A 112,843-nucleotide genomic window follows, 5' to 3' on the forward strand; every position below is an offset into this window, starting at 1 on the left:
CACGGCGGCCCGCTCGCACGGCATCACGGTCGTCCTCGCCACGCACGACGCCGAGGTCGCCACCCTCGCCGACCGCACCGTCACCCTCCTCGACGGGCGCCGCGTGAACACGGTGCACCTGCCCGCGCCCGAGGACGGCACGGGAGGTGGCCCGGGAGCTCCGCTCCACGTAGGCGCCACCGGGAGACCGAACACGCCCGGGACGATCACCACCTCCGGCACCGCAGTCACCGGCGCCAGGGTCGGCTCCGGCGCCGCGAGGTCCACCGCCGCCAGGGTGGGCTCCGACGCCGGGCGGTCCAGTGCCGCCACGGTCGACTCCGGTGCCATGAGGTCCACCGCCGCCAGGGTCGGCTCCGACGCCGCGAGGTCCGTCGGCACGGTCGAATCCGACGCCGGGCGGTCCAGTGCCGCAGCCACCGGCGAGTCCAGTGCCGCAGCCACCGGCGCCACGGTCGACTCCGGTGCCGCACGGTCCGCCGAAGCCACGGTCAGCTCCAGTGCCGCACAGTCCGCCGAAGCCACGGGTGCCGGAGCCGTAGGTGCCGCGGCCGGATCCCGTAGCGGGCGGTCCGTCGGTGCCGGGGTCGGTGCCCGAGTGGCTCGTGCGCTCGGGGTCCCCTCCGCGGAAGGCCGGGCCGCGTGCTCGCTCTCCGTCTAGCCCGCGGGGCCCACCCGCTCGTCCAGCTGCGGCGGCTGCTCGTCGCCGCCGCGTCCGCCGGCACCGGCTTCCTCCTGCTGTGCACCCTTGCGTACGCGATGGAGCACCCCGGCGGCGGAGCCGTGCTGCGCCTGGCGTGGTGCGTCGCCCCGATCGCCGCCACCGTCTACTTCGCCGTCGCCGTGGCCCGCACCGACCCGGCGACACGACCGCGCCCGGGGCTCTCCGCGGTCGGCCTCGGCCCCGGCCGTCTGATGGTCCTCGCCGCGATCTCCACCGCAGTGGCCTGCACCCTCGGCTCGCTGCTCGCGCTGCTCTTCTTCCTGCATCTGCGGGGCGACCTGTCGGGCCTGCCCTTCGACGGGGCAGAGGCCGAACTGCTCGCCGCCGACCGGCCGTTGCCGCTCGCCGCCGCGCTGACCCTGCTCGCCCTCGTCCCGATCATCGCGTCGGTCGCGAGCGCCGTCGTGCTGCGGCCGCGGCCCGCCAAGGCCTCCGGCGCGGAGTCCGGCGCCGCGCCCGCCGGTGAACCGGACGCTCCCGCGCCGCCGCCCAGCGGACTCCCCTGGGGCGTCGCGCTGCTCGCCGCGGGCCTCGCCGTGGAGACGTACGCGAGCGGTTCCGGCGGAGGAACGCGTGGCGGCTTCCCCATGCCGGGCGGCGCCGACGGCAGCCCGGCGGGCGTCCTTGCGGGATGGGCGCTGACCGCGCTCGGCCTCGTGCTCGCGGGCCCCGGCCTCACCTACCTCTGCGGCAGGATCCTGCAGGCGGTGCGGCCCGGCGCCCTGCGGCTGCTCGCCGGGCGCGTCCTGCAGGAGGAGGCGCGCCGCATCGGCCGGCCGCTCGGCGTGCTGTGCGCGGTGGCGTCGGGCGCGTTCGCCTCCGTCGTGCTGTACGCGGGACCGCGCCCCGACGTCGGTCCGCTCACCACGCTCGGCGCGCTGCTCGTGGCGGGCTGCGCCGTGCTGACCCTGGCCACGGCCTCCGTCGAGGCCCGGCAGTCCCGCGCGCACACGACGGCCGCGCTGCTGCGGCTCGGGGCGCCCGCGACGATGCTGCGCGGCTCCGCGGCGCTCCGCACGGGTGCGCTGGCCGCCGTGTTCGGGCCGCTGACCTGGATCGTCGCGCAACTGGCGGCGCTGCCGCTGGGGCGTTGAGCGACACACGGAGAGCCCACGGCGAAACTCATGGAAAAAAAGTTCACGCCGAGCGATGAGTTCCGCGTCGAACGCGTGTCTAACCTCCCGTAAAGCACACGCACTCGCAGGGCACACGCCCTCACCCGCGCACGCACTCACCGGGAGAGACCTCATGTACCAGCAGATGATCTTCGTGAACCTGGCCGTGAACGACGTCGCCGCGTCGAAGAAGTTCTTCACCGAGGTCGGCTACACGCTCAACCCGCAGTTCTCGACCGACGACTGCGCGTGCGTCGTCATCAGCGACACCATCATCGCGATGATGCTGAGCAAGCAGCGGTACGCGGACTTCACGCAGAAGGAGATCGCGGACTCCACGAAGACCAGCGAGGCGCTGCTCTGTCTGAGCGCCGAGAGCCGCGAGAAGGTCGACGAGCTGGTCGACAAGGCGATCGCCGCGGGCGGCACGGCGGGCAAGGTCCAGGACTACGGCACCATGTACGGCCGTTCCTACGACGACCTGGACGGCCACACCTGGGAAATCATGTGGATGGACGAGTCCGAGGTGCAGGGCTGAGCGAGCCCTTCCGCGACACCGCTGCTTAGCATGGGCGGATGCAGCAGACCCCTGAACACGCATCCGCCCCACAACTCCCCGGCGAGGACCGTGAGATCGAGACCCTCGCCGAGTTCGACGAGGTCTCGGGACGCGGTGCCCTAGCGGGGTGCCGCGTCCAGGCCGTCGACCTCACGGGACGCACCGCGGCCCTCGTCGCGGCCGACGTGGCGGGCGCCGTCTTCCTCGGCTGCCCGATGGACGAGGACGCGGCGGCCAAGGTGCGGGCCTCGGGAGCGCTGGTCTTCCCGCCGGTCCCCGGTCTGCCGTTCAACCCCTACCGAGGTCTGCTGTACACCCCGGACGACCTGTTCGCGGGGCTCGCCGACGAGGGGTACGAAGCGACGCCGGACGCCCACGCGTACGACTGGTTCCAGCGGACCAAGGCCGACGGCGACGTCTTCTCCTCGATGCTGCGCGCCATCCACGACGACTCCATCTCCGACGCGCTCGACGAACTGCTCGCCGGGGCGCGGGTGGTGGGCGTCATGGGCGGCCACGCGATGGCCCGCGGCACGGACGCGTACGCGGGGGCGGCGCGGCTCGGCCGCGCGCTGGCCCGCGCGGGCTTCACGGTCGCGACGGGCGGCGGCCCCGGCGCGATGGAGGCGGCGAACCTCGGCGCGTACGCCGCCGTCTTCGCCGACGAGATGCTGGACGAGGCCCTCGAACTCCTCGCCAAGGCACCGTCGTTCACGCCGTCGGTCACCGAGTGGGCGAAGGCGGCCTTCGCGGTCCGTGAGCGCTGGCCCTCCGGCGGCCCCTCCGTGGGCATCCCCACCTGGTTCTACGGCCACGAGCCGCCGAACGCCTTCGCCTCGCACCTGGCCAAGTACTTCGCCAACGCCACCCGCGAGGACGGCCTCCTGGCACGCTCGAACGCGGGCGTCGTCTTCCTGCCGGGCGCGGCGGGCACGGTCCAGGAGGTCTTCGACAACGCCACCCCCAACTACTACGAGTCCCGCGGCGAACCCACCCCGATGGTCCTGGTCGACCGCACCCACTGGACGGACCATCTCCCGGTCTGGCCCCTGCTCAAGGCCCTGGCCCGCGACAGGCCGATGGAGGCGCGGATCGCCCTGGTGGACAACGTGGAGGAGGCCCCGGAGGCCTTGCGGAACCTCGGAGTGGGCACGCCCACGGACTGAGCCCGGTGCGGGCGGCGGCATGGCCGCCGCCCCGTTCACCTCCCCAACAACCCCGCCAGCACCTCGTACGACCGCCCCCAGTCCCACTCCTCCCGCACCCACGCCCGGCCCTTCTCGCCCATCCCCCGGGCGAGTTCGCGGTCCCGCAGCAGGCGTACGAGGCGGTCCGCGACGGCGGCCGGGGAGCGGCCGTCGACCACGTAGCCGGTCTCGCCGTCCCGTACCGCGTCCGGCGCGCCTCCCGAGTCGCCCGCCACCACCGGAAGCCCGGCCGCGGCCGCCTCCAGGAAGACGATGCCGAGCCCCTCCACCTCCATGCCTCCCCGCCGCGTACGGCACGGCATCGCGAAGGCGTCGCCGGCGGCGTAGAAGGACGGCATCGCACCGTGCGGGTGGCCGCCCGCGAAGACCACGTCGTCCGCCACCCCGTACTCGGCGGCGAGCCTGCGCAGCCGGGACTCGTCGGGCCCCGCGCCGACCAGCAGCAGCGTGGCGTCGGCGACCGCCCTGCGCACCATCGGCAGGGCCTCGATCAGGGTGTCCTGCCCCTTGCGCGGCACCAGACGGGCGGCGCACAGGATCACGGGCCTGCCGTCGCCGAGCCCGTACCGCTCCCGCACCGGCCACCCGTCGAGTCCGGGCCCGAACCCCTCCGCGTCGACACCGGGCACCAGGCGTTCGAACCGCACCCCGGGATCCATGGCCCACCGGACGGGATTGCGGGTGCTCTCCCCGAGGTACGTGACGCAGTCGGCCCCCGCCCCGATCCGCCGCAGCAACGCCCGCGCCCCCGGGGTTCGGGCCCACCACACCTCATGGCCGTGCGTGGTCGCGACGACCGTACGCACCGACGTCTCCCTCCGCAGCCGTCCCGCGAGCAGACCGAGCGGCGCCGCGGCCCCGAACCACACGCTGTCGCACCCGTACCGCCGGGCGAGCGCGACGGCCCGCTCCCCCGTGCGCCGCGTCGGCAGCAGGGTCCGCGCCCGGTCGCGTACGACGCGATGCGGGAACGCCCGGTCGTACGCCGCGTCCCCCGGCTCGGCCGAGGTGTACACAACGGCAGAGCCCGCCGGAAAGCGCCGCGTGAGCGTGTCCACGAAGGTCTCGATGCCGCCCTGCCGGGGCGGGAAGTCATTGGTGACCACCAGAGTGCGAGGCATGCTTCGACGCTAGGAATCCGCGGCGCGCACCGCGTCGCCCGAGGCTCCGCACCCCGAGGTCAACCCGTGGCATGACATCCGGCCCCGGCCTCCACCCTGGCGCCGACGCACCCGCCCCACCCGGCCCGGAAGAATCGGGGCCATGAGCGCGACCACCACCCTGCGACGACGCCTGCGCGACCTCGCCGCCACCCCGGCCTACCCGTGGATCACGGGCGCCGCCCTGACCGCGGGGGCGGCGGCCGAACTCGTGGCGTTCCCCGGTTCGGTGACCAACGCGACCGCGATCCTCGTCTCCACCGCGTCCTTGATGTGGCGCCGCGCCTTCCCGCCGGCCGCCGTGGTGACGGTGGCCGCCGGACTGCTGAGCTTCGGCGCCGACACATCGCTGTCCATCGCCGTGATGATCAGCGGCGTCATGGGCTGTTACGTACTCGGCCGCCACCGCGTCCTGCACCCGGCGCTGCTGGTGGCGGGCGGTGCGCTCGGCGCCGTGGCGACGAACCTGTGGCACATCCTGAGCTGGGCCCGCGACGACCGGCTCCCCGACGTGCCCGCCCTCGGCAACGCGGGATCGCTCGGCCTGTTCGCCGAGGCGTTCGGCCTGACCGCGGTGGTCCTCGGCGCCGTCAGCATGGGTGACGCGGTGCGCTCCCGGGAGGAGACGCGCCGCGAACGGGCCCTCGCCCAGGCCCAGTTGATCGCGATGGAGCGACGCCAGGCCGCCGAGGCCGAGCGCGCGGCCATCGCCCGCGAGCTGCACGACATCGTCTCGCACTCGGTGTCGATGATCGCGGTGCAGGCGGAGAGCGCGACGTACACGACACCGGGACTGCCCCCAGAGGCCCGCGACGGCTTCCAGCAGATCGCGGGGACGGCCCGCGACTCGATGGCCGAACTGCGCCGCCTGCTCGGCGTCCTGCGCACCCCGCAGCGCGACGAGGCCGCGGCGACCGCGCCGCAGCCCACCCTCGACCGCCTCGACGAACTCCTCGCCCAGCACCGCGCGGTGGGCGGCAGCGCGGAGCTGCGGATCACCGGCGAGCGGGTGCCGCTGGCCGCCGCGTGGGAGCTGTCGGCGTACCGCATCGTGCAGGAGTCCCTGACGAACGCCCGCAAACACGCGCCCGGTGCCAACGCCCTCGTCGAACTGGGCTACCGCGCCGACCGGTTGACACTCCGCGTCGCCGACGACGGCCCGGGGCCACCGCGGCCCGGCGGCGGCACGAGCGGCCACGGCCTGACCGGCATGCGCGAGCGCGCGGCCCTGGTCGGCGGCAGCCTCACCGCGGGCGCGGGCCGCGAGGGCGGCTTCGCGGTGGAGGCGGAACTCCCGTGGTGACGACGGCCCAGGACACCCCACGACGGAACCAGGGCACCCCACGACAGCACACGGACAGGACCGGCGTGATCAGAACCCTCGTCGCCGACGACCAGGCCGTCGTCCGCACCGGATTCGTGAACCTCCTGAACACCCAGGACGACATCGAGGTGGTCGCCGAGGCCGAGGACGGCGCCCAGGCCGTCCGGCTGGCCGCCGAGCACCGCCCCGACCTGGTGCTCCTCGACATCCGCATGCCGCACAAGAACGGCATCGACGCGGCCCGCGAGATCCTCGCCGCGTCCGACGGCGCGACCCGCGCGCTGATGCTGACGACATTCGGTCTCGACGAGTACGTGTACGACGCGCTGGCCGCCGGAGCCTCGGGGTTCCTGCTCAAGGACGCCACGTTCCCCGAACTCCTGCACGCCGTACGGGTCGTGGCGGCGGGCAACGCCCTGCTCTCGCCCGAGATCACCCAGCGCCTCGTCGCGGAGTTCGCGCGGCAGCGGGCCGCCGTGCCCCCGGCGCGCGACATCGAGGGCCTCACCGCCCGCGAGGCCGAGGTGCTCGTCCTCATCGCGCGGGGCCTCTCGAACGCGGAGATCGCCGACCGCCTCACGATCACCGACCACACCGTGAAGACGCACATCAACCGGCTCTTCACCAAGATGGAACTGCGCGACCGGGCGCAGGCGGTGATTCTCGCCTACGAACTGGGCCTGGTCAGACCCTCGGCCCCACGATAGGGACAGTCACGGTCACGGTCACCCGAACGACGCCCGCTCCAACCAGAAGTCGATCAACTCCCGCTCCCCCAGGACCTCCACGCGCCCACTGTCCAGCGGGGACCGCCGGTAGAAGGCGAGCAGTACATCCGTCAGCGGGCCGCGCAGCGCCACCGTGGCCTTCGCGTGCCCCCGCCGCCAGGTGAAGCCGTCCTCGCCGAACTCGATGAGCCACTCGGCGTTCAGGCCGGGTGCGGCATCGGTCGCGTGCAGATGGATGCTGCGCCCCGCGCCCTTGAGCTCACAGGCGTTGTCGTCCGGCTGGGTGCGCTGCACGAACGCCACGAGCTCCAGCCACTCGTCGATCGCGTCGGCGGCGACGTCCGGCGCGACCTCGTAGCCGACACCGGCGGCGACGGCCGCGTCCGCGCGGTGGATCGCCAGCTCGTGCGTCACGCGCCGCGCCCAGAATCCGGCGCTCCGGTCGTCGGACCACGACCACACCTTCGCGTCGGCGCCCGCCGTGCGGAACGTCCGCTCGGCGAGCAGGGCGGACCGCGCCAGCCAGGCGTCGAGCGCGGCCGGATCGTCGCCCTCGGGCCCCGCGGCCTCGGGGATGTCCTCCTCCGGGATGTCCTGCTCGGCGCGCGTCGCGACGAGACGCTCGATCCAGCGCACCGCACCGCCCATGTGCCGCACGAGCTGCGAAAGCGTCCAGTCCGGGCAGGTCGGCACGGTGACGGAGAGGTCGGCTCCGGCCAGCGTGGCCCTCAAGAGGTCGATCTGCGCGGTGACTTCGTCGCAGTAACGATCATGGCTCAGTGACGTCATGCCCGAACCCTAGATCGACCACCGACCGACGGCACCCGCGTTTCCCGGCGGGCACATCACCCGGAAACGTCCCCGGGCAAGGCCCTGCCCCCCCAGGCACCTCACCCGAGAACCACCACGTCCCCGGCGTCGAACCCGACCCCCACGGTCTCCCCGACCTCCGGCGCCTCGCGCAGCGCACACGCCGCCTCCAGGCGCGGCCCCTCCCGCGGCTGCAGATGCACGGCGACGTGCGTGCCGCGGAAGGTGCGCGCCGTCACCGCGCACGGCAGCCCCTCGTCGACGGGGACGAGCCGCACGCCGGCCGGACGCACCAGGATCTTGCGCCGCCCGGCCGGGGAACCCTCCGGCACGGGCACCTTGCCCCACGCCGTGTCCGCGACGGCGCCCGCCACCGTCGCCTCGACGACGTTGTCGAAGCCGAGGAACCGCGCGACGAACTCGTCCGCCGGGCGCTGCCAGACCTCAAGTGGCGTACCGGACTGGGCGATCCGCCCGTCCCGCATCACCACGACCCGGTCGGCGAGCGCGAAGGCCTCGCCCTGGTCGTGCGTGACGGCGAGCACGGTCGTGCCCAACTCGTCGAAGAGCTCACGCAGTTCGACCACGAGCCGCTCCCGCAGCGAGCGGTCGAGCTGCCCCAGCGGCTCGTCCAGCATCAGCAGGCGCGGCCGCGGAGCCAGCGCCCGCGCGAGCGCCACCCGCTGCTGCTCGCCGCCGGACAGCGAGGCCACCGCGCGCCGCTGCGCCTTCGGAAGCCCCACGAGCTCCAGCAACTCGGCGACACGGTCGGCCTGTTCGCCCCGCGAGGCGCCGCGCATGCGAAGGCCGAAGGCGACGTTGCCCGTCACGTCGCGCTGCGGGAAGAGCTGGTGATCCTGGAACATCAGGCCGACGCCCCGCTTGTGCGCGGGCACCCCGCGCTGATCGCGCCCGCCGAGCTGCACCTGGCCCGCGTCCAGGCCCTGCAGCCCGGCCACCACGCGCAGCAGCGTCGACTTGCCGCTGCCGCTCGGCCCGAGCACGCAGACGATCTCGTGCTCGGTGACGTCGAGGTCGACGGCGTCCAGCGCGGCCCGCCCCCCGAACCGCACCGTCGCGCCGCGAAGGCTCAGCAAGGCGTTCGCCGAGGTGTTCGCCGAGGAGGTCGCCATCAGAACTCCCCCGTGGTGCGGTCGGTCCGGATGCGTTCCAGGAGCAGCAGGGACACCGCGCACACCACCATGAGAATCGTCGAAAGGGCCATCGCCTGCCCGTAGTTGAGGTCACCGGCCCGCCCGAGCAGCCGCGCTACAGCGACCGGCAGCGTCGGGTTGTCGGGCCGCGCGATGAAGACCGTCGCCCCGAACTCGCCGAGCGACACGGCGAAGGCGAACCCCGCGGCGATGAGCAGCGCCCGCCGCACCATCGGCAGATCGACCTCCCGCCAGGCCCGCAGCGGCGAGGCCCCGAGCACGGCCGCCGCCTCCCGCAGCCGTCCGTCCACCGCGCGCAGGACGGGCAGCATGGTGCGTACGACGAAGGGCACGCCGACGAGCGCCTGGGCGAGCGGCACCAGGATCCAGGAGGACCGCAGATCCAGCGGGGGCTTGTCCAGCGTGATCAGGAACCCGAAGCCGACCGTCACCGCGGAGACTCCGAGCGGCAGCATGAGCAGCGCGTCGAAGCCACGTACGAGCCGGCCCGCGCGCCGGGTGAGCGCGGCGGCCGCAAGCCCCCCGATGACGACCGCGATGGCCGTGGCCACGACCGCGTACTGCAGGGAGTTCCAGACCGCCTCGATCGGCGGCACGAGGAAGGCACCGCCGTCCGCCGAGGTCAGCTCCTTGTAGTACGCGAATCCGAAGCCGTCCGACCCGGCGGCGCCTTCGAAGGATCGCCGGATCAGCACGCCGAGCGGCAGCAGGATCAGCACGGCGACGGTCGCGACGACCAGGCCGAGCAGCGTCCACTGCCCCGCCCCGCGCGGCCGCCGCGCCACGCTCGACGCGTCGACCAGCTTCAGCGCGCTCTCGCGCCGTCGCACCGTCCACGCGTGCACGGCAAGAATCAGCCCCACGGCCACGAACTGCACGATGGTCAGGACGGCCGCCGTCGGCAGGTCGAGCAGCTGCGCGGTCTGCCGGTAGATCTCCACTTCGAGCGTCGAGTACGCGGGTCCGCCGAGGATCTGGACGACGCCGAAGGAGGTGAAGGTGAAGAGGAAGACCATGAGCGCGGCGGCGGCCACCGCCGGGCCGAGCGCGGGCAGCGTCACCGTCCGCCAGGCCGTCCAGCGCGAGGCGCCGAGCATCCGCGCGGCCTCCTCCTGCCGCGGATCGAGCTGCGACCAGAGCCCGCCCACGGTCCGCACGACGACCGCGTAATTGAAGAAGACGTGCGCGAGCAGGATCGCCCACACGGTGGTGTCCAGGCGCACGCCCCACGCCTCGTCGAGCAGCCCGCCCCGCCCGAGCAGCGCGAGGAAGGCGGTCCCGACGACGACCGTCGGCAGCACGAACGGCACGGTGACGACGGCCCGCAGCACCTGCTTGCCGGGGAAGTCGAAGCGCGCGAAGACATACGCGCCGGGGAGCGCGATCAGCAGCGTGAGCGCGGTCGACGCGAGCGCCTGCCAGGTGGTGAACCACAGCACGTGCCGGATGTCGGACTGCCCGAGCACGTCCGTGATCCGCCCGAACTGCCAGACGCCGTCGACGTGCAGACCGCGCGCGACGATCGCCGTCACCGGGTAGGCGAAGAAGAGCGCGAAGAACGCGACGGGCACGACCATCAGGCCGAGCCGAGCCGCGCTCCCGCGCGAACGCCCCTTCACGGAGCGCCCCTTCACTTCGGTCACTTCAGTACGAGCGAGGTCCACGACTTGATCCACGGCTCACGGTTGTCGGCGATCTTCTTCGGGTCCAGGGTCTCGGGCTTGTCGACCGTCACGCCGTGCTCCGTGAACAGCTCGGGCAGCTTCGTGCCTTCGCGCACCGGGTTCACGAACATGTTCAGCGGCATGTCCTCCTGGAACTCCTTGCCCGCGAGGAAGTCGAGGAGCGCCTTGCCGCCCTTCTCGTTCTTGGCGTTGCTGAGCAGACCCGCGTACTCGACCTGGCGGAAGCAGGTGCCGGTCGCGACGCCGGTCGGCGCCTCCTTGGGCTGCGGCTTCGCGTAGAGGACCTCGACGGGCGGCGAGGAGGCGTACGAGACGACGAGCGGCCGGTCGCCCTTGGCCTTCTTGCCACCTGCGGACCCGGAGAACTCCTCGTTGTAGGCCTGCTCCCAGCCGTCGACGACCTTGACGCCGTTGTCCTTGAGCTTCTTCCAGTAGCTCTCCCAGCCCTTGTCGCCGTACTTGGCGGCGGTACCGAGCAGGAAGCCGAGACCGGGCGACGAGGTCGACGCGTTCTCGGTGACCAGCAGGTCCTTGTACTGCGGCTCGACGAGATCCTCGAAGGACTTCGGCGGCGCCAGCTTCTTGTCGGCGAAGTACTTCTTGTCGTAGTTGACGCAGATGTCACCGCTGTCGACGGGCGTGACCCGGTGCTTGTCCTGGTCCACCCGGAACCCAGGCTTGATCTTGTCCGAGCCCTTGGCCTCGTACGACTGGAAGAGCCCGTTGTCGAGCGCGCGCGAGAGCAGGGTGTTGTCGACGCCGAAGAAGACGTCGCCCTGCGGATTGTCCTTCGACAGGATCGCCTTGTTGACAGCGGCGCCCGCGTCGCCGTCCTTGAGGACCTTGACCTTGTAGCCGGACCGCCTCTCGAAGTCCTTCAGTACGTCCTTGGAGACGTTGAAGGAGTCGTGGCTGACGAGGGTGACGCTCTTGGAGTCGGTCGTCCCCGACCCGCCGTCGGAGCTGCCGCACGCGGAGACGGCGACAAGACCGATGCCCACCGCGACCGCGGTGAACGTGACCTTCTTGGTGGTGCTCACGGAAACTTCCTCCTGGGTGACCAGGAGAAGACGCGGCCCTGCGCGCGGACCGAGCGGTCCGCGCGCAGGGCGCAACAGCTTGAGTAATGACCGAACTTCCTACCCAGAATGACCTGGGCGAGGTTCAGAGGGTCTGCGGCCCACCTGTCCAAGGTGCCGCACTCTCAGCGCTGTGGCGCTCCCCTGTCGGAATATGCAGATGTGTGTACGAGGTCGTACGCCCGCCAGCGTACCCCTCGGCTACCGCTCGCTCGCGGCCAGCTGGCCGCACGCTCCGTCGATCTCCTGGCCCCGGGTGTCCCGAATGGTGACCGGCACGCCGTGGGCGGCGATGGCCTCCACGAACGCCTTCTCGTCCTCGGGCCGCGAGGCCGTCCACTTCGAGCCCGGCGTCGGGTTCAGCGGGATGAGGTTGACGTGCACCGGCTTGCCCTTGAGCAGCCGCCCGAGCCGGTCACCGCGCCAGGCCTGGTCGTTGATGTCCCTGATCAGCGCGTACTCGATGGAGAGCCGGCGCCCCGACTTGGCGGCGTACTCCCACCCCGCGTCCAGCACCTCGCGAACCTTCCACCGCGTGTTGACCGGGACGAGGGTGTCGCGCAGCTCGTCGTCCGGCGCGTGCAGCGAGATGGCGAGGCGGCACTTGAAGCCCTCGTCGGCGAACCGGTGGATGGCGGGCACGAGCCCGACCGTCGACACGGTGATCCCGCGCTGCGAGAGCCCGAGGCCGTCCGGCTCCGGGTCCGTCAGCGCGCGAATGGCGCCGACGACGCGCTTGTAGTTGGCGAGCGGCTCGCCCATGCCCATGAAGACGATGTTGGAGAGCCGCGCGGGCCCGCCCGGAATCTCACCGTCGCGCAGCGCGCGCATCCCGTCCACGATCTGGTGCACGATCTCGCCGGTCGAAAGATTCCGGTCGAGCCCGGCCTGCCCCGTGGCACAGAACGGACAGTTCATGCCACAGCCCGCCTGGGAGCTGATGCACATGGTGACCCGGTCCGGGTAGCGCATGAGCACGGACTCGACGAGCGTCCCGTCGAAGAGCCGCCAGAGGGTCTTGCGGGTGGTGTCGTCGTCACAGCTGATGTGCCGCACCACGGACATCAGATCGGGCAGCAGCGCCTCACGGAGCTTCTCGCGCGCACCGGCGGGGATGTCGGTCCACTCGGCCGGGTCGTGCGCGTACCGCGCGAAGTAGTGCTGCGAGAGCTGCTTGGCGCGGAACGGCTTCTCGCCGATGGCGGCGACGGCTTCCTTGCGCTCGGCGGGCGTGAGGTCGGCGAGGTGTCGCGGGGGCTTCTTGGCTCCGCGGGGCGCGACGAAAGTGAGTTCTCCGGGCTTAGGCATGGCACTACCAGTGTCGCAGATGACCGCGCATGCCTCTCGCGGCCGGAGATCGGGCGGCTCGGGACGCGCTCCGGCCCGGCCCGCTCGGGCGCTGCGACGGCCCGCCCACGGCCCCGCTCGGGCTCACCCGGCCCTCCGGCCCGGCCTCCTCGGCCCTCAGCCGAAGATCCCGGCGATCACCACTCCGACCCGGGAGCCGTATTCCTTCCAGCGGTGCGAGGTCCGGCAGTACAGCCGTGGCCTGCGCCGTCCGCCCTGGTCTATGAGTGTCTCGCACCACTTGCACGGTAAATCCCCGTGGTAGGTGCCGTCCTTCTCCAGCTTCGCCCGCCCCATGTCCGGGACCCTACGACAACGAGCCCCCTTCCGGTGCAGGAAGGGGGCTCGTACGACGATCCGCAGAAGGGAACTGCTCAGCCCGATCCGACGAAGACCACCAGCAGCAACCACACCACCGGCGCCGTCGGCAGCAGCGAGTCGAGGCGGTCCATGATGCCGCCGTGACCCGGCAGCAGCGTGCCCATGTCCTTGATCCCGAGGTCCCGCTTGATCATCGACTCGCCCAGGTCACCGAGCGTGGCGCTCGCCGCGACCGCGAGGCCGAGCAGCAGGCCCTGCCACCAGGTCCCGTCGTCGATCAGGAACTGCAGGCACAGCGCGCCCGCGGCCATCGCGAAGGTGACCGCGCCGACCAGGCCCTCGCGGGTCTTGCCGGGGCTGATGCGCGGCGCCAGCTTGTGTTTGCCGAAGCGCCAGCCGATCGCGTACGCACCGGTGTCGCTGACCACGGTCAGGAGCAGGAAGGTGAGCACCCGCTGAGGACCGTCGTCCGCGGTGAGCATCAGCGCCACGAACGTCGCGAGGAACGGCACGTAAAAGGCCGCGAAGACCCCGGCCGTGACGTCCTTGAGATAGCCCTCGGGAGGCTCGGTCATGCGCCACACGAGCACCGCGAGCGCGGTGAGCGCCATGGCGACCCAGGCGCCCTCGGCCCCTCGCACATACCCGGCGACGACCATCGCCGCGCCGCCCACCGCGAGCGGGACCAGCGGCGCCTTGATGCCCTTGCGTTCCTCGAGCCGGGAGGTGAGCTCCCAAAGACCGACCACGACGGCGACCGCTATGACGCCGACGAAGACGGCCTTCACGATGAACAGCGACGCGATGATCACCGCGCCGAGTCCCACCCCGACTCCTATGGCCGCCCCGAGGTCGCGCCCCGCGTTCTTCTTCTGCGGTGCTGCCGGAGCGGGCTGTGGTGCGCTGGGCATGGGCTCCTGCGGAGGCTCGTCACGGAACAGGGGGCCGCCCATCCGAGTGGCCCCCCGGTCGTCGTCCTGGTCTCCGCCGGTCACGGGTACGTCGGGCACGATGGGCATGGGCTGCGTCTCAGACGGAAACAGCGCGTCCTGCGCATCGTACGCGGGACCTGACGAGGGCGCCCCCTGACCAGGCCCCTGGTCGGGCGGCCCCCAATACCCGGCTCTGGGCGGCGCCCCCCAGGAAGAGTCGTTCACGGATCGGTTTCCTGATTCCTCGGACTCGAGCCTCAGACTTCGAGCAGCTCGGCTTCCTTGTGCTTGAGCAGCTCGTCCACCTGGGCGACGTACTTCGCGGTGGTGTCGTCGAGCTCCTTCTCGGCGCGACGGCCCTCGTCCTCGCCGATGTCGCCGTCCTTGATCGCCTTGTCGAAGGCGTCCTTGGCCTTGCGGCGGATCGACCGGATCGAGATCTTGGAGTCCTCGGCCTTGGTCTTGGCGACCTTGATGTACTCCCGGCGGCGCTCCTCCGTGAGCTCGGGGAAGGTCACCCGGATGATGTTGCCGTCGTTGCTCGGGTTGACGCCGAGGTCGGAGTCGCGGATCGCCTGCTCGATGTTGCGCAGTGCGCTCTTGTCGAACGGGGTCACCACGGCCATCCGCGGCTCGGGCACCGAGAACGAGGCCAGCTGGTTGATCGGCGTCAGCGCGCCGTAGTAGTCAGCCACGATCTTGTTGAACATCGCCGGGTGCGCACGGCCGGTGCGGATCGCGGCGAAGTCCTCCTTGGCGACCACGACGGCCTTCTCCATCTTCTCCTCGGCCTCGAGGAGGGTCTCTTCGATCACCACTTGCTCCTGCGTGTCTTGAGTGGCCCGGCTAGCACGGGGCGGCCGGCTGCGTCGCGTCTCTTTCCTGCACGGTGTCCGACCGGCAGGGCTTTGTCCATCCCCTCAAGGGGCGTCTCGCGTACGTCCCTTGAGACGGGCCCAGGTCCCTGGGATCAGGCCCGGCTTCCCTGGTCGCCCACGAGAGTGCCGATCTTCTCACCCTTGACGGCTCGGGCGATATTGCCCTCGGAGAGCAGCTCGAAGACCAGGATGGGCAGCTTGTTGTCCCGGCACAGCGTGATCGCGGTCATGTCGGCGACCTTGAGGTCGCGGGTGATGACCTCGCTGTATCCGAGCGCGTCGAACTTCACCGCGTCGGGGTTGGTCTTGGGGTCGGAGTCATAGACGCCGTCCACGCCGTTCTTGCCCATCAGCATGGCCTCGGCGTCGATCTCCAGGGCCCGCTGGGCGGCGGTGGTGTCGGTGGAGAAGTACGGCATGCCCATGCCGGCGCCGAAGATGACCACACGGCCCTTCTCCAGGTGGCGCACGGCGCGCAGCGGGATGTACGGCTCCGCGACCTGCCCCATGGTGATGGCGGTCTGGACGCGGGAGTCGATGCCTTCCTTCTCCAGGAAGTCCTGCAGCGCGAGACAGTTCATGACCGTGCCGAGCATGCCCATGTAGTCGGAGCGGGCCCGGTCCATGCCGCGCTGCTGGAGCTCGGCACCGCGGAAGAAGTTGCCGCCGCCGATGACGACGGCGATCTGGGCGCCGTCGCGGACGACGGCCGCGATCTCGCGCGCGATGGCGTGCACCACGTCGGGGTCGACCCCGAGGCCGCCCCCACCGGCGAACGCCTCGCCGGAGAGCTTCAGCAGGAAGCGCCCGGCAACTTTGCCGTCGTCACTCTTCGAGTCGGCCTTGGTGGTCATGTGGTTCTCGCTTCTCTTACTTGACACACATACGAAGAAGGCCATTGCCGGTGGGGTGTCGTTCGCAACCCATGCTCGGCAATGGCCTCCTCGTCAGATCCTGCGGTCCTGCGTCGCGCACGAGGTGCCGTGCGCGGGCGACCGCCTTCGACCCTAGCGGGGTCTACCGTCGATCGCGGTACGGACTCAGATGCCGACCTTGATGCGCGAGAAGCGCTTCAGGGTGACACCGGCCTCGGCGAGGACCTTCTCGACCGACTTCTTGTTGTCCAGCGCGTAGGGCTGGCCGAGGAGGGTGGCCTCCTTGAAGAAGCCGTTGACGCGACCCTCGACGATCTTCGGCAGGGCGGCCTCGGGCTTGCCCTCGGCGCGGGTGGTCTCCTCGGCGACGCGGCGCTCGGACTCGACGACCTCGGCCGGCACGTCCTCCTTGGAGAGGTACTTCGGCGCGAAGGCGGCGATGTGCTGCGCGACACCCTTGGCGAGGTCGGCGTCGGCCTTGTCCAGCTCGACGAGAACACCGATCTGCGGGGGCAGGTCGGGCATCGTGCGGTGCATGTACGCGGTGACGTAGGCGCCGGAGAACTGCGCGAAGCGGTCCAGGACGATCTTCTCGCCGAGGTTGGCGTTGGCCTCGTCGACGTACGCCTGGACGGTCTTGCCGGCCTCGATCTCGGACGCGAGCAGCGCCTCGAGGTCGGCCGGGGAGGTCTTGGCGACGTGGGCGGCGAGGTTGTTCGCCACGGCCTGGAACTTCTCACCCTTGGCGACGAAGTCCGTCTCGCACTTCAGCTCGACGATGACACCGGAGGTGTTGTCGTCGGCGATGAGGGAGACCACGGCGCCGTTCTCGGCGGAGCGGCCCTCGCGCTTGGCGACGCCCTTCTGGCCCTTGATGCGGAGCGCCTCGACGGCCTTGTCGACGTTGCCCTCGGCCTCGTCGAGCGCCTTCTTGCAGTCCATCATGCCGGCGCCCGTGAGCTCACGGAGCTTCTTGACGTCAGCGGCGGTGTAGTTCGCCATGATCGAAATTTCTCTCTCGAAGTCTGAAAGATCTACGAAGGTCTACGGGTGAACGGCGGGGGCCGATCGGGCCCCCGCCGTCAACTACCGAACCTGTGAGGGTCAGGCCTGCTCGGCGTCCGCGGCCGGCTTCTCCTCGGCAGCGGCCTCGGCCGGCTTGTCCTCGGCCTTGGCCTCGTCGGCCTTGGGGGCCTCGTCGGCCTTCTTCTCGCCCTCGAGCAGGTCGCGCTCCCACTCGGCCAGCGGCTCGCCCTGGGCCTTCTCGCCCGGCTTCGAGTCACCGGCGGCAACGCCGGAACGGGCGATGAGGCCCTCGGCGACGGCGTCGGCGATCACACGGGTGAGCAGGGTGACGGAGCGGATCGCGTCGTCGTTGCCCGGGATCTTGTAGTCGACCTCGTCGGGGTCACAGTTGGTGTCGAGGATGGCGACAACCGGAATGTTCAGCTTCCGGGCCTCACCGACAGCGATGTGCTCCTTCTTGGTGTCCACGATCCAGACGGCGCTGGGCACCTTCTGCATCTCGCGGATACCACCGAGGGTCTTCTCCAGCTTGGCCTTCTCGCGCGAGAGCACGAGAAGCTCCTTCTTGGTCAGACCGGACGCGGCGACGTCCTCGAAGTCGATCTGCTCGAGCTCCTTGAGGCGCTGCAGACGCTTGTAGACGGTCGAGAAGTTGGTGAGCATGCCGCCCAGCCAGCGCTGGTTGACGTAGGGCATGCCGACGCGGGTGGCCTGCTCGGCGATGGCCTCCTGCGCCTGCTTCTTCGTGCCGACGAACATGACCGTGCCGCCGTGGGCGACGGTCTCCTTGACGAACTCGTAGGCGCGGTCGATGTACGACAGCGACTGGAGCAGGTCGATGATGTAGATGCCGTTGCGCTCCGTGAAGATGAAGCGCTTCATCTTCGGGTTCCAACGACGGGTCTGGTGACCGAAGTGGACGCCGCTTTCCAGCAGCTCCCGCATCGTGACGACGGCCATGGCCGTTCTCCTTGAGATTCTCGGTTGTGCCGCGTGTGCCGGACGGCACTCGCGCCTGACGCCCGCTGTGCGCCTTGCCACTAGGGACCGAGGGGCGCTGACACCGGCTGTTTCATGGCCTGGTGTCGGGGCGTGCGAAGTCGACCCGGTGACCCGGATCGCCACAAGAAGTGTACGGGACCCGCGAGGTACCGGGTGACGGCGCTGTCCACAACCGCCCGGTAGTCCACAGATCCGGTCCATGATCCCCGCGGATCGGGGCGGCACGGGACCGTTCTGCCATGCGCCTGGAACTGCTGCTGCCGACGCTGGCGGCCCTGCTCGCGACCTTCCCGATCTCGGTCCCCGTCTCTGTCCCCATCTCTGTCCCGGCCTCTGCCCCGGCCCCTGCCCCGACGCCCGTCCCGCCCCCGGCCACGAGCTGGCCGGTGGGCACCCGCCCTCAGGTCGTACGCGCCTGGGACCCCCCACCGACCCCGTACGCCGCGGGCCATCGAGGCGTGGACCTGGCCGCCCCACCGGGCTCTCCGGTACGAGCGGTGGCGGCGGGCCGGATCGCTTTCGCGGGCAGGGTGGCTGGCAGAGGAGTGGTCACGCTGGAACTGACCGGGACGGGGAATCCCCCACTGCGCACGACGTACGAGCCGGTGACCCCGACGGCGAAGAGAGGCGAAAGAATCGCGGCGGGCGAACAACTGGGCACCCTGTCCCCACCAACGGACCACTGCCGGGTGAGCTGCCTCCACTGGGGCCTGCTCAGAGCAAAGACGTACTTGAACCCACTGAGCTTGCTGCCGCCGTGGCTACTGCGCAGGGGCCCGTCACGCTTGCTACCGCTGACCGGCACACCCGCGCTGCCCCCCTGCCGTGGGCAGGCGTTCCGCACGGCGAGTGGGGACTCCCCTGGTCGAGCGGAGCCGGGAGCTCGGGGAAGGGTGGGCACAGCCCACTGCCGCCGGGCACCGAGCTCCAGGGGCCTCAGCCCCGCACGCCCCGCAGAGCCATGGAAACCGCAGCCTCGGTAATAGCTCCCGGCTCCTCGGCCACACCCAGCTCAATGCGCCGAACCGCCGCGTCCACAATCCCCTGAAGCAACATCGCGGCCATCCGCGGCTGCGCATGCCCCAACGCTTCCAACGCCTCGACAATCATCGCGATGAGCCCACCGTGCGCGGCCCGAATCTTCTCCCGGGCACCGGCATCCAGCTCACTCGCGGAGATGGCGACCACGGCCCGATGCCGACGGTCCCCCACCAGCGCCAGCTGCCTGCGCACATACGCCTCGACCTTGCCTTCGGCCGAATCCGCCCCCTCCATCGCCGCGGAGACCTCCGCAGCCCAGACGGGGAAGTCGACCTCGCACAGCTCTTCCACCACGGCGGCCCGCGACCGGAAGTACTCGTACACGGACGACCGGGCGAGCCCCGTGCGCTCGGCAAGGGCGGGGAAGGTCAACGCCTCCGTACCGCCCTCGGACAACAGGGTCCTCGCGGCGTCCAGCAGGGCGCCTCGCTGCATCGACCGGTGCTCGGCCACAGAGGCCGCTCGAATCCTTGGCACAGCTCCACTTTACGGACGGGACGCCCCTCGCGGGAGTCGCTCTCCCACTCCCTCACCTGAGGCAGGGACGATTCAGCGCCCCTCAGCGCCCGAAACTGGCCAGCTTCGCCCGAAGCTGCAGCACCGACTTCGTGTGGATCTGGCTGACCCGGCTCTCGGTCACCCCGAGCACATTGCCGATCTCGGCAAGGGTGAGCCCTTCGTAGTAGTAGAGCGTCACGACGGTCTTCTCGCGCTCGGGCAACGTGTTGATCGCCCGCGCGAGCAGCCTCCGCAGCTCCCGGTCCTCCGCGACCTCGACGGGGTTGTCGGCCGCGTGGTCCTCGAGCGTGTCCATCAGGCTGAGCCGGTCGCCGCCGTCACCGCCGACGTGCAGCAGTTCCTCCAGCGCCACCACGTTCGCCAGCGACAACTGGCTGAAAACCGCGTGCAGTTCCTCCAGCGCGATCCCCATCTCGGCGGCGACCTCACCCTCGGAGGGAGTCCGCCGCAGCTGCGCCTCCAACGTGGCGTAGGCCCGCTCGACATTGCGCGCCTTCTGCCGCACGGACCGCGGGATCCAGTCGAGCGCCCGCAGCTCGTCGATCATCGCGCCACGAATACGAGTGATCGCATAGGTCTCGAACTTGATCGACCGCTCGATGTCGAACTTCTCGATCGCGTCGATCAGCCCGAACACCCCGGACGAGACGAAGTCGGCCTGCTCGACATTGGGCGGCAGCCCCACGCTCACCCGGCCCGCCACGTACTTCACCAACGGTGAGTAGTGCAGGATCAGCTGCTCCCGAAGGCGCCCGTCCCCGGTCTCCTTGTACGAGCGCCACAACTCGTCCAGCGACGAGGGCGCGGGAGGCCGCTCCCGCTCGCCGCTACGGGCAGCGGGGGGAACCGCCGCCCGGTCGGACCCTGAGGTGTGCTGGGGCATTCGTCGCCTTGAGCCGTTCTGCCGTGAACTGGTGAAGTCGCGTGGGTCGGTGAGGTCGCGTGAGTCGGTGAGGTCGCGCGAGCCGGTGGAGTCACCGGAGTCGCTCGCGCCTGTGCGGTGGGGAGCGTGCGTGGAGTGAATGAGGTCGTCCGCCTGATTGCCTGTCCGTGCCGGAATCCTTGTGAGCGTAGCGTGACTGAAGTGTCGCAGTGTGCGAAGGCTAGGGGATCGCGCATGCGCAGATACGTTCCGCTGGGTGCCCCAAGCAGTCGATTCCGTAGCGGTGCGTGACGATGCCGGCGTATCAACTGCACGATTTCCCAAGGTCGTCGGCGGTCATCCGTCCGGCGGAACACGCTCGGTCACGATTCACCTCCTTCGGCGAAGACGGACAGAATCGTTTGGCGTGTCAACTGCCAACCATCGCCGTGTCGTTCAACGAACCCCAACGACTGAAGCTCGTACAGTCGCCCTACGGCGTCGTCCTCACTCGTGCCCGCGTCGCGCGCGATGCCTCGCGCCGTCGCACGCCCCCGCGCGGGCAGCGCCGCCAGCACGCGCGCCGACCCCGGGGCGAGCAGATCGCGCGGCACGACGGGCCCCCGCCGCTCCGGGGCCACCTCCCCCATGTCACCGACCAGCTCCACGACTTCCGCGGCATCGGTGACGAGGACTCCGTCGCCCCGGAGCAGTTCATGCACACCCGCGGACAGACCGCTGGTCGCCGGCCCGGGCACCCCCATGGTGAAGCGCCCCAACTCCTGGGCACTGCGCGCCGTCGCGAGCGCCCCGCTGCGGTAGGCGGCCTCGACCACCACCGTCCCCCGGGTCAACGCGGCGATCACCCTGTTCCGCAGAATGAACCGGCTCGGCGTCGGATGATCCCCCGGCGGCAACTCCCCGACCACAAGGCCCTGTTCCGCGATCCGCCCGATCAACTCCGCATGCCCGCGCGGATAGGCCCGGTCGACCCCGCACGCGAGCACGGCCACGGTGGCACCCCCGGCCCCGAGCGCCCCGCGGTGCGCCGCACCGTCCACTCCGTACGCCCCGCCGGAGACCACGACCCAGCCGCGCTCCGCGAGCCCCGCGGCAAGACCGGCCGCCATCTGCGCGCCGTACTCCGTGCAGGCCCGCGCCCCCACGACGGCCACCGACCGCAGCGCCCATATCCGCAAGGACGGCCGCCCCCGCACCCAGAGCCCGACCGGGCGCGCGTCACCCAGGTCGTCCAGGGGCGACGGCCACTCCGGCTCCCCCGGGCACACGAACCGCCCTCCGGCATCCCGCACCCCCTCCAGGTCCCGCTCCGGGCGCACCCCGGCGGCCCGCGCCCGCAGCCCCTCCCACCGCCGCGCGGTCGCCCCCGGCAACCGCTCCTCGGCCGCCCTCAGCCGCCGCAGCACTTCGACGGCCCCGACCTCGCGCAACCACCGCCCGCCGACCGCGTCCCCGGGCTCGAGCACCCGCGTCAGAGCGGCCCGGGCGAGCCGCTCCTCGTCGGGCGGCGGGCCGAGGGTCACGTCAGCGCCCCGATCGTCATCGGCACCCCGCGTGAGATCCCCGTGCGCAGCTGCAGGGCGAGCGCGACGTCCTGTGCGGAGGGCCGGTCGCGCCCCGCCAGGTCCGCGACGGTCCAGGCCACCCGCAGCACCCGGTCGAGGCCGCGGGCGGTCAGGAAGCCCCGCTCCAGATCCACTTCGGCCGCGTCCAGAGCGCCCGGGGCGGCGGGCCAACGCGTGCGCAGCGCATGCCCGGGAACCTCGCTGTTGGTCCGCCAGCCGGTGCCCGCCAGCCTGGCGGCCGCTCTCTCACGCGCGGTGCGCACCCGGTCGGCGACGGTCTGCGTGGACTCTCCTCGCGCGCCGCACCCCGCGAGTTCGGACCGGGTGACGGCCTCCACCTCGACCTTCAGGTCGACCCGGTCGAGCAGCGGCCCCGACAGGCGGGCCTGATAGCGGCGGACGACCGACGCCGGACATTCGCAGCCGTCCCCCAGCAGCGTGTGCCGACCGCAGGGGCAGGGGTTGGCCGCGAGAACCATCAGGAACTTCGCGGGCAGCCGCACCACCCCCGCACTGCGCGCGATCACCACATGGCCCGATTCCAGGGGCTGACGCAAGGAGTCCAGGGCCCGGCCGCTGAACTCCGGAGCCTCGTCCAGAAAGAGCACGCCGCGATGAGCCAGCGAGACCGCGCCCGGCCGCGCGATGCCGTGGCCGCCGCCCACGAGCGACTGCATCGTGGCGGAGTGGTGCGGCGCGCAGTACGGCGCGAGGTCCACCAGTGGCCTGCCCGGAGGCAGCATGCCCGCCACCGAGTGGACCGCCGTCACCTCCAGCGACTCCTCCCGCGTCAGCCGGGGCAGGATCGCCGGCAGCCGCTCCGCGAGCATGGTCTTGCCCGCGCCCGGCGGTCCCTGCAGGAAGAGGTGGTGCGCCCCGGCCGCGGCCACCTCGATGGCGGTCCTTGCCGCCGCCTGGCCGACGACATCCGCCAGGTCCAGCGCGTGGGCGTCGTCCGGCGCCCCGCCGAGGCCCGTGCCCGCCCCGGTCCCCGGCACACAGAGCCCGGCGAGCAGTGGATCCGGGCGCCCCGCCTCCACCGGTTCCTCCTCAGGCACCGGCTCATCGGTGAGGACCGCGATGAGCTGCCGCAGACTGCGCACCCCGAGGACCGAGATCCCAGGCACCAGCGAAGCCTCCGCGGCCGTGCACTCCGGGACGACCACCTGTTCGTACCCCGCGTCGGCCGCCGCGAGGACCGCGGGCAGCACCCCGCGCACCGGCCGCACCCGGCCGTCGAGTCCCAGCTCACCGATCATCACGATGTCGGCGAGCACCTTCGGATCGATCCGCTCGGCCGCCCCGAGGACCGCGCAGGCGACAGCGAGATCGAATCCGCTGCCGCCCTTCGGCACCGACGCCGGGCTCAGCCCCACCGTGAGCTTCTTCTGGGGCCACTCGCCGCCCGAGTTGACCACGGCCGCCCTGACCCGCTCCCTGCTCTCGGTCAGGCTCTTGTCCGGCAGGCCCACCAGCGTGAACGCCGCCACACCGGTCTCCAGATCGGCCTGCACCTCGACGACCACGCCCTCGACGCCGACCAGGGCGACAGAACACGCACGCGCGAATGCCATCAGGCCACCCCGCGCGCATGCTCGACCACGGGAGCGCCGCGGCGCGGGATCAGGACCCCGACCAGATCGATGCGGATACCGCCCGGCGGTGGGCCGCCGCGCGCCTCGATCCAGCGCTCGGCGAGCCGCCGCAGCCGCTCCGCCTTGACCCGGCCCACGGCCGCCATCGGATGCTCGAACAGCGACGCCCCGACCGGGGCCGCCCTGCGCGTCTTGACCTCGCAGACGACGAGGGCCTCGCCGTCCAGGGCCACGATGTCGATCTCACCGCTCCGGCCCGCGCGCCAATTGCGCTCCAGAACCGTCATCCCCGACTCGATCAGCCGCCGCGCGGCCAGATCTTCGCCGTACCTGCCGAGTGCTCCCCGTGCGTTCATGTCGGCACCACCTCCGACACCCACGGTCACGGTTCAGCCCGCAGTTGTTGGATCTTGGTGCACTACTCGCCGGTTGTGGAAAACTCCGCCACCCCGGCGAGTGACAACTGCGGTGAACTCAGCTGCCCGGCAGCTCCAAGTCGCTCTTGTTGAGCTCCTCGATATTCACGTCCTTGAACGTGAGCACCCGCACCTGCTTGACGAAGCGAGCGGGCCTGTACATGTCCCACACCCAGGCGTCCGCCATGGACACCTCGAAGAAAACCTCGCCCTGGACCGAGTGCACCTGCATCTCGTAGTCATTGGTGAGGTAGAAGCGCCGTTCGGTCTCGATCACGTATTTGAACAGACCGACGACATCGCGGTACTCCCGGTAGAGCTTCAGCTCCATCTCGGTCTCGTACTTCTCGAGGTCCTCGGCGCTCATGGCATGTTCCCCTTCAGCCGTGCGTCCCCCTATTGTGCGTCAGCCCCGCGAGCCCCTACACGATTTCCGTGTCGAGGATCTCGGGCCGGTCCGGGGGCCCCTCGTCGAGCAGTCTGCGAAACAGCTCGGCGAGCCTGGTCGGATACACCGTCTCATGAGCCTCGGTCAGTTCTCGGCACGTCCACCAACGCGCTCCGGCGACGCTGCGCCGTTCCAGCTCCGTGAAGCCTTCGGCGACGGTCGCCGTCTGCGACGTACGCGCCAGGTAGTACCACTCGTCCTGGTCCCAGCGCCGCCCGTCGAACGGGAAGGAGCAGACCCGCCGCCACAGGACCGGGCCGAGCTCGACCTCCGTGATGCCCGTCTCCTCCCGCAGCTCACGCAGGGCCGCCTGCTCACGCGTCTCGTCGCCCTCCAGGCCGCCGCCCGGTGTGAACCACCAGTCGTCGGCCCGGTCACCGGGCTCGTAGCCGTGCAGCAGCAGGATGCGGTCGTCGGGGTCGAGCAGCACCACCCGCGCCACCCTGCGCAGCGGCCGTCCGGTCTCCGCAGGAGCGGATGGCACCGTGTCCTCAGCCGACACCGGTCGCCGCCTCCCTCGTACGAGTTCCGGCGCGCCCGCGGCCCATGCGCTTGGCCAGCGGACCGTACGCGGCACCACCCAGGACCAGCACCATGCCGGCCACGATCGCGATCACCACCATGCGCAGCGGCCCCGGCTCGGAGATGCCGCCCGGCATCTGTGCGAAGCCGTCGGGCCTCTCCAGCATGCCGAACTTGTCCATCGGCCAGGCCACCGCGTCCACTCGGCCCTGCACGGCGCTCCGCGGCACCGAGCCGTGGTCCCCGTCGCCCAGGTGGACGCTGGAGTCCAGGGACCCGCTGCGCTCGTCGCCGAGCAGGAACAGGCGGCCCTTGGGGACCGTCGTGGCGGGGATGCCGGTGGCCGCGGCGCCTTCGCCCTCGAGGAGATACGGTTCTGCGACTTCCTCGCCGTTGACGGTCAGCTTGCCGTCCTTGCAGCAGGCGATCCTGTCGCCGCCCACACCGACGACCCGCTTGACCATCGGCAGATCGCCCCAGGTCGCCTGCTTGAAGACGACGACGTCACCACGGCGTACGTCGTCGCCGTCGATCCGCTGCGCGAGCACCCGGTCGCCCGAGCCGATCGTCGGCGTCATCGACCCGGTGGGGACGGTGTACGGCTGGTACAGGACGGCGCCCCAGACGAATCCTCCGAGGAAGAGCACACAGCCGAGGGCCACGGCGACGCCCGACAGCACGCTGCCGAGCCGACCGCGGCCCTCGTCCGTACGTTGTGTCCTGCTCATCCCAGTGCTCCCCCGTCTCGGAGACGACCTCGCCGCCCACGCGCGCGGGCGGCGGAAGATCGGCGATCTGGGACGGCACCCTACCCGGCGGTACTGCCGCCAGAAACCCTCGCGTTCCGCGCGGCGGTCACCGTGAGCCGCCGCCTGCGCCAGAGCACGATCGGCACGGCGCCCGCGAGACCGAGCGCACCCGGCGCCGCGCTGGAGAGCGCGTTGATGCCCGGCTGATCGAAGGTGTCGGGCTTGGGCAGCGTCGCCCAGCGGGTGGGCGGCCAGGCGATCACGATGGCGCGGCCCACGACGTTGTCCACGGGCACGGCGCCGCCGCCGGGCTGGTTCTGGTGGTAGCGGGAGTCCAGCGAGTTCTGCCGGTGGTCACCCATGACCCAGATCTTGCCCTTGGGGACGGTCACCTTGAACTGGCCGCCCTGGTCGTCGACGCTGCACGGGGTGTTGCCGGGGAAGACGTACGGCTCGTTCAGCGCCTTGCCGTTGACCTTCACCGGTCCGGTGCCCTTGCACTCCACCGTGTCGCCGCCGACGCCGATGACGCGCTTGATCAGGTCCTTCTCGTCGGCGGACGGCATCAGGCCGATCCAGCCGAGGACCCGCTGGACCGCGTTCGGATCGGGAGTGGGCTCGCCGTCGAGCCAGTGCCCCGGGTCCTTGAAGACGACGACCTCGCCGCGCTCGGGCTCGGATCCGAACCACGGCGTCAGCTTGTCGACGAGGACGCGGTCGCCCTTCTGCAGCGTGTTCTGCATCGAGTCCGACGGGATCGAGAACGCCTGCACGAGGAAGGTCTTGATCAGCAGCGCCAGAACCAGCGCGATACCGATGAGGAGCGGCAGCTCCTTCCAGAAGGACCGGGGCTTCTTCGGCTGCTTGGCGTCCCGTTCGCCCTGTGTGTCGTCGCCGTCCACGGCGTCACTCCCGGGGTTCTCGCCGCCCGCGACGGACTCGACGCCCGGCTCGTCGGATCGTCCCGGCCGCTCCTCGGGCCCCTCGTGTCCGGATCGTGCGCCGACCGCCAAATCCCCCACATCCACTCCTCAGTCCGTGCCGCCGCCTGCCCCAGATGCGATGCAGGCCCACCACTCCCATAACGAGCGGGAGTTCCGCAGGGGTCGGGAGCCGGATCAATCCGTATCGATCGCCGGTGGCCACCCTATGCGACGCTCCTGTGGCCTTGTCCGATCCCGCACGCGCGTCGGGAACTGACGCATACGTGTCCGGCTCCTCCAGTTTGCGCCAGTGCCCGAAGGGCCAGGCGATGACGATCGCACGCCCCACCACCTCGTCCTCGGAGACGGTGCCGCTGTACTTCTCGGTGCGGTGGAAACGGGAGTCCGCCGAGTCACTGCGGTGGTCGCCCATCATGAAGAGGCGCCCCTCGGGGACCTTCACCTCGAACTCGAAGGCCGATGGCTTGTCCCCGGGGTGGATGTACGGCTCGTCGAGCGGTACGCCGTTGACGGTGACCTTGTCGTTCTTGTCACAGCACTTCACTGTGTCGCCTCCGACGCCGATCACGCGCTTGATCAGGTCCCGCTCGTTGTCGGACGGCAGCAGGCCGATCTGGGTGAGACCTTCCTTGACCTGCTTGACGACCACCGGGTCGTCCTTCTTCTTGCCCTGTTCCTCTTCCAGCCAGTTGCCGGGGTCCTTGAAGACGACGACGTCGCCGCGCTCCGGCTTCGACCCGAACCAGGGGGTGAGCTTGTCGACCAGGACCCGGTCCCCGACCCTGATCGTCTGCTCCATGGAGCCCGAGGGGATCACGAAGGCCTGCACCAGGAAGGTCTTCAGGACGAGGGCTATCAGCAGCGCCACACCTATGAGGAGGGGTATCTCCTTGATCGCCGAGCGCCGCCTGCGCCGCTTGACCTTCTTCGCGAGCTTGCGCCGCTCGGCCCGGCCCGGCAGAGCCGGACCGTCGGTCGGCCGGGACCCCGTCGGCAGCCGGGTGTCGGCCCGGTGTCCTGCGGCACGTGTCCGCCCGCGGTTACCCATGCGCGCCGCCTGGTGCCGGCACGCGCGCGTAGCTGTCGGGACGCTTCAGGGAGGTCCAGTGGCCGATCGGCCAGGCGATCCAGTCGGCCCTGCCGATGACCTCGTCGACGGGGATCATGCCGCCGCCCGGCTGCCCCAGGTGATCGCGGGAGTCGCTGGAAGCGCTGCGGTGATCTCCGAGGAGGAACAGGCTGTCCTCGGGGACGACGACGTCGAAGGGCACCTGTGAGGGGGTGTCCCCCTCGAACAGGTACGGCTCCTCGACGGGCTCGCCGTTCACCTTGATCCTCCCCCGCTTGTCGCAGCAGACCACCCGGTCTCCCCCCGTGCCCACGACCCGCTTGATGTAGTCGGCATCTCCGAAGTAGCCGCTGCCGTCGAAGACGACCGCGTCACCCCGCTGCGGCTCGGAACCGAAACGGTACGCCAACTTGTTGACGAGCACCCGGTCCCCGACCCGGAACGCGGGCTCCATGGAGCCGCTGGGGATCTGGAAGGGCTGCACGACGAAGGTGCTGACCACGAGCAGGGAGGCCATGCACAGCAGGAACGTCAGGGTGAGCCTGCCGCCCGGCAGCCACTCGACGATCGACGCGAAAAAGGAGCGCGACCGTTCCTCCGTCTCCTCGGATGCCTCGGCGACGTTCGGGACGTCTCCGGAATCGGAGGATGGGGAGGAGCGGTCGCGCTCCGTGTGCTGTGCTTCGGTGTCCATCGGGGCCAGATGTTATCCGGCCCCACTGTGGACCCGCGCGGGAGCTCAGCTCTCGCGCTTCTCCTTGATCTTCGCGGCCTTGCCGCGCAGGTCACGGAGGTAGTACAGCTTCGCGCGACGCACGTCACCGCGGGTGACGAGCTCGATCTTCTCGACGATCGGGGTGTGCACCGGGAAGGTGCGCTCGACGCCGACGGAGAAGGAGACCTTGCGGACCGTGAAGGTCTCGCGCACGCCGGCACCCTGGCGACGGATGACTACGCCCTTGAACTGCTGCACACGGGAGCGGTTGCCCTCGATGACGCGGACGTGGACGTTGACGGTGTCACCCGGGCGGAAGGCCGGGATGTCGCTGCGCAGCGACGCGCTGTCGACGGAGTCGAGCAGGTTAGCCATGATCGTCTGCTTTCTTCGCTGATGCCACAGGTCATCAGCGGAACGTGGTGATGAGGTTTCGGTAGCTGATCGCGTCGGGCGGGCGTCGTTCCCCCTGTGGCAGGGGCGCACGCTGGACGTACAGCAGCGGTCTATTCTTCCACGGCCTCGGGGTCTCGCCCAAATCGGCCGTCCGGCCCCGGCCGCCACCCCAGGATCGAGAGCATCTCCCGGTCCTTCTTGTCGAAGGCCTTGGGGTCGCAACGCTCAATGAGATCGGGCCTGTTGCGGGTGGTGCGCCGCAGCGCCTCGTCCCGGCGCCAGCGCGCGATCTTGCCGTGGTGGCCGCTGAGCAGGACGTCAGGAATGCCGTGCCCGCGCCACTGGGGAGGCTTGGTGTACACCGGGCCTTCCAGCAGGTTGGCCATCGCTCCGGGCGCGAAGGAGTCGTCCCGGTGGGATTCGGCGTTGCCCAGGACGCCGGGCAGGAGCCTCGCCACCGCCTCGGTGACGACCAGCACGGCGGCCTCTCCGCCGGCGAGGACGTAGTCGCCGATGGAGACCTCGTAGACCGGCATGCGGGTCGCGTACTCGTCCATGACGCGGCGGTCGATGCCTTCGTAGCGCGCGGGCGTGAAGACCAGCCAGGGGCGCTCCGAGAGCTCCACGGCTAGCTCCTGGGTGAAGGGGCGCCCGCTGGGCGTGGGGACGACCAGGACGGGCCCGTGGGCCCCGGCCTCGTACCCCTCGGCGAGCACGTCGTCGAGGGCCGCGCCCCAGGGGTCGGTCTTCATGACCATGCCGGGGCCGCCGCCGTAGGGGGTGTCGTCGACCGTGTTGTGCCGGTCGTACGTCCACTCCCTGAGGTCGTGCACATGGACGTCGAGCTGCCCACGCGCGCGTGCCTTGCCCACGAGGGAGACGTTCAGGGGCTCCAGGTACTCGGGAAAGATCGTGACGACGTCGAGCCGCATTACGCCTGGTCCTCCGGGGCCGACTCGGATGCGTCCGCCGCCTCGGCGTCACGGGCGGAGGCGACCTCCGCGCGGTCGTCGATGAGCCCGGGGGGCGGGTCGATGACGGCCTTCTGCTCCTCGAGGTCGATCTCGGTGACGATCTCCTCGACGAAGGGGACCATGACCTCGCTGCCGTCGGGGCGCTCCACGATGAACAGGTCCTGCGAGGGCAGGTGCGAGATCTCCGTGATCCGGCCGACCTCGGCCCCGTCCTTGGTGACCACGTCGAGGTCCATCAGCTGGTGGTCGTAGTACTCGTCGGGGTCCTCGGGGAGCTCCTCCGGGTCGACCTCGGCGATCAGGAGCGTGTTGCGCAGGGCCTCGGCGCCCGTGCGGTCGCGTACGCCCTCGAAGCGCAGCAGGAGGCGGCCGCTGTGCACACGGCCGGTCTCGATGGTCAGCGGACCGGTGGCGGCGGGGTCCGTGGCCAGGACGGCTCCGGGGCCGAGCCGCAGCTCCGGCTCGTCGGTGCGGACCTCGACGGTGACCTCACCCTTGATGCCGTGGGCACGGCCGATGCGGGCGACTACCAACTGCACTGCGTTCTCTCCTCGTTCACGACTACGGGCCGGGGACGGCCCGAAAGCCCTCCCCGGCCCGAGCCGGTGCTGCTGTGGTTCTGCGAACCCGGTTCAGCGAACCTGGTCCACGTCGACGAGGTCGACGCGGACACCGCGGCCGCCGATGGCGCCCACGACCGTGCGCAGAGCGCGTGCGGTGCGGCCGTTGCGGCCGATCACCTTGCCGAGGTCGTCGGGGTGGACCCGGACCTCGAGGACGCGCCCGCGGCGCAGGTTGCGCGAGGCGACCTGCACGTCGTCGGGGTTGTCGACGATGCCCTTCACGAGGTGCTCGAGAGCCTCCTCGAGCATGCTCAGGCCTCGGTCGACTCGGTGGACGCGGCCTCGGCCTCGTCCGCCTTCTTGTCCGACTTCTTGGCCTTCTGGGTGATGGCCTCACCCTTGGTGTCGTCGCCCTCGAGGCCCTTGGTGAAGGCCTCGAACGCGGCGCGCTTGTCCTTGGGCTCCGCGACGAGCAGCGGCGCCGGGGCCGGCAGGCCCTTGTGCTTCTGCCAGTCACCGGTGAGCTTCAGGATGGCCATGACCGGCTCGGTCGGCTGGGCGCCGACGGACAGCCAGTACTGGGCACGCTCCGAGTTGACCTCGATGCGCGAGGGGTTCTGCACCGGGTGGTACAGACCGATCTCCTCGATGGCCCGGCCGTCACGGCGGGTACGGGAGTCGGCGACGACGATGCGGTAGTGAGGCGAACGGATCTTGCCCAGACGCTTCAGCTTGATCTTGACTGCCACGGGAGTGGTGTCTCCTGGTCTTGACGTGGGTGGGCACAACGAAGATGCCGCGTGGGGTTGCGGTACTCGAGTGCCCGATGGACGCGTCAGCCGGAGGAGAGAGGGGTCCTGTGCGGCTGTCGAGTACAGCTAGCCATTGTGCCATACGTCGCCGGGGCACCCGAATCCGGTCCGGGCGCCCCGGTCCAGCTCAGCCCACGCCCGCGCCCACCGCTTCCGGGATCCTGAAGGGCTTGCCGCAGCCGCCGCACATGATCGGCGCCTGGGCGAGCACGGAGGGGACCACGCGGACGTTGCGCCCGCAGTCGCAGACCGCCTTCACGCGCACGCCGCCTCCGGAGGAGCCGTGCCGGGCGGCCGGGCCCCGGAAGCTGCGGGCGGTGTCCGCGGTCGTCGCCGCGGTGTGGGCCTTCAGGGCGCGCTGCAGCCGCTCGATCGTCGGGCGGTAGCGCTTCTTGGCCTCGGGGTTGAGCGTGACCAGTGAGAAGCCGCTGCTCGGGTGTGGCTCCTCCGGGTGGTCGAGGCCCAGCTCCTCGGCGATCGCGAGGAATCTGCGGTTGTGATAGCGGCCGGCGCGTGAGGTGTCTCGAACGCCGCGCGAGGCGGCGATGCCATGGACTGCCTCGTGAAGCAGTCGCTCGAAGGAGAGCTCGGCGCCGCAGGCGGACGACGACTCTCCGATCAGGGATTCGGGCGCGGCTAGGTCCGGCAGCTCGGGGTGGTGCCGCTGAATGTCGGCCCACGCCTGTGCCAGCTCTGCGGCGAGAACAGGTGGTGTCGTGCTCACGTCGTGACAACGAGCCGGGTGCCCTCGGGGTTCCATTCCGGGGCATCCCAAATAATTTGCACGTACCCGTCAGTTGCCGTTGATGCGTCCGGACGAGGGCGGGTGCGCTGATCTGCGGAGAAGCCTCACAGCTCACACCAAGCCGGTACGTAGTGGCGCGTACGCCCCGGCGCGTAGAGCGTTCCCTCGCGCCGGGGCTCGTGTTGCCTGGACAGGCGTACGGGCAAAGAACGGGCGCGTCGGTACCGGAGCCGCGCTCCTCAGTAGGAGCGGGCCACGACAGCGACGTTACCCGGGGTCTCATCGGCGTCCGGCACCGCCCCGTCCTCAGCGACCAGACACCGTACGGTCACGGCGTGCTCGGCCAGACCGGCCTCGCCTTCTTCGCCGAGCGAGGCCCACGGGATCCGTGCCCAGCCGCCGGCGGCGGTGGCCTCCACGGCCTCCTCGACCGTGGTGACGTCCGAGGTGCGGGCCTCCCTGCGCTCGCGGGCCTGCGTCAGGAGCAGCGCCTGGTCCTCTTCGAGGACGGTGGGCAGCAGCGTGGCGAGGGCGCCGATCGCGACGGGCTCCTTGCCTCCCGGGATGCGGCGGGCCAGCATCGCGGTGCCGTTCTCCAGGTCGCGCGGGCCGACCTCGATGCGGACCGGCACGCCCTTGAGCTCCCAGTCGACGGCGCGGCGCCCGAAGGGGATCTCCGTGCGGTCGTCGACCTGGACGCGGACGCCCGCCGCCTTCAGGGTCTCGCCGATCTCGCGGACCTCGGCGAGCACCGCGTCGTCGCCCTTGATGGCGAGGACGACGGCCTGGACGGGCGCGAGGCGGGGCGGCACGCGCAGGCCGTTGTCGTCGCCGTGCATCATCACCAGGGCGCCGACCATCCGCGTCGTGCTCCCCCAGGAGGTCTGCCAGACCAACTCCTGCTTGCCGTCCTTGGACAGGTACCGGGTGTGGAAGGCCTTGGCGAAGTTCTGGCCGAGCTCGTGGCTGGTGCCGAGCTGGAGGGCCTTGCCGTCGCCCATCATGCCTTCGAGGGTCAGGGTGTTGATGGCGCCGGCGAAGCGCTCCTTGGCGGTCTTGCGGCCGAGCACGAAGTCCATGGCGAGGACGTCGCGCATGAAGTCGCCGTACACGTGGCGGTGGATGCGGGCGGCGAAGTCGCGGGCCTCTTCGTAGGTCGCGTGGGCGGTGTGGCCCTCCTGCCAGAGGAACTCCGACGTACGCAGGAACAGGCGGGGGCGCATCTCCCAGCGGACCACGTTCGCCCACTGGTTGATCAGGAGCGGCAGGTCGCGGTAGCTCTGCACCCACTTGGAGAAGTACTCGTTGACGATCGTCTCGGAGGTGGGGCGGACGACGACGGGCTCCTCGAGCTCCTTGCCGCCGCCGTGTGTGACGACGGCGAGCTCCGGCGCGAAGCCCTCGACGTGCTCGGCCTCCCGGGTGAGGTACGACTGCGGGATGAGCAGCGGGAAGTACGCGTTCTGGGTGCCCGTTTCCTTGATGCGGACGTCCATGTCCTGCTGCATCCGCTCCCACAGGGCGTACCCGTACGGTCGGATCACCATGGTGCCGCGCACCGGGCCGTTGTCGGCCAGCTCGGCCTTGTTGATCAGGTCCTGGTACCAGCGGGGGAAGTCGTCCGCCTGAGGCGTGAGCACGGGTGTCTTGGCCATGGCGCGCATGGTAGGCGCGAGCCTCGGGAGAGGCGGAATTCTTTTCCCCCAGGGGGCGCACAACGGTGGCACGCAAGCATTGCCACACAACCTCTGGACGCCGCGACGGATGCGGAGTTGTCTGGCATACGGGGGGAGTGCGAGCGCACTACACGGGGGCGGACGAACCGTTGAATTCCGGCACGGCAGTAACTCTCGGCGGATTGGGGCGCTTTCGATGACACCAACACTCGTGCAGTCGCACCTCCTCCACGCGGGCGCGACACCCCGTGTGGACCTGTGCGCACGCGCGCGTGACTGGGCGGAGATCCAGGAACGGATGCTGGTCCCGCTCTATGAAGCGGTGTACGAACGGCTCGAAGTGGGCGACGGCACCCGACTCCTCGGTCTCGGCTGCGGCTCCGGACTCGCCCTGCTCATGGCGGCGTCACGGGGTGCCTCGGTCACCGGCGTCGACCCTACGGCGCCCGAACGCCTCGCCCTGGCGCGCGAGCGCCTGCTGCCGGACGGAGCGTGGGACGCACACGCGCGTGCCGACACACGTCTCGTCGAAGGCGGCCCCTCGGACGCGGCGGACCCGGCGCTGGCCCCGTACAACCTCGTCACCGCGTTCCAGCCGATCGGGTGCATGGCGGGCGACTCCGAAGGCCTCGCGTCCCTCCTGGAGGCCGCGGCCCCGCTCGCCGGACACGGCACCCCGGTGGTGCTCGCCGGCTGGGGTCCCCCGGAGCGCTGCGCGACGTCCTCCGTGCTGAGGGTGGCGACGAAGCTCGCCGATCCCCTCCGGAGCACGGGCAGTTGGCGCCCCGCGCTGCGGGACGACCTGGAGGAGGTCGCCCAGCGGGCGGGCCTCAAGCCGGACGGCTCGGGCCGCGTCGGCTGCCCCTTCGGGTACGCGGACGTGGAGAGCGCGGTCCGAGGGCTGCTCTCGACGGGCCTGTTCGACGCGGCGGTGGGCGCGACGGACCAGGCGCAGGTCGACAAGGAGCTGACGGAGGCGCTGCACCCGCACCGGCGCACGGACGGCACGGTGTGGATGCCGAACGTCTTCCGGTACTTGATCGCCCGTACCCCGTAAGTGCGTACTCCGTAGACGCGCACTCCGAAGGTGCGTACCCCGTAGGCGCGTACTCCGTAGTGACCCGGTACACGCTCCGTAGAACACCGGCACACCCCGAGAACACCGGCACACCCGCCCGGCCCCTAGCTGTCCTTGGTCATCCGCGTGATGCCCGCGATCCGGTACGCCTCCGCCTCCTCCAGCGTCTCGTTCTCAAGCAGCGCCGCGGCCAGGTCGTCCAGTTGCCCGCGGTGGTCGCGCAGTTGGCGGCAGGCGCTCTCGTAGCACTCGTCGACGATCCGCCGCATCTCGCCGTCGATCGTGTCGAGGGTCTCCGGGGCGGCCGCGAGCCCGTACGCCTGCTGTGCGTCGTTCGGCAGGGCGGAGAGGCGTCCCACGCGCTCGCTCATTCCCCAGCGGGCGACCATGCCGCGCGCGATGTTGGTGACCTGTTCCAGGTCGTTCTCGGCGCCGGTGGTGATGACTCCGTAGACGACATGTTCGGCGGCCATGCCTCCCAGGGCACCGACGATGCGGCCCCGGAGGTATTCCTCGGTGTAGGCGTACTTGTCGGAGTCCGGGGTCGAGAGCGTCACGCCCAGGGCGCGGCCGCGCGGCACGATCGTGATCTTGCGGACCGGGTCGGCGCCGGGCTGCAGCATGCCGAGCAGGGCGTGCCCGCTCTCGTGATACGCCGTACGCCTGCGCTCCTCCTCCGGCATGACCAACGGCCGCTCGGCGCCGAGCTGGACCTTCTCCATGGCTTCGGAGAGGTCGGACTGTGTGACCTGCTTCTGCTTGCGCTTGACGGCGAGCAGGGCCGCTTCGTTGGCGAGGTTGGCCAGTTCCGCGCCGGTCATGCCCGGTGTCGTACGGGCGACCTGGGCGAGGTCGACGTCGTCGGCCAGCGGGATGGCCCGCGTATGGATCTTGAGGATGGCCTCGCGTCCCCCGCGGTCGGGCGGCGAGACGTTGACGACGCGGTCGAAGCGTCCGGGCCGGGTGAGGGCGGGGTCGAGGATGTCGGCGCGGTTGGTGGCGGCGAGCACGATGACGCCCTCGGCGCCCGAGAAGCCGTCCATCTCGGTGAGGATCTGGTTCAGGGTCTGCTCGCGCTCGTCGTGCCCGCCCATCCCGCTGCCGCCCCCGCGTGCGCGCCCGATGGTGTCGATCTCGTCGATGAAGATGATCGAAGGGGCGACCTTGCGGGCCTCGGCGAACAGTTCACGCACGCGTGAAGCGCCCACCCCCACGATCATCTCGATGAACTCCGATGCGGAGGCCGAGAAGAAGGGCACGCCCGCCTCGCCCGCGACCGCGCGCGCGAGCAGCGTCTTGCCGGTGCCGGGCGGCCCCGCGAGCAGCACGCCGCGCGGCATCTTGGCACCCATCGTGCGATAGGCGTCGGGGTTCTTCAGGAAGTCGACGACGTCGTTGAGCTCGCCCTCGACCTCGTCGATGCCGGCGACGTCCTCGAACGTCGTCCGCTTCGCGCCGGGCTCCAACTCGACCGGCTTGGGCGGCGTCTTGCGGCCGAGCATGCCGCCCCCGCCGCCCATCCCCGCGCTCATGCGCCGCGCGATGAAGATCCACAGCACGACGAGCAGCAGCATCGGGGCGAGCGAGATGAGCAGGTTGGAGAGGAAGCTGCGCTCCTGCACCACGGGCTCGGCGGTGACGGTGACCTTGTGCTTGGTCAGGTCGTCCCAGAGCTTGTCGTCGGCGAAGGCGGGGCGCTGCGTCGTGAACTTGGTGTAATTCCCCTTCTCCCCGTCCGGCTTGGGCTGCTCCTTCTTGAGCTGGCCCTGGATAGCGTCGCCCTTGGCGTAGATCTTCGTGACGTTGCCGTCGTCGACCTGCTTGCTGAACTCCGTGTACGAGATGGTCGGCTCGTCGCCCTCGTTGAAGAACGACAGCACGAGGTTGGCGATGAGGTAGACGATCAGAGCCGTCAGGATCAGGCTCCCCCAGCCGCCCGGCATCTTCTTCTTCGGCGGCGGCGTGGGTGCGGGCGGGGGCGCGCCCTCGGAGCGCCACGGCTGATCGGGCGCCTGGCGCGGCGGCACAGGGTTGCTCATATTCGGACGTTACGTCACAAACAACCCTCAGGCACCCGCTCCCTCCCCCGAGAACACCCCCCGGAAAACGCTTGGGGCGCCCCTTACCAGAGGGGCGCCCCAAGCGGCGTACGACAAGGTCCGAGCTCAGCCCATGAACTTCTTGAACTCGTCGGGCAGCTCGAAGTCCTTGCCCGGCTGGCCGCCCGGGAGGCCGAAGGCCCCCCCGGCCTGACCGGCCTGCTCGCGGCGCGTGGCCGCCTCCTGCTCCTGCTGCTTGCGCTTCATCGGGTTGCCGGAGCGCTGCTTGCCCTTGGCCTGCTTCTGCTTCTTCTTCTGCTTGCCGGGGCCGCCACCCATGCCCGGCATCCCGGGCATACCCGGCATGCCGCCGCCCTGGGCCATGCGCGACATCATCTTGCGGGCCTCGAAGAACCGCTCGACCAGGTTCTTGACCGCACTGACCTCGACGCCCGAGCCCTTGGCGATACGGGCGCGGCGCGAGCCGTTGATGATCGTGGGCTCCTGGCGCTCGGCCGGAGTCATCGACTTGATGATGGCGGCCGTGCGGTCGACGTCCCGCTCGTCCAGGTTGTTGATCTGGTCCTTGATCTGGCCCATGCCGGGCATCATGCCGAGCAGCTTGCTGATGCTGCCCATCTTCCTGACCTGCTCCATCTGGGCCAGGAAGTCGTCGAGGGTGAAGTCCTGGCCCTTCTTGGAGGCCAGCTTCGAGGCCATCTTCTCGGCCTCTTGCTGCGAGAAGGTCTGCTCGGCCTTCTCGATCAGCGTGAGCATGTCGCCCATGCCGAGGATGCGGGACGCCATGCGGTCCGGGTGGAACGCGTCGAAGTCGTCCAGCTTCTCGCCGTTGGAGGCGAACATGATCTGGCGGCCGGTGACCTGCGCGATCGAGAGCGCGGCACCACCGCGGGCGTCACCGTCGAGCTTGGAGAGGACCACGCCGTCGAAGCCGACGCCGTCGCGGAAGGCCTCGGCCGTGTTGACCGCGTCCTGACCGATCATCGCGTCGACGACGAAGAGGACCTCGTCCGGGCTCACCGCGTCGCGGATGTCCGCGGCCTGCTGCATGAGCTCCTGGTCGATGCCGAGACGACCGGCGGTGTCGACGATGACGACGTCGTACTGCTTGGTCCTGGCGAACTCGATGGAGTCCTTGGCGACCTGCACCGGGTCGCCCACGCCGTTGCCCGGCTGGGGGGCGTAGACGCCGACGCCGGCGCGCTCCGCGACCACGCTCAGCTGGTTGACGGCGTTGGGGCGCTGGAGGTCGCACGCCACCAGGAGCGGGGAGTGGCCCTGCTCCTTCAGCCAGCGGCCGAGCTTTCCGGCGAGGGTCGTCTTACCGGCACCCTGCAGACCCGCGAGCATGATGACCGTCGGCGCGGTCTTGGCGAACCGCAGGCGCCGCGTCTCGCCGCCGAGGATGCCGATGAGCTCCTCATTGACGATCTTGATGACCTGCTGGGCGGGGTTGAGTGCCTGGGAGACCTCGGCGCCGGCCGCGCGCTCCTTGACCTGCTTGATGAAGGCACGGACGACGGGCAGGGCCACGTCCGCCTCGAGCAGGGCGATGCGGATCTCGCGCGCCGTGGCGTCGATGTCCGCCTCGGACAGGCGGCCCTTGCCCCGGAGGTTCTTGAATGTCGCTGCGAGGCGGTCGGAGAGAGTATCGAACACGGCGGTCGCGAATCCTCGGGTCTGGGGGCGGGCTGACAGGTCGCCTTCCAGAGTATCTGCCGCGTGCCAGTGCCCGGGGCTCCGGGCGGGACTTCCCTCCCGCGACCACGGCCCCGCCCGGCGACCGGCACAGCGCGGCTACCTCCGCAACGCCTCCTCCACCCCGCGGGCAACCTCCGCCGCACGCTCTCCCGACAACGGCGCCCCATCGGTCCCCGTCACGTAGAAGGCGTCCACCGCGTTGGCCCCCAGCGTCGACACATGCGCACTGCGCACCATCACCCCGGCCGCCTCCAACGCCCGCCCGATGCGGTGCAGCAGCCCCGGTGCGTCCTGGGCCCGCACCTCGATCACCGTCGCGAGCCGCGAGCCCGCGGGGGCCACCGTCACCCGGGCCGGCGGCGCCACGGTCCCCCGCCGTCGCGGATAGGCGGCGTCCCGCTCGGCCAGGCGCCCCGTGATGTCCAGGGACCCGTCGAGGGCACGCACCAGATCGGCGCGGAGCCGCGTGGCCTGCGGCAAGGACCCGTACTCCGCCGCGACCCGCCAGTTCAGCAGCAGCACGGAACCCTCGACGCCCTCGATCCCGGCCGGCGGCCCCGCCTCCCGCAGCTCCGCGGTCCGCACCGCGAGCCGGTGCGTCGCGAGCACCCCGGCCACCGCGGACAGCACCCCCGGCTGCTCCGGCACCGCGACCATCAGCTCCACGCCCATCAGCTCCGAACCCACCGGCTCCGAACCCAGTGCCTCCGCCGCCTCCGCCGCCTCCGCCGCCTCGGCCGGCTCCCCCTCGGCCCGCGCCCACAGGGACAGGACAGGACCGCCCGTACGGAACGCCTCCACCGCGAGCCGCTCCTGCTCGGCCGTGGGCGCCGCGTCCTCGGGATCCGCGGGCTCGTCCCCGACGAGCACCGCCCCCACCCGCTTCACCAGGTCGGCGACCAGCGCACCCCGCCAGGCCGACCACGCCGCGGGCCCGGTCGCGAGCGCGTCCGCCTCGGTCAGCGCGTGAAGGAGTTCCAGCGTCCCCACGGACCCGACCGCGTCGGCGACGCCCCGCACCGTGGCGGGATCGTCGAGGTCACGCCGCGTCGCGGTCTCCACGAGGAGCAGGTGGTGCCGCACGAGACACGCGACGACCTGCCCGTCCGCCCGGTCGAAGCCGACCCGCGCGGCCACGTCCCCGGCGATGATCTCCCCGGCCACGGAGTGGTCCCCCGGCCACCCCTTCCCGATGTCGTGGAGCAGCGCCGCCACCAGCAACAGGTCGGGCCGCCCCACCCGCCGCGTGAGCTCGGCGGCCCGCACCGCCGTCTCCACCAGATGCCGGTCGACGGTCCAGGTGTGGACGGCGTTCCGCTGCGGCCTGCACCGCACCCGCTCCCAGTCCGGCAGCATCCGCGTGATGAGCCCCTCGGCCTCCAGCGCCTCCCACACCTCGACGGTGGGGCGGCCCGCGCCGAGCAGCGTCACCAGCTGCTCGCGCGCCTCGGCGGGCCACGGCGTGGGCAGCGGCCTCGCCGCCGCGGCAAGGCGTCGCACCGCGTGCAGCGACAGCGGAAGCCCGGCCTGCGCGGCGGCCGCGGCTGCCCGCAGCGGAAGGACGGGGTCCCGTTCGGGCCTTGCCGCACGGGCGAGCACGACCTCCCCGTCCTGCTCCACGACCCCCTCGGCGAGCGGCGAACGCTCGGCGGCGGCAGCCCCCCGCCCACCGGCGACTGCCCCCCGCCCACCGACGGCAGTCCCCCGCCCACCACCCAGCAGAGCCCGCAGCCGAGGCCGTGCGGCCCGTGCCCGCAGCACGCGCCCGACCTCGCGCCAGGTGACGTCGCTGGCGTACGAGACGACGCGGGCCGCCTCGTACACCTGGCGCAGCAGGGTGTCGGCGTCGAGGAGGCCCAGGGCGGCGGCGACCTGGTCCTGCTCCTGGAGGGCGAGCCGGTCGGTGGCCCGTCCCGTGGCCAGGTGCAGCGCGTCCCGCACGTCGAGCAGCCGCCGCCGGGCGTCGGCGAGGCCTTCGCGGGGCGCGTCCGCGAGCCACGAGGCCGCGACCGCCCGCAGCGCCGTGGCGTCGCGCAGGCCGCCCCTCGCCTCCTTGAGGTCGGGCTCCAGGAGGTAGCTCAACTCGCCCTGCCTGGCGGCCCGTTCCTCGCAGAGCTCGCGCAGCTCGGGCAGTCGCTTCGGCGCCTGGTTGCGCCAGTCGGCGAGCACGGCGGTGCGCAGCCCCGTGGTCAGCCCGAGGTCTCCCGCGACATGCCGCGCGTCGAGCAGCCCGAGGTGCACCTTGAGGTCCTCGCCCGCCGTCCTGCGTGCCTCCGCCGGCGTCCGCACGGAGTGGTCGAGGGCGAGCCCGAGGTCCCAGACGGGGTACCAGAGGCGATCGGCCAGGGCGGCGACCTCCGCGGCGTCGGCGCTCCCGTCGTGCAGCAGAAGCAGGTCCAGGTCGCTGCGCGGCGACAGCTCACCGCGCCCGTATCCGCCGACCGCGACGAGCGCGGCGCCCCGCGGCACGCCCGCCCGACCGCCCGCGGCCTGGAAGAGCCCGGCCAGCCAGCCGTCCGTCAGCTCGGCGAGGGCGGAACGGCGCGGCGGCCCGGACCGCGGCTCCTCCTGGAGGAGCCGCAGCCGGGCCGCCGCGTAACCGCTGGGTCCGGAGTCTTCCGATTCCGATTCAGTACGTACGTCCACACTCGTCACCCAGCAGCTCCTGTTCCGTCCCGCTCAGTTCCGCTCAGTTCCGCTCAGTTCAGCTCAGTCCCGCGTCGTCGCCCGCGTCCGGCCCGGTCGGCTCACAGCGCGTCGGGCCCGCGCTCGCCGGTGCGCACCCGGACGGCCGTGTCGACCGGGACGCTCCAGACCTTGCCGTCCCCGATCTTGCCGGTACGGGCCGCCTTCACCACGACATCGAGGAGTTGTTCGGCGTCGTCGTCCTCGACGAGCACCTCGATGCGGATCTTCGGCACGAGGTCCACGGTGTACTCGGCGCCCCGGTAGACCTCGGTGTGGCCGCGCTGCCGTCCGTAGCCGCTGGCCTCGGTGACCGTCAGACCCTGGACGCCGAAGGCCTGCAGGGCCTCCTTGATCTCGTCGAGCCGGTGCGGCTTGACGACCGCGGTGATGAGCTTCATGCGTCCACCTTCTTGTTCTTCTGGGCCTGGGCGCCGTCCTGGACCGGCGCGGGCACCGGGGGCGTCGTCGTACGCGGGGCCGTGCCGCCGCCCGCGCCGCTGAAGTCGTAGGCGGTCTCGGCGTGTTCGACCTGGTCGATGCCCGCGACCTCGTCGTCCTCACCGACCCGCATGCCGATCGTCTTGTCGATGAGGAGGGCGAGGACCGCGGAGGCGATCAGGGAGTACGCGAGCACGGCCCCGACCCCGGCGAGCTGCTTCCACAGCTGCTCCAGGCCGCCGCCGTAGAAGAGGCCCTGCGCCTTCGACTGGCCGCCGCCGGTGGCGAAGAAGCCGACGAGGACCGAACCCGCGATGCCGCCGACCAGGTGGACGCCGACCACGTCGAGGGAGTCGTCGTACCCGAACCGGAACTTGAGGCCCACGGCCATGGCGCAGAGCAGACCGGCGATGGCACCGATGGCGATGGCACCGAGCGGCGAGCACGAGCCACCGGACGGGGTGATGGCGACGAGCCCCGCGACGGCGCCCGAAGCGGCGCCCAGCGTGGTGAACGCACCGTGCCGGATCTTCTCGTAGATGAGCCAGGCGAGCATGGCCGCGGCCGTGGCGACCTGCGTGTTGACGAACATGAGCGCGCCGACGCCGTCGTCGTTGCCGAGCCACGACCCGGCGTTGAAGCCGAACCAGCCGAACCACAGCAGGGCCGCGCCGAGCATCACGAGCGGCAGCGAGTGCGGCCGCATCGGGTCCTTCTTGAAGCCCACGCGCTTGCCGATGACGAGGATCACGCCGAGCGCCGCGGCACCGGCGTTGATGTGCACGGCCGTGCCGCCCGCGAAGTCGATGACACCGAGCTCGAAGGCCCAGCCGCCGGTGCCCCACACCCAGTGCGCGACGGGGAAGTACACGATCGTGGCCCACAGGGCGATGAACAGCGCCCAGGCCGTGAACTTCACGCGGTCCGCGAGGGCGCCGCTGATCAGCGCGGGCGTGATGATCGCGAACATCAGCTGGAAGACGGCGAAGACGTAGACCGGGATGGTGTAGCCGTCCCAGAGCTGGTTGATGCCGAGGCCGCTGAGCCCGACGTAGTCGCCCTCCCACCCGAAGAGGCTGCCGTGGTCGGTGCCGAACGCGACGGAGAAGCCGTACAGCACCCAGAGGATGGTGACGATCCCCAGGCTGATGAAGCTCATCATCAGCATGTTCAGGGTGCTCTTGACGCGGACCATGCCTCCGTAGAAGAAGGCGAGTCCCGGCGTCATGAGCATCACCAGGGCGGAACAGATGAGCATGAACCCGGTGTTGGCGGCAGACAGCTCGGGGGCGTCTGCGGCGATCGTGATGCCTGGGGGCATCGGCGTCTCCTCGTCGTCGTATGCGGCCCGTGCGGGCGAAGCCTGTGCGGTACCGAGGGGCCCTGCTCCTGGGGAGAGCGGGGCTGGGGGCCGGTTATGCGCCAGAGATTGGCGCAGCGCCGTTTCGGCGGGCGCCCCTCGGTGTTTCACCGCAGTGACGAAGAGGTCGTGCGTGTTACGCGGTCATGAACTGCCGGGTCAGGCGGGGCGCGCATTCATACCCTGCGCACACCACAGAAACCGGCCGCGGAGGCCATCCGATTGACCTGGCGTGGGGGAGCCGAGTCGGGCTGTTCGGGATGGTCCTGCCGCGGCCGGGGCCGGTCGTGCCGGTGCTCAGACCGCCTCCGCGGTTTCCGGCATCTCGATGGCGAGCCGCTCGGTGATCTGCAGGACCTCGGCGACGTCCCCGAAGTCCCGCACGGCGGTGTCGACGGTCTTGCGCAGTCGGGTGTTGACCCGCTCGGAGCGCACCTTCTTGGCGATGTCGAGCGCCTGCCCGGCGAGGACGGTGCCCTGCTCGGGCTCGCGCTGGAGCAGGTGGACGGTGGCCTTGCCGATGAGATTGAGCGCGTACGAACGCTGGTGCTCGATGTCCTTCTCGAAGAGCTCCACGGCGCGGTCCATGACGGGCTCGGCGAGCGAGGCGTACGTGGGGCTGCGGCCCGCCACGTAGGCCAGGTCGCGGTACGAGTGGGCGTTCTCGCCGTTGAGCTCGGCCTCGGAGAAGAAGCGGATCCAGTCCGGCTCGGGTTCGTTGAAGTCCTCGGCGTCGGCGAAGGTGTCCTCGGCCATCCGCACGGCCCGCTTGCACTTGCCGGGCTGGCCCATGCTGGCGTAGGCGCGGGCCTCCATCGCGTACAGCATCGCCTGGGTGCGGGGGCTGGCGCAGTCGCGGCTGCCGTACTGCGCGAGGTGGATCAGTTCGAGGGCGTCGTCCGGCCGGCCGAGGTGGATCATCTGGCGGCTCATGCTGGAGAGGATGTACGAACCGAGGGGCTTCTCGCCCGCCTCCTTGGCGGCGTGCAGGGCGAGGACGAAGTACTTCTGGGCGGTGGGCTGCAGGCCCACGTCATAGCTCATCCAGCCCGCCAGCTCGGCCAGTTCGCCCGCGACCTTGAACAGGCGCCGGGACGTGGCTTCGGGCTGGGGCTCCTGCAACAGGTCCGTCACCTCGTGCAGTTGACCGACGACGGCCTTGCGCCGGAGCCCTCCCCCGCATTGGGCGTCCCACTGACGGAACATCACCGTGGTGGACTCGAGCAGGTCCAGCTCCGGCTTGGAGAGCCGCGCCGGGCGGCGCGAGACGGCCGCGGGCTCCGGCTCGGCGGGCGGCGTGGACGGCGAGGGCACGAGCCAGCGCTGCATGGGCTCGATGAGGGCGGGGCCGGCGGAGAGCGCGAGCGAGGTGCCGAGGAAGCCTCGGCGGGCGAGCATCAGGTCGCTGCGCGAGAACTCACTGATGAGCGCGACCGTCTGCGGCCCGGTCCAGGGCAGGTCGACGCCGGAGGAGGCGGGCGTGCGGTGCGCGGCGCGCAGGCCGAGGTCCTCGACGGCGACGACACAGCCGAACCGCTCGGAGAACAGTTCGGAAAGGATGCGGGGAATCGGCTCGCGAGGATTCTCGCCGTCCAGCCAGCGGCGCACCCGGGAGGTGTCCGTGGAAATGTGATGAGCGCCCAACTGCCGCGCCCTGCGGTTCACTTGGCGCGCCAGCTCTCCCTTCGACCAGCCGCTGCGCACGAACCAGGACGTGAGCATCTCATTGGGGCGCTTCTCAGCGTTCGTACCGCCTCCGCCATTGCCGCCCACTGGAACGCCCCCATCCCTCAAGACACTTGCGCGCTGTCCACTGCGCCGTCCACGCCAAGCCCTAACAGAATGCCGCGTCTTGCGGCCGTCCGTCCGGAGAATGTCACCCATCGAACAGGAAACCGACTTGCCTCCGGCATACCCACGGGTGCCCGAACTCCCGGCGTCGTGCACTGAAAGTAATCCTACGATCACCCCTCCGGCGAGGGCGATCCCGGAAACGCCACCATTCGCCACCCCTTCGAATGAACTCCCGGGCGGCGACAAGCGATTCACTTGACATAGGACGACGGAAAGTGGGCGGAGCGGAGTGCACCGGGGCGCATCCCACCGGGCGCACCACCTGAGAGCCCGCCGGGCGCCGTCGTGAAAACAGAGGGTCACGATCCGATTCCGTCACGTAACCGCGGCACGCTCGACCCGTTGGAGGGGGCATGGGCTTCACGATCGGCGGCACCCGGGGAACCGACAAGCCCCGGACCGGATCACGACGGCGCGCTCGCGCCTCGGACTGCACCGCGGTGGCGGAGTACACCGGCCTGTGGGGCTGGGCCGCGGTGCCCGGCGCCCGCGCGCTCGACGGCGCCTGCTCGTGCGGCGCCGCCGACTGCGCGGCCCCGGGCGCCCACCCTCTGGACTTCGCCCCCGAGGTCCCCGCGGGGGCCACGCTCGACGAAGTGGCGGACGCCTGGGCCGAGTTCCCCGGCTCGGCCGTGCTGCTGCCCGTGGGGCGCGCCTTCGACGTGATCGAGGTGGCGGAGACGGCGGGGCGGCGCGCTCTGGTCCGGCTCGAGCGGATGGGTCTTCCCCTGGGGCCTGTGGCGGTGACGCCGGACGGCCGGGCGCAGTTCTTCGTCGCCCCGGGCGCCGCGACAGAACTCCCCCAGCTGCTCTACCGCATGGGCTGGGACGACGCCGCCCTCGACCTGCACGGCCTGGGCCCCGGCGACCACATCACGGCGCCGCCGTCCGACCGCGGCGGCCTCGGCCCGGTCCAGTGGCTGCGCTCCCCCGCACTCGACTCGGCGACGAACCCGCCCCAGGCGCGGCTCCTGCTCGGCACGCTGGCGTACGTGGCACATCGGTCACCGGCCTGAGCGGAGCCCGGCCCATACGGAAGGGCCCCCTCGCATCTGCACCATGCGAGAGGGCCCTTCTTCACGTACGTACGCGTACGAGGCGGCTTCACCTATGTCCGCGTACGAGGCGGTGAAACCGTACGGGCACAAGGCACCGTACGGGCACGGGGCGAAGCCCTTAGTCCCCGATCAGCGCGTCCACGAACGCCTCCGGCTCGAACGGCGCCAGGTCGTCCGCGCCCTCGCCGAGACCCACCAGCTTGACCGGCACGCCCAGCTCTCGCTGCACGGCGACGACGATGCCACCCTTGGCGGTGCCGTCGAGCTTGGTGAGGACGATGCCCGTGATGTCGACGACCTCGGCGAAGACCCGCGCCTGCACCAGGCCGTTCTGCCCGGTGGTGGCGTCGAGGACGAGGAGGACCTCGTCCAGCGGGGCATGCTTCTCGACGACGCGCTTGACCTTGCCGAGCTCGTCCATGAGGCCCGTCTTGGTGTGCAGCCGGCCCGCGGTGTCGATGAGGACGACGTCCGCGCCGTCCGCGATGCCCTCCTTGACCGCGTCGAAGGCGATCGAGGCGGGGTCGCCGCCCTCGGGGCCGCGGACCGTGCGGGCGCCGACGCGCTCGCCCCAGGTCTGCAGCTGGTCGGCGGCGGCCGCGCGGAAGGTGTCGGCGGCGCCGAGGACGACCGAGCGACCGTCGGCGACGAGGACGCGCGCGAGCTTGCCGGTGGTGGTGGTCTTGCCGGTGCCGTTGACGCCGACGACCATCACGATGCCCGGCGTCTCCAGGCCGGACTCGGTCTTCACGGCACGGTCGAAGTCGGTGCCCCCGCCCGTGCCGAGGAGCGTGAGGAGCTCCTCGCGCAGCAGGGCGCGCAGCTCCTCGGGGGTGCGGGTGCCGAGCACCTTGACGCGCTCGCGCAGCCGCTCGACGAGCTCCTGGGTGGGCGCGACGCCGACGTCCGCGGTGAGCAGCGTGTCCTCGATCTCCTCCCAGGTGTCCTCGTCGAGGTGCTCGCGGGACAGCAGCGTGAGCAGCCCCTTGCCGAGCGCGTTCTGCGAGCGGGAGAGCCGGGCGCGCAGCCGGACCAGGCGTCCGGCGGTGGGCTCGGGGGTCTCGATCTCCGGTGCGGCGGGCTCCTCGACGGCCGGCTCTTCGGCGACCGGCTCCTCGACGACGACCGGGGCCGACGCCGACGGCTCGACGAGCGGGAGTTCCACCTCCTCGATCGTGCGACGCGGTTCGTCGCGCGGCGCCTCGGCCTCTTCGCCGACCTTCGGTTCGGCGGCAGGTGCGGTGATGGTGGGCGTGCTGGACGGGGCCTGCGAAGGCAGCTGCTTCTTCTTGCGGCTGCCGATCACGAGCCCGCCGAGCGCGCCGATCACGACCACGGCGATGACTACAGCAAGGATGACGATTTCCATAACCCACCCAGTATCGGCCATGGCCCCCACAGAGGCCCAGATTGTGGTTTCCTCCAAAGAACATATGCACAAGGAGGGCACTACTCGGACTAAAGTACGATGGAGCTCGCCGCATCAACGCGCGTAGAGTCCATCGCGATCACCCCCACCGACGGATCGCGACGTTGCGAGCCGAGCGAGAGGCACGGACCCACCCCCATGACCACCACCGCCGAAACCGAAGGCGCCCTCGAGACGCGCGGCCTTGAGCCCGTCCCGGACGCCGAGCGCACCGGCAAGACCCGCGAGCTGTTCCCCACCTGGGTGGCGGCCAACATCAGCGTCCTGCTGCTCACGATGGGCGCGGGCCTGGTCGTCTCCAACCGCCTGAACTTCTGGCAGGTCCTGGTCGTCGCGCTCGTCTCGCCCCTGTTGAGCTACGGCCTGGTCGGTCTGATCTCCATCGCCGGCAAGCGCGGCGGCTCGCCGGGCATGACGCTCTCCCGCGCGGTCTTCGGCCAGCGCGGCAACCTCTTCCCGGGCGCGCTGATCTGGGTCGCCCGCTGGGGCTGGGAGACGATCAACGCGGTCACGGGCGCGTACGCGATCATCACGGTCCTGAACATCTGCTTCGGCATCGAGTCGAGCACCGCGCTGACCGTCGTCACGCTGGTCGCCTTCGTCGCCGCCACGTTCCTGATCAGTGGCCTCGGCCGCAAGATCCTGCACATCTGCAGCACCTGGTCGACGTACGCCTTCGGCGCGTTCAGCGTGCTCGTGCTGGTCTACCTCCTCGCCGAGACCGACTGGTCGGCCGTCTTCGACAAGCCCGCGGGCTCCACCGCGATGATGGTCGCGGGCGTCGGCACCATCGCCGCGGGCGGCATCAGCTGGGTCCCCACGGGCCCCGACTTCACCCGCTACCTCCCGCGCACCGCCTCCAACAAGCCGCTCGTCGGCCACGCCATCGGCGGCGCCGGCATCGTCGTCGTCCCGATGGTCCTGATGGGCGCGGTCATGGCGGTCTCCGACCCGAAGCTGTCCTCGGCTCAGGACCCGGTCTCCTTCCTCGGTGAGCTGCTCCCGATGTGGATCGCGGTGCCGTACCTGCTGATGGCCCTCATCGGCATGCTGCTGATCAACTCGATGTCGATGTACTCCGCGGGCTTCACCGCCATGACGCTCGGCATCAAGGTCCCGCGCGCGTGGGCGGTCAGCGTGAACGCGATCATCAGCCTGATCTTCGGCTACATCCTGATGAACGTGGCGACGAGCTTCATGGGCTCGTTCATCTCCTTCCTCACCCTCCTCGCGGTCGCCTTCTCCGCCTGGATCGGCGTCTTCGGCATCGACATGCTGCGCCGCAAGACGTACGACGGCGAGGCCCTGATGGACACCAAGCGCACCAGCGCCTACTGGTACAAGGCCGGCTTCGCCTGGCAGGCCATGACCGCGTGGGCGGTCGCCCTGATCGTGGGCCTGCTCTTCACCAAGGTCGACTGGTTCAGCGGCCCGCTCGCCACCTCCTGGATCGGCCGCCACGGCCTGGGCTGGCTGGCCACGATCCTCATCGCCGCCGCGCTCTACGCGATCCTGCCGAAGACCCCGCTGGTCGAGAAGGACGCGGCGACGGCCGGGAAGAGCGACGGCGAGGGCGAGACCGAGCTGGTCTCTGCCTGATCCGCACCGTCGGCCTCCGCCCGATCCGCGCCATCTTCGGTACGGAGCACTCCAACTTCCGTACGAGGCTATCCATCTGACACCACGTCAACTAACGTCCCCCTTCGCCGCCCACGCACGGTGAAGGGGGACGTTTGCATGCCCGCCACAGTCGTACGTTTCAACCTCGTCGATCCCGCGGCGACACCCGCCTCGTTGAGCGAGCGCTACAAGGCCGCCCTGGAGATGGCCGCCTACGCGGACGACCGCGGCATCTCCACCATCCAGACGGAGGAGCACCACGGCGCGGAGAACAGCTGGATCTCCTCGCCCTTCACGTTCGCGGGTGCCGTCTTCGGCGCGAGCCGGCGCATCGCGGTGACGGTGTCCGCGATCATCGGCCCGCTGCACGACCCGCTGCGGCTCGCCGAGGACATCGCCGTACTCGACCTGCTGAGCGGCGGCCGTCTGGTCACCGTGGCGGGCATCGGCTACCGGCCCGAGGAGTACGAGCAGTCGGGCGTCGACTGGAAGCTGCGCGGCAAGCTCCAGGACGAGCTCCTCGAGACGCTGCTCGCGGCCTGGACGGGCGAGCCCTTCGCCTTCCGCGGCCGCACGGTGCGCATCACCCCGCGCCCGTTCACCCAGCCGCACCCGATGCTGCTTGTCGGCGGCTCGTCGAAGGCGGCGGCGCGGCGCGCGGCCCGGCTCGGCCTGCCGTTCTTCCCGAGCGCCCACCTGCCCGACCTGGAGGCGTACTACACCGCGCAGCTCGCGGAGCACGGCACACAGGGCTGGACGATGATGCCCGCCGCCGAGACCCCGCTCCTGCACATCGCCGACGACCCTGACCGCACCTGGGCCGAGCACGGCGAGCACTTCCTGCACGAGGCCCGCACGTACGCCTCCTGGCAGAACAAGGACATCCACTCGGCGGTGAAGTCGGGGGCCACCACGGTCGACGAGCTGCGCGCCGAGGGCGTGTACCGCGTCCTGACGCCCGAGGAGTGCGTGACGTACGCCAAGGGAGACGTCGGCAGCCTCATCCTGCACCCGCTCGTCGGCGGCATGCCCGTCGACGAGGGCTGGCGCAGCCTGCACCACTTCTGCGAAAACGTACTGCCCCGGCTGAAGGACAAGTGAGCACGAGTCCTTCAGCCGGGGCAGCTTCCTGATGAGGAGGGGGCAGCGGGGTTTTAGCCCATCTCCTCCAGGGCCTTGCCCTTCGTCTCCTTGACGAACTTCATGACGAAGGGGATCGAGAGCGCCGCGAAGGCGCCGTAAATGATGTACGAGCCGGTCAGGGACCACTCGGACATGCTCGGGAAGGTCTTGGTGATCGCGAAGTTGGCGAGCCACTGGGCGGCCGCGGCCACACCGAGCGCGGCGGCACGGATGCGGTTCGGGAAGATCTCGCCGAGCAGCACCCAGACGACCACACCCCAGGACAGGGCGAAGAAGAGCACGAAGGCGTTGGCGGCGATGATCGCGGTCAGGCCCTGCGCGTTCGGCAGCGAGACGGTGTCACCGGAGCCGGTCTTGTACGAGAACGCCCACGCCATGGTGAACAGCGCCGCCGCCATGCCCGCGGAACCGATGATCGCCAGCGGCTTGCGGCCGATGCGGTCGACGAAGATCATCGCGATGACCGTACCGATGATGTTCACGATCGACGTCTCGAACGAGTACAGGAACGAGCTGGACGGGTCCTTGCCGATCGACTGCCACAGCTGGTTCGAGTAGTAGAAGATCACGTTGATGCCGACGAGCTGCTGGAAGACCGAGAGCCCGATGCCGATCCAGACGATCGGCAGGAAGCCGACCTTGCCGAGCAGGTCCTTGAACGACGGCTTGTGCTCGCTGCGCATGCCCGCCTCGATCTCGGCGACGCGCGCGTCCAGGTCGATGGCGGTGCCCTCGACCTCGCCGAGCACCTTCTTGGCCTCGACGTCCCGGCCGACCGAGATCAGGAAGCGCGGGGACTCCGGGATGATGAAGGACAGCAGGCCGTAGAGGACGGCCGGGATGACCATGACGCCGAGCATCCACTGCCAGGCCTCCAGGCCCATCAGCTTGCCGCGCTGGTCGCCGTCGGCCATGTTCAGGATGCCCCAGTTGACCAGCTGGGAGACGGCGATGCCGATGACGATCGCGGCCTGCTGGAACGAGGCGAGCCGGCCGCGGTAGGCGGGCGGCGCGACCTCGGCGATGTACGCCGGGCCGATCACCGAGGCCATGCCGATGCCGATGCCGCCGATGAGGCGCCACACCGTCAGGTCCCAGGCCGCGAAGGGCAGGGCCGAACCGATGGCACTGGCCGCGAAGAGGACGGCGGCGATCTGCATGCAGCGGATGCGGCCGATGCGGTCGGCGATGCGACCGGCGACCGCGGCACCGACGGCACAGCCGAGCAGCGCGGTGGCGATGATCCAGCCGAGCATGTTGGCGTCGACGTCGAAGCGGTGCTGGATGGCGACGGTCGCGCCGTTGATCACCGAACTGTCGTAGCCGAAGAGGAAGCCACCCATCGCGGCGGCCGCCGTAATGAAGATGACATGGCCGAGATGGTCCGGCTGGGCCTCTCTGGCTCCGGACTGAGGCGCCTGCGATGTGCTGGTCACGTGTACTCCTCGGGCCACCGGCAGCGTTGCCGGGGGTGGGGGCGAGCTCTTCAAGTGGCGCACAACTTCACGCCGCCCACCACCTGAAGGTAAAAGCAACGTTGCAGAGACTATGCCTTCAAGTTTCGAAGTCAATAGATGGACTGCTGTGAATTTAAGAGCAGCGTGAGGCTATGTACGTTCAAGTCTTGAACTCTTGAAGTGGTGCACCACGATGCGCGCGGTGCTGCGCGCCGACCCGCTAGCGGAGCCGCTGGCTGATGACCTTGGAGACGCCGTCGCCTTGCATGGAGACGCCGTACAGCGCGTCGGCGACCTCCATCGTGCGCTTCTGGTGCGTGATCACGATGAGCTGCGAGGCCTCCTGCAGCTCCTGCATGATGCGGATGAGCCGCTGCAGGTTGGTGTCGTCGAGCGCCGCCTCGACCTCGTCCATCACATAGAACGGGCTGGGCCGCGCCTTGAAGATCGAGACGAGCAGCGCCACGGCCGTCAGCGACCGCTCACCACCCGAAAGCAGCGAGAGCCGCTTGACCTTCTTGCCCGGCGGACGGGCCTCGACGTCGACGCCCGTGGTGAGCATGTTGTCGGGATCGGTCAGGATCAGCCGCCCCTCGCCGCCGGGGAAGAGCCGCGAGAAGACGCCCTCGAACTCCCGGGCCGTGTCGTAGTAGGCCTCGGTGAAGACCTGCTCGACGCGCTCGTCGACCTCCTTGACCACCTGGAGGAGATCGGCCCTCGTCTTCTTCAGGTCTTCCAGCTGCTCGCTCAGGAACTTGTGCCGTTCCTCCAGCGCCGCGAACTCCTCAAGGGCCAGCGGGTTCACTTTTCCGAGCTGCTGATACGCCCGTTCGGCTGACTTGAGCCGCTTCTCCTGCTCGCCGCGGACGAACGGCACCGGCCTGTTGCGCGGGTGCTGGGGGTCGTCGGGCAGCTCCTCGCCCTCGGCGGGGGGCGAGGGCGGCACGGGCTGATCGGGGCCGTAGTCGGCCACGAGTCCCGCCGGCTCCACACCGAGCTCCTCCAGTGCCTTGGTCTCCAGCTGCTCGATCCGCAGCCGCTTCTCGGCACCGAGTACCTCGCCGCGGTGGACCGAATCCGTCAACTTGTCGAGCTCGGTCTTGAGATCGCGGCCCTGGCCCCGCGCGACGCCCAGGTCCCGCTCCCGCACCTCCTTGGCGCGCTCGGCGGCGGCACGTTCCTCCTGGGCGCGGACCAGGGAGACCTCGACGTGGGCGAGCAGCTGGCGCCCGCCGGACGCGACGGCCTCGGCGACCGCCGCCTCGTGGCGAAGGCGCGCCTTGCGCTGCTCGGCACGCGCGCGTGCCTCACGTTCGGCGCGCGCGGCCCGGTCGAGGGAGTCGGCACGGCCCGCGAGCCCCTTCACCCGCTCCTCGTGCGTACGCGCCTGGAGCCTCGCCTCCATCTCGGTCTGCCGGGCGTTGGCACCGTCGGCGGCGAGGCGGTCGCGCACCGAGGTGTCGGGCTCCTCCTCGGTCGGCGCCTCCTCCGCCACGGCAAGGCGTTCGGCCAGTTCCTCGGCCTCCTCGACCGCCCGGTCCAGCGCCTCCTGGGCCTTGGCGGCAGCGGTGGCGGACCGTTCCGCCTCCCCGGTGGCGCCCCGCGCCTGCCCGGCGAGCCGCCCCAACTGCTGGGCGACGGACGACTTCTCCCGGTCGGCGGCCCTGCGCCGCTCCCCCAACTCCTCGACCAGCGCGGCACTTTCCTTGCGCCGCTCAGCGGCGACCCGCTGCGCCTCGGCCAACTCCTCGCACTGGGAGGCGAGTTGTTCCAGCTCGACGGCGGCCTCGTCGACGGAGGCCTGCACTTCGAGCAGGCTGGGCGCCCCCGCGGACCCGCCGTGCGCGAAGTGCGCCCCGAGCAGATCCCCTTCGGCGGTGACGGCGGTCAACTCCGGGTGCGCGTAGACGAGATCCTCGGCGTCCTCCAGCGTCCCCACGGCGACGATCCCGCGCAGCAGCCTGCGCACGGCGGGCATCAGCTCGTCGGGCCCCCGCACGAGATCGGCGACGTACGGCGGACCCTCGGCGCTCTCCGGCTGTACGTCGTCGGGGGCGCCGGCAAGGATCAGTGCCGCCCGCCCGGCGTCCTGCTTGCGCAGCAGCCGGATGGCCTCGGCGGCCGTGCCGGGACCGTTCACGGCGATGGCGTCGGCACCCGCGCCGAGCGCCGCCGCCACCTGCACCTCGTAGCCGGGCGCGACGGTGAGCAGGGCGGCGGCAGGACCGAGCAGCCCCGCGAGCTGGTCCTTGGCCGAGACCAGCGCGCCGGTGCCGTCCTTGCGCCGCAGCCCGAGCGCGAGGGCGTCGTGCCGGGCTGCGACGGCCGCCCGCTTGCGCTCGGCCGCGGTGGCCGCCTCCCGGGCGGCGGTGAGCGCGGCCTCGGCCTCGGCGAGGTCCCGCTTCGCCGCGTCGTGCCGCTCCCCGAGCTCCGCGTCGTCCGCGTCGAGCCCGTCGACCTCGGCCTTGAGCTGCTCGTACTCCTCCTGGGCCGCGACCGCGCGCTCGGCGGCCTCGTCCCGCGCGAGGGCGAGCCGGTCGATCTCGGCCTGGGCGGAGGCGGCGCGTGAACGGGCCGCGTTGACCTGCCCGCCGAGACGCGCGAGCCCTTCGCGCCGGTCGGCGATGGCCCGCGCCACGTCCTTGAGCCGCCGCTCCTCGACCGCCAACTGCCGTTCCAGATCGGCCCGGTGGGCCACCGTGTCGTCCAGGGCGTGCTCGGCCGCTTCGAGCGCGGCCGTCAGCTCGGCCTCCTGCTCCCGGATCCGGGCGGCCTCGCGCTCCATGTCCTCCGGGTCGCGCCCGCGCCGCTCCTCGGGCGGCGCGGCGGTGGCGCTCTTGACCCGGGCGTCGGCCAGCGAGACGGTGCCGCGCACCCGCTCGGCCAGCTGCGACAGCTCGTACCAGGTCTGCTGGGCCCGCTGCAGCCGCGGCGTCAGGCGCCGCACCTCGTCCTCCAGCTGCGCCTCGCGCTGCAGGGCGACCTTCAGCTCGGCCTCGGCGCTCTCCTTGCGTTCCTTGAGCGCGGCCTCGTCGGCGACCTCGGCGTTCAGCGCCTCACGCAGCCGTACGAGGTCGTCGGCGAGGAGCCGCAGCCGGGCGTCGCGCAGATCGGCCTGGATGACGGCGGCCCTGCGCGCCACGGCGGCCTGTCGGCCCAGCGGCTTGAGCTGGCGCCGCAGCTCGTCGGTCAGATCCTGTACGCGCGCGAGGTTGGCCTGCATCGCGTCGAGCTTGCGCAGCGCCTTCTCTTTGCGCTTGCGGTGCTTGAGGACGCCCGCGGCCTCCTCGATGAAGGCACGCCGCCCCATCGGGTCGGCGTGCAGCACCCCGTCCAGCTGTCCCTGTCCGACGATGACGTGCATCTCGCGTCCGATGCCGGAGTCGGAGAGCAGTTCCTGGATGTCGAGGAGGCGGCAGGTGTCGCCGTTGATCTGGTACTCGCTGCCGCCGTTGCGGAACATGATCCGCGTGATGGTGACTTCGGCGTACTCGATGGGCAGCGCGCCGTCGGAGTTGTCGATGGTGAGGGACACCTCGGCCCGGCCGAGCGGCGGCCGCCCGGTGGTGCCGGCGAAGATGACGTCCTCCATCTTGCCGCCGCGCAGCGACTTGGCGCCCTGTTCGCCCATGACCCAGCTGAGCGCGTCCACGACATTGGACTTGCCGGAGCCGTTCGGTCCGACGACGCAGGTGATGCCCGGCTCGAACTTCAGTGTCGTGGCTGACGCGAAGGACTTGAAGCCGCGCAGGGTCAGGGCCTTGAGATGCACGCCGTCGGACTCTACCTTTCACTGACCGTTTCACCCATGAAGATGCAGGGCACATCAGACGGTAAAGACAGCAGCGTACGCCGGGGCAAAGAAAGAAGGGACGCCGAAGCGTCCCTTGCAGATCTGGAGACAAGCGGCTGACACGGGCAGCCCGACCACTTGCTTACTACGAGGCGCCTTTGCTGGAAGGCCCTGGTACGTACTGGATCAAGTAGTGGTCAGGTGAGCGCAGGCTCCGCCTGGGGTACGTCGATGCTCTCCAGGAGCGATTCGTGAGAAGCGGCAGCCGCCAGCGCGTCGTTCTCGGCCTGGATCCGAACGAGCTCGGATTCGAGGTCCTGGACGCGCTGCTGGAGCCGTCGCATCTCGGCGAGGAGTCGCGGGTCGCTGCCGCCGACGTAACCGAGAAGCGCCTTTGCCATGATGGATGGTCCTCCACACTGAGTGACCGACCGAAGCGGTGTGGGTCGTGAGGGAATCGCACCCGCGGTGCTTGGCACTCTTTGTTTCGCTGGGTCTTGCTGGCCGTTCTCACATGCCAAACAGCTAAGGTGCGCGGGGCTTCCAGAGTCTCACCAAAAAGTTTGACGGTCAACACGATCACACCCCGTATTGGCGGGCGACCCGGGGGCGCGCGGCCTCGGAACGGGCGGCGCTGCTTCTCCTTCGGGGCCCTGGGGGCGTGGAGATCATCCTTACCTGCGGAGCCTGCCACGGCAAGCCGTTCTTGGCAACCACCAGGTCTTTTCTGCCTCAGACAGTTGCCCGGGACACATGTACCGGCACGCGGCGGCCCCCGTCCCGCCGCGTCCGTCCGGGTCGGAGTCAGCGAATGGCGAAGGTCTCGTATATGCCACGTGGTGTGTCCCAGATCTCGGTGACCCCGTCGACCCGTCCGGGTGTGTCGCCCTCGCGAAGCCAGTCGAGCAGTTCCTGACAGCCGGCACGGGGGCCCTCGGCGACGACCTGCACCCGGCCGTCCTCCAGATTGAGAGCAAAACCACTCAGGCTGCCGATCTCGAGGGCCTTGGCCCGCGTGAACCAGCGGAAACCCACAGCCTGCACGCGTCCTCGCACCCAGGCGGTGAGTCGTACGTCTTCGTTCATGGCTGCACGCTAACCGGCCAATTGCTCTCGGAGCACTTCGCCCCCATGCGCCATCGCGTACAGTCCGGACTCGATGAGCCTCACCCGTATGGGTGAGTCACGTTGATCGTAAGGACGAAAGGCCAGGAGATGGGACGCCACCGACGCTCCGGCGCCGGCCGCGCCGCCGCCACCCCTGAGATCCACCCGGGGACGGTGTCGCACCGCCGCAAGGGCCGCGCCTCCGCCCCGGTCCGCACGGGCCTGCTCGGTGTCTCCGCCGCCGTCGCGATGGGTGCCGTCGCGGTCGCCTCGGGCCTGGTGCCCGGCGCCGACACCTACCGGCTCGGCAGCGACGACCCGGGGCAGGTGCGCTCCGCGGGCTCCCCGACCGAGGTGGACCCGCAGGGCGGCGCCGACGGCACCGCCGACCGCGGTGAGCCGTCGCCCAGCCGTGGCACGGGCCGCTCCGAGGCGCCCGCCCCGACTCCGTCGAAGGCCGACCCGAAGCCGTCGAAGACGCCCTCGGAGAAGCCGTCCTCACCGGCTCCGAAGCCGGAGGCCGACGAGAAGAAGTCGACGCCGAGTCCCTCTCGTACGCAGAAGGAGAAGCCCAAGGCTCCCGCGGCGAGCCCGCAGTCGCCGTCCGACGAGAGCGCGGCCGAGGCCGCGGTGCTCACGCTGGTCAACCAGGAGCGCGCCAAGGCGGGCTGCCGGCCCTTGCGGGCGGACGACCGGCTCGCCGCGCTGGCCGGGCAGTTCAGCTCCGACATGGCCGAGCGGGACTTCTTCGACCACACCGACCCGGACGGCGCGACGCCGTGGGACCGCGCCGAGAAGGCGGGCATCTCGGACCTGGGCGGCGAGAACATAGCCCGCGGGCAGGCCAACGCCCAGTCCGTGATGGACGCCTGGATGAACAGTCCGGGCCACCGCGCCAACATCCTCAACTGCGACTACAAGACCCTGGGCGTCGGCGCGCACTTCGCGCAGGGCGGCCCGTGGTGGACGCAGGACTTCGGCTTCTGAGGGACCGCCCCGGGCGGCGCGGGGTCAGGCCGCGACGGCCGCCCGGCCCGCGAGGAAGACCCGCGTCGTCTCGGTGACGCGGCGGCCGAGGTGTTCGGCCGTGGCGATGTCCGCCTTGTGCACGCCCTCCGGACCCTCGTCGGAGTTGGTCTGGGCGGCGGCTCCGGAGAAGAAGCCCAGTCGGTTGAGGTCGTTCTCCGAACCCGTGGTGGAGTTCCAGCCCGGCGTCAGGCCGAGGTTCACCCAGTGCATGGCGTGCTGCGCCGCGAGCGTCTGGAAGAACTGCAGGGTGTGCAGCTTGTCGCCGCTCTTGGAACCGGAGTTGGTGAACCCGGCGGCCAGCTTGTCGTGCCAGGCCTTGGCGAACCAGCGCTTGGACGTGGCCTCGGCGAAGACATGGAAGGCGCCGGAAGCGGTGCCCATGTAGGTGGGCGAGCCGAAGACGATCGCGTCGGCGGCGTCGAGCAGCTCCCACTGGGCCTCGGTGATCTCGTCGACCTTGATCAGGTGAGCGGTGGCGCCGGCATCGGCGGCACCGGCACGGACGGCCTCGGCGACGACGGCGGTGTGGCCGTAGCCGGAGTGGTAGGCGATGGCGACAACGGGGCTGGTCATGACGGGCGTACTCCTCGTGAGGTCATGGCTGTGGGAGGTCACAGCTGTGAGAGGTCATGCCTGTGGGATCGCCGGAGGCCCGGCGGGCACGAGAAGAAGGAAAGCACTAACTTTTGGTTAGCGCAACCCGCTGGTGAGCGCTGCGCGGGAGTATGGTGTCTGCATGGATTCCACGGACATGGCGTACGACGTGTTCTCCCGGCAGTGCCCGTCGCGGAGCACGCTGGAGCACGTCACAGGACGCTGGGGGGCGCTCACCCTCGGCGCGCTGCACGACGGCACGTTCCGCTTCAACGAACTGCGCCGCCGCGTCGACGGCGTGAGCGAGAAGATGCTGTCCCAGACCCTGCACGCGCTGGAGCGCGACGGCCTGGTGCACCGCGACGCGCAGCCGACCAACCCGCCGCGCGTGGATTACCGCCTCACCCCGCTGGGACACGAGATCGCCGAGCGCCTGCTGACGCTGATCCGCTTCGTGGAGGCCCGGCAGGACGAGGTCCTCACGGCCCAGGAGCGCTACGACGAGGCGCGCGGCGCCCTCTGACAGCGCGGGCAGAAATAGCTGGACCGGTTCATCCAGGGGCGCCGGCGGATCGGGGTTCCGCAGCGGTGGCACGGCTCGTTCTCACGGCCGTAGGCGTCCAACGACCGGTCGAAGTAGCCCGATTCGCCGTTCACATTGACGTAGAGGCTGTCGAAGGTGGTGCCGCCGACGGCCAGGGCCGCGTTCATCACATCCCGTACGTGGCCCAGGAGTTCGGCCGTGCGCGGGCGCGTGAAGGCGCCGGTGGGCCGTTCGTAGTGCAGCTTCGAGCGCCAAAGGGCCTCGTCCGCATAGATGTTGCCGACGCCGCTGATCAGCGACTGGTCGAGCAGCGCCCGCTTGATCGTCGTACGACGGGCGCGCAGCGCGAGATGGAAGGCCGCGTCGTCGAACGCGTCGTCGAGGGGGTCGCGCGCGATGTGCGCGATGACGTCGGGGAGTCCGTCGGCGGTGGTGTCGTGCAGCGAGAGCCCGCCGAAGGTGCGCTGGTCGACGAAGCGCAGCTCGGTGCCCTGCGCGTCCGCGAACCGCACGCGGATCCTCAAGTGCCGCTCGTCCGGCGCCTCTTGGGGCTGCACGAGAAGCTGACCGCTCATGCCCAGATGGGCGAGGACGGACTGCGCGGAGTCGGCGAGCGGCAGCCACAGATACTTGCCGCGCCGCTGGGCGAGCCCGATCCGGTGCCCCTTGAGCCGGGCGCCGAAGTCCTCGCCGCCCGCGACGTGCCGCCGCACCGCACGCGGATGCAGCACCTGCACATCGGTGACGACGCGACCGCTGACCCAGCGCTCCAGGCCACGGCGGACGACTTCGACTTCGGGCAACTCGGGCATGGTCTCCTCCAGCACAGATGCCGGCCGCCCCCGAAGGGGCGACCGGCATCAAAGGATATGCGGCGTCAGGCCGAGGGGGTGTCGGCGGTCCCCTCGGACTGCGCGGCAGCGGCGGCCTCCGCCGCCTTCGCCCGCTCGTCCGCGGCGGCACGGATCGCGCGCCACGCGGACTCGGCGGCCTGCTGCTCCGCTTCCTTCTTGCTGCGGCCGGTGCCGGTGCCGTACGAGACGCCTCCGACGCGGGCGGCAGCAGTAAAGGTCTTCTCGTGGTCGGGTCCGCTCTCCGAGACGAGGTACTCGGGCACGCCGAGGCTCTCCGTCGCGGTGAGCTCCTGGAGACTGGTCTTCCAGTCCAGGCCCGCACCCAGGTTCGAGGACTTCTCGATCAGCGGGTCGAAGAGCCGGTGCACCAGCTCGCCCGCCGCGTCCAGACCCTGGTCCAGATAGACCGCGCCGATCACCGCTTCGAGGGTGTCGGCGAGGATGGATGCCTTGTCCCGGCCTCCGGTGCCCTCTTCGCCCCGGCCGAGCCGGATGAAGGAGCCCAGTTCGAGGCCACGGCTGACCTCCGCAAGCGCACGCGAATTGACCACCGCGGCCCGCAACTTGGCCAGCTGGCCTTCGGGCAGGTCGGGGTGGGTGCGGTACAGCGTGTCCGTGACGACGAGGCCGAGCACGGAGTCCCCGAGGAACTCCAGGCGCTCGTTCGTCGGCAGGCCGCCGTTCTCGTACGCGTACGAACGGTGGGTCAGCGCGCGCACCAGAAGGGCGGACTCGAGCTTGTACCCGAGCCGCCCTTCCAGAAGCGTGTGGGACGAGGCCGTTGTCTCCGCCAGTTTCTTGGCGTCTTCCGCCTTCTTGGGGCTAGACACGGTGCCTCTCACCAGCCGCTCAGACCTCGAGGACCTGGCGCTTGTTGTAGGTGCCGCAGCTCGGGCACGCGATGTGCTGCTGCTTGGGCTCCTGGCAACGCTCACACGAAACCAGGGTGGGGACCGCAGCCTTCCACTGCGACCGGCGGTGGCGCGTGTTGCTGCGCGACATCTTCCGCTTCGGAACAGCCACGGCTACTTCTCCTGCTTCTCGTCGACGCCCGCTTCCGCTTCGGCGCCGCTCATCTCGTCCTTCTCGCCGTCCTGGATGGTGCCAGCGAGTCCCTGCAAAGCCGCCCAACGGATGTCGACGGCGTCATGGTGGTGGTCCGGGTCGTCCGCGAGCCGCACCCCGCACTGGGAGCACAGGCCCGGACAGTCGTCCTGGCACACCGGCTGCATCGGCAGTGCGAGCACCACCGCATCACGCAGCACAGGCTCGAGGTCGAACATGCCGTCCTCGAGAAAGAGCCTGTCCTCGTCTTCCTCGGCGTCGTCGGCCGGTTCCGCGGTGCGGCCCCGGTCGTCGGCGTCAGGGTACGAGAACATCTCCTGGAAGTCCGCGTCGAGCTCCAGCTCGAGCGGCTCCAGACACCTTACGCACTCCCCCTCGGCCGATGCACGGGCGGTGCCTGTGACAAGCACCCCTTCCATGACCGACTCAAGGCGGATCTCCAGCTCGACCGGGGCGCCCTGCGGCACCCCGATGACGCCTTCGATGCCGAAGGACGCCGGCGAAGCCGGTGCCTCGATCTCGCGGGTCAGCCGCTGCATGGCACCGGGACGCCGACCCAGCTCGTGTGTGTCGAACACGAGGGGGTTGCGGTGGTCGAGGCGCGTGCTCAGGGCTTTTCCTGCTTTCGAATCCTGGAGGTCCATAGGAGGGCCGCCGCACTGATGCCGCAGAAATGAGGCTTGGGTGGGCAGCCGAAGTCGCGGACGTATGCGCGACCGAAGAGCCAGGATACTTGACCATTCGCTCTCGGCCCAATCCGGCCCCGATGCGCCCCTAGCGCCCCTGCTCGTACTGGCGCAGCTGCTCGGCGCTGATCATGGTCGTGTCGAAGAGGCTGGTCTCCTCGAGCGCCGCGGGCGCGGGGGCCTGGTACTGCGGCTGCTGCTCGTAGCCCTGCTGGTACCCGTACTGATCCTGCTGCTGGTACGCGGCGTACGGGTCCTGCTGGCCATAGGCCTGCTGCTGGTACGCGTACTGGTCCTGCTGCTGGTACCCGTACGGGTCGGGCTGCTGCTGCGGCGGCGCGTACGGCTGCTGGGCCGGGATCGGCGGGGCCTGGGCCGGCTGCTGCGGGGCGGCGGGCTCCGCGGCGGGCGTGGGGCCCGCGAGGTCCGCGAGGTACTCGGCGTCGGTGGTGTGCCCCTGGGTGGCGGCGCCCTCCGAGAGGCTGCCGAGCTCGTCGGCGGGGGCGCGGCCGTGCAGGGTCTGGCGGCCCTTGCCGACCGCCTCCAGGGTCTTGGCGAGGACCGCCTCGAAGGCGCCGAGCTTGGCGTCGACGTACGCGTCGGCGTTGCGGCGCAGGGTCTCGGGGTCGTGGCTGCGCTCGGGGGCGTCCTCGTCCTCGTAGCCCTGTTCGTCGAGGCCGGGTCCGGTGCCGAGGAGCTTCTCGCGGCCGCGTCCGACGGAGCCGAGGGTCTTGGTGAGGACGACCTCGAAGTTGGCGAGCTTGCTGTCCACGTAGTCGTCGGCCTCGACGCGGACCTCTTCGGCGGCCTGGCGGGCCTCGGCGAGGATGCGTTCGGCCTCGCCCTGGGAGCGGCGGGCGACCTCCGTGTCGGAGATCAGGGAGCCGCGCTCGGCGTGCGCGGTCTCGATGATCCGCTCCGCCTCCTGGCGGGCCTGCTCGACCATCTGCTCACGGCCGCCGATGAGCTCCTGGGCCTGGGCCAGGGAGCCGGGCAGGGCCTGCCTGACCTCTTCGAGCATCGAGAGCAGATCGGCGCGGTTGACCACGCACGAGGCCGACATGGGCATGGACCGGGCGCTGCCGATCGCCTCGACGATGTCGTCGAGCTTCTTCTGCACGTCCACCGATGGCTCGCCACTCTCTACAGCTGGTTGGGAGACGGACGGGACGACTGTAAGGCCACCGGCCGCCCGCCCGACACCGGGTGACGCACTGTCAGGAGGTACGCACAGGGGTCACTTCTTGCCCAGGCGTTCGACCAGGGCCTCGTGGACCAGCGGCGGCAGCAGGTGGGCGACGTCACCGCCCCAGGCCGCGACCTCCTTGACCAGCGAGGAGGAGAGGAAGCTGTACGTGGGATTCGTCGGCACGAACAGGGTCTCGACGCCCGAGAGGCCGTTGTTCATCTGGGCCATCTGGAGTTCGTAGTCGAAGTCGCTGACGGCGCGCAGGCCCTTGACGATGGCCGGGATGTCGCGCTGCTTGCAGAAGTCGACGAGGAGGCCGTGGAAGGACTCCACCTCGACGTTGCCGAAGTCGGCGGTGACCTGGCGGATCAGCTCGATCCGCTCCTCGATCTCGAAGAGGCCCTTCTTCGACTGGTTGATCATCACCGCGACGTGCACCACGTCGTACAGCTTGGAGGCGCGGGCGATGATGTCGAGGTGTCCATTGGTGATGGGGTCGAAAGACCCCGGACAGACGGCGCGGCGCAACGTGAGTCCCTCGCTCTCCGGTCCGGTCATGGCGCGATCACTGAGTCGTCGCACGTAGAGGCGGCGCGACCGTACCAAAACGTCCCTTCGCCGTAGCGACGGGACCTGAGGGGTTCAAATCCCTCCGGCCAGCCGAATTCTCCGCCTCTTGTACTGCGTTCAACGGTGACGAGCGCGTCGTCCGTGAGCCAGCGTTCCGAGCGGAGTGTGAGGAGGATCTCTCGAAGATCGTCATCTTCGACGGCGTACGGAGGGTCGAGAAAGACCAGGTCGTACGGGGTGGTGGGAGCCCCCGCCTGGACGATCTGGGCGGCTTTGCCCGCTCTGACCTCGGCGCCGGGCAGGCCCACCGCCTTCACGTTCTCCCTGATGGTGCGTGCCGCCCTGGCGTCCGCCTCGACGAGCAGGGTGTGGGCGGCGCCGCGGGACAGCGCCTCCAGGCCCACGGCGCCGGATCCCGCGTACAGATCGAGTACGCGTGCCCCGTCGAGCGTGCCCTGCAGTGCCTGCCAGGTGGAGAACAGGCCCTCCCGCGCGCGGTCGGACGTGGGGCGGGTGCCGTTCCCTGGCGGGACGGCGAGGCGGCGTCCGCCGGCCTCGCCGGCGATCACGCGGGTCATCTGAGTCCTTCTTGCTGGGGATGCGCCACGTTGGTGGGCTCACCCCACGATATGGCGTGCACGGTCGTCAGCCCTTGTCGAGGTACTGCTCGCGCTCGGCGTCGAGCAGGGCGTCCAGGGCGGTGCGCAGCGCGGGCAGGTGCTCCAGGTCGGGGTCCTCGGTGACGACCGCGACGGCCTCCTCACGGGCGGCCGCGATGACCTCCTCGTCGTCGATGACGGCGAGCATGCGCAGGCTGGAGCGGACACCGGACTGGGCCTGGCCGAGTACGTCGCCCTCGCGGCGCTGCTCCAGGTCGATGCGGGAGAGCTCGAAGCCGTCGAGCGTCGAGGCGACGGCGCCGAGGCGGCCTCGGGCCGGGCTGGCCTCGGGCATGTCCGTGACCAGGAGGCACAGGCCCGGGGCGGAGCCGCGGCCGACGCGGCCGCGGAGCTGGTGGAGCTGGGAGACGCCGAAGCGGTCCGCGTCCATGATCACCATGGCGGTGGCGTTCGGGACGTTGACCCCGACCTCGATGACGGTCGTGGCGACCAGGACCTGAGTCTCGCCCGCGGCGAAGCGGCGCATCACCGCGTCCTTGTCGTCGGGCTGCATGCGGCCGTGCAGGACCTCGACCTTCAGGCCCTGCAGAGGGCCGCGCGCGAGCTGCTCGGCGACCTCGATGACGGCGAGCGGCGGCCGCTTCTCGGCGGTGGCCGCCTCCTCCGCCTTCTCCTCTGCGGACTTCTTCCTGCCCTTCTTGGGCGCCCCTTCGTCGTCCCCTTCGTCGCCGATGCGGGGGCAGACCACGTACGCCTGGTGGCCGTTCTCCACCTCCTCGCGCACGCGCTCCCACGCACGGGCGAGGAAGTGGGGCTTGTCCTGGGCGGGGACGACATGGCTGGCGATCGGCGAGCGCCCCGCGGGGAGCTGGTCGAGGACGGAGGTCTCCAGGTCGCCGAAGACCGTCATCGCGACCGTGCGCGGAATGGGGGTGGCCGTCATGACCAGGAGGTGCGGGGGCTGCTTGCCCTTGCCGCGCAGGGCGTCGCGCTGCTCGACACCGAAGCGGTGCTGCTCGTCGACGACGACCAGGCCGAGGTCGTGGAACTGGACCTTGTCCTCGATCAGCGCGTGCGTGCCGATGGCGATGCCGGCCTCGCCGGTGACCAGGTCGAGCAGGGCCTGGCGGCGGGCCGCCGCGCCCATGGAGCCGGTGAGCAGCGTGACCTTGGTGGCCTGCTCGGCGCCGCCGAGCATCCCGCCCTCGGCGAGCTCGCCCATCATCTCCACGATCGAGCGGTGGTGCTGCTGGGCGAGGACTTCGGTGGGCGCGAGCATCGCGGCCTGCCCGCCCGCGTCCACGACGGCGAGCATGGCGCGCAGGGCCACCATCGTCTTGCCGGAGCCGACCTCGCCCTGGAGGAGGCGGTGCATCGGGTGCTCGGTGGCGAGGTCGTCGAAGATCTCCTTGGAGACCTTCTGCTGCCCCTCGGTGAGCGTGAAGGGCAGCTTGGCGTCGAAGGCGTCGAGGAGGCCGCCCTCCTTGGGCCTGCGGGCGACGGCGGGCAGCTGTGCGTCGGCATACCGGCGCCGGGCCAGGGCGACCTGGAGGACGAAGGCCTCGTCCCACTTGAGGCGGTCGCGGGCGGAGGCGATGTCCGCCTTCGAGTGCGGCCGGTGGATCTTCAGGAGCGCCTCGGTGAGCGGGACGAGCCCGCGCCCGTCGCGCAGGGCGGGCGGCAGCGGGTCCACGGCCTCCTGGGCGCTGGGCAGGACCATGTCGACCGACTTCGCGATCTTCCAGGACTCCAGCTTGGCGGTGGCCGGATAGATCGGCAGGAGGGCACCGGCCCAGGAACCCACGGCCTCGCCCACCTGGTCGCCGTCGCCCTTGAGCAGTTCGTACGCCGGGTGGGCCAGCTGCATCTTGCGGTTGAAGACCGAGACCTTGCCGGCGAACATCGCGCGGGTGCCGGGCAGCAGGTCCTTGTGCGGCTTGTGGATGCCACGACCGAAGAAGACGAGCTGGACCTGGCCGCTGCCGTCCGTGATCGTGACCTCCAGGCGCTGGCCCCTGCCGCCGTTGAACTTCAGGATGCGTGCGCTCGCGACCTGGGCGACCACCGTGACGTGCTCGTCCAGCGGGAGCTCGGCGAGGCGGGTGAGCTCGCCCCGCTCCGCGTACTTCCGGGGGTAATGGTGCAGGAGGTCGCCGACCGTGTGCAGGTCGAGGTGCTCGGCCATCACCTTCGCGGTGGCGGGGCCGACCACTTTCTTCAGGGGTTCTTCGAGCGCAGGCACGAGATCCATTGCACACCACGCCACTGACAATCCGGCGTACGTGTCCCGGATCCGCCGCTCACCGCGGCTCTACTCCACCCCGATCAGCATCAGCGCCGACTGGCGGCCACCGCGGTAGACCACGGTGTCGACCGCCAGATACGCCTCGCGCACATGCTTCTCCAGGTGCTCCGCGACGGTCTCGGGCACGTCGTCGCCGAGCACGAGCGTGACCATCTCGCCGCCCGCCGACAGCATGCGGTCGAGCACCGAGACGGCGGTGGGCGCCACTTCGGATCCGATCACCGCGACGTCGCCGTCGATCAGGCCGAGGACGTCCCCGGCCTGGCAGATGCCCGCCATGGTCCACGACTGCCGCTCGGCGACGGCCAGTTCGCCGTACCGGGTCGCGCCGGCCGCCGACGTCATGGCGACGACGTCCTCGTCGAAGCGGCGCTCCGGCTCGTGCACGGCGAGCGCAGCGATGCCCTGGACCGCCGAGCGGGTGGGGATCAGCGCGACGCGCACGCCCTCCGTCCTCGCCTGTTCCGCCGCGGCGGCCGCGGTGTGGCGCAGCTCGCCGTCGTTCGGCAGGAGCACCACCTCGTGGGCGTGCGCCCGCCGGATCGCGTCGACGAGCTCGCCGCTCGCGGGCGGCTCCCCCGCGCGCGCGGGCACGATGGTCGCCCCCGCCTCGCCGTAGAGCCCGGCGAGGCCCTCGCCCGGCACGACGGCGACGATGGCTCGTTGCGTACGTTCCCGGGGCGGCTGCGCGGTGGCGTGCGCGTCGCCCGCTCCGAAGTGCGTGATGCGGATGCGGTGCGGGCGGCCCGCCTCCACGCCCGCCTCGACGGCCGCGCCCGCGTCGTCGACATGGACGTGGACGTTCCAGAGCCCGTCGCCGCCGACCACGACGAGTGAGTCGCCGAGCCGGTCGAGCCGGTTCCGCAGCCGGGCGACGGCGGTGTCGTCCGCCTCCAGGAGGTAGATCACCTCGAAGGCGGGGCCGCCTGTGTCCGCCTGCAGGTCCTCGCACTCGACGGCCTCCACGCGTGCGTGGCCGCCCTCGGCGCCCTTGAGGACCACTGTCGCGCCCGACAGGACGCCCACCAGCGCCCCGAGCACCGCGACGAGTCCACGCCCGCCGGCGTCCACCACTCCCGCGCGGCCCAGGACCGCGAGCTGTCCGGGCGTCGCCTCCAGGGCCGCGCAGGCTCCTTCGTACGCGGCCCGCGCGACCGCCCCGCAGTCGCCGTCGGCGTCAGCGGCGGCCCGCGCCGCCGCTGACGCCACCGTCAGGACGGTGCCCTCGACCGGGTGCGCGACGGCTTGGTAGGCCAGGTCCGCCGCCCGTCGGAGCGCGAGGGCCAGGGTCCGCCCGTCGACGTGATCCGCCTCACGCCCGGGTTCGCCTTCGGGGCCGCCTTCCGGTCCCCCCATGACCTGGGCCATCCCCCGCAGCAGCTGCGACAGGATCGTGCCCGAGTTCCCACGGGCGCCGATGAGCGCTCCGTGCGCCATCGCGCGCACGGTCTCGGCCAGGGAGGGCAGGGCGGGCTCATGGCCCGTGAACGCCGCGTCGACGGCCTGTGAGGCGGATTCCACGGTCAGATAGAGATTCGTCCCCGTGTCCCCGTCCGCGACCGGATAGACGTTGATGGAGTCGATCTCCTCGCGGGCCCTGCCGAGCGCGTCCAGAGTCAGTCGGCACCAGGCGCGCACCGCGACCGCGTCGAGGTTCTGCGGCACCTGTTCGCCTCCTTGACCATCCGGAATGGACGCAGCGTAGACCCAGGGTGAACAGAGGCCCCGGGGCGGGGGCCGGGCGAGCCATGGTAGTTTCGTTGTACCGAAGCAGTCGTTGTATGCTGCTCCGGTTGCCCGATACGCATCGGGCCATTCCTCCTGGCAACGCCACTCCGATCATTGCACTGATCCCGGCATGCCGGGTTTAACCGTAAGTGCATCTGAAGTCTTTGGAGTGACCCGTGGCTGCCAACTGCGACGTCTGCGGCAAGGGGCCGGGCTTCGGCAACAACATCTCGCACTCGCACCGCCGTACGCCCCGTCGCTGGAACCCGAACATCCAGCGTGTGCGTGCCGTGGTCGGCGGGACGCCGAAGCGCCTCAACGCCTGCACCTCGTGCATCAAGGCCGGCAAGGTCTCGCGCTGACGCCAGCGCGGCCACCTAGCTGGTTGCTGAATCAGCCGGTTCCCTTCGGGGAGCCGGCTTTTTCGTATGCCCTTTCCGTATGCCCTTCTTCGCATGCCCGCTCGCCCGCCCCACGCGCGCGTGGAGCCTGCCAGAATCTTGGGGATGCGCTTCGGCATCCTCGGCCCCCTCGACGTACGCTCCCCCGACGGCACCCCCCTGGACCCCGGCGGGCCCCGCCCCCGCGCGCTGCTCACGCTGCTGCTCCTGGACGCGGGCCGCGCCGTCTCCGTGGAGCGGCTGACCGAGGGGCTCTACGGGGACGAGCCGCCCGCGGGTGCCGCGAACGCCCTGCAGTCCCAGGTCTCCCGGCTGCGCAAGCGCCTGGGCCCAGGCCCGGCGATCGAGGCGGTCCCCACCGGCTATCGCATCGCCGTCTCCCCCGAGGACGTCGACCTGCATCGCTTCGAACGCCTGGCCCGCGAGGGGCGCCGGGCGCTCGGCTCCGGAGACCAGCCGCGGGCCGCCGCACTCCTGAGGGAAGCGCTCGGCCTGTGGCGCGGCCCTGCCCTCGCCGACCTGCCGGACGCGGGGCCTCTCGTCGCCCGCCTCGAAGAGCAGCGCCTGGCCGCCACGCAGGACCGCGTCGACGCGGATCTCGCGCTGGGCGGCGGCCCCGAGCTCGTACCGGAGCTGCGGGAGCTGATCGCCGGGCACCCGCTGAGCGAGCGGCTCCACGGGCAGCTGATGCGGGCGCTGCACGCGGGCGGGCGCCCGGCCGAGGCCCTCACCGTCTACGAGGAGGCGCGGCGCACCCTCGCGGACGAACTCGGCGCCGATCCCTCCGCCGAGCTGTCCGCACTCCACCTGGAGCTGCTCCAGGGCCAGGAGCCGGCCCGGCAGCGGGGCGTGCCCGCGCAGCTGACACGGTTCATCGGGCGCTCCGACGAGCTCGCGAGGATCGGCGCCCTGCTGGCCGGGGCCCGTCTTGTCACGCTCACCGGTCCGGGCGGCGCGGGCAAGACGCGGCTCGCGGTCGAGGCCGCCCGTGCGCTGCCGGACGTCTGTTACGTGGAGCTGGCGCCGCTCGCCGACGGGGCCGGGGTCACGTACGCGATCCTCACCGCCCTCGGCGTACGGGACGGTTTCCACACCCAGGGCGGTGACACCACCGAGCGGCTGCTGTCCGCGCTGCGCGGCCGTGAGCTGCTGCTCGTCCTGGACAACTGCGAGCACCTCGTCGACGACGCGGCACGGGTCGCCGGGCTGCTGCTCGGGGCCTGCCCCGGCGTGCGGGTGCTGGCCACCAGCCGTGAGGGGCTCGGCATCACGGGCGAGGTCCTGTGGCCGGTGCCGCCGCTCGCCGCAGGGCCCGCGGCCCGGCTCTTCGCCGACCGGGCTGCCGCCGTACGTCCGGACCTGGCCGACCACTACGCGCGCGTGGACGTGGACCGGGACATGCGAACGGGGGTGGACCGGGACGCACACACGGGCATGGACCGCGACCGGGACCAGGGCATGGACAAGGACCGGGACCGGGACGGGGACATGGACCGGGACCGGGACCGGGACAAGAGTCGTGACGTCGAGCACCGGGACCGGCTCGTCGCCGAGATCTGCGCCGCCCTCGACGGCCTCCCGCTCGCCATCGAGCTGGCCGCCGCCCGGCTGCGCACCCTCACCCTGGACGAGCTCGCCGCCCGCCTCGGCGACCGCTTCCGGCTCCTGTCGCGGGGCGACCGCACGAAGGCGCCCCGGCACCGCACCCTGCACGCGGTCGTGGAGTGGAGCTGGGAGCTGCTCGACGACGAGGAGCGGGAGCTGGCCCGCCGTCTGACGGTGTTCTCCTCGGGGGCCACGCTCGACGCCGTGGAGGCCGTCTGCGGGATCCCGTACCCGGAGGACCTGCTCGCCTCCCTCGCGGAGAAGTCGTTCCTCGAAGTGACCGACGGGCGCTACGGCATGCTGCAGACCATTCGCGCGTTCTGCGCCCGGCAGCTGGCCGACGCGGGCGAGGAGGACCGCCTGCGGGCCGCGCACGCCGCGCACTTCCTGCTCCTCGCCGAGCGCGCAGAGCCACGGCTGCGCGGGCGCGAGCAACTGCCCTGGCTCGCCCTGCTCGGCGCCGAGCAGGGCAACCTGGACGCCGCACTGCGCCACCTGATCCGCACCGAACCGCTCGGCGGGCTCCGGCTGATGGCCGCGCTCTCCTGGTTCTGGCGGCTGCGCGGCCTCTACGGAGAGCGGACCTCGCTCGCCCTCGAACTCCTCGACGCGGTGGGCACCGAACCGCCGGAGGGCCTCGCCGAGGAGTACGTCCTCTGCCTGATCAACACGATCGCGGGGACCGGCGACGACCCCGCCGAACCGGAGCGCCTCACGCGCGCGGACAGCCTGCTCGCCGCTCTCGAAGGGCCCCTGCGGCTGCCGTACCTGGTGGTGCTCTGGTCGATCGCGGGCGGGCCGGCGCGTGCCATGGAGGACCGGGTGCGGGATCAGGTCGGCGACCACCCCTGGGGTGTGGCCCTGCTCGACATCGGCCAGGGCTTCCAGGAGTTGTTCACGGGCCGCCCCGACGCGTCCGAGGCGGCCTTCGCCCGCGCCCTGGAGGGCTTCCGTACGACCGGCGACCGCTGGGGCATGGCCAACTGCCTGGATCCGCTGGGAATGTTCGCCGACTGGCGTGGCGACCGGGAGCGCGCCCTGCGGCTGCTGGACGAAGGTCTCGTACACGTACGGGAGTTGAGTGCCCCCGAGGAGACCGCCGATCTGCTGCATCAGCGCGGAACGGTCCTGCTGCACCAGGGCGACCTCGATCAGGCCGCCGCCCACTTCACGCACGCCGCCGCTCTCGCCCGCACCACGGGCGTCCCCGACAAGGTGGCGACCGCGCGGCGCGGACTCGGGGACGTGGCCCGTCTGTCGGGCGACACGGCACGCGCGCGTGAGCACTACGAAGCGGCTCTGGAGGCGTGCGCCGCCAACTGGTTCAGCCTCGCGGAGAGCGTGCGGATCCTGGTCGGCCTGGGCAGGACCGCGCTCGCCGAGTCCCGCGCGCGGGAAGCCGCCGACTGGTTCGAGCAGGCCCGCGTGCTGGCTTCGGGCACCGACATGCAGGCCTCGGGCACCGGCGTCCTCACCGCGGGGATCGGTGAACTGGCCGAGGTCGCCGAGGCGTTGGCGGCCACCGCCACCGACCCGGAGGAGACCGCCCTGCTCCTGGGCGCCGCCCATGGCCTGCGCGGCACCTTGATCGCCGACGACCCCGATGTCGTACCCCTCCAGGAGGCGGCCCGCGCGCGGCTCTCCCCCCAGGCGTACGAGAAGGCCTTCGAGCGGGGTCGGAGCCTGCGGTCAGCGGCGGTAAGGGAACGGTAGGCGTACGGTCAGCGGCCGCCCCGAGGCTTCCTGACATGACGAAGCAGACGCGCGCTCCTCAGACAGGCACCCGTCGGACAAGCACTCCTCAGACAGGTACCCATCAGGCAAGTACTCCTCAGGCAAGCACTCCTCAGGCAAGCACTCCTCAGGCAAGTACCCGTCGGACAAGTACTTCTCAGACGAGCGCCCGTCGGACAAGCAGCCCTCGGACAAGCACCCCACAACCCCCCACCCACAACCTCACCCACCTGAACGTCCTGATCTCCGGCGCCAGCGTCGCGGGCCCCGCCCTCGCCCTGTGGCTGGCCCGCTACGGAGCCCGCGTCACCGTCCTGGAGAAGGCGCCCGCCCTGCGCGAGGGCGGCTTCGCCGTCGACTTCCGGGGCGAGGTGCACCGCACCGTGCTCCAGCGCATGGGGATCTGGGACGAGGTCCACCGCAGGCAGACGCACATGGGCCGCCAGACCATCGTCGAGGCCGACGACACGGAGCGGGTGGATCTGCCCGCGTTCCTGATGAGCGGTGACGTGGAGATCTTCCGCGGCGACCTCTCCAAGATCCTGTACGAGCGCACCAAGGACCGCGTGGAGTACGTCTTCGGAGACTCCATCGCCTCGCTGACCGAGGACTCCGAAGGCGTCGACGTGACCTTCGACCGCGGCGTTCCCCGCCGCTTCGACCTCGTCGTCGGCGCCGACGGGCTGCACTCCAACACACGCCGCCTGGCCTTCGGCGACGAGTCGCGGTACCTGCGGTTCCTGGGCTACTACGTGGCGGGCTTCGACGTCCCCAACCACCTGGGCCTGGACCGCACCGCCCGCCTCTACAGCGAGCCCGGCCGTACCGTCATGTTCAGCAACTACGACGGCGACCCGAAGAGGGCGGGCGTCGGCCTGGTCTTCCGGTCCGAGCGGCTCGACTTCGACCGGCACGACACCGCGCGGCAGAAGAAGATCCTCGCGGAGCGGTTCGCGGGCATGGGCTGGAAGCACGCCTCGAAGGCGCTGGACGGCCTGGAGGGCGCCGAGGACCTGTACTTCGACGCCATCGCCCAGATCCACGTGGACCGGCTCTCAAAGGGCCGCGTGGTCCTTCTCGGGGACGCCGGGTACGGCGCCACGATGGGCGGCATCGGAACGGGCACGGCGCTGGTGTGCGCGTACGTCCTCGCCGGGGAGCTCGCGGCCGCGCGGGGCGACCACCGGGTCGCCTTCGCCGCGTACGAGGCGGAGATCCACGACTATGCCAAGGGCTGCCAGAAGATCTCGGACAACACGGGCCCCTTCCTCGCGCCACCGACCGAGAAGAAGATCCGCAGCCGCGACCGGGCGTACCGCGTGCTCAGCTCCCGCTTCCTGGCCGGCTTCTTCAAGAGGCTGACGGAGAAGGCCGCGAGCGACCTCGCGCTCAAGGACTACGCGCCGGGGCAGCGGCAGCCCGCGCGGGACTACGCCTCCCTGAACCGCCAGCCGTGATCCACCGGGCCGATCCCGCCGCCGAGCGCGAATCCGGCGGCGATCGCCCCGGTGACGTACTCCTTGGCGGCCGCGACGGCCTCCGGCACGCTCTGCCCCTTCGCCAGCTGCGAGGCGATCGCGCCGGCGAGCGTGCAGCCCGTGCCGTGCGTGTGGCGGTTGTCGTGGCGCGGCGCGCGCAGCACGTGCTCCTCGGAGCCGTCGGTGAGCAAGTCCACGGCGTCACCGCGGAGATGGCCGCCCTTGATGAGCACCCACTTCGGTCCGTACGCGAGGACGGCTGCCGCCGCGCGCCGCAGACCGTCCTCGGACTCGACCTCGACACCGGTCAGTTGGGCCACCTCGTCGAGGTTGGGCGTCGCGACCGTGGCGACCGGCAGCAGCTTCGTACGGACGGAGTCCAGCGCGGAGGCGGCGAGCAGCGAGTCGCCGTGCTTGGAGACACCGACCGGGTCGACGACGGCCGGCGCGTCCGTGCCCGCGATCAACTCGGCGACCGCCTCGACCAGTTCGGCCGAAGCGAGCATGCCGGTCTTCACGGCCTGTACGCCGATGTCGTCGACGACGCTGCGGTACTGGGCCCGCACCGCCTCCACCGGAAGTTCCCAGAAGCCCTGTACGCCCAGGGAGTTCTGCGCCGTGACGGCGGTGATGACGCTCATGCCGTGCGTGCCGAGGGCCAGCATCGTCTTCAGGTCGGCCTGGATGCCCGCGCCGCCCCCGGAGTCGGACCCCGCGACGGTGAGCACCCGCGGCGGCGCGGTCACTCGGCGTCTCCGTTGTCCCCGAAGTGGTCCCAGCCCTTGCTGGTCCACGGGGCGCCGTCCACGGTCACCTGGGGCAGCGCCGAGGGGTTGAGGACCTCGCCGATGACCTTCCAGCGGGCGGGCAGCTTCACGTCCGCGGGGAACGTCGCCACGATCGCGTGGTCCTCGCCGCCGTTGAGCACCCACTGCAGCGGGTCGACGCCGACGGCCTGGCCGATGTCGTTCATCTGCGAGGGCACGTCGACGTCTCCGGAGCGGATGTCGATGCGCACCTTGCTGGACTCGGCGATGTGCCCGAGGTCGGCGATGAGCCCGTCGCTCACGTCCGTCATGGAGGTCGCGCCGAGCCCGGCGGCCGCGGGGCCCGCGTGGTACGGCGGTTCGGGCCTGCGGTGGGCCTCCACGAAGGCGCGCGGCGAGCGGAAGCCGCGGGAGAGCACCGCGTGCCCTGCGGCGGACCAGCCCAACCAGCCCGTGACGGCGACGACATCGCCGGGCTGCGCACCCGCGCGCGTGACCGGCTCGTGGTTGCGCAGATCACCGAGCGCGGTGATCGAGACGGTGATCGTGTCGCCGCGGACGACGTCGCCGCCGACGACAGCCGCGCCCGCGACCTGGCACTCGTCCCTGAGACCGTCCATCAGCTCGGTCGGCCAGCTGGCGGGCAGTTCGGCGGGAACGACCAGGCCGAGCAGGATCGCGGTCGGCACGGCGCCCATGGCCGCGATGTCGGCGAGGTTCTGCGCGGCGGCCTTGCGGCCCACGTCGTAAGCCGTGGACCAGTCCCTGCGGAAGTGCCGCCCCTCCAGGAGGATGTCGGTGCTCGCCACGACCCTGCGGTCCGGAGCGGACACGACCGCGGCGTCATCGCCAGGGCCGAGCCGTACGGCCGGAGTGGAGGTGAGCCGGGAGGTGAGCTCTCTGATGAGCCCGAACTCCCCCAACTCGCCCACGGTTCCCTTCACCGAGTCTCACCATGCCCTTTCACGCTGCCCGGCCCCCGGTCGCGAGCCGTCTCTGTCGTCGGTACGGTCTACGTGACCGTCAACTTGTGTTGTCCGTCCACCACGATGTGCGCGCCACAGGTCGCCCGGGTCTCCCCGCGGCGAGCGGCGACGCGGTACCGTGGCGTCCCTTCTCCCCCACATGATCCTCGTGGCCGCCCTGGAGGTTCCGTGGTACAGGCGTACATCCTGATCCAAACAGAGGTCGGCAAGGCGTCGACCGTCGCCGAGCTGATCGGCAAGATCCCAGGAGTGATCCAGGCCGAGGACGTGACCGGTCCCTACGATGTCATCGTGCGCGCCCAGGCGGACACGGTGGACGAGCTCGGCCGCATGGTGGTCGCCAAGGTCCAGCAGGTGGATGGCATCACCAGAACTCTGACCTGCCCGGTCGTGCACTTGTAGCCCCCGTCTACCCTGGCCCGGTGAACATCCCCCGCCTCCGGCGCCGCTGCCTCATAGGAACGTCCGCTCTCGCCCTGTTGATCACGACAGCGGCCTGCTCATCTACGGACGACGAGGCGTCGGTGGTGGTTCCGTCCCCGGACGCGAAGGCGGCGGGACTCTGCCGGGACCTGCACAAGCAGCTCCCGAAGAAGCTCGACGGTCTTGAGCGCACGGACCCCGGTCCCACGTCCGAGCTGACCGCAGGGTGGGGAGACCCGGCGATCATACTGCGCTGCGGTGTGGAGCGGCCCCCGGAGATGATCGATCCCGCTTACGCCGAGAAGAACGGCGTGAAGGTCAACGGCGTGGCCTGGCTCCTGCAGAAGAACGACGACGGCTCGTACACGTTCACCACGGGGGCGCGCCTCGCCTACGTCGAGGTGAAGCTGCCCGAGGAGCGGACGGGGGACGGCCTCGGCCCGCTCACGGACTTCGCCGCCCCCATCAAGAAGACCATCCCCAAGGGGATCGCCTGACCGCGCCGGAGGATCGCCTGACGGCTGCGACGCGGCCGGGCCGGTCGGCCGCTAACGCAGTCCCGTGGAGCGGTTGAGCGCCGCCTGGATGAGGCGGTCCACCAGCTCCTCGTAGCCGACGCCGCTCTTCTCCCACATCTGCGGGTACATCGAGATGGGCGTGAAGCCCGGCATCGTGTTGATCTCGTTGATCACGAACTGCCCGTCCTCGGTGAGGAAGAAGTCCGCGCGCACCAGGCCCTCGCAGGACGCCGCATCGAACGCGTCGACCGCGAGCCGCTGGATCTCGGCGGTCTCCTCGGGCGTCAGCGGGGCGGGCACGATGCCGGGCGTCGAGTCGATGTACTTCGCCTCGAAGTCGTAGTAATCGTGCGCCTGCACGGGCGGGATCTCGGCCGGGACGCTCGCGCGCGGGCCGTCCTCGAACTCCAGGACACCGCACTCGATCTCGCGGCCGCGCAGCAGCGCCTCGACGAGGATCTTGGGGTCGTGGCGCTGCGCCTCGGCGATCGCCTCGTCGAGCCCCTCGAAGGAGTCGACCTTCGTGATGCCGATCGACGAGCCCGCGCGCGCGGGCTTGATGAACAGCGGCCAGCCGTGCTCACCGGCGAAGTCCGCGATGCGCTGCCGGGCGCCCGCCTCGTCCTGGCGCCACTCGCGGGGGCGGATCACCAGGTAGGGGCCGACGTTCAGGCCGAAGGACGTGAACACCCGCTTCATGTAGTCCTTGTCCTGGCCGACGGCCGAGGCGAGGACACCGGAGCCGACGTAGGGCACTCCGGAGAGTTCGAGCAGCCCCTGGAGGGTGCCGTCCTCTCCGTAGGGACCGTGCAGCATCGGGAAGACGACGTCGACCTCGCCGAGCGCCTTGGGCACGGAGCCGGGCTCGCTGTAGACGACCTCGCGGTTGCCGGGGGCCAGGGGCAGCACGACGCCGCCCTCGACGGAGTCGGAGAGGTCGGCCACGTTCGGCATCCGGCGGTCGGCGATCGCCATCCGGTCGGGCTCGTCGGCGGTCAGCGCCCAACGGCCGTCCGTGGTGATGCCGATCGGCAGGACGTCGTACTTGGTCCGGTCGATCGCACGCAGCACGGCGCCGGCCGTGACGACGGAGATGCCGTGCTCCGAGCTGCGGCCGCCGAACACGACGGCCACGCGCGGCTTGCGGAGCGGCTGCTCAGAGCTCGGCTCGGGGCGGGGCTCAGGGCTCTGGGGGAGGTTCTCGCTGCTCATATCGCGTCGAGAGTACCCGCTGTCCCAAAAACAGTCAGCGGCGCTCGGGCTTGGCGCTGCGCGACATGAGCTCCTTCAGGGCGACCATCGGGGGCGTTCCCTCGTGCACGATCCCGACGACGGTCTCCGTGATCGGCATGTCGACGCCGTGCCTGCGCGCCAGATCCAGCACGGACTCACAGGACTTGACGCCCTCGGCGGTCTGCTTGGTGACCGCGATGGTCTCCTCCAGGGTCATGCCCTTGCCGAGGTTGGTGCCGAAGGTGTGGTTGCGCGAGAGCGGCGATGAGCAGGTGGCCACCAGGTCGCCCAGGCCCGCGAGTCCGGAGAACGTCAGCGGGTCGGCACCCATGGCGAGGCCGAGGCGCGTGGTCTCCGCGAGGCCTCGCGTGATGAGGGAGCCCTTGGCGTTGTCGCCGAGGCCCATGCCGTCCGCGATGCCGACGGCGAGACCGATGACGTTCTTCACGGCGCCGCCGAGCTCGCAGCCGACCACGTCGGTGTTCGTGTACGGGCGGAAGTACGCCGTGTGGCAGGCCGTCTGGAGGCGCTGCGCGACCGCCTCGTCCCGGCAGGCGACCACGGCGGCGGCGGGCTGCCGCGCGGCGATCTCACGGGCGAGATTGGGGCCGGTGACGACGGCGATCCGGTCCGCAGGGACCTTCGTGACGTCCTCGACGACCTCGCTCATCCGCATCGCGGAGCCGAGTTCGACGCCCTTCATGAGGGAGACGAGCACGGTGTCTGAGGCGAGCAGCGGAGCCCACTCGGCGAGGTTGCCGCGCAGGGTCTGCGAGGGCACGGCGAGCACGGTGAAGTCGGCGTCCGCGGCGGCCTCGGCCGGGTCGGTGGTCGCCCTGAGGTTCGCGGGGAGTTCGACGCCGGGGAGGTAGTCCGGGTTGGTCCGCGTGGAGTTGACGGCGTCGGCGAGTTCGGCGCGACGGCCCCACAGGGTGACGTCGCACCCCGCGTCGGCGAGCACCATGCCGAAGGCCGTACCCCAGGAGCCCGTTCCGAAGACGGCGGCCTTAACGGGGCCTGCCGAGTTCACGGGGTTCGTCACTTGCTGTCCTCCGAGGTGCTCTCTGCGGTGCTCTGCGCGGCGCTGCCGCCCGCGGCCTTGCGTCGTTGCTCGAGCCGGGCCCTGCGCGGGTCGTACGGCGTCTCGGGGGCCTTCTCGCCCCGGATCTCCTCCAGGAGTTCGGTGATCGCGGCCATGATGGTCTCGGTCACCTCGCGCAGCACCTCGGGCGTCGGCTCCTTGTCGTAGAAGCGCGACAGGTCGACGGGCGCCCCGGCCTTCACCTGGAGGGTCTTGCGCGGGAAGAAGGCGGGCTTCTTGCTGTACGGCGGCAGGGCGAGGTTGGCGCCCCACTGTGCGACGGGAATCACCGGGCACTTGGTCTTCAGAGCGACCCGCGCGGCACCGGACTTGGCCGTCATCGGCCACATGTCGGGGTCCCTGGTGAGAGTGCCTTCCGGGTAGAAGGCGACGCACTCGCCGCGCTCGATGGCGTCGACCGCGGCACGGAAGGCGTCGAGCGCGTTCGTGGTCTCGCGGTAGACCGGGATCTGACCCGTGCCCTTCATCACTTTGGCGACAAAGCCGCCTTTGAAAAGGCCGTCCTTTGCCAGGAATCGCGGCACCCGTCCGGTGTTGTACTGGAAGTGCGCGTACGAGAACGGGTCGATATGGGAGTTGTGATTCACCGCCGTGATGAATCCGCCGTCGTCCGGAATGTGTTCCATTCCACGCCAGTCCCGCTTGAACAGAACCACGAGCGGCGGTTTTGCGATGACCGCCGCAAGGCGGTACCAGAAGCCGATTCTGCGGCGGGACACGCGGACACCTTCCTCCATGAACCTGGTCGGCCGCACAAGTGTCGCCCCAGGCTGTCTGTCTGTCGAGAACACCGTACGCCCACCCGTCTCCCGCCACCGCCCCTGCGTGGAGGCACCGTGCGCCGCACCGTTCGGACCCCCCGCTGCCCCGACCCTTCAGCAGGTCACAATGGGCGCGACGAGAAGGACGGAGCGCCCGTGCAGTGGACCCTGGTCATACCCCTGAAACCGCTGGCGCGCGCCAAGAGCAGGCTCGCCGCCGCCTCCGGGGACGGCCTGCGCCCCGGCCTCGCCCTGGCGTTCGCGCAGGACACCGTGGCCGCCGCGACGGCGTGCCCGGCGGTGCGGGATGTGGCGGTAGTCACGGACGACGCCCTGGCGGGTCGTGAGCTCGCGGCCCTGGGCGCCCGCGTCGTCCCGGACGTGCCGGGAGGGGGTCTCAACGCCGCTCTCGCACACGGGGCGGCCCTCGTGCGCGCCGAACGCCCCGAGGCGCCCGTCGCGGCCCTGAACGCCGATCTGCCGGCCCTGCGCCCCGCGGAATTGGCCCGCGCCCTCGACGACGCCGCCCAATTCCCCCGCGCATTCATGCCGGATGCCGCGGGAATCGGGACGACACTGCTGTCCGCCGCGGCCGGCACGGAATTGCGCCCCGCGTTCGGCACGGCCTCCCGGGCCCGCCACGCGGCGTCCGGCGCCGTGGAACTCGCGCTCGACGGCGTCGATTCCGTGCGCCAGGACGTGGACACCGGAGAGGACCTGCGGGCCGCTCTCCTGCTCGGCGTCGGCCCGCGCACCACCGCGGCCGCCGCCCGGCTGCTCATCTCCGACTGAGTACGCTGCTCTCCATGCAGGCGACCGCGTACACGTACGACTCCGAGACCCGCAGCGGCAGCGTGCTGCTCGACGACGGGACTCCCGTGCCCTTCGAGGCCCCCGCGTTCGACGCGGGAGGGCTGCGCCTGCTGCGGCCGGGACAGCGCGTGCGCATCGAGGTCGACGGCGAGGGCGAGGCCCGCCGCATCACCCTGGTGACCTTGCAGACCTTCTGAGCGTCCCGCCTTCTGACGCGTCCCGCGCGCGAACGACGTCCTGGGACACACACCTGGACACACACTCCTGGACACACGACGCGGGCCGGGCTCCCCCGTGGGAGTCCGGCCCGGCGCGTGAGTGCCCCTGTGCCCTTACTTCTTGCGGGCAGTGGCCTTCTTGGCGGTCGTCTTGCGCGCCGTCGACTTCTTGGCGGGCGCCTTCTTCGCCGTGGCCTTCTTCGCCGGCGCGGTCTTCTTGGCCGTCGCCTTCTTGGCCGGAGCGGCCTTCTTGGCGGTGGTCTTCTTCGCCGTGGCCTTCTTCGCCGTCGCCGTCGCCTTCTTGGCGGCGGTCTTCTTGGCGGTGGTCTTCTTCGCCGTGGCCTTCTTCGCCGTCGCCGTCGCCTTCTTGGCGGCGGTCTTCTTGGCCGTGGTCTTCTTCGCCGTGGCCTTCTTGGCGGTGGCCTTCTTGGCCGCGGCCTTCTTGACCGTCGCCGAAGCACCGCCGGTCAGGCTGCCCTTGGGCGCCTTCTTGACCGCGACGTCGTTCTTCGGGAGCTTCTTCGAGCCGCTGACCAGGTCCTTGAAGCCCTGACCCGCACGGAAGCGCGGAACGGAGGTCTTCTTGACCCGCACGCGCTCCCCGGTCTGCGGGTTGCGGGCGTAACGGGCCGGTCGGTCGACCTTCTCGAACGAGCCGAAGCCGGTGACCGAAACACGGTCCCCGCTGACGACGGCACGGACGATGGCGTCCAGGACCGCGTCCACGGCGTCGGCGGCCTGCTGACGGCCACCGACCTTGTCGGCAATCGCTTCTACGAGCTGCGCCTTGTTCACGTCTTCCCCTTCGGAGACATTGCCGGGAGCGAAATACTCCGGCTTTTTCGCACGTTAGGCAGATATATACCGCAAATCAAACACGAAACGGGCTAATCACCCTTGTGCCGCAACGAACTGGCCCATCTCGGAGTTCCTCGAAGGCCCGTTGAGGCTTGACACTCAGGTGTCTTCGGGGAATCGACCCTCGTCAGCTTCGTCGAGGGAGGCCATCAATCGCTCCAGACGCCTTGCCGCATCGGCGAGATCGTGTTTGGCCGCGGCCGTAATGACCAGCAGCTTCCGGGTCAGCGCCATCCGTACGCCCTCCGGGACTTGCAGTGCACGCACCCGTGAGTGCGCTTCCTTCAGTTGGTCCGCGACGAGCCCGTAGAGCTCGAGTTGGCTGTCACGTCCCATGCACCGATTGTGCCATCTGGGGCGAGTTGTCGCCTCCGCAGGGGGTAACTACCGCCATCCACGGCCCTCCTGAGGGTACCCCGACAGGCCAAGTACAAGGGGATTTCCGGCCTCTTCTTCCTTCGGGAGCAAGGGAGTTGAGACCACCCGTTCAGGTCATCGAGGGCCCCGGCCGGGCGCACACAGATGTACCCCCAACCGTCCACGATTGGGGGTACATCAGGGGGTTGCGAGGTGTTGCGGGACGTCAGACCTGAACGGTCCGCGGCTTGTACGAGGGACGCTTGGTCTCGTACGCGGCGATGTCCGCCTCGTTCTGCAGCGTGATGCTGATGTCGTCCAGGCCGTTCAGGAGCCGCCAGCGGGCGTTCTCGTCGAGTTCGAAGTCGGCGGTGATGCCCTCCGCGCGGACCTGGCGGTCCTGCAGATCCACCGTGATCTCGGCCTGCGGGTCGTTCTCCGTCAGCTCCCAGAGCGCGTCCACGACCTTCTGGTCGAGCACGACGGTGAGCAGGCCGTTCTTCAGCGAGTTGCCGCGGAAGATGTCGGCGAAGCGGGACGAGATGACGGTCTTGAAGCCGTAGTTCTGCAGCGCCCACACGGCGTGCTCACGGGAGGACCCGGTTCCGAAGTCCGGTCCGGCCACCAGAACCGTGGCGCCCTGGCGCTCGGGGCGGTTGAGGACGAACTCGGAGTCCTTGCGCCAGGCCTCGAAGAGCCCGTCCTCGAAGCCGTCCCTGGTGACCTTCTTCAGCCAGTGGGCGGGGATGATCTGGTCGGTGTCGACGTTGCTGCGGCGCAGCGGAACGGCCCGGCCGGTGTGCGTGGTGAAAGCTTCCATGGTTCTCAGACTCCGGCGGTCACGGGGGCGTCGGACAGGTCGGCGGGCGAGGCGAGGTGGCCGGTGACCGCAGTGGCGGCGGCGACCTGCGGGGAGACCAGATGGGTGCGGCCGCCCTTGCCCTGCCTGCCCTCGAAGTTGCGGTTCGACGTGGACGCCGAGCGCTCGCCGGGGGCCAGTTGGTCGGGGTTCATGCCCAGGCACATCGAGCAGCCCGCGTGCCGCCACTCGGCGCCGGCGGCGGTGAAGACCTTGTCCAGGCCCTCCTCGACGGCCTGCAGGGCGACCCGGACCGAGCCGGGAACGACCAGCATCCGTACGCCGTCGGCGACTTTGCGGCCCTCGACGACGGAGGCGGCCGCACGCAGGTCCTCGATGCGGCCGTTGGTGCAGGAGCCTACGAAGACGGTGTCGACCTTGATGTCGCGCAGCGCCTGCCCGGCGGTCAACCCCATGTATTCCAGGGCCTTTTCGGCGGCGTTGCGCTCCGAAGCGTCTTCGTACGAAGCCGGGTCGGGGACGTGTCCCGAAAGCGGCGCTCCCTGGCCGGGGTTGGTGCCCCAGGTGACGAACGGCGCCAGCGAGGCGGCGTCGATGTAGACCTCGGCGTCGAAGACCGCGTCGTCATCGGTCTTCAGGGTCTTCCAGTACGCGACCGCGGCGTCCCAGTCCTCGCCCTGCGGGGCGTGGGCGCGGCCCTTGATGTACGCGAAGGTGGTCTCGTCCGGGGCGATCATCCCGGCGCGGGCGCCCGCCTCGATGGACATGTTGCAGATGGTCATGCGGGCCTCCATCGAGAGCTTCTCGATGGCCGGGCCGCGGTACTCCAGGACGTACCCCTGACCGCCGCCGGTGCCGATCTTCGCGATGATCGCGAGGATCAGGTCCTTGGCCGTGACGCCGTCGGGCAGTTCGCCGTCGATGGTGATGGCCATGGTCTTCGGGCGGGCCATCGGCAGCGTCTGGGTGGCGAGCACGTGCTCGACCTGGGAGGTGCCGATGCCGAACGCCAGCGCGCCGAAGGCGCCGTGGGTGGAGGTGTGCGAGTCGCCGCAGACGACCGTGGTGCCGGGCTGGGTCAGTCCCAGCTGCGGTCCCACCACGTGGACGACGCCCTGCTCCACGTCGCCCAGCGGGTGCAGCCGCACGCCGAACTCGGCACAGTTCTTGCGGAGCGTCTCCAGCTGCGCCCGCGAGACCGGGTCGGCGATGGGCTTGTCGATGTCGAGGGTCGGGGTGTTGTGATCCTCGGTCGCGATGGTGAGGTCGAGCCGCCGCACCTGGCGGCCGGCCTGACGGAGGCCGTCGAAGGCCTGGGGACTGGTCACCTCGTGCAGCAGGTGCAGATCGATGAAGAGGAGGTCGGGCTCGCCCTCGGCGCGCCGGACGACGTGGTCGTCCCAGACCTTCTCCGCGAGTGTCCTACCCATCGCTTTCCCTCCGACCGGCCGCTTCGCCGGCCCAACTAGAGAATCCGTTCGCCGACGCGCGTACCCCTCGTGCCACACGTCGACAGCCGATCCGTTGGTCCGCGGATCGCTCGTACAGCGTGGCGCGTTCCACGGAAATTTGAACTTGCGTTTCACAGAGTGAGACGGGAGTATCGACGCATGGACAACTCTAGCGGCGTCGGCGTTCTCGACAAGGCGGCCCTTGTCTTGAGCGCTCTGGAGTCCGGTCCGGCCACCCTCGCGGGCTTGGTCGCGGCCACCGGGCTCGCACGACCCACGGCCCACCGACTCGCCGTGGCACTGGAACACCACCGGATGGTGGCGCGCGACATGCAGGGCCGTTTCATCCTCGGCCCGCGCCTCGCGGAGCTCGCGGCGGCGGCGGGCGAGGACCGCCTGCTCGCCACGGCGGGCCCGGTCCTCACGCACCTGCGCGACGTCACGGGCGAGAGCGCGCAGCTCTACCGCCGCCAGGGCGACATGCGCATCTGCGTGGCCGCGGCGGAGCGCCTCTCGGGCCTCAGGGACACCGTCCCGGTGGGTTCGACGCTCACGATGAAGGCGGGCTCATCGGCCCAGATCCTGATGGCTTGGGAGGAGCCGGAGCGCCTGCACCGCGGTCTCCAGGGCGCCCGCTTCACGGCCACGGCCCTCTCGGGCGTACGCCGCAGGGGCTGGGCCCAGTCGATCGGCGAGCGCGAGCCGGGCGTCGCGTCCGTCTCCGCGCCGGTGCGGGGCCCCTCGAACCGGGTGGTGGCCGCCGTCTCGGTCTCCGGGCCGATCGAGCGCCTGACCCGCCACCCCGGCCGTATGCACGCGCAGGCGGTCATCGACGCGGCGGGACGCCTCTCCGAGGCCCTGCGCCGCGCCGGCTGACGGCACCTGGCGCCGAAAGCGCCACAGAGCACGCACAGAGCGCTGGAAGGGACCGCCTCAACGCCGCGGCGGCCCCTTCCGGCGCTTTCCTTTGTGCCGCCCCCCCTTCCGGGGCCCCCTCGGAACCCTCAGGCCACCTTGAGGCGGTCGGCGGCCCGGTCCCCGCGGCGGCCCACCGGAATCACGCCGGTGGCCTCCCCCAGGCCGAACGCGGGCATGTTGACGTACACCGCCTCATGGGCGCCGGCCGGCACGACGAACGTCTCGTGCCAGAAGCCGACCTTCCCCTTGCCTTCCCTGATACGGCGGTTGAAGGCCGCCCACGCGGGCCGGTGCTGCTTGCCCTGCGCCGCCGAGTAGGCGAGCAGCTTCTCCTGCGACTCCCAGTACTGGACGACGTAGAACAGGCGCGGCCCGCCGAGCAGGAGCCGGTACCCCAGCATCCCGCTCCCCCGGTCCCGCGACAGCTCCTTGAGCATGCGCGGCATCGCCAGGAAGACAGGCCACCAGCTGCGTACGGCACGGAAGTTGTTGATGCGCATCCCGATGTGGAAGACGACCACGCCGCCCTGCGCGTCGGCGGTCATGCGCCCTTCGATCGGCTTGTCGCTCATGGCGTTTCCCCCTTGGTAGAGCCTTGGCCGAGCGTTGGATAGTTCCGCTATCCATGCTTGGATAGTGCCACTCTCCAAAGAGGGACGCAAGAGGAGGCACCAACCGATGAAACTGGCGGAGCTGGCTCGGGCCAGCGGCCTCTCCAGGGCGACGATCAAGTACTACTTGCGCGAGGACCTGCTCCCGCCCGGCGAGTACGTGACGGCGACACAGGCCGAGTACGACGAATCCCATCTGCAGCGGCTCCGGCTCGTGCGCGCGCTGATCCAGGTGGGCCGGGTTCCGGTCGCGTCGGCGCGCGAGGTCCTGCGCGCCCTGGAGGACGAGTCGCTGGACCACAACTCCCGTCTGGGCACGGCGGTGTGGGCCCTGCCGCACGGCCCGGAGTCCGCCGAGGACGGCTCGACACTGGAGGCACGCCGCACGGTCGGCGCGCTCCTGGAGCGCCTCGGCTGGGAGCACACACAGGGGTACGGGGAGGAGTCGCCCGCGTACCGGATGCTGGTGACCGCGGTCACCACCCTGCACCGGCTCGGATACCCGTGCGCCGTCGAGGACTTGGCGCCCTACGCGCGCGCGGGGCACCAACTGGCCGTCTCCGACCTGGACTTGATCGAGCGGTACGAGTCGCCGGACCGGCAGCTGGAGGCAGCCGTCGCGCTCACGGTGCTGTACGAGCCGGTACTGCTGAGCCTGCGCCGCATCGCACAGGCCGAGGAGTCCAACCGCCGCTTCGGGCAAGGATCCGCGCGGGAATGACGAAGGGGCCCTCCCACTGGGAAGGCCCCTTGCCGTTCTGTACCCCCGACCGGATTCGAACCGGCGCTACCGCCTTGAGAGGGCGGCGTGCTAGGCCGCTACACAACGGGGGCGTGGATCTTGCGTTTCCGCAGATCCGAGCTGGTCTACCAGGACTCGAACCTAGACTAACTGAACCAGAATCAGTCGTGCTGCCAATTACACCATAGACCAATGTGGTTTAGACCAACTCAGTACCCCCGACCGGATTCGAACCGGCGCTACCGCCTTGAGAGGGCGGCGTGCTAGGCCGCTACACAACGGGGGCCCTAGCGATCCTGCATCAGAAACAGTGGGTGCGACCCGATCTGTTCCCGCGGGAAGGATCTGTACCCCCGACCGGATTCGAACCGGCGCTACTGCCTTGAGAGGGCAGCGTGCTAGGCCGCTACACAACGGGGGCTTCGTGGATGAGATCCACATTTGCAGATGAGCTCTGCGAGCTGGCCTACCAGGACTCGAACCTAGACTAACTGAACCAGAATCAGTCGTGCTGCCAATTACACCATAGGCCACCGAAACGCAACCCCCTGGGGGATTTTGCTTGGCTTGCGCTTCCGGTTCCGGGCTTTTCGTCCCGCTCCCCTCGGCGCAGGAAGAACATTACCCGAAGGTGGACGGCGCTCCAAAACGGGTATCCCCGCGCAGCAGCGCGGGGAGCTCGGAGAGGCGCGTGATGCGGTGTACGCCCGACGGGCCTTCCTGCGCGCCGGCGTTGCGGTCGAGCCAGATCCCGACGAGGCCCGCGTCCCTCGCGCCTCGCGCGTCGATCTCCGGCTGGTCGCCGACGTAGGCGATCTCGGCGGGGTCCAGGCCCAGCGTCGTACAGACCGCGTGGAAGGCCTCGGCGGCGGGCTTGGAGACGCCGAGGTCGGCGGCGCACAGGACGGCCTCGAAGCGGTCGCGGATGCCGAGGACGCTCAGCTTGCGGTCCTGTACGGCCAGGGCGGAGTTGGAGAGGACCGCCTGGCGGTAGTCGCCGGCGAGGGCGTCCAGGGTGGGGACGGTGTCGGGGAAGAGGGACCAGGCCGATTCGTAGTGACCGATGTAACGCGCGAACCAGGCGTCGGCGTCGGGGTCGGCCAGGGTGGGGGCGTCCAGGAAGTCGCGTACGCGGTCGCGGCGCTGTTCCTCGAAGGCGACCTCGCCGGCGCCGAAGCGGGCCCAGTGGCGCTCGGTGAGCTGCCGCCACAGCGCCAGGGCGCGCTCGGCGGTCTCGTACCTCTCCAGGAGGCCCTCGGCGACGAGGTGCGCGTTCATGCCGGTGGTGTCGGCGCGCGCGTAATCGAAGATCGTGTCGTCGATGTCCCAGACCACGGCTTTGATCGGCATGTCTTCGACCGTATGCGAAGGACCCGGGAGCCGTGGCGGCTTCCGGGTCCTTCGTGGTGCGGGGTGCTGTTACGCGGTGAGTTTCGTCAGGGCCGCGTCGATGCGGGACAGGGTCTTGTCCTTGCCCAGGATCTCCAGGGACTCGAAGAGGGGCAGGCCGACCGTGCGGCCGGTGACGGCTACGCGGACCGGGGCCTGGGCCTTGCCGAGCTTGAGGCCGTGCTCCTCGCCGGCGGCCAGGACGGCCTCCTTGAGGGACTCCGGGGAGGTCCAGTCGGCCGCCTCCAGCTTGGCGCGGGCCGTGCGCAGGAGGGCGTCCGAGCCTTCCTTCATGGCCTTCGTCCAGCTCGGCTCGTCGAAGACCGGCTCCGGCAGGAACAGGAAGTCGACGTTGGCCGTGATCTCCGAGAGGACCTTCAGGCGGGACTGCGCGTGCGGCGCGATGGCCTGCCAAGCGGCCTCGTCGAAGTCCTCGGGGGCCCAGTTGGCGTGCGGGGCCTTCAGCCAGGGCGCGCAGGCCTCGGCGAAGGTCTTCACGTCCAGCATGCGGATGTGGTCGGCGTTGATCGCCTCGGCCTTCTTCAGGTCGAAGCGGGCCGGGTTGGAGTTCACGTCCGCGAGGTCGAACTTGGCGACCATCTCGGGGATCGTGAAGACGTCCTGGTCCGCCGAGAACGACCAGCCCAGGAGGGAGAGGTAGTTGAGCAGGCCCTCCGGGAGGAAACCGCGCTCGCGGTAGAGGTTGAGCGACGCCTGGGGGTCGCGCTTGCTCAGCTTCTTGTTGCCCTCGCCCATGACGTACGGGAGGTGGCCGAACTCGGGGATCGTCTTCGCGATGCCGAGCTCGATCAGCGCCTTGTAGAGGGCGATCTGGCGCGGCGTCGAGGAGAGCAGGTCCTCGCCGCGCAGGACGTGGGTGATCTCCATCAGGGCGTCGTCGACCGGGTTGACCAGGGTGTACAGCGGGGCGCCGTTGGCACGCACGATGCCGTAGTCGGTGACGTTCTCCGCCTGGACCGTGATCTCGCCGCGGACCAGGTCCGTGAAGGTCGTGGCCTCGTCGGGCATCCGGAAGCGGATGATGTGCCCCCGGCCCTCGGCCTCGTACGCCTCGATCTGCTCGGCGGTGAGGTCGCGGCAGTGGCCGTCGTAGCCGGACGGCTTGCCGGCGGCGCGGGCGGCCTCGCGGCGGGTGTCCAGCTCCTCTGCGGTGCAGTAGCAGGGGTAGGCGTGGCCGCCGTCGATGAGCTTGGCGGCGACGTCCTTGTAGATGTCCATGCGCTGCGACTGGCGGTACGGCGCGTGCGGGCCGCCGACCTCGGGGCCCTCGTCCCAGTCGAAGCCCAGCCAGCGCATCGAGTCGAGCAGCTGCTCGTACGACTCCTCGGAGTCGCGAGCCGCGTCGGTGTCCTCGATGCGGAAGACCAGGGTGCCCTCGTTGTGCCGGGCGTAGGCCCAGTTGAAGAGGGCGGTGCGGACCAGACCCACGTGGGGGTTGCCGGTCGGGGAGGGACAGAAACGTACGCGGACGTTCGTCGCGTTAGCCACGCTTGATCACCTTGTTGGTGAGAGTGCCGATGCCTTCGATGGTGACGGCGACCTCGTCGCCGACGTTGAGGGGGCCGACCCCTGCCGGGGTGCCCGTGAGGATGACGTCGCCGGGGAGCAGCGTCATGGCCTCGGAGATGTTCACGATCAGATCCTCGATGGGGTGGATCATCTCGCTGGTGCTGCCGAGCTGGCGCTGCTGGCCGTTGACCGTGCACTGGACGGTGAGGTCGTTCGCGGCCGCCAGGTCGATGCCGGTCTCCACCCAGGGGCCGAGCGGGCAGGCGCTGTCGAAGCCCTTGGCGCGGGCCCACTGCTTCTCGCGGCGCTGGACGTCCCGTGCGGTGACGTCGTTGGCGCAGGTGTAGCCGAAGATCACGTCCTTGACCCGCTCGCGCGGGACCTCGCGGCACATGCGGCCGATGACCACGGCCAGCTCGGCCTCGTGGTGCAGCTCTTCGGAGAACGAGGGGTACGTGATGTCGTCGCCGGTGCCGACCAGCGACGTGGACGGCTTGAGGAACGCGAAGGGGGCGTCGGGGACCTCGTTGCCGAGCTCCGCCGCGTGCTCCTTGTAGTTGCGGCCGAAGGCCACGATCTTGTTCGGGAGCACCGGCGGCAGCAGGCGGACCTTGCTCAGCGGGACCTTGGTGCCGGACAGCTCGAAGTCGGCGTACGGGATGCCCTTGATGATGTCGAGGACGAGCCCGTCGGGGCCCTCCCCCTCGACTACGCCGTAGCCGACATTGCCGTCGATGGAGAACCTGGCGATGCGCACGAGAGCCTTAGCCTCTTGATGGGATGGAAGAAGTCTGACACCCCAGGCTAACGCGGCGCCCCGTCCCGACCTCCCGCTTATTAGCCCGCGACGGGGGTCTGCGCCTCCGGCGCGTCCATGAGGATCGTGCGCTTGGGGTTGGCCGTCTGGGTGGGGAGTTCGACGGCGTGCTCCGGCAGCTCGGGGGCGGCCTGCATCTCGTCGGCGTCCTTGAGGTGCGCGAGAGTGGTGCGGCGCGGGTTGGCTATGTTGCGGAACATCGTCGACTTCACAGTCTTCATCTGTTGTTCGGGCCCTGTCGGTCGAGGCGTCGTCTGACGGACGCAGCTTGTCGGATTCGCCATCCCTGTAAAGCGTCAGGCTAAACATCCAATTCCCGGCCAAAGTCCAGAAGAGGCCATGATCTTCGTGTGAGTTTGCTCACGAGTTGGCGGACAAATAGGGCAAGTTGCCACAGGGTTCAGCCAGTTGGAAACGGACATTGCGCCACTGAAGGCACCATTCCGCTCCTGATCATGAAGACTGGGACACCCCTCGCCAGCAGGAGCTTTGCGGTGATCGGTCCGTTTTCTCCTAGATCACTTTCTACGTCTCGTGACTCCGCACTCACACGGCGTCACGTACGTCGCGACGCGACACACGGGCCTTGTTGGAGATCCGGCACTGTGCTGGAATTCCCGGGACCGCCGCGGGATCGAACCGGCGCGCAGGGGCGCAACGCAGCGCCGAGTGGCGGCGGGAAGGGGGAGCAGCGCCGGCTCACTCACGACCATCCATGGGGCGCTCGCCGCCCCACGACGCCGACACCGTCCGGCCGCTGTGCGGCAGGACGCCTGGTCCAGAGGTTGCGACGCTAGTGCAGGGACGTTTCAAGAGGGATGGCGCGGGGTCTCCCCAGGCCCGCCAGGGCCGAGGGGAAGCCGCTGCGGAGCCGGAGCGCGGCGGGACCGACCGCGGCGCCTCTCCCCAGCACGCCCAGAACCCCGGACCGGGCACGCCCGGCGAGAGCGGCGCGAAGGCCGCCCCGGCCAAGGGCAAGGGCTCGGCCGGTGCCAAGTCGCCCACGGGTCCCGGCTCCCGAATAGCCCTGCGCAACTGGCGCATCTCCACGCGTCTGGTCTCGCTGCTCGCGCTCCCCGTGATCACCGCGACCTCGCTCGGCGCGCTCCGCATCAACTCGTCCATGGACGAGATCCAGCAGCTCGACAACATGAAGCTGCTGACCGACATGACCAAGCAGGCCACCGAGCTGGCCGCGGCGCTCCAGGAGGAGCGCGACAAGTCGGCGGGCCCCCTGGCCCACGGCGCGAAGGCCACGGACTACACGGTCAAGGGCGCGCGCGACAAGACCGACCGGGTGTACCGCAACTTCCTGCAGGGCACCCAGGACCTGAACGACACCGACGGCGAGAAGGGCCTGCTCGGCGTCCGGCACAGCGCGGTCCAGATCACCCAGCAGCTCCAGGGCATCAACAAGGTCCGCAAGGACGCCTTCAAGGACAACAAGTCCACCTCGCAGACCGTCGAGGCCTACAGCCAGCTCGTCGAGCAGCTGCTCGCGCTGTCGCAGGACATGGCGCAGGCGACCAGCAACCCGGACATGATCCAGCGCACCCGCGCCCTGGCCGCCTTCTCCTCGGCCAAGGAGTACGCGTCCGTCCAGCGCGCGATCATCGCCGCGGCCCTGCCGGCCAACGACGACGAGTACGGCAAGATCTCCGAGACCGACCGCACCTTCGGTCTCAGCGCGAACGAGAAGGAGCGCTCGGAGCTCCAGACGTTCAGCAAGATCTACGCGGGCAACGCCGAGGAGCTCACCAAGCCCATCGACGGCGGCAACTCCCAGATCAAGGCCTCCAACGAGTACGCCAAGCGCGTCCTCGAGCAGGAGGGCGGCATCAAGCTCCAGGACAAGCGGTCCTACAAGGACTGGGTCGACAACGACACGACCAAGATCGACGCGATGTCGAAGATCGAGCTGACGCTGCTCGGCGAGATGGAGCAGAAGGCCCGCGAGCTGCGCAACGAGTCGGAGCAGTCGGCCATCCTCAACGGTGCGCTGATCCTGCTCGTGCTCGGCGTCTCGCTCGTCGGCGCCTTCGTCGTGGCCCGGTCCATGATCCGCTCGCTGCGCCGGCTCCAGGACACCGCGACCAAGGTCGCCCAGGACCGCCTGCCCGAGCTGGTCAAGCAGCTCTCGGAGTCGGACCCGCAGGACGTCGACACCTCCGTCGAGTCCGTCGGTGTGCACTCCCGGGACGAGATCGGCCAGGTGGCCGCGGCCTTCGACGACGTGCACCGCGAGGCCGTCCGCCTCGCCGCCGAGCAGGCCCTTCTGCGGGGCAACGTCAACGCGATGTTCACCAACCTCTCGCGCCGCTCCCAGGGCCTCATCCAGCGCCAGCTCTCGCTCATCTCCGAGCTGGAGTCCCGCGAGGCCGACCCGGACCAGCTGTCCTCGCTGTTCAAGCTCGACCACCTCGCCACGCGTATGCGTCGTAACGGTGAGAACCTCCTCGTCCTCGCCGGTGAAGAGCCCGGTCGCCGCTGGACCCGGCCCGTCCCGCTCGTCGACGTGCTGCGCGCCGCCGCGTCCGAGGTGGAGCAGTACGAGCGCATCGAGCTCGCCTCTGTGCCCGCGACCGAGGTCGCCGGACGCGTCGTCAACGACCTCGTGCACCTCCTCGCCGAGCTCCTGGAGAACGCGACCTCGTTCTCCTCGCCGCAGACCAAGGTCAAGGTCACCGGTCACGCGCTGCCCGACGGGCGCGTCCTGATCGAGATCCACGACACCGGCATCGGCCTCTCGCCCGAGGACCTCGCGGCGATCAACGAGCGGCTCGCCTCGCCGCCCACCGTGGACGTCTCGGTCTCGCGCCGCATGGGTCTGTTCGTGGTCGGTCGCCTCTCGCAGCGCCACGGCATCCGCATCCAGCTCCGCCCGTCCGACTCCGGTGGCACGACCGCGCTGGTCATGCTGCCCGTCGACGTGGCCCAGGGCGGCAAGAAGGCTCCGGGCAAGCCCGGGGGGCCCGCCCCGACCGGCGGCCCCGCCGCCGCTCAGGCCGCCGCGGGTGCCGCGGCCGCGCGCCGCGGTGTCGGCGCGGGCAACAACGGTCCCGCGCTCGGCAGTGGTCCCGGCCTCGCCGGTGGGCCCGGCCGTGGCGGCCCCGCCCTCGGCAGCGGCCCGGGTGCCGGTGCTCCGGGTGGTCCGGGCCGGCTCGGTGCCGGTGCGCCGCGCCAGCAGGTCGCGGGCTCGGGTCCGCGGGCCGCGCTGCCCGCCCGGGAGACCGGACAGCAGCGTCCGCCTGCCGTCCCGCAGGCGGGACAGCCGGGACAGGCCGGACAGCAGCAGGGCCAGCAGGGACCGGGCCAGGGCCGTCAGCCGCAGGCGCCGCAGGGCGGCCGTGGCAGCAACGCGCCGCAGCCTCCGGTTCCCCAGCAGCGTACGAATGCCATGAATCCGCCGGCGGACACCGGCTCGGGCGACCAGGGCCGCAGGCCGCAGCTGCCGCCGCGCGGAGGTCCGCGTGCCGAGCTGCCCGGGGGCAACCCCCAGCCGCGCGTGCCCAGTTGGAGCGACGAGAACGCGCAGCCGCAGGTGTCGCGCGAGCCGTTCGACGCCCCGCGCGGTCACGAGGAGCCCGAGTCCACGGGCCAGTTCCCGCAGCCCACGGCCGGCGCCGGCACAGGCCTGGACGACCGGCAGGGTCCCGGCTCCACCGCCGAGTTCGCCCGCCCGGACTTCGACGGGCCGCCGCCCGGCACGCCCGCCGCGCAGGACAACGGCTCCACCGGTCAGTTCGTCCGCTCGGACGTCTTCGGCAGCCAGGGCGGCCAGGGCCCGAGCGACGCCCAGCGCCACCAGCAGCAGGGCCAGGAGCCCGCGCAGCAGGGCCGCCAGGAGAACCAGCAGCCCCGGCAGCAGGATCCGCTGACCGACCCGCTGACGGGCCCCCTGCAGGGCCAGGCCGACAACGGCCTCGCGCAGCGCGGCAGTCGGGAGATGCCCGACTACACCGTGCCGCGACCGCCGGCCCCGCGCCGCGGTCAGGTCGACCCCGGCCAGGGCATCCCCCAGCAGCCGCAGGCCTCCTCGCAGCAGAACCAGCAGCAGTCGCCTCAGCCGCAGTCCGCCCAGCCCGAGGATCTGCTCCCCGCGGCCGGTCCCGGCGACGGCCGTACGCCGCTGTACGACACGCTGGAGACCAACTGGTTCCAGCAGCAGAACCAGCAGCAGGCCGCGCCGCAGAACCAGCAGCCCGCGCCGCAGGACCCGCAGAACCGGCACGCCGCCCAGCAGCAGGAGCCGCAGAGCCGTCAGGCCCCCGAGGCCGCGCCGCGCCGCGCCCCCGAGCCGCCGCAGCGTCCGCTTCCCTCGCGCCCCCAGCGCCAGGACCCGGCGGCCGCTCCCACGGGCGGCGGTGGCACCAACGGCAGTGGCACGCCCACCGGTTGGCGCTCCTCCCCCAACGACGAGCTGGGCCGCCAGGCCGAGCGCGTCCGGCAGCCCTCCGCGGGCGGCGTCACCACATCCGGACTGCCGCGTCGCGTCCCGCGGGCCAACCTGGTCGCGGGCACGGCCCAGCAGCAGCAGGACAGCACAGGTCCGCAGGTCTCGCGTGCGCCCGAAGAGGTACGCGGCCGGCTGACGAATCTCCGTCGGGGCATCCAGCAGGGTCGCCAGGCCGGTACCGGCCAGACCGGCAGTTTCCCCACTCACCAGCAGGAGCGTTAGTTGAGTCCGATGAGCCAGGCGGCACAGAATCTGAACTGGTTGATCACCAACTTCGTGGACAACACCCCCGGGGTGTCCCACACGGTCGTGGTCTCCGCCGACGGCCTCCTGTTGGCCATGTCCGAAGGCTTCCCACGCGACCGCGCCGACCAGCTCGCCGCGGTCGCCTCCGGGCTGACCTCGCTGACCGCGGGCGCCTCCCGGATCTTCGAGGGCGGCACCGTCACGCAGACCGTGGTGGAGATGGAGCGGGGGTTCCTCTTCATCATGTCGGTCTCCGACGGCTCGTCCCTGGCCGTGCTCGCGCACCCCGAGTGCGACATCGGCCTCGTCGGGTACGAGATGGCGCTCCTCGTCGACCGCGCGGGCGCCGTCCTGACCCCGGACCTCCGCGCCGAGCTCCAGGGCAGCCTGCTCCACTAGGCCCGCCGGCCCCGAAGCTTTTGCCCCTTCGGCCGCCCCACCGACCGAACGTACTGACCAACCGTCCGGCCGCCACACTGCCCCCACCGGCTCTGTCAGACGGCACACGCAGATGACCTGCTGTCCCGCCCGGAGGATCCATGACCCCGCCCACCGCCTCTCACAACCCGTACGGCTCCGACGCGTCGTACGGAATGGAGGGCGACCAGCCGCTGGTGCGTCCCTACGCGATGACCGGCGGCCGGACCCGGCCCCGCTACCAGCTCGCGATCGAGGCGCTGGTGAGCACCACGGCCGACCCGGCCCAGCTGATGGGGCTGCTCCCCGAGCACCAGCGGATCTGCCACCTGTGCCGTGAGGTCAAGTCGGTGGCCGAGGTCTCGGCACTCCTTTCGATGCCGCTCGGCGTCGCCCGGATCCTCGTGGCCGACCTGGCCGAGGCCGGGCTCGTCGCCATCCACCAGCCCGGCGGCGACGAGTCCGCCGGCGGCCAGCCTGACGTGACACTGCTCGAAAGGGTGCTCAGTGGACTTCGCAAGCTCTAGCGGTTCGGGCGCGGGCCGTTCCACCACCTCCGCCAAGATCGTGGTGGCGGGTGGCTTCGGCGTGGGCAAGACCACGTTCGTCGGGGCGGTCTCCGAGATCAACCCGCTGCGCACCGAGGCCGTGATGACGTCCGCGTCCGCGGGCATCGACGATCTGACCCACACCGGGGACAAGACGACGACCACGGTGGCGATGGATTTCGGCCGAATCACGCTCGACCAGGACCTGATCCTGTACCTCTTCGGTACGCCGGGTCAGGACCGCTTCTGGTTCATGTGGGACGACCTGGTGCGCGGTGCCATCGGCGCCGTCGTCCTCGTGGACACCCGCCGTCTCGCCGACTGCTTCCCGGCGGTCGACTACTTCGAGAACAGCGGTCTGCCCTTCGTCATCGCCCTCAACGGCTTCGACGGCCACCAGCCGTACACGCCCGACGAGGTGCGCGAGGCGCTGCAGATCGGGGACGGTACGCCGATCATCACGACCGACGCGCGACACCGTGCGGACGCAAAGAGTGGCTTGATCACTCTGGTCGAGCACGCACTTATGGCACGTCTCAAGTAGCCGAGGCCATACGGCAGTTGCCGTAGATCGCATGGAGCGGCCTGTGTCCTTTGACACGGCCGCACGCCGTGTTCATAACGTTTCGACAGAGAATTGCCCGGTGACCGCCACACATCGCGGTCATCTGGTGTCGCTGTGCTCACAAGAGCCCCGCCTTTTGGCGGGGCTCGCTCTTTATGACCGATTTATCTGAGGCTTACACCACTCGGAAGTTCCGCTTCCCACTGTTTGGAGCAGCGGCCCCTGACGTGCTGGAATGCGCTGAACTGCCCAGTAGCACGGGCCTTGGAGACGACAGCGGCACGACGTGAGTGCCGCCGCCGAGAGGTTGTTGGTCGAGTGAGGCGAAGCAAGCCGAGCCCCGCATCACCCCCCACCAGCGGGGACGCGCGGGGCAACTTCACCCCGCCGCCGCGCGCAGCGGCGTCCCCCGTTGACGTGGCCGCCACACCCGGCAATGAGCCCCAGGCTCCCTCCGGCGGACGGATGTCTCCCCGCAACTGGCGTGTGCCGACCCGGCTGAACGCGATCCTGCTCATACCCGTGCTCGTCGGCCTGGTCATGGGCGGTTTCCAGGTCAAGAGCTCCATCGACACCTGGAGCGAGGCCCAGGACGCCGAGAGCACCGCCCGTCTGGTGCGTGCCTCCCTCGACTACGGCAACCGCCTCATCGAGGAGCGCGACATCTCCGCCGCTCCGCTCCTGAACGGCGACCGGAACAACGCGGCCGTCGTCAAGGCCCGCAAGGCCACGGACGAGGCCGCCGCCGAGTTCAAGGCGGCTTCCGAGAAGATGCCGGACAAGGAAGGCCTCCAGCGCCGTCTCGACGCCTTCCACAAGGTGGAGCCGCACCTGGCGCCGCTGCGTCAGAACGCGTACACCACCAAGCTCAGCGGCGTGAAGACCGAAGAGGGCTACGTCGCCATCCAGCACCCCCTGATGGAGTTCGCCAACGAGCTCGGTCTGGGCACCGGCAACATCACCAGCTACGGCCGCACCGTCTACGCGATCTCGCTCTCCAAGGCCGCGCTCTCGCTGGAGCGCTCCATCGGTACGCACCTGCTGGTCAAGCCGGGCCCCGGCACCGGTTCGCTCACGCTGCAGCGCACCTCCTTCGCCTCGTACGCCTACCTCGAGCGCATCGCCATCGAGGAGTACACCGGCGGCGGCACCCCCGAGGACGTCGCCAAGCTGGAGGAGGCGAAGAAGGAGCTGACGGCCGCCGGCGAGAAGCAGGCCAAGGAGGCCGCGGCCGCCGCGAAGGCGCAGGGCAAGACCTTCGTCCCGCCGCCCGCGCAGGACAAGATGATCACGGCCATCGCCACCCTGGAGAGCACCCAGCCGAGCGCCCGCGTGGAGCTCGCAGGCAAGGGCATCACGCGCGAGGCCTGGTGGGCGACCACCACCGCCAAGTTCGACGCCTACCGCACCATCGAGTCGGACCTCGCCGACAAGGCCGTGGACGAGGCGTCCGACATCGCCGCCGACGCCCAGCGCAACGCCTACATCACCGGCGCCATCGTGGTCCTGGCGCTCCTTGCCGCCTTCATCCTGGCCGGGCTCATGGCCCGCCAGATGTCCAAGTCGATGCGCCGGCTGCGCACCGCCGCCTTCGGCATCGCCGAGCAGCGCCTGCCGATGCTGGTCGACCAGCTCTCGCGCACCGACCCGGGCCGCGTCGACACCCGCGTACAGCCCATCCCGATCACGTCCACGGACGAGATCGGCGAGGTCGCCCGCGCCTTCGACCAGGTGCACCGCGAGGCCGTGCGGCTCGCCGCCGAGCAGGCGCTGCTCCGCGGCAACATCAACGCGATCTTCACCAACCTCTCGCGCCGCAACCAGTCGCTGATCGAGGGCCAGTTGACCCTGATCACCGACCTGGAGAACAACGAGGCCGACCCGGACCAGCTGGAGAACCTCTTCCGCCTGGACCACCTGGCGACCCGTATGCGCCGCAACGGCGAGAACCTCCTCGTCCTCTCCGGCGAGGAGCCGGGCCGCCGCTGGGACCAGCCGGTGCCGCTGGTGGACGTCCTGCGCGCCGCCTCCTCCGAGGTGGAGCAGTACGAGCGCATCGAACTGGCGGGCGTGCCGGAGGCCGAGATCCACGGCCTGGCCGTGACCGACCTCGTGCACCTGCTCGCCGAGCTCCTGGAGAACGCCACCACGTTCTCCTCGCCGCAGACCAAGGTCCGCGTCACCGCGACCCGCCTGCCCGACGGCCGCGTCATGGTCGAGATCCACGACAAGGGCATCGGCCTCACCGCCGAGGACTTCGCGGACATCAACCACAAGCTGGCCAACCCGCCGACCGTGGACGCCGCGATCTCGCAGCGCATGGGCCTCTTCGTGGTCGGCCGGCTCTCCGACCGGCACGGCATCCGCGTCCAGCTGCGCCCCTCGGGCGAGCAGGCGGGCACGACCTCGCTGGTCATGCTGCCGGACGGGATCACGCACGGTGGCGGTGGCGACCAGGCCCCGCACGACCCCGAGTTCACCGTCTCCTCGATCATCCCGGAGCAGCAGGTCCACGAGGCCGAGCCGCTGCGCACGGCCGCGGAGCTCGGATTCGACGACAGCCGCTACCACGGCGACGGCACCGAGGCGCAGCCCGAACTCGACCCCGTGGGCCGTTCGTTGATGCGCGAGGGACGCCGCGCGGCGCTCGAGGCGCAGGCCCATCAGCCCGGCGGCCACCGCCCGCTCTTCCGCGACGAGGTCGAGCCGCAGCAGGCCCAGCAGGGCGCGTACGAGCAGCAGGCGCCCGCGTACGACGAGCAGCAGGTCGCCTACGACGAGCAGCACGCGGCGTACGACCAGGGTCAGCAGGCGTACGACGACCAGTACACCACCGGGAGTTACGCCAACGCGCAGTACACCGAGGACGGTTACGGCAACGAGCAGGGCTACGCGGCCGACCCGTACTACCCCGCCCAGGACGGCTACCAGGACCAGCAGATCTCCTATCCGGAGCGGTCCCACCAGGACGACTGGCCCAGCGGTGACGGTTACCAGCAGGAGTACGGCCAGGAAGCGGAATCTGCCCCGGCGGCCCCCGCGCCCGACGCCGAGCGCGTAGGCTTCGACCGTCCGGGTCCGACTCCGTCCGTCGTCCACGAGATGACCGACGCGGGCCTCCCCCGCAGGGGCTCCTCCGCCGCGAACGGGAACGGTAACGCCCCCGCCGCGAACGAGGGCGACGGCGACGGCGATTGGCGTTCGTCCAACGACGAGCGCTGGCAGCGCGCCGAGCGCCTCAAGGAGCCGAAGGCGGGCGGGGTCACCTCGTCCGGGCTCCCGCGGCGGGTGCCCAAGGCCAATCTGGTCGAGGGCACGGCGGAACAGACCCCGCAGGGCGGCCCCCAGGTCTCCCGCGACCCCGAGGACGTACGGGGCAGGCTGAGCAACCTGCGCCGCGGCGTCCAGCGGGGACGCACTGCAGGCAGTGACACGAATGGCCAGGGCTTCAGCCCTGATAGCACCTACAACCAGGAGCGTTAGTGTGAGCCCGATGAGCCAGGCGGCGCAGAACCTGAACTGGTTGATCACCAACTTCGTGGACAACACCCCCGGGGTGTCCCACACGGTGGTGGTCTCCGCCGACGGACTCCTTCTGGCGATGTCCGAAGGCTTCCCCCGCGACCGTGCCGACCAGCTCGCGGCCGTCGCCTCGGGTCTGACCTCGCTGACCGCCGGGGCCTCCCGGATCTTCGAGGGCGGCTCCGTGACCCAGACCGTTGTGGAGATGGAGCGAGGATTTCTCTTCATCATGTCCATCTCCGACGGCTCCTCGCTCGCCGTTCTCGCCCACCCGGATGCGGACATCGGTCTCATTGGGTACGAGATGGCACTTCTTGTCGACCGCGCGGGCACAGTTCTCACTCCGGACCTGCGCGCGGAACTCCAGGGGAGCCTTCTCAACTAACAGACAGACGGTGCGTTTTCGCGTCCCGGGGCCGTAAGGTTTCGGGACGCGGCTCCACAGTGATGGTGCCCGGCACAGTTGGAGGAGGAAGCAACGTGGCAACACCCCCAGACGGTTCGTCATCGGCGAACTGGTCCCCTGGTCACGGCCAGGGTGGCCAGCACGACGGCGGCCCGAACAGGTACAACTTCCCCTCCGCGCCGAGCCACCGCCGTCAGCCGTACGCGCAGCCCCAGCAGCCCGGGCCGCGTCCGTACGACCAGGGTGCCCCGGCGCAGGCGCCCCGTATCCAGCCCGTGCAACCCCAGCGGCGCGCCCCCGAGCCGGCGCCCGCGGGGTCGGCGAACAACCCCCTGGTGCGCCCGTACGCCATGACGGGCGGCCGCACCAGGCCCCGCTACCAGCTCGCCATCGAGGCGCTGGTGCACACCACCGCACAACCGCACCAGCTGCAGGGCCAGTTGCCCGAGCACCAGCGGATCTGCAATCTGTGCCGCGAGATCAAGTCAGTGGCTGAGATCTCGGCACTGCTCTCCATTCCCCTCGGCGTCGCCCGAATCCTCGTAGCCGACCTGGCGGAGGCCGGACTTGTCGCCATCCATCAGCCCGGCGGCGACGAGTCCGCCGGCGGCCAGCCAGACGTGACACTGCTCGAAAGGGTGCTCAGTGGACTTCGCAAGCTCTAGCGGCGGAGCAACAGCCCGCTCCACCACCAGCGCGAAAATCGTGGTGGCGGGCGGCTTCGGCGTGGGCAAGACCACGTTCGTCGGGGCGGTCTCTGAGATCAACCCGCTGCGCACCGAGGCCGTGATGACGTCCGCGTCCGCGGGCATCGACGACCTCACCCACACCGGAGACAAGACCACCACGACGGTGGCCATGGACTTCGGTCGCATCACCCTGGACCAGGACCTGATCCTGTACCTCTTCGGTACGCCGGGGCAGGACCGATTCTGGTTCATGTGGGACGACTTGGTCCGTGGCGCCATCGGCGCGGTCGTCCTGGTCGACACGAGGCGGCTCGCCGACTGCTTCCCCGCCGTCGACTATTTCGAGAACTCCGGACTTCCCTTCGTGATCGCCCTCAACGGCTTCGACGGCCACCAGCCGTACACGCCGGACGAGGTCCGCGAGGCGCTGCAGATCGGCCCGGACACCCCGATCATCACGACGGACGCGCGCCACCGCGCGGACGCGAAGAGCGCGCTGATCACCCTGGTCGAGCACGCCCTGATGGCGCGCCTGCGGTAGTTCTTCGCGCATTCCTTTTACCCGTACGCGGATGAGGGCCCGCACGCTTCGGCGTGCGGGCCCCTGTCAGTTGTGGCGATCGTGGTTGTCGCGGTAGTGGTTCTCGCGGTAGTGGTCGAACTGGGTCACGCCCTGGTAGCCGTAGCTCTCGGGGTGCAGTTCGTGCAGGGCGACGCCGCCGCGGGCGAGCGGGCCGAGGAGGTCGGTCAGGAACGCGGTGGCCTCGGCGATGAAAGCCTCCTTCTCCCCCGCACTGTTGGTGCCCGCGGTGATGCTGACCTCCAGGTGCGCGTCGCGGCCGCCGGTCAGGGGCTTGCCGCCCACGTAGTACCGATCGGCGGGGACCAGGTCGAGATGGACGATGGTGCGCGCGGCGGACTTGCCGAGCGCCGAGACCGCCAGGCCGGTCAGGCCCTCGGCGAGGGTGCGCCGGACGTCGGCGGGCAGGTCGGGGTCGGTGACGGTGGCCCTGATGTGGGGCATGGCTCTCCTCGGTGCTTCGGGGGGGGCCGCCGGTCCGGTGGCCCGGGGCAACTCTCGCCCCGCCTGGCACCATTGATCCAACGCATCACCGTCATAGACCTATGAGGCCGCCTCATGCCCGTGAACCTCCCCCAGCTCAGGGCCTTTCTCGCCGTCGTCGACGCGGGCGGCTTCAGCGCGGCCGCGGCCGAGCTCGGCCTCAGCCAGTCCGCCGTGTCGCACGCCGTGGCCTCCCTGGAGCGGGAGTTGGCCGCGCCGCTGCTCGTCCGGTCGGGACCGGTGCGGACGACGGCGCTCGGGGAGCGCGTCCTGCCGTACGCCCGCGGCGCGCTCGCGGCGGTCAGGTCGGTGGAGGAGCTGGCGGCCGACGCCGAGCGGACCATGAGCGGCACCGTGCGGCTCGCCTCGACGCCCACGGTCTGCCAGGGCCTGGTGCCGGGCCTGCTGCGGCACTGGCGCGAGGACCAGCCGCGTATCACCGTGCGGGTCTTCGAGGGCGACAGCGCGGAGGTCGCGGACTGGCTGGAGAACGGCACGGCCGACGCCGCCGTCCTGATCGACCCGCCGCCGGGCCCCGGCATCCAGCTCGCCGAGGACGGCTACCGCGCCCTGCTCCCCCGCGATCACCCGCTGGCGGGCGAGGAGACCGTCGACATCCGCGATCTGGAGGACGACGAGTTCCTGATCTCGCCGAACGGCTGCGAGGACCGCGTCCGCGCGATCCACGGCCTCGCGGGGCTGCGCTTCACGCCCGCGCACCGCGTGCGGGACCTGGCCACCCTGATCAGCATGGTGCAGGCGGGCCTCGGCGTGACCGTCCTGTCCGAGGTCTCCCGCTCGCTGATCCCGCCCGATCTGGTGCTGCTGCCGGTGGCGCCGCGGACCTCGCGGCGCCTGGTCCTGACCGGGCCCCGGTCCCGTTCCTGGCATCCCGCGGTCCGTGCCTTGGCGGAGTCGGCCGCGGCCCGTCTGGCGCCCTGAAGGGGCGCGGGGAACTGCGCGACCAGCCACATCCGGCCCGCAGGGACAAGCAAGGCCCCGCCCTCCCGGAGGAAGGCGGGGCCTGTGCGAAGCGGCGGGCGTCAGCCCTGCCAGCTGTGCGGCGCCCGGAAGCCCGGGGTGCGCTCCAGGCGGCGCCAGCCGGCCTTGTCGCGGCCGCGGCGGGCCGGGGCGGCGGGCTGTGCGGCGGCGCGGGCCAGCAGGATCGCGGTGATGGCCGCGACTTCCTCGGGCTCGGCGTGGCCCTTTTCGACGCGAATGTCAGGGGTAGTCATCTGCAGCGTTCTCCTTGTGGGCTACTGCGGCGCAGGGGCAGGTGCGTGTGCGGTCCCGCTACTGCGGAGGGTTGCCGTGCTTGCGCGAGGGCAGGTCGGCGTGCTTGTTGCGGAGCATCGCGAGGGAGCTGATGAGGACCTCGCGGGTCTCGGCCGGGTCGATGACGTCGTCGACCAGACCGCGCTCTGCGGCGTAGTAGGGGTGCATCAGCTCGGCCTTGTACTCCTTGACCATGCGCGCGCGCATCGCCTCGGGGTCCTCGGCGGCCGCGATCTGCCGGCGGAAGATCACGTTGGCGGCGCCCTCGGCACCCATCACCGCGATCTCGTTCGTCGGCCAGGCATACGTCAGGTCCGCACCGATGGACTGGCTGTCCATCACGATGTACGCACCTCCGTAGGCCTTGCGCAGGATCAGCGAGATCCGCGGCACGGTGGCGTTGCAGTACGCGTACAGCAGCTTGGCGCCGTGCCGGATGATCCCACCGTGCTCCTGGTCGACGCCGGGCAGGAACCCGGGGACGTCCAGCAGGGTGACGATGGGGATGTTGAAGGCGTCGCACATCTGCACGAAGCGGGCGGCCTTCTCGGAGGCCTCGATGTCCAGGACACCGGCCAGGGACTGCGGCTGGTTGGCGACGATGCCGACGACCTTGCCGTCGAGACGGGCCAGCGCGCAGATGATGTTGCGCGCCCAGCGCTCGTGGACCTCGAGATAGTCGCCGTCGTCGACGATCTCCTCGATGACCTTGGCCATGTCGTACGGGCGGTTGCCGTCGGCGGGGACCAGGTCGAGGAGCACGTCCGAGCGGCGCTCGGCCGGGTCCTCCGACTCGTGGGCCGGCGGGTTCTCCCGGTTGTTGGAGGGGAGCATCGAGATCAGGTAGCGGACCTCGGCCAGGCAGGTCTCTTCGTCGTCGTACGCGAAGTGGCACACGCCCGACGTCTCGGCGTGCACGTCGGCGCCGCCCAGGCCGTTCTGCGTGATCTCCTCGCCCGTCACCGCGCGGACCACGTCGGGCCCCGTGATGAACATCTGCGAGGTCTCACGGACCATGAACACGAAGTCCGTCAGGGCCGGGCTGTAGGCCGCGCCACCGGCGCACGGGCCCAGCATCACCGAGATCTGCGGGATGACGCCCGAGGCCTTGGTGTTGCGCTGGAAGATGCCGCCGTAGCCGGCGAGGGCCGAGACGCCCTCCTGGATACGGGCGCCCGCGCCGTCGTTCAGCGAGACCAGCGGGGCACCGGCCGCGATGGCCATGTCCATGATCTTGTGGATCTTCGTGGCGTGCGCCTCGCCGAGCGCGCCGCCGAAGATGCGGAAGTCGTGCGCGTAGACGAAGACCGTCCGGCCCTCGACCGTGCCCCAGCCGGTGATGACACCGTCCGTGTACGGCTTCTTGGCCTCCAGGCCGAAGCCCGTGGCGCGGTGCCGGCGCAGCTGCTCGACCTCTTGGAACGACCCCGGGTCGAGAAGGAGCTCGATCCGCTCGCGTGCGGTCAGCTTGCCCTTGGCGTGCTGCGCCTCGGTCGCCTTCTCACTGGGCCCGCGCAGCGCCTCCGCACGGATCTCGTGCAGTTCGGCCACGCGCCCACGCGAGTCGGTGGGCTCGCTCCCGGTTGAAGCGGTCTCGTCCAAAACGGTCATGTAGCGACCTTACGGAGCGCCCCCAGGGAAACGGACCGTCGACTCTGTACAGTCTCCGGGCCGTTTTCCTGGCACCCCCTGACAGAAGAGGGAAGGGGCACTGAAGAAGTGACGGTTCAGACCCCTGAGCGTTGTAGGGGTTCCACAAAGGAGTGGCAGAAAGGCAACCCCTAGGGCACCCCTTGTCAGCCGTCCGTCAGCGCGCTGACAGCCGGATGTCAGCCGAGAGACACGTCACACCGGTGGCTCGCGCAGGCCGTGCCGGGAGTGATCCGCAGCCGCAGCGACCTGCCCGTGCCGACGACCTCCACCGAGGGGTCCTTGGACACGATCCGGGACACCGGTCGGTTCCAGGTGAATTCGAGAGGTTCTCCCGTGCGCGGGGGCTCGCTCACATGCACCGTAGCGCTCCTCCCCCGCCGCCGGACCAGGACGCTCGCGGGTGCGGAGACGGCGAGCGGTCCCGCATCGCCCGCCCGCCAGAAGTTGGCCGCGATCAGGCCGAGCGAGTCGACGGCCACGGCCTGGACCACCGCCGAATTGGCGAGGACCGACAACCAGCGACGGTCGGCCGCACGGGCCCTCAGGGCGCGGCGCGAGGCCCCGGGCATCAGGAGATAGGCGTACGTGGCGTCCTGGGGGTCGCTCCCGTGGTCGAGCCAGAGCGTCTGCCAGCGCCGGGTGCGCCGCTCCGTGGAGCTGGTGGTGTTGATGTCGGACCAGGCTCCGGTGCGGTCCTCGCGAAGGGTCCGCAAGCCGGACGTACCGCCGGGGAAGACCCAGCCGCCGTACCCTTCGAGGTGGGCCCAGCGGGGGCGCGGGCGGTCGTCGAGGGAGAAGGCGGCGGTGCCTGCCTCGCCCAGGTTGCGGTTGTCGACGACCGTCTCGACGGGGACGCCGTCGGATGCGGTGATCCCCGCGCCGAGGCAGATCACGGCGTCGGCGGCGCAGAACCACGACGCGCGGGCGTCGAGCGTGGAGCCGAGGCCCTTCAGGTGCTGGCCGACGGCCGCGAACTCGCCGTCCGTCGCACCGCCCACCCACGTCGCCGCGGGCCTGGCCGCGCCCCACTCGCCGCCCGCCTTGTCGGGCAGCCGCTTGGTGGACACGGTGGTCCCGGGCAGCCGGTAGGGATCGACGGTCGGCCAGAACCAGTCGGTGTACTGATCGGCCCGATCGGCTCCATCGGCCCCATCGGCCCGATCGCCGTGCTTCCCGGCGGCCCACCAGTAGAGCATTCCGGCGCCCGTGTGCCAGCCGCGCGGGTTCTCGCCGTTGCCGCACTCGTAGTACGAGATCCGGTCCGAGGCCATCGAGAGGGCCACAGCGAATCCGGGGCGCCGGTGCACGGCGCGGTCCATGGCGGGGAACAGCCGGTGCCCCACCGGTTCGGGCGCCGCCCGCACGTCGGAGTCCGCCACCGCGTGCAGCCGCGACAGGTCGGCGACCCCGAACTGCCGGGCGGTGAGGATCGGCGTGACGGTGTCGCGCTCGATCCAGCCCTTGATGCGGCCGTACCAGCGCTCCCGCTCGGCCGCGCTCGCGCCGACCGCGAGCATCGCCACGGCGGCGATCAGGCCCTGCCCGTGGAAGTGGTCGCTGCGCATGACCTTGCGGTCGTCGCTCTTGAGGTAACCCCGGCTGATGGCACGCCCGTTGACGCCGTCCATCATGAGGCCGTCCAGGATCAGGGGTGCGTACGCGTGCTCGACGCTGTCGAGGACGATCTGCTTCTTGGGGTCGGTGACCTCCCAGGTGGACCCGGCGAGCAGCGCGAAGAGCCGGCCGAGTCCGTCGAGCATGACCTGGCCGTACGTTCCCGAGTACGCGACCGAGGTGTGCTGGATGAACGAGCCGTCCTCGTACAGCCCGTCGCCCTTGGTGACGTACGGGAAGACCGGGGAAAGGGCGTCACGGGCGAGGGCGACCTTGGCCGGGGCCCGGCCGAGAATGCCGCGCAGGGCGACGGAGCGGCACAGGTCGACGCGGTTGGCACCGGTCGACGTGCCGGTGTAGTCGCCGAGCGCGGAGTCGGGGACGAAGCGGTCGACGGCGGCGAAGGCCTTGTCCCTGCGGGCCGCGCCGAGGGGATCGTGGAGCGCCGCGACGATATCCATGAGCAGTCGGGGACTGCCTATCTGCCACTCCCACCAGTTGCCGTAGCGGGTGGTGGAGGCGTTGTACACGGTGGCCTCGACGTGGTCGAGGCCGCGCAGGATGTCGGCGAGGAGCCCCGCGTCACCCGTCGAGCCCGTGCCCTCGCAGACGTACGCCTGGGTCATCGTCCACAGCCTGCTGTAGCTCAAGGTGATGCCGGCCGGAGGGTCGAACGGGGCGGTGGGCCACAGGGATTCGGTGGCCGGCGCCATGGTCGAGCGGAAGGTGCGGGCGAAGTCGCCGGTCTCCTTGAGGCGGGAGGCGTACGGCTCGGCGGCGGGGTCGTAGCCGGTGCCGAGGGAGATCTCCAGCCAGCGCCGCCGGAGCGAGTCGAACTCGTCGTCGCCCTGCGCGGCGTACGCCTGGGACGGGAAGGTCGACATGGCGGCTCCGGCTGCTCCGGCTGCTCCGAAAGCGGTTGTGGCGAGGAAGGTGCGGCGGGTGGGTGTCATGCGACAGGGGTGTACCAAGACTTAGAAAGCGCTGTCTATACCTCTGCCGGACATCGGCGTGCGGCTCACGACAACAGAGCGGACGGCACACGACGACAGAAATGGGCGCCGCGCGACGTGCGTCGCGCGGCGCCCTCTGCGAAGTACCCCTGTAACTCCGCAGGTTCAGCGGGTGACGCCTCGCTTGAAGAGCGAGCGCGCCCATACGAAGCCGAGCAGGGCGATGGCGATGCCCCAACCCACGGCCAGCGGACCGAACTTGCCGATCTCGCCGCCGGTGAGCAGCCCGCGCAGGGTCTCGGTAAAGGCGGTGTAGGGCTGCCACTCGGCGAAGTGGCGCAGCCAGTCCGGCATCGAGTCGAGCGGCACGAACACGCTGCTGAGGAAGGGCAGCAGGAAGGAGAAGGGCAGGGCGACGCTGCTGGCCGCCTCCGGGGCCTTGACCAGCTGGCCGAGCGCGACCGCGAGCCAGGTGAGCGCGGTGCTCATGAGGGTCAGGAGCCCGGCCGCCGCGACCCACTCGATGGGCTCGGCACCGGAGCGGAAGCCCACGAGGAAGGCGACGCCGACGACGAGGACGAGGGTGAGCAGCGTCTGGATGACGGCGCCGACGGCGCGGCCCGTGAGGATCGAGGAGCCGTTGATCGGCATGGTCCTGAAGCGGGCCACGATGCCCTCGGTCATGTCGGTGCAGACGCCGACCGTGGTCGGCAGGACGCCCGAGCCGACCGCCATCAACAGGATGCCGGGGACGAGGTAGTTGATGTAGTCGCCGGAGTCCTGCGCCCCCATGCCTGCCGACATCGTGCCGCCGAAGACGTAGTTGAAGAGCAGCAGCATGGCGATGGGCATGCTCACCAGGCTGATCGTCATGGCCGGATAGCGGCGCGCGTGCCGGAGGTTGCGGCGCAGCATGGTCAGGGAGTTGCTCAGCGCCGAGGTCGGGACGGGCTGGTGCGAGCGGATGACGGCCGGGGCCGCTGCGGTCGTGGCGGTGGTGGCGGTGGCGCTCATCGGGTCGTCGCTTTCTCGTTGTCGGGGCGGCCGGTGACGGCGAAGAAGACGTCGTCCAGGTCGGGGGTGTCGATGGTGAGGCCTTCGACCTCGGCCTCCGTGGCCTCGACCCAGTCGAGCAGGGCCTTGACGGACTTGACGCTGCCGTCGCTGGGGACCTGCAGGGTGAGGGAGTCGTCGTCGCGGCTGCCGATGCCGAGGGTGCGGGAGGCGCGCTCCAGGGCGGGCATGTCACCGAACCGCAGCACGACATGGCCGCCGGGGACGAGGCGCTTGAGCTCGGCGGGGGTTCCCTCGGCGACGAGCTTGCCGCCGCTCAACACCGCGATGCGGTCGGCGAGTTGGTCCGCCTCCTCCAGGTACTGCGTGGTGAGCAGGACGGTGACGCCGTCGGACACGAGGTCTCGCACGATCTCCCACATGCCGTGGCGGCTGCGCGGGTCGAGGCCGGTCGTCGGCTCGTCCAGGAAGATGATGCTCGGGTTGCCCACCAGGGTCATCGCGATGTCGAGCCGGCGCCGCATACCGCCGGAGTACGTGGCAGCGGGCTTCCTCGCCGCCTCGACGAGGTCGAACCGGTCCAGGAGGTCGGCGGTGAGCCGCCGGGCCTGGCGGCGGCCGAAGCCGTAGAGGTCGGCCATGAGGAGCAGGTTCTCCTCGCCGGACAGGAGGTTGTCGACGGCGGAGAACTGTCCGGTGACGCCGATCGCGGCGCGCACCTTCTCGGGCTCGCGGTTCAGGTCGTGGCCCGCGATCCGCACCTCCCCCGCGTCGGCCCTGACGAGCGTCGACAGGATCTGTACGGCGGTGGTCTTGCCCGCGCCGTTGGGGCCGAGCAGGGAGAAGATCGTCCCCTCGGGGATGGTGAGGTCGATGCCGTCCAGGACGGTCTTCTCGCCGAAGGACTTGCGCAGTCCGGTGGCGGTGATCGCCGCCGGGCGCGCCTGGTGGGGCGTTGCCATGTCCGTTCCTTTTCGGGTGCGGGCAGCCTCGGTACCGGACACCAGTTCGAAACTGATTCCGGACGGCTGCCTGGGTGGCAGCAGGGGGAAGTGGGGTGGGGGTGAAGGTCTGGGTGGGGTGAAGGTCTGGGTGGGGTGAAGCTCTGGGCCAGGTGAAGCTCTGGGCGGGGCAGGGGCGAGGGGCGGGAGCAGCGGCCCGGAGGCCCGCGGATCAGGACCGGTGGATCACGATGTCGCCCATGCCCGTGCGGGCCCGCACCTTGAGGGTGTCCGTGGGCTCGCCCGGCACGTCCGAGGACTCCAGCGCCTGCTTCACGGAGCCGAACCGCGTGTGGACGTCGAGCCAGGTGGCCGTGCCCTCGCGGATGCCGATGTCGATGCTGCCCGCGGCCGTCTCCACGACGGCGGTGCCGCGCACCAGCTCGCCGATGCTGATGGTGCCGGTGGCGGTCTTGATGCCGACGTCGGCGGCCGCGCGGTCGACGGAGACGGCGCCGTTGGCCGCCTTCACCGTGATGTCGCCCTCGATGTCGCCGAGGTGGGTGGCGCCGTTGGAGTTCTTGACCCCGACGGAGCCCGTGACCTCGCCGAGGCGGACCTCGCCGGTGCCGGTACGGACCTCGGCCCCGCCGTTCGCGCGGCCGACGGTCACCTCTCCATAGCCGGTGGTGAGCTTGACCGAGGCGGCGCGCTCGACCTGCACGTCACCGGCGGACGTCTTGAACTCGCAGTCGCCGAGCCTGCCTTCGGCGGTGAAGTGCACCGCGGCGCTGGTGGCATGCACCTCCGAGCCGGCGGGCAGGGCGATCTCCACCTCGACCGACGGGTGGTGCCTGCTGAACGGGGAGCGGTCCTTGGGCCCCTTGACCACCAGCTTGCCGTTGGCGAACTCCACGCGGGTGCGCTCGGCCGCCTTGACGTCCAGGTCCCTGGTCTCACTGCTGGGACGCACGTCGACGACGGTGTCGGCGCGGTCACCGGCCACGACCCTGAGGGTCCCGATGTCGAACGCGATCGTGGCGGTGATGGGCTTCGGGGTGTCGAAAGAAGGCATGGCAGTCCCGTCCTACTGGCTCGGTGTGAAGTGAAGTCCCGTGTGTGGGCCGGGGGTTGCGGCGGCTACCGCACCCAGCCGGTGAAGCCGTTGCCCGGCCGCCCGAACTCCCGGCGGACCGCGGGCCGACCTGCGGGCTGGTCCAGGGCGCCCGAGACGGCACGCACGAGCCAGGCATTGACCGACAGACCGTCTCGGCTCGCCGCCTCCTCGACACGGGCCTTGACGTTGGCCGGCAGGCGGAGGTTGATCCGGGCGGTGGCACCGTCGTCCGCCGCGTCGGAGGCGGCCGCGGGCGGCGGGGGCGCGGGGGCCGGCTGTGCGGCCATGAGGGCTTCGTACTCCGCCTGGGCGTCGAACGCCTCGGCCGCGGGCGGCAGCGTCACCACGAACTCGGGGTCGAGTCCACGCAGTCGCAGGTCGACCGAGCCCGGCGCGAGATCGCTGGTGATCTCGTCCGCGGCGGCGGAGAGCGCGTTCAGCAGAGTGAGCCGGGCGGCCGACTCGAGCGGGGCGGTGAGGCGCTCGGCAAGGGCGCGGGCCTCGTCGCCACCGGCTTCGGCGGCTACCGCGAGCTCCTGCCGGAGCTGGTCGACGTACTGCGTGAGGTTCATGACGCCATAGTGGCATCACAATGGCGCCAAGGCAAGCGCAGGAGCGACCGAAAACCGGCAACGAGGGGTGACCGTTGAGCCTTTCCGCAGGTCAGACGGGTCGAAATTGACATGGGGCAATTTTGGCGCCGCGATGGCATCACATGGCGCCACCTGGTGCCGAAGTGGCATCGAAACCCTCACGTCGCGCGGAAATGGCGAGGGGAACAGAGACTGATCGTGACGAGTGGGACACGCACCGCCGTAGGTTGAACATTGAACTGAATCGCGCTACATTCAATCTCGTTGAACATTCAACAGAAACTCTCCTCATCGGAGCTCGTCCCCAAGGAGCACGCCATGGGTCTCTTCGGCCGCAAGAACGACACCGCCACCGCCACCGCCGCCCCGGCAGCCGCGCCCCCCGCGGTCGCCCCGGAGCTCGCCGCGCTGACCGGCGACTACACGATCGACCCGTCGCACACGACGATCGGCTTCGTCGCCCGGCACGCCATGGTCACGAACGTCAAGGGCTCGTTCCTCGACTTCGCGGGCACGCTGCACCTGGACGGCTCGGACCCGTCCCGCTCGACGGCCTCCATCGACGTGAAGATGGAGAGCATCGACACGGGCAACGCCGACCGCGACGGGCACCTGAAGAGCGCGGACTTCTTCAAGACCGAGGAGTTCCCCGAGATGACCTTCCGCTCCACCGAGGCGGAGGCCCTGGGCGGCGACGACTACCGCATCACCGGCGACCTGACGATCCTCGGCACCACGAAGCCGCTCTCCATCGACCTGGAGTTCAACGGCTCGGCCAAGGACCCGTTCGGCAACGAGCGCGTCGGCTTCGAGGGCAAGGCGGAGATCCTGCGCTCGGAGTGGGGCCTGACGTGGAACGCCGCGCTGGAGACCGGTGGCGTGCTCGTCTCCGACAAGATCAAGCTGAACTTCGACATCTCGGCCATCAAGAACGCCGCCTGACCGGCCACGGCGACACGGGGGCACGCTAACGTTTCGCCGTGCCCGAGTTCATACAGCAACTGCCCGCGCTCCTGGGCGTGATCATCGGCGCCCTCGGCTCGTATGTGGCGATCATGCGGGGCGACCGGATCCGGTTCCGACGGGAGCAGGCGGCGCGTTGGGAGGAGCGGCGGCTCGCGGTCTACACCGAGTACGCCCGGGTCCTGAAGCAGACTGTCACGCTGACCTACCGGATCGCCGCCCACCTCGGCAACGACCCCCATCCGCACCCCCTCTCCCCGCGCGACGCGGAGACGTACCTGACCGAGGCCGCCGACGCGCGGGATCCCGCGGGGGAGGCGCTGCTCATGCTGGGGGCGCCGGACGTGGTGGACAAGGCGCGGGTGTGGGTGGTGACGGTGATCGAGATGGAGCAGTTCCTGCGCGACGAGACGCGGGATCCGCAGGCGTGGAGCGGCATGCTGCAGCGGCAGCGGGCCGCGCGGCAGGAGTACTACGCGGCGGTGCGGCGGGACTTGGCGCTGCCGCCGGGGCATTCGGGCCAGTGGTCGGTGACGGCTCCGGCAGCCGTTCCCCGGGGCGACTGATCCAAGTACCGTGATCCCCATGGCAATCGAGGACTTCGAGGCGTTGGTGGCGCGGGCGGAGGCGGACCCCGCGGTCGTCGGTCTGATCCTCAGCGGATCACGGGCGCGGGAGGGCATGGCGACGGAGCACTCCGACCACGATGTGTACGTCGTCACGGCGGACGGCGCGAAGCCGAAGTCCCTGGCGGGGCGGCGATCAACGGCTCTGGACGTGGTGGTGCTGTCCCTCGGGGAGTTCCGTACGCGCGGGTTGCCGGGTGATGCGTACGCGTGGGACAGGTATGCCTTCGTGCACTGCGAGATCGTGCTCGACTGCCTGGACGGCGAAATCAAGGAACTGGTCGCCCGCAAGGCGACGTTGGATCCGGACGAGGCGCGTCGCCTCACCGACGAGAGCCTGGACGCGTACATCAACTCGCTCTACCGCTCGGTGAAGAGTCATCGCGACGGCCGCGCCGGGGCCGCGCATCTGGATGCCGCCGAGAGTGTGGGGTGGTTCCTGACGGCGCTGTTCGCTCTGCACGGCAGGGTGCGCCCGTACAACAAATACCTGGAGTGGGAGCTGGCCAAGTCCCCATTGGGCGCCCCGCATTGGTCCCTCCCCCAGCTGCTCCCCACGCTGCGCCGCATCCTCGCGGACGGCGACCTTCCCACGCAGCGTGAACTGTTCGCCCGGCTGGAAAGCTCGGCACGTGAGGCGGGCCACGGGGAGGTCATCGACTCCTGGGGCGATGACGTGCTGCTGTTGCGCCCCTGAACGCCGGGGTGAGCGCCTGGCCGATCGGTTGCCCGGCGGCTTCGGGCTGTGCTCCCCCCGCCCGCCTAGAACCCTCCCCCACCCCCGAAGTCCCCGCCGCCTCCGAAGTCGCCACCCCCGAAGTCGCCGCCGCCCCCGAAGTCGCCCGGGTCGAAGTCCGCGCCCGAGTAGTCGCCGCCCCCGTAACCGCCGCCGAAGTCGCCGTACCCCGAGCCGTAGTCCGCCGCGTACGCGGGGCTCGACATCATGCCGCCCAGCATCGTGCCGATCAGCAGTGCCGGCAGCACTCCCCCGCCGAAGTACCCGCCGGCCCACGGCCCGTACGCAGGACCGGCCTCCCAGTAGGGGCGGCGCTCACCCGACTCCGTGGCGACTGTCCGCACCATCGGGTCCTGGCCGTCCG

General features: G+C 70.7%; 107 protein-coding genes, 5 tRNA genes, 1 pseudogene and 1 riboswitch (2 of these 114 only partly in view). Of the genes and pseudogenes, 34 read left to right on the plus strand and 79 right to left on the minus strand.

Features of this window, described 5'->3' with window-relative positions:
• The 4 genes and pseudogenes from AB0B50_RS35575 to AB0B50_RS35590 form a co-directional block, all read left to right on the plus strand.
• Positions 1-124 (plus strand): annotated as a pseudogene (locus AB0B50_RS35575) (ATP-binding cassette domain-containing protein); its annotated part reaches 566 nt to the left of the window's first position; the annotation flags it as partial.
• 518 nt (positions 125-642) lie between these two features.
• Positions 643-1,818 (plus strand): hypothetical protein, encoded by a 1,176-nt coding sequence (locus tag AB0B50_RS35580; RefSeq protein WP_362339969.1) that lies wholly within the window; start codon positions 643-645, stop codon positions 1,816-1,818.
• A gap of 154 nt (positions 1,819-1,972) precedes the next feature.
• A complete protein-coding gene (locus tag AB0B50_RS35585; RefSeq protein WP_362339970.1) occupies positions 1,973-2,377 on the plus strand; it encodes a VOC family protein in 405 nt (134 codons plus the stop codon).
• 38 nt (positions 2,378-2,415) lie between these two features.
• Entirely contained in the window at positions 2,416-3,564 is a 1,149-nt protein-coding gene (locus AB0B50_RS35590; protein WP_362339971.1) for a Rossmann fold nucleotide-binding protein, read from the plus strand.
• A 35-nt stretch (positions 3,565-3,599) separates the two neighbouring features.
• Here the strand turns inward: AB0B50_RS35590 and AB0B50_RS35595 are convergent, their stop codons facing one another.
• A complete protein-coding gene (locus AB0B50_RS35595) occupies positions 3,600-4,727 on the minus strand; it encodes a glycosyltransferase family 4 protein (protein ID WP_362339972.1) in 1,128 nt (375 codons plus the stop codon).
• Positions 4,728-4,869: 142 nt separating this feature from the next.
• Here AB0B50_RS35595 and AB0B50_RS35600 point away from each other — a divergent pair, with 142 nt between their 5' ends.
• Together AB0B50_RS35600 and AB0B50_RS35605 are read left to right on the plus strand one after the other, a co-directional pair.
• Positions 4,870-6,069 (plus strand): histidine kinase, encoded by a 1,200-nt coding sequence (locus tag AB0B50_RS35600; RefSeq protein ID WP_362339973.1) that lies wholly within the window; start codon positions 4,870-4,872, stop codon positions 6,067-6,069.
• Between the two features lie 65 nt (positions 6,070-6,134).
• Positions 6,135-6,797: a response regulator transcription factor gene (locus AB0B50_RS35605; RefSeq protein WP_362339974.1), complete on the plus strand. Its 663-nt coding sequence runs from the start codon at positions 6,135-6,137 to the stop codon at positions 6,795-6,797.
• An 18-nt stretch (positions 6,798-6,815) separates the two neighbouring features.
• Here the strand turns inward: AB0B50_RS35605 and AB0B50_RS35610 are convergent, their stop codons facing one another.
• From AB0B50_RS35610 to rpsB, 11 genes are all read right to left on the minus strand, one after another.
• A complete protein-coding gene (locus tag AB0B50_RS35610; protein WP_362339975.1) occupies positions 6,816-7,607 on the minus strand; it encodes a maleylpyruvate isomerase family mycothiol-dependent enzyme in 792 nt (263 codons plus the stop codon).
• A 101-nt stretch (positions 7,608-7,708) separates the two neighbouring features.
• The gene (locus tag AB0B50_RS35615; RefSeq protein WP_362339976.1) at positions 7,709-8,761 is read right to left on the minus strand and encodes an ABC transporter ATP-binding protein; all 1,053 of its coding nucleotides are present in this window, start codon (positions 8,759-8,761) and stop codon (positions 7,709-7,711) included.
• Positions 8,761-10,380, minus strand: a complete 1,620-nt coding sequence (locus tag AB0B50_RS35620; RefSeq protein ID WP_362340086.1) for an iron ABC transporter permease — start codon at positions 10,378-10,380, stop codon at positions 8,761-8,763. The genes AB0B50_RS35615 and AB0B50_RS35620 overlap by 1 nt, the downstream gene beginning before the upstream one ends.
• 62 nt (positions 10,381-10,442) lie before the next feature.
• Positions 10,443-11,528: a thiamine ABC transporter substrate-binding protein gene (locus tag AB0B50_RS35625; RefSeq protein ID WP_362339977.1), complete on the minus strand. Its 1,086-nt coding sequence runs from the start codon at positions 11,526-11,528 to the stop codon at positions 10,443-10,445.
• Positions 11,529-11,606: 78 nt separating this feature from the next.
• Positions 11,607-11,723: riboswitch (TPP riboswitch) on the minus strand.
• A 45-nt stretch (positions 11,724-11,768) separates the two neighbouring features.
• On the minus strand, positions 11,769-12,875 hold the full coding sequence (gene rlmN / locus AB0B50_RS35630; RefSeq protein ID WP_362339978.1) for a 23S rRNA (adenine(2503)-C(2))-methyltransferase RlmN: 1,107 nt from the start codon (positions 12,873-12,875) through the stop codon (positions 11,769-11,771).
• Positions 12,876-13,031: 156 nt separating this feature from the next.
• A complete protein-coding gene (locus tag AB0B50_RS35635) occupies positions 13,032-13,211 on the minus strand; it encodes a hypothetical protein (RefSeq protein WP_362339979.1) in 180 nt (59 codons plus the stop codon).
• 77 nt (positions 13,212-13,288) lie between these two features.
• Positions 13,289-14,392 carry a phosphatidate cytidylyltransferase gene (locus tag AB0B50_RS35640; RefSeq protein WP_362339980.1) on the minus strand — a complete coding sequence of 368 codons (1,104 nt, stop codon included), beginning with the start codon at positions 14,390-14,392 and terminating at the stop codon, positions 13,289-13,291.
• Positions 14,393-14,424: 32 nt separating this feature from the next.
• Entirely contained in the window at positions 14,425-14,982 is a 558-nt protein-coding gene (frr, locus tag AB0B50_RS35645) for a ribosome recycling factor (protein ID WP_362339981.1), read from the minus strand.
• Between the two features lie 155 nt (positions 14,983-15,137).
• On the minus strand, positions 15,138-15,899 hold the full coding sequence (gene pyrH, locus AB0B50_RS35650; protein WP_362339982.1) for a UMP kinase: 762 nt from the start codon (positions 15,897-15,899) through the stop codon (positions 15,138-15,140).
• 186 nt (positions 15,900-16,085) lie between these two features.
• Positions 16,086-16,922, minus strand: coding sequence for a translation elongation factor Ts (gene tsf / locus AB0B50_RS35655; protein WP_055699433.1), 837 nt, complete (start codon positions 16,920-16,922; stop codon positions 16,086-16,088).
• Positions 16,923-17,024: 102 nt separating this feature from the next.
• Positions 17,025-17,906, minus strand: a complete 882-nt coding sequence (gene rpsB / locus AB0B50_RS35660) for a 30S ribosomal protein S2 (RefSeq protein WP_362339983.1) — start codon at positions 17,904-17,906, stop codon at positions 17,025-17,027.
• Between the two features lie 281 nt (positions 17,907-18,187).
• Here rpsB and AB0B50_RS35665 point away from each other — a divergent pair, with 281 nt between their 5' ends.
• Entirely contained in the window at positions 18,188-18,931 is a 744-nt protein-coding gene (locus AB0B50_RS35665) for a M23 family metallopeptidase (RefSeq protein WP_362339984.1), read from the plus strand.
• Here the strand turns inward: AB0B50_RS35665 and AB0B50_RS35670 are convergent.
• From AB0B50_RS35670 to proS, 18 genes are all read right to left on the minus strand, one after another.
• Positions 18,885-19,442 carry a helix-turn-helix domain-containing protein gene (locus AB0B50_RS35670; RefSeq protein WP_362339985.1) on the minus strand — a complete coding sequence of 186 codons (558 nt, stop codon included), beginning with the start codon at positions 19,440-19,442 and terminating at the stop codon, positions 18,885-18,887. The two genes, AB0B50_RS35665 and AB0B50_RS35670, sit on opposite strands and share 47 nt — an antisense overlap.
• A 106-nt stretch (positions 19,443-19,548) precedes the next feature.
• Entirely contained in the window at positions 19,549-20,391 is an 843-nt protein-coding gene (gene whiG / locus AB0B50_RS35675; protein ID WP_362339986.1) for an RNA polymerase sigma factor WhiG, read from the minus strand.
• A gap of 362 nt (positions 20,392-20,753) precedes the next feature.
• Positions 20,754-21,914, minus strand: coding sequence for a DNA-processing protein DprA (gene dprA / locus AB0B50_RS35680; protein WP_362339987.1), 1,161 nt, complete (start codon positions 21,912-21,914; stop codon positions 20,754-20,756).
• Complete coding sequence (locus AB0B50_RS35685; RefSeq protein ID WP_362339988.1) at positions 21,911-23,530, minus strand: YifB family Mg chelatase-like AAA ATPase; 1,620 nt, start codon at positions 23,528-23,530, stop codon at positions 21,911-21,913. Before AB0B50_RS35685 ends, dprA begins: the two co-directional genes overlap by 4 nt.
• The gene (locus AB0B50_RS35690; protein WP_362339989.1) at positions 23,530-23,937 is read right to left on the minus strand and encodes a YraN family protein; all 408 of its coding nucleotides are present in this window, start codon (positions 23,935-23,937) and stop codon (positions 23,530-23,532) included. Before AB0B50_RS35690 ends, AB0B50_RS35685 begins: the two co-directional genes overlap by 1 nt.
• An 88-nt stretch (positions 23,938-24,025) precedes the next feature.
• Complete coding sequence (locus AB0B50_RS35695; RefSeq protein WP_005311352.1) at positions 24,026-24,334, minus strand: DUF2469 domain-containing protein; 309 nt, start codon at positions 24,332-24,334, stop codon at positions 24,026-24,028.
• A gap of 55 nt (positions 24,335-24,389) precedes the next feature.
• A complete protein-coding gene (locus AB0B50_RS35700) occupies positions 24,390-24,917 on the minus strand; it encodes an NUDIX hydrolase (RefSeq protein ID WP_362339990.1) in 528 nt (175 codons plus the stop codon).
• The gene (lepB, locus tag AB0B50_RS35705) at positions 24,907-25,665 is read right to left on the minus strand and encodes a signal peptidase I (RefSeq protein ID WP_362339991.1); all 759 of its coding nucleotides are present in this window, start codon (positions 25,663-25,665) and stop codon (positions 24,907-24,909) included. Before lepB (AB0B50_RS35705) ends, AB0B50_RS35700 begins: the two co-directional genes overlap by 11 nt.
• A gap of 80 nt (positions 25,666-25,745) precedes the next feature.
• Entirely contained in the window at positions 25,746-26,708 is a 963-nt protein-coding gene (lepB, locus tag AB0B50_RS35710; protein WP_362339992.1) for a signal peptidase I, read from the minus strand.
• Positions 26,593-27,678 carry a signal peptidase I gene (lepB, locus tag AB0B50_RS35715; RefSeq protein WP_362339993.1) on the minus strand — a complete coding sequence of 362 codons (1,086 nt, stop codon included), beginning with the start codon at positions 27,676-27,678 and terminating at the stop codon, positions 26,593-26,595. Before lepB (AB0B50_RS35715) ends, lepB (AB0B50_RS35710) begins: the two co-directional genes overlap by 116 nt.
• Positions 27,671-28,393 carry a signal peptidase I gene (gene lepB, locus AB0B50_RS35720; RefSeq protein WP_362339994.1) on the minus strand — a complete coding sequence of 241 codons (723 nt, stop codon included), beginning with the start codon at positions 28,391-28,393 and terminating at the stop codon, positions 27,671-27,673. Before lepB (AB0B50_RS35720) ends, lepB (AB0B50_RS35715) begins: the two co-directional genes overlap by 8 nt.
• Positions 28,394-28,438: 45 nt before the next feature.
• Positions 28,439-28,789 carry a 50S ribosomal protein L19 gene (gene rplS, locus AB0B50_RS35725; RefSeq protein ID WP_055569038.1) on the minus strand — a complete coding sequence of 117 codons (351 nt, stop codon included), beginning with the start codon at positions 28,787-28,789 and terminating at the stop codon, positions 28,439-28,441.
• Positions 28,790-28,920: 131 nt separating this feature from the next.
• A complete protein-coding gene (trmD, locus tag AB0B50_RS35730) occupies positions 28,921-29,742 on the minus strand; it encodes a tRNA (guanosine(37)-N1)-methyltransferase TrmD (protein WP_362339995.1) in 822 nt (273 codons plus the stop codon).
• Positions 29,742-30,323 carry a ribosome maturation factor RimM gene (rimM, locus tag AB0B50_RS35735; protein ID WP_362339996.1) on the minus strand — a complete coding sequence of 194 codons (582 nt, stop codon included), beginning with the start codon at positions 30,321-30,323 and terminating at the stop codon, positions 29,742-29,744. Before rimM ends, trmD begins: the two co-directional genes overlap by 1 nt.
• Before the next feature lie 93 nt (positions 30,324-30,416).
• Positions 30,417-30,656, minus strand: coding sequence for an RNA-binding protein (locus AB0B50_RS35740; protein ID WP_014176063.1), 240 nt, complete (start codon positions 30,654-30,656; stop codon positions 30,417-30,419).
• A gap of 2 nt (positions 30,657-30,658) precedes the next feature.
• A complete protein-coding gene (gene rpsP, locus AB0B50_RS35745) occupies positions 30,659-31,096 on the minus strand; it encodes a 30S ribosomal protein S16 (protein WP_362339997.1) in 438 nt (145 codons plus the stop codon).
• Between the two features lie 190 nt (positions 31,097-31,286).
• Positions 31,287-31,919 carry a hypothetical protein gene (locus tag AB0B50_RS35750; protein WP_362339998.1) on the minus strand — a complete coding sequence of 211 codons (633 nt, stop codon included), beginning with the start codon at positions 31,917-31,919 and terminating at the stop codon, positions 31,287-31,289.
• Positions 31,920-32,143: 224 nt separating this feature from the next.
• A complete protein-coding gene (gene proS, locus AB0B50_RS35755; protein ID WP_362339999.1) occupies positions 32,144-33,559 on the minus strand; it encodes a proline--tRNA ligase in 1,416 nt (471 codons plus the stop codon).
• A 217-nt stretch (positions 33,560-33,776) separates the two neighbouring features.
• On the opposite strand from proS, the gene AB0B50_RS35760 reads away from it, so the two are divergent.
• Positions 33,777-34,637 (plus strand): SAM-dependent methyltransferase, encoded by an 861-nt coding sequence (locus AB0B50_RS35760; RefSeq protein WP_362340000.1) that lies wholly within the window; start codon positions 33,777-33,779, stop codon positions 34,635-34,637.
• Between the two features lie 125 nt (positions 34,638-34,762).
• On the opposite strand, the gene ftsH is transcribed toward AB0B50_RS35760, so the two are convergent.
• The 6 genes from ftsH to AB0B50_RS35790 all read right to left on the minus strand — a co-directional run bounded on the left by ftsH (position 34,763) and on the right by AB0B50_RS35790 (position 44,678).
• Entirely contained in the window at positions 34,763-36,697 is a 1,935-nt protein-coding gene (gene ftsH / locus AB0B50_RS35765) for an ATP-dependent zinc metalloprotease FtsH (RefSeq protein WP_362340001.1), read from the minus strand.
• Between the two features lie 126 nt (positions 36,698-36,823).
• A complete protein-coding gene (gene ffh, locus AB0B50_RS35770) occupies positions 36,824-38,377 on the minus strand; it encodes a signal recognition particle protein (RefSeq protein WP_362340002.1) in 1,554 nt (517 codons plus the stop codon).
• Positions 38,378-38,515: 138 nt separating this feature from the next.
• The gene (locus AB0B50_RS35775) at positions 38,516-41,074 is read right to left on the minus strand and encodes a [protein-PII] uridylyltransferase (RefSeq protein WP_362340003.1); all 2,559 of its coding nucleotides are present in this window, start codon (positions 41,072-41,074) and stop codon (positions 38,516-38,518) included.
• Between the two features lie 92 nt (positions 41,075-41,166).
• On the minus strand, positions 41,167-41,505 hold the full coding sequence (locus tag AB0B50_RS35780) for a P-II family nitrogen regulator (RefSeq protein ID WP_362340004.1): 339 nt from the start codon (positions 41,503-41,505) through the stop codon (positions 41,167-41,169).
• On the minus strand, positions 41,502-42,866 hold the full coding sequence (locus tag AB0B50_RS35785; RefSeq protein ID WP_362340005.1) for an ammonium transporter: 1,365 nt from the start codon (positions 42,864-42,866) through the stop codon (positions 41,502-41,504). Before AB0B50_RS35785 ends, AB0B50_RS35780 begins: the two co-directional genes overlap by 4 nt.
• Positions 42,867-43,202: 336 nt before the next feature.
• Positions 43,203-44,678, minus strand: a complete 1,476-nt coding sequence (locus AB0B50_RS35790; protein ID WP_362340006.1) for a hypothetical protein — start codon at positions 44,676-44,678, stop codon at positions 43,203-43,205.
• 434 nt (positions 44,679-45,112) lie between these two features.
• Here AB0B50_RS35790 and AB0B50_RS35795 point away from each other — a divergent pair, with 434 nt between their 5' ends.
• The gene (locus AB0B50_RS35795; RefSeq protein ID WP_362340007.1) at positions 45,113-45,775 is read left to right on the plus strand and encodes a bifunctional DNA primase/polymerase; all 663 of its coding nucleotides are present in this window, start codon (positions 45,113-45,115) and stop codon (positions 45,773-45,775) included.
• Positions 45,776-45,935: 160 nt separating this feature from the next.
• Here the strand turns inward: AB0B50_RS35795 and ftsY are convergent, their stop codons facing one another.
• Positions 45,936-47,186 carry a signal recognition particle-docking protein FtsY gene (gene ftsY / locus AB0B50_RS35800; protein ID WP_362340008.1) on the minus strand — a complete coding sequence of 417 codons (1,251 nt, stop codon included), beginning with the start codon at positions 47,184-47,186 and terminating at the stop codon, positions 45,936-45,938.
• A gap of 198 nt (positions 47,187-47,384) precedes the next feature.
• Here ftsY and AB0B50_RS35805 point away from each other — a divergent pair, with 198 nt between their 5' ends.
• On the plus strand, positions 47,385-48,845 hold the full coding sequence (locus AB0B50_RS35805) for a cytosine permease (RefSeq protein ID WP_362340009.1): 1,461 nt from the start codon (positions 47,385-47,387) through the stop codon (positions 48,843-48,845).
• Positions 48,846-48,983: 138 nt separating this feature from the next.
• Entirely contained in the window at positions 48,984-49,967 is a 984-nt protein-coding gene (locus AB0B50_RS35810) for an LLM class flavin-dependent oxidoreductase (protein ID WP_362340010.1), read from the plus strand.
• A gap of 53 nt (positions 49,968-50,020) precedes the next feature.
• Here AB0B50_RS35810 and AB0B50_RS35815 read toward each other — a convergent pair whose 3' ends face one another.
• From AB0B50_RS35815 to AB0B50_RS35830, 4 genes are all read right to left on the minus strand, one after another.
• Positions 50,021-51,445, minus strand: coding sequence for a sugar porter family MFS transporter (locus AB0B50_RS35815; RefSeq protein ID WP_362340011.1), 1,425 nt, complete (start codon positions 51,443-51,445; stop codon positions 50,021-50,023).
• Positions 51,446-51,686: 241 nt separating this feature from the next.
• Positions 51,687-55,238, minus strand: coding sequence for a chromosome segregation protein SMC (gene smc / locus AB0B50_RS35820; RefSeq protein ID WP_362340012.1), 3,552 nt, complete (start codon positions 55,236-55,238; stop codon positions 51,687-51,689).
• Positions 55,239-55,456: 218 nt separating this feature from the next.
• Complete coding sequence (locus AB0B50_RS35825) at positions 55,457-55,660, minus strand: hypothetical protein (protein WP_098245029.1); 204 nt, start codon at positions 55,658-55,660, stop codon at positions 55,457-55,459.
• Positions 55,661-56,063: 403 nt separating this feature from the next.
• A complete protein-coding gene (locus tag AB0B50_RS35830; RefSeq protein ID WP_362340013.1) occupies positions 56,064-56,345 on the minus strand; it encodes an acylphosphatase in 282 nt (93 codons plus the stop codon).
• Between the two features lie 129 nt (positions 56,346-56,474).
• On the opposite strand from AB0B50_RS35830, the gene AB0B50_RS35835 reads away from it, so the two are divergent.
• Positions 56,475-57,353: a CAP domain-containing protein gene (locus AB0B50_RS35835; protein WP_362340014.1), complete on the plus strand. Its 879-nt coding sequence runs from the start codon at positions 56,475-56,477 to the stop codon at positions 57,351-57,353.
• A gap of 24 nt (positions 57,354-57,377) precedes the next feature.
• Here AB0B50_RS35835 and AB0B50_RS35840 read toward each other — a convergent pair whose 3' ends face one another.
• The gene (locus tag AB0B50_RS35840) at positions 57,378-57,968 is read right to left on the minus strand and encodes a flavodoxin family protein (RefSeq protein ID WP_362340015.1); all 591 of its coding nucleotides are present in this window, start codon (positions 57,966-57,968) and stop codon (positions 57,378-57,380) included.
• 163 nt (positions 57,969-58,131) lie between these two features.
• On the opposite strand from AB0B50_RS35840, the gene AB0B50_RS35845 reads away from it, so the two are divergent.
• Positions 58,132-58,512 (plus strand): helix-turn-helix domain-containing protein, encoded by a 381-nt coding sequence (locus tag AB0B50_RS35845; RefSeq protein ID WP_362340016.1) that lies wholly within the window; start codon positions 58,132-58,134, stop codon positions 58,510-58,512.
• Here the strand turns inward: AB0B50_RS35845 and mutM are convergent.
• The 9 genes from mutM to AB0B50_RS35890 form a co-directional block, all read right to left on the minus strand.
• Complete coding sequence (mutM, locus tag AB0B50_RS35850; RefSeq protein WP_362340017.1) at positions 58,485-59,345, minus strand: bifunctional DNA-formamidopyrimidine glycosylase/DNA-(apurinic or apyrimidinic site) lyase; 861 nt, start codon at positions 59,343-59,345, stop codon at positions 58,485-58,487. The genes AB0B50_RS35845 and mutM overlap by 28 nt on opposite strands.
• A 65-nt stretch (positions 59,346-59,410) precedes the next feature.
• Positions 59,411-60,229, minus strand: coding sequence for a ribonuclease III (rnc, locus tag AB0B50_RS35855; RefSeq protein WP_362340018.1), 819 nt, complete (start codon positions 60,227-60,229; stop codon positions 59,411-59,413).
• 7 nt (positions 60,230-60,236) lie between these two features.
• A complete protein-coding gene (rpmF, locus tag AB0B50_RS35860) occupies positions 60,237-60,410 on the minus strand; it encodes a 50S ribosomal protein L32 (RefSeq protein ID WP_026165248.1) in 174 nt (57 codons plus the stop codon).
• Positions 60,411-60,412: 2 nt separating this feature from the next.
• The gene (locus AB0B50_RS35865) at positions 60,413-61,096 is read right to left on the minus strand and encodes a YceD family protein (RefSeq protein WP_362340019.1); all 684 of its coding nucleotides are present in this window, start codon (positions 61,094-61,096) and stop codon (positions 60,413-60,415) included.
• A gap of 130 nt (positions 61,097-61,226) precedes the next feature.
• Positions 61,227-62,264, minus strand: a complete 1,038-nt coding sequence (locus tag AB0B50_RS35870; RefSeq protein ID WP_362340020.1) for a cell division initiation protein — start codon at positions 62,262-62,264, stop codon at positions 61,227-61,229.
• Between the two features lie 111 nt (positions 62,265-62,375).
• The gene (coaD, locus tag AB0B50_RS35875; protein ID WP_193433174.1) at positions 62,376-62,855 is read right to left on the minus strand and encodes a pantetheine-phosphate adenylyltransferase; all 480 of its coding nucleotides are present in this window, start codon (positions 62,853-62,855) and stop codon (positions 62,376-62,378) included.
• Between the two features lie 26 nt (positions 62,856-62,881).
• Positions 62,882-63,475: a 16S rRNA (guanine(966)-N(2))-methyltransferase RsmD gene (gene rsmD / locus AB0B50_RS35880; protein WP_362340021.1), complete on the minus strand. Its 594-nt coding sequence runs from the start codon at positions 63,473-63,475 to the stop codon at positions 62,882-62,884.
• Between the two features lie 67 nt (positions 63,476-63,542).
• On the minus strand, positions 63,543-65,768 hold the full coding sequence (recG, locus tag AB0B50_RS35885; RefSeq protein WP_362340022.1) for an ATP-dependent DNA helicase RecG: 2,226 nt from the start codon (positions 65,766-65,768) through the stop codon (positions 63,543-63,545).
• Positions 65,769-65,828: 60 nt separating this feature from the next.
• On the minus strand, positions 65,829-67,487 hold the full coding sequence (locus AB0B50_RS35890) for a DAK2 domain-containing protein (RefSeq protein ID WP_362340023.1): 1,659 nt from the start codon (positions 67,485-67,487) through the stop codon (positions 65,829-65,831).
• A gap of 239 nt (positions 67,488-67,726) precedes the next feature.
• Here AB0B50_RS35890 and rpmB point away from each other — a divergent pair, with 239 nt between their 5' ends.
• From rpmB to AB0B50_RS35905, 3 genes are all read left to right on the plus strand, one after another.
• Positions 67,727-67,912, plus strand: coding sequence for a 50S ribosomal protein L28 (gene rpmB, locus AB0B50_RS35895; RefSeq protein ID WP_030195073.1), 186 nt, complete (start codon positions 67,727-67,729; stop codon positions 67,910-67,912).
• Between the two features lie 144 nt (positions 67,913-68,056).
• The gene (locus AB0B50_RS35900; RefSeq protein ID WP_362340024.1) at positions 68,057-71,269 is read left to right on the plus strand and encodes a BTAD domain-containing putative transcriptional regulator; all 3,213 of its coding nucleotides are present in this window, start codon (positions 68,057-68,059) and stop codon (positions 71,267-71,269) included.
• Between the two features lie 35 nt (positions 71,270-71,304).
• Entirely contained in the window at positions 71,305-72,747 is a 1,443-nt protein-coding gene (locus AB0B50_RS35905) for an FAD-dependent monooxygenase (RefSeq protein WP_362340025.1), read from the plus strand.
• Here the strand turns inward: AB0B50_RS35905 and thiD are convergent.
• Both thiD and AB0B50_RS35915 read right to left on the minus strand, forming a co-directional pair.
• Positions 72,720-73,514: a bifunctional hydroxymethylpyrimidine kinase/phosphomethylpyrimidine kinase gene (gene thiD, locus AB0B50_RS35910; protein WP_362340026.1), complete on the minus strand. Its 795-nt coding sequence runs from the start codon at positions 73,512-73,514 to the stop codon at positions 72,720-72,722. The genes AB0B50_RS35905 and thiD overlap by 28 nt on opposite strands.
• Positions 73,511-74,479 (minus strand): thiamine-phosphate kinase, encoded by a 969-nt coding sequence (locus AB0B50_RS35915; protein WP_362340027.1) that lies wholly within the window; start codon positions 74,477-74,479, stop codon positions 73,511-73,513. Before AB0B50_RS35915 ends, thiD begins: the two co-directional genes overlap by 4 nt.
• Before the next feature lie 210 nt (positions 74,480-74,689).
• Here AB0B50_RS35915 and AB0B50_RS35920 point away from each other — a divergent pair, with 210 nt between their 5' ends.
• Both AB0B50_RS35920 and AB0B50_RS35925 read left to right on the plus strand, forming a co-directional pair.
• Entirely contained in the window at positions 74,690-74,923 is a 234-nt protein-coding gene (locus tag AB0B50_RS35920) for an Lrp/AsnC ligand binding domain-containing protein (RefSeq protein WP_016642988.1), read from the plus strand.
• Positions 74,924-74,943: 20 nt separating this feature from the next.
• Entirely contained in the window at positions 74,944-75,441 is a 498-nt protein-coding gene (locus tag AB0B50_RS35925; protein WP_362340028.1) for a DUF3515 domain-containing protein, read from the plus strand.
• A gap of 51 nt (positions 75,442-75,492) precedes the next feature.
• Here AB0B50_RS35925 and AB0B50_RS35930 read toward each other — a convergent pair whose 3' ends face one another.
• The 3 genes from AB0B50_RS35930 to AB0B50_RS35940 are packed head-to-tail and all read right to left on the minus strand — an operon-like array spanning position 75,493 to position 78,516.
• Positions 75,493-76,674, minus strand: coding sequence for a D-alanine--D-alanine ligase family protein (locus tag AB0B50_RS35930; RefSeq protein WP_362340029.1), 1,182 nt, complete (start codon positions 76,672-76,674; stop codon positions 75,493-75,495).
• A gap of 34 nt (positions 76,675-76,708) precedes the next feature.
• Positions 76,709-77,737, minus strand: coding sequence for an NAD(P)H-dependent glycerol-3-phosphate dehydrogenase (locus AB0B50_RS35935; protein ID WP_362340030.1), 1,029 nt, complete (start codon positions 77,735-77,737; stop codon positions 76,709-76,711).
• Complete coding sequence (locus AB0B50_RS35940; protein ID WP_362340031.1) at positions 77,734-78,516, minus strand: lysophospholipid acyltransferase family protein; 783 nt, start codon at positions 78,514-78,516, stop codon at positions 77,734-77,736. Before AB0B50_RS35940 ends, AB0B50_RS35935 begins: the two co-directional genes overlap by 4 nt.
• 198 nt (positions 78,517-78,714) lie before the next feature.
• Here AB0B50_RS35940 and cofC point away from each other — a divergent pair, with 198 nt between their 5' ends.
• Together cofC and AB0B50_RS35950 are read left to right on the plus strand one after the other, a co-directional pair.
• The gene (gene cofC, locus AB0B50_RS35945) at positions 78,715-79,350 is read left to right on the plus strand and encodes a 2-phospho-L-lactate guanylyltransferase (protein WP_362340032.1); all 636 of its coding nucleotides are present in this window, start codon (positions 78,715-78,717) and stop codon (positions 79,348-79,350) included.
• 14 nt (positions 79,351-79,364) lie between these two features.
• Positions 79,365-79,568 (plus strand): hypothetical protein, encoded by a 204-nt coding sequence (locus tag AB0B50_RS35950; RefSeq protein ID WP_030787468.1) that lies wholly within the window; start codon positions 79,365-79,367, stop codon positions 79,566-79,568.
• A gap of 135 nt (positions 79,569-79,703) precedes the next feature.
• Here AB0B50_RS35950 and AB0B50_RS35955 read toward each other — a convergent pair whose 3' ends face one another.
• The 4 genes from AB0B50_RS35955 to leuC form a co-directional block, all read right to left on the minus strand.
• Positions 79,704-80,384 carry an HU family DNA-binding protein gene (locus AB0B50_RS35955; RefSeq protein WP_362340033.1) on the minus strand — a complete coding sequence of 227 codons (681 nt, stop codon included), beginning with the start codon at positions 80,382-80,384 and terminating at the stop codon, positions 79,704-79,706.
• 162 nt (positions 80,385-80,546) lie between these two features.
• Positions 80,547-80,783 carry a hypothetical protein gene (locus tag AB0B50_RS35960; RefSeq protein WP_362340034.1) on the minus strand — a complete coding sequence of 79 codons (237 nt, stop codon included), beginning with the start codon at positions 80,781-80,783 and terminating at the stop codon, positions 80,547-80,549.
• 247 nt (positions 80,784-81,030) lie between these two features.
• Positions 81,031-81,624, minus strand: a complete 594-nt coding sequence (leuD, locus tag AB0B50_RS35965) for a 3-isopropylmalate dehydratase small subunit (protein WP_362340035.1) — start codon at positions 81,622-81,624, stop codon at positions 81,031-81,033.
• 5 nt (positions 81,625-81,629) lie between these two features.
• A complete protein-coding gene (leuC, locus tag AB0B50_RS35970) occupies positions 81,630-83,054 on the minus strand; it encodes a 3-isopropylmalate dehydratase large subunit (protein WP_362340036.1) in 1,425 nt (474 codons plus the stop codon).
• A 180-nt stretch (positions 83,055-83,234) separates the two neighbouring features.
• Here leuC and ndgR point away from each other — a divergent pair, with 180 nt between their 5' ends.
• The gene (gene ndgR / locus AB0B50_RS35975; RefSeq protein ID WP_055698144.1) at positions 83,235-83,951 is read left to right on the plus strand and encodes an IclR family transcriptional regulator NdgR; all 717 of its coding nucleotides are present in this window, start codon (positions 83,235-83,237) and stop codon (positions 83,949-83,951) included.
• A gap of 128 nt (positions 83,952-84,079) precedes the next feature.
• On the opposite strand, the gene AB0B50_RS35980 is transcribed toward ndgR, so the two are convergent.
• Positions 84,080-84,565 (minus strand): DUF4188 domain-containing protein, encoded by a 486-nt coding sequence (locus AB0B50_RS35980; RefSeq protein WP_362340037.1) that lies wholly within the window; start codon positions 84,563-84,565, stop codon positions 84,080-84,082.
• 106 nt (positions 84,566-84,671) lie between these two features.
• Here AB0B50_RS35980 and AB0B50_RS35985 point away from each other — a divergent pair, with 106 nt between their 5' ends.
• Positions 84,672-85,325, plus strand: coding sequence for a MerR family transcriptional regulator (locus tag AB0B50_RS35985; RefSeq protein WP_362340038.1), 654 nt, complete (start codon positions 84,672-84,674; stop codon positions 85,323-85,325).
• A gap of 40 nt (positions 85,326-85,365) precedes the next feature.
• Here AB0B50_RS35985 and AB0B50_RS35990 read toward each other — a convergent pair.
• From AB0B50_RS35990 to AB0B50_RS36030, 9 genes are all read right to left on the minus strand, one after another.
• A tRNA-Glu gene (locus AB0B50_RS35990) sits at positions 85,366-85,438 on the minus strand.
• A gap of 28 nt (positions 85,439-85,466) precedes the next feature.
• Positions 85,467-85,538 (minus strand) — tRNA-Gln (locus AB0B50_RS35995).
• 21 nt (positions 85,539-85,559) lie between these two features.
• Positions 85,560-85,632, minus strand: a tRNA-Glu gene (locus tag AB0B50_RS36000).
• Positions 85,633-85,694: 62 nt separating this feature from the next.
• A tRNA-Glu gene (locus AB0B50_RS36005) sits at positions 85,695-85,767 on the minus strand.
• A 40-nt stretch (positions 85,768-85,807) separates the two neighbouring features.
• Positions 85,808-85,879: transfer RNA gene (locus AB0B50_RS36010), tRNA-Gln, on the minus strand.
• A gap of 88 nt (positions 85,880-85,967) precedes the next feature.
• On the minus strand, positions 85,968-86,696 hold the full coding sequence (locus AB0B50_RS36015; RefSeq protein WP_362340039.1) for an HAD family hydrolase: 729 nt from the start codon (positions 86,694-86,696) through the stop codon (positions 85,968-85,970).
• 69 nt (positions 86,697-86,765) lie between these two features.
• Positions 86,766-88,244: a glutamate--tRNA ligase gene (gltX, locus tag AB0B50_RS36020; protein WP_362340040.1), complete on the minus strand. Its 1,479-nt coding sequence runs from the start codon at positions 88,242-88,244 to the stop codon at positions 86,766-86,768.
• Positions 88,237-89,022, minus strand: a complete 786-nt coding sequence (locus AB0B50_RS36025) for a fumarylacetoacetate hydrolase family protein (RefSeq protein ID WP_362340041.1) — start codon at positions 89,020-89,022, stop codon at positions 88,237-88,239. Before AB0B50_RS36025 ends, gltX begins: the two co-directional genes overlap by 8 nt.
• An 80-nt stretch (positions 89,023-89,102) precedes the next feature.
• Entirely contained in the window at positions 89,103-89,303 is a 201-nt protein-coding gene (locus AB0B50_RS36030; RefSeq protein WP_362340042.1) for a hypothetical protein, read from the minus strand.
• Between the two features lie 575 nt (positions 89,304-89,878).
• Between AB0B50_RS36030 and AB0B50_RS36035 the strand changes: the two genes are divergently transcribed.
• From AB0B50_RS36035 to AB0B50_RS36070, 8 genes are all read left to right on the plus strand, one after another.
• Complete coding sequence (locus AB0B50_RS36035) at positions 89,879-93,760, plus strand: nitrate- and nitrite sensing domain-containing protein (RefSeq protein ID WP_362340043.1); 3,882 nt, start codon at positions 89,879-89,881, stop codon at positions 93,758-93,760.
• Between the two features lie 9 nt (positions 93,761-93,769).
• Positions 93,770-94,183 (plus strand): roadblock/LC7 domain-containing protein, encoded by a 414-nt coding sequence (locus AB0B50_RS36040; RefSeq protein WP_030787430.1) that lies wholly within the window; start codon positions 93,770-93,772, stop codon positions 94,181-94,183.
• 140 nt (positions 94,184-94,323) lie between these two features.
• Entirely contained in the window at positions 94,324-94,728 is a 405-nt protein-coding gene (locus tag AB0B50_RS36045) for a DUF742 domain-containing protein (RefSeq protein WP_055698152.1), read from the plus strand.
• Positions 94,709-95,293: an ATP/GTP-binding protein gene (locus AB0B50_RS36050; RefSeq protein ID WP_362340044.1), complete on the plus strand. Its 585-nt coding sequence runs from the start codon at positions 94,709-94,711 to the stop codon at positions 95,291-95,293. The genes AB0B50_RS36045 and AB0B50_RS36050 overlap by 20 nt, the downstream gene beginning before the upstream one ends.
• Positions 95,294-95,779: 486 nt before the next feature.
• The gene (locus AB0B50_RS36055) at positions 95,780-98,797 is read left to right on the plus strand and encodes a nitrate- and nitrite sensing domain-containing protein (RefSeq protein ID WP_362340087.1); all 3,018 of its coding nucleotides are present in this window, start codon (positions 95,780-95,782) and stop codon (positions 98,795-98,797) included.
• Between the two features lie 10 nt (positions 98,798-98,807).
• Complete coding sequence (locus AB0B50_RS36060; RefSeq protein ID WP_030787419.1) at positions 98,808-99,221, plus strand: roadblock/LC7 domain-containing protein; 414 nt, start codon at positions 98,808-98,810, stop codon at positions 99,219-99,221.
• A gap of 95 nt (positions 99,222-99,316) precedes the next feature.
• Positions 99,317-99,907, plus strand: a complete 591-nt coding sequence (locus AB0B50_RS36065) for a DUF742 domain-containing protein (RefSeq protein ID WP_362340045.1) — start codon at positions 99,317-99,319, stop codon at positions 99,905-99,907.
• Complete coding sequence (locus tag AB0B50_RS36070) at positions 99,888-100,472, plus strand: ATP/GTP-binding protein (protein ID WP_030361923.1); 585 nt, start codon at positions 99,888-99,890, stop codon at positions 100,470-100,472. The genes AB0B50_RS36065 and AB0B50_RS36070 overlap by 20 nt, the downstream gene beginning before the upstream one ends.
• 66 nt (positions 100,473-100,538) lie before the next feature.
• Here the strand turns inward: AB0B50_RS36070 and AB0B50_RS36075 are convergent, their stop codons facing one another.
• Positions 100,539-100,955, minus strand: a complete 417-nt coding sequence (locus AB0B50_RS36075; RefSeq protein ID WP_362340046.1) for a tautomerase family protein — start codon at positions 100,953-100,955, stop codon at positions 100,539-100,541.
• Between the two features lie 114 nt (positions 100,956-101,069).
• Here AB0B50_RS36075 and AB0B50_RS36080 point away from each other — a divergent pair, with 114 nt between their 5' ends.
• The gene (locus AB0B50_RS36080; protein ID WP_362340047.1) at positions 101,070-101,936 is read left to right on the plus strand and encodes a LysR family transcriptional regulator; all 867 of its coding nucleotides are present in this window, start codon (positions 101,070-101,072) and stop codon (positions 101,934-101,936) included.
• A gap of 101 nt (positions 101,937-102,037) precedes the next feature.
• Here the strand turns inward: AB0B50_RS36080 and AB0B50_RS36085 are convergent, their stop codons facing one another.
• The 7 genes from AB0B50_RS36085 to AB0B50_RS36115 form a co-directional block, all read right to left on the minus strand.
• Positions 102,038-102,229 (minus strand): acyl-CoA carboxylase subunit epsilon, encoded by a 192-nt coding sequence (locus AB0B50_RS36085; RefSeq protein WP_055564440.1) that lies wholly within the window; start codon positions 102,227-102,229, stop codon positions 102,038-102,040.
• Between the two features lie 58 nt (positions 102,230-102,287).
• Positions 102,288-103,880, minus strand: coding sequence for an acyl-CoA carboxylase subunit beta (locus AB0B50_RS36090; RefSeq protein WP_362340048.1), 1,593 nt, complete (start codon positions 103,878-103,880; stop codon positions 102,288-102,290).
• 218 nt (positions 103,881-104,098) lie between these two features.
• The gene (locus tag AB0B50_RS36095; protein ID WP_362340049.1) at positions 104,099-106,489 is read right to left on the minus strand and encodes a polysaccharide lyase 8 family protein; all 2,391 of its coding nucleotides are present in this window, start codon (positions 106,487-106,489) and stop codon (positions 104,099-104,101) included.
• Positions 106,490-106,654: 165 nt separating this feature from the next.
• Positions 106,655-107,503: an ABC transporter permease gene (locus tag AB0B50_RS36100; RefSeq protein ID WP_362340050.1), complete on the minus strand. Its 849-nt coding sequence runs from the start codon at positions 107,501-107,503 to the stop codon at positions 106,655-106,657.
• Positions 107,500-108,465 carry an ATP-binding cassette domain-containing protein gene (locus AB0B50_RS36105; RefSeq protein WP_362340051.1) on the minus strand — a complete coding sequence of 322 codons (966 nt, stop codon included), beginning with the start codon at positions 108,463-108,465 and terminating at the stop codon, positions 107,500-107,502. Before AB0B50_RS36105 ends, AB0B50_RS36100 begins: the two co-directional genes overlap by 4 nt.
• A 211-nt stretch (positions 108,466-108,676) precedes the next feature.
• Entirely contained in the window at positions 108,677-109,519 is an 843-nt protein-coding gene (locus tag AB0B50_RS36110; protein ID WP_362340052.1) for a DUF4097 family beta strand repeat-containing protein, read from the minus strand.
• Positions 109,520-109,584: 65 nt separating this feature from the next.
• Positions 109,585-110,133, minus strand: coding sequence for a hypothetical protein (locus AB0B50_RS36115; protein WP_362340053.1), 549 nt, complete (start codon positions 110,131-110,133; stop codon positions 109,585-109,587).
• 339 nt (positions 110,134-110,472) lie between these two features.
• Here AB0B50_RS36115 and AB0B50_RS36120 point away from each other — a divergent pair, with 339 nt between their 5' ends.
• Genes AB0B50_RS36120 through AB0B50_RS36130 form a run of 3 tightly spaced genes read left to right on the plus strand, consistent with a single transcriptional unit; the run spans position 110,473 to position 112,440 of the window.
• Positions 110,473-111,096 carry a YceI family protein gene (locus AB0B50_RS36120; RefSeq protein WP_362340088.1) on the plus strand — a complete coding sequence of 208 codons (624 nt, stop codon included), beginning with the start codon at positions 110,473-110,475 and terminating at the stop codon, positions 111,094-111,096.
• A 38-nt stretch (positions 111,097-111,134) separates the two neighbouring features.
• Positions 111,135-111,683: a hypothetical protein gene (locus tag AB0B50_RS36125; protein WP_362340054.1), complete on the plus strand. Its 549-nt coding sequence runs from the start codon at positions 111,135-111,137 to the stop codon at positions 111,681-111,683.
• Between the two features lie 19 nt (positions 111,684-111,702).
• The gene (locus AB0B50_RS36130) at positions 111,703-112,440 is read left to right on the plus strand and encodes a hypothetical protein (RefSeq protein WP_362340055.1); all 738 of its coding nucleotides are present in this window, start codon (positions 111,703-111,705) and stop codon (positions 112,438-112,440) included.
• 65 nt (positions 112,441-112,505) lie between these two features.
• Here the strand turns inward: AB0B50_RS36130 and AB0B50_RS36135 are convergent, their stop codons facing one another.
• Positions 112,506-112,843 carry the 3' end of a hypothetical protein gene (locus tag AB0B50_RS36135; RefSeq protein ID WP_362340089.1) on the minus strand. Its footprint extends 961 nt past the window's final position, so 338 of the gene's 1,299 nt are visible here — the last part of the coding sequence; its start codon lies off the right edge, out of view — the gene reads right to left on this strand; it ends in the stop codon at positions 112,506-112,508.

This window comes from Streptomyces sp. NPDC041068 (assembly GCF_040647455.1).
Lineage (GTDB): Bacteria > Actinomycetota > Actinomycetes > Streptomycetales > Streptomycetaceae > Streptomyces.

Excerpts from the sequence above, each read along its gene's own strand:
- AB0B50_RS35585 (WP_362339970.1), top strand. The coding sequence starts at position 1,973 with ATGTACCAGCAGATGATCTTCGTGAACCTGGCCGTGAACGACGTCGCC.
- AB0B50_RS35590 (WP_362339971.1), top strand. The coding sequence starts at position 2,416 with ATGCAGCAGACCCCTGAACACGCATCCGCCCCACAACTCCCCGGCGAG.
- AB0B50_RS35595 (WP_362339972.1), bottom strand. The coding sequence starts at position 4,727 with ATGCCTCGCACTCTGGTGGTCACCAATGACTTCCCGCCCCGGCAGGGC.
- AB0B50_RS35600 (WP_362339973.1), top strand. The coding sequence starts at position 4,870 with ATGAGCGCGACCACCACCCTGCGACGACGCCTGCGCGACCTCGCCGCC.
- AB0B50_RS35610 (WP_362339975.1), bottom strand. The coding sequence starts at position 7,607 with ATGACGTCACTGAGCCATGATCGTTACTGCGACGAAGTCACCGCGCAG.
- AB0B50_RS35615 (WP_362339976.1), bottom strand. The coding sequence starts at position 8,761 with ATGGCGACCTCCTCGGCGAACACCTCGGCGAACGCCTTGCTGAGCCTT.
- AB0B50_RS35620 (WP_362340086.1), bottom strand. The coding sequence starts at position 10,380 with ATGGTCGTGCCCGTCGCGTTCTTCGCGCTCTTCTTCGCCTACCCGGTG.
- rlmN (WP_362339978.1), bottom strand. The coding sequence starts at position 12,875 with ATGCCTAAGCCCGGAGAACTCACTTTCGTCGCGCCCCGCGGAGCCAAG.
- AB0B50_RS35635 (WP_362339979.1), bottom strand. The coding sequence starts at position 13,211 with ATGGGGCGGGCGAAGCTGGAGAAGGACGGCACCTACCACGGGGATTTA.
- pyrH (WP_362339982.1), bottom strand. The coding sequence starts at position 15,899 with ATGACCACCAAGGCCGACTCGAAGAGTGACGACGGCAAAGTTGCCGGG.
- tsf (WP_055699433.1), bottom strand. The coding sequence starts at position 16,922 with ATGGCGAACTACACCGCCGCTGACGTCAAGAAGCTCCGTGAGCTCACG.
- rpsB (WP_362339983.1), bottom strand. The coding sequence starts at position 17,906 with ATGGCCGTCGTCACGATGCGGGAGCTGCTGGAAAGCGGCGTCCACTTC.
- AB0B50_RS35665 (WP_362339984.1), top strand. The coding sequence starts at position 18,188 with ATGCGCCTGGAACTGCTGCTGCCGACGCTGGCGGCCCTGCTCGCGACC.
- whiG (WP_362339986.1), bottom strand. The coding sequence starts at position 20,391 with ATGCCCCAGCACACCTCAGGGTCCGACCGGGCGGCGGTTCCCCCCGCT.
- AB0B50_RS35685 (WP_362339988.1), bottom strand. The coding sequence starts at position 23,530 with ATGGCATTCGCGCGTGCGTGTTCTGTCGCCCTGGTCGGCGTCGAGGGC.
- AB0B50_RS35695 (WP_005311352.1), bottom strand. The coding sequence starts at position 24,334 with ATGAGCGCCGAGGACCTCGAGAAGTACGAGACCGAGATGGAGCTGAAG.
- lepB (WP_362339991.1), bottom strand. The coding sequence starts at position 25,665 with ATGAGCAGGACACAACGTACGGACGAGGGCCGCGGTCGGCTCGGCAGC.
- lepB (WP_362339993.1), bottom strand. The coding sequence starts at position 27,678 with ATGGGTAACCGCGGGCGGACACGTGCCGCAGGACACCGGGCCGACACC.
- lepB (WP_362339994.1), bottom strand. The coding sequence starts at position 28,393 with ATGGACACCGAAGCACAGCACACGGAGCGCGACCGCTCCTCCCCATCC.
- rplS (WP_055569038.1), bottom strand. The coding sequence starts at position 28,789 with ATGGCTAACCTGCTCGACTCCGTCGACAGCGCGTCGCTGCGCAGCGAC.
- trmD (WP_362339995.1), bottom strand. The coding sequence starts at position 29,742 with ATGCGGCTCGACGTCGTCACGATCTTTCCCGAGTACCTGGAGCCCCTG.
- AB0B50_RS35740 (WP_014176063.1), bottom strand. The coding sequence starts at position 30,656 with ATGCTCGAGGAGGCTCTCGAGCACCTCGTGAAGGGCATCGTCGACAAC.
- AB0B50_RS35750 (WP_362339998.1), bottom strand. The coding sequence starts at position 31,919 with ATGGAACCCCGAGGGCACCCGGCTCGTTGTCACGACGTGAGCACGACA.
- proS (WP_362339999.1), bottom strand. The coding sequence starts at position 33,559 with ATGGCCAAGACACCCGTGCTCACGCCTCAGGCGGACGACTTCCCCCGC.
- AB0B50_RS35760 (WP_362340000.1), top strand. The coding sequence starts at position 33,777 with ATGACACCAACACTCGTGCAGTCGCACCTCCTCCACGCGGGCGCGACA.
- ftsH (WP_362340001.1), bottom strand. The coding sequence starts at position 36,697 with ATGAGCAACCCTGTGCCGCCGCGCCAGGCGCCCGATCAGCCGTGGCGC.
- AB0B50_RS35780 (WP_362340004.1), bottom strand. The coding sequence starts at position 41,505 with ATGAAGCTCATCACCGCGGTCGTCAAGCCGCACCGGCTCGACGAGATC.
- AB0B50_RS35785 (WP_362340005.1), bottom strand. The coding sequence starts at position 42,866 with ATGCCCCCAGGCATCACGATCGCCGCAGACGCCCCCGAGCTGTCTGCC.
- AB0B50_RS35795 (WP_362340007.1), top strand. The coding sequence starts at position 45,113 with ATGGGCTTCACGATCGGCGGCACCCGGGGAACCGACAAGCCCCGGACC.
- ftsY (WP_362340008.1), bottom strand. The coding sequence starts at position 47,186 with ATGGAAATCGTCATCCTTGCTGTAGTCATCGCCGTGGTCGTGATCGGC.
- AB0B50_RS35805 (WP_362340009.1), top strand. The coding sequence starts at position 47,385 with ATGACCACCACCGCCGAAACCGAAGGCGCCCTCGAGACGCGCGGCCTT.
- AB0B50_RS35810 (WP_362340010.1), top strand. The coding sequence starts at position 48,984 with ATGCCCGCCACAGTCGTACGTTTCAACCTCGTCGATCCCGCGGCGACA.
- AB0B50_RS35825 (WP_098245029.1), bottom strand. The coding sequence starts at position 55,660 with ATGGCAAAGGCGCTTCTCGGTTACGTCGGCGGCAGCGACCCGCGACTC.
- AB0B50_RS35830 (WP_362340013.1), bottom strand. The coding sequence starts at position 56,345 with ATGAACGAAGACGTACGACTCACCGCCTGGGTGCGAGGACGCGTGCAG.
- AB0B50_RS35835 (WP_362340014.1), top strand. The coding sequence starts at position 56,475 with ATGGGACGCCACCGACGCTCCGGCGCCGGCCGCGCCGCCGCCACCCCT.
- AB0B50_RS35840 (WP_362340015.1), bottom strand. The coding sequence starts at position 57,968 with ATGACCAGCCCCGTTGTCGCCATCGCCTACCACTCCGGCTACGGCCAC.
- AB0B50_RS35845 (WP_362340016.1), top strand. The coding sequence starts at position 58,132 with ATGGATTCCACGGACATGGCGTACGACGTGTTCTCCCGGCAGTGCCCG.
- mutM (WP_362340017.1), bottom strand. The coding sequence starts at position 59,345 with ATGCCCGAGTTGCCCGAAGTCGAAGTCGTCCGCCGTGGCCTGGAGCGC.
- AB0B50_RS35865 (WP_362340019.1), bottom strand. The coding sequence starts at position 61,096 with ATGGACCTCCAGGATTCGAAAGCAGGAAAAGCCCTGAGCACGCGCCTC.
- rsmD (WP_362340021.1), bottom strand. The coding sequence starts at position 63,475 with ATGACCCGCGTGATCGCCGGCGAGGCCGGCGGACGCCGCCTCGCCGTC.
- recG (WP_362340022.1), bottom strand. The coding sequence starts at position 65,768 with ATGGATCTCGTGCCTGCGCTCGAAGAACCCCTGAAGAAAGTGGTCGGC.
- AB0B50_RS35900 (WP_362340024.1), top strand. The coding sequence starts at position 68,057 with ATGCGCTTCGGCATCCTCGGCCCCCTCGACGTACGCTCCCCCGACGGC.
- AB0B50_RS35905 (WP_362340025.1), top strand. The coding sequence starts at position 71,305 with ATGACGAAGCAGACGCGCGCTCCTCAGACAGGCACCCGTCGGACAAGC.
- AB0B50_RS35930 (WP_362340029.1), bottom strand. The coding sequence starts at position 76,674 with ATGAGCAGCGAGAACCTCCCCCAGAGCCCTGAGCCCCGCCCCGAGCCG.
- AB0B50_RS35950 (WP_030787468.1), top strand. The coding sequence starts at position 79,365 with ATGCAGGCGACCGCGTACACGTACGACTCCGAGACCCGCAGCGGCAGC.
- AB0B50_RS35960 (WP_362340034.1), bottom strand. The coding sequence starts at position 80,783 with ATGGGACGTGACAGCCAACTCGAGCTCTACGGGCTCGTCGCGGACCAA.
- leuD (WP_362340035.1), bottom strand. The coding sequence starts at position 81,624 with ATGGAAGCTTTCACCACGCACACCGGCCGGGCCGTTCCGCTGCGCCGC.
- leuC (WP_362340036.1), bottom strand. The coding sequence starts at position 83,054 with ATGGGTAGGACACTCGCGGAGAAGGTCTGGGACGACCACGTCGTCCGG.
- ndgR (WP_055698144.1), top strand. The coding sequence starts at position 83,235 with ATGGACAACTCTAGCGGCGTCGGCGTTCTCGACAAGGCGGCCCTTGTC.
- AB0B50_RS35980 (WP_362340037.1), bottom strand. The coding sequence starts at position 84,565 with ATGAGCGACAAGCCGATCGAAGGGCGCATGACCGCCGACGCGCAGGGC.
- AB0B50_RS35985 (WP_362340038.1), top strand. The coding sequence starts at position 84,672 with ATGAAACTGGCGGAGCTGGCTCGGGCCAGCGGCCTCTCCAGGGCGACG.
- AB0B50_RS36015 (WP_362340039.1), bottom strand. The coding sequence starts at position 86,696 with ATGCCGATCAAAGCCGTGGTCTGGGACATCGACGACACGATCTTCGAT.
- AB0B50_RS36030 (WP_362340042.1), bottom strand. The coding sequence starts at position 89,303 with ATGAAGACTGTGAAGTCGACGATGTTCCGCAACATAGCCAACCCGCGC.
- AB0B50_RS36040 (WP_030787430.1), top strand. The coding sequence starts at position 93,770 with ATGAGCCAGGCGGCACAGAATCTGAACTGGTTGATCACCAACTTCGTG.
- AB0B50_RS36045 (WP_055698152.1), top strand. The coding sequence starts at position 94,324 with ATGACCCCGCCCACCGCCTCTCACAACCCGTACGGCTCCGACGCGTCG.
- AB0B50_RS36055 (WP_362340087.1), top strand. The coding sequence starts at position 95,780 with ATGTCTCCCCGCAACTGGCGTGTGCCGACCCGGCTGAACGCGATCCTG.
- AB0B50_RS36060 (WP_030787419.1), top strand. The coding sequence starts at position 98,808 with ATGAGCCAGGCGGCGCAGAACCTGAACTGGTTGATCACCAACTTCGTG.
- AB0B50_RS36075 (WP_362340046.1), bottom strand. The coding sequence starts at position 100,955 with ATGCCCCACATCAGGGCCACCGTCACCGACCCCGACCTGCCCGCCGAC.
- AB0B50_RS36080 (WP_362340047.1), top strand. The coding sequence starts at position 101,070 with ATGCCCGTGAACCTCCCCCAGCTCAGGGCCTTTCTCGCCGTCGTCGAC.
- AB0B50_RS36085 (WP_055564440.1), bottom strand. The coding sequence starts at position 102,229 with ATGACTACCCCTGACATTCGCGTCGAAAAGGGCCACGCCGAGCCCGAG.
- AB0B50_RS36090 (WP_362340048.1), bottom strand. The coding sequence starts at position 103,880 with ATGACCGTTTTGGACGAGACCGCTTCAACCGGGAGCGAGCCCACCGAC.
- AB0B50_RS36095 (WP_362340049.1), bottom strand. The coding sequence starts at position 106,489 with ATGACACCCACCCGCCGCACCTTCCTCGCCACAACCGCTTTCGGAGCA.
- AB0B50_RS36100 (WP_362340050.1), bottom strand. The coding sequence starts at position 107,503 with ATGAGCGCCACCGCCACCACCGCCACGACCGCAGCGGCCCCGGCCGTC.
- AB0B50_RS36105 (WP_362340051.1), bottom strand. The coding sequence starts at position 108,465 with ATGGCAACGCCCCACCAGGCGCGCCCGGCGGCGATCACCGCCACCGGA.
- AB0B50_RS36110 (WP_362340052.1), bottom strand. The coding sequence starts at position 109,519 with ATGCCTTCTTTCGACACCCCGAAGCCCATCACCGCCACGATCGCGTTC.
- AB0B50_RS36115 (WP_362340053.1), bottom strand. The coding sequence starts at position 110,133 with ATGAACCTCACGCAGTACGTCGACCAGCTCCGGCAGGAGCTCGCGGTA.
- AB0B50_RS36120 (WP_362340088.1), top strand. The coding sequence starts at position 110,473 with ATGGGTCTCTTCGGCCGCAAGAACGACACCGCCACCGCCACCGCCGCC.
- AB0B50_RS36130 (WP_362340055.1), top strand. The coding sequence starts at position 111,703 with ATGGCAATCGAGGACTTCGAGGCGTTGGTGGCGCGGGCGGAGGCGGAC.